Raw genomic sequence first — 87,089 nt, 5'->3', positions numbered from 1 at the left:
AGGGGGGGGGGGACAAGACAGGAGGGCAAGAAACCCACCCCCCAAACCCCAACAGGGACGGGGGTGGGGGGTCCGGGCTCGGGGGGGGGGGGGTGGGCCCCCCCGCCCTATCCTGGAAGTGGATCTCCGTGCCCGCCGCCCCCTCCGAGGAGCCGGCGCCGCGGTGCACCGGTCCGCGTGGGTGGCCGTCCGCGATCTCCGTCAGGAGGGGGACCCGTCCCCATGGACCTCAACACCATCACCGAAGTCGTCCGCCGCCCCTCCGGCCACCCGGGTACGCACTGGCGCGAGGGCGACGCCTGGCTCGCCGGCGGTACCTGGCTGTACTCCGCGGAGCAGCCGCACCTGCGGCGGCTGATCGACCTGACCGCCCTGCCCTGGGAGCACCTCGTCCCCGGTGACGCGGGCCTGGAGATCGGCGCGACCTGCACGGTCCGCGAGCTGTACGCCTTCCGCCCGCCGCCCGAGTGGACCGCGGGCGCCCTGATCCCGGTGGCCTGCGAGGCGTTCCTGTCCTCGTTCAAGGTCTGGAACGCCGCCACCGTCGGCGGCAACGTCTGCATGTCGCTCCCCGCCGGCCCGATGATCACGCTCTCGGTCGCCCTGGAGGCCCGCTGCGAGCTGTGGGCCGCCGACGGCTCGGTGCGCACCGTCGACGCCCTCGACTTCGTGACCGGCGACCACCGCAACGTCCTCGCCCCCGGGGAGCTGCTGCGGCGGATCGACGTCCCCGCGCACGCCCTGGCCAAGCGCGCCGCGCACCGGCGCTTCAGCCTGACCCGCCTCGGCCGCTCGACGGTGTTCCTGATCGGTACGCACACCCCCGGGACCGGCAACCTGCTGCTCACCGTGACCGCGGGTACCACCCGGCCGGTGCGGTTCGCCTTCGAGGACATGCCCGACGCCCTGACCCTGCGGCAGAGCATCGACGCGATCCCCTCCAACGTCTGGTTCGCCGACCCCAACGGGACCCCCGACCACCGTCGCCACCTGACCCGGCACTTCGCCGAGGAGATCCGGCGCGAACTGACCGACGGGGGCCCGGCATGACCTACCTCGTCAACGGCAGGGAGTTCGCGGAGGAGCCCGCCCCGGGCCAGTGCCTGCGCACCTTCCTGCGCTCCCTCGGGCACTTCGGCGTGAAGAAGGGCTGCGACGCGGGCGACTGCGGGGCGTGCACCGTGTGGCTGGACGGGGTCCCCGTGCACAGCTGCATCACCCCGGCCTTCCGCGCGGAGGGCCGTGCGGTGACCACGGTCGAGGGGCTCGGCTCGCCCGGCGACCTGCACCCCGTGCAACGGCGGTTCCGCGACGCTCCGGGCTTCCAGTGCGGCTTCTGCACCGCCGGGATGATCATGACCTCGGCGGCCTTCACCGAGGCCCAGAAGGCCGACCTGCCGAGGGCCCTGAAGGGCAACCTGTGCCGCTGCACGGGCTACCGGGCCATCGAGGACGCCATCCGGGGCGTCGCGCACGTGGAGACGGCCGCGCCGGGCCGGGCGGTGGGGACGAGCGTCGGTGCCCCGGCGGCCGAGGACGTGGTGACCGGGCGCGCCGAGTTCACGATGGACACCCGGATCGAGGGGCTGCTGCACCTCAAGGTGCTGCACTCGCCGCACGCCCACGCGCGGATCGTGTCGGTCGACAAGTCCGCCGCGCTCGCGGTGCCCGGCGTGCTGCGCGTCTACTCCTGGGAGGACGTGCCCCGCAGGCGGTTCACCACCGCCATCCACACCGACCACCTGGTCGATCCGGACGACACGTACATCCTCGACGACACGGTGCGCTTCGTCGGCCAGCGCGTCGTGGCGGTCCTGGCGGAGACGCCCGGCGCGGCGGAGGAGGGCTGCCGCAGGGTGGCCGTGGAGTACGAGGTGCTGCGGGCGGTGTTCGATCCCGAGGAGGCCATGGCCGACGGGGCGCCGCAGCTGCACGGCGCGGAGGACCCGTTCGTCCGCGACAGCGTCCACAACCTGCTCCTGGAGATCCACGCGCACATCGGCGACGTCGAGGCCGGTTTCGCGGCGGCCGACGTCGTGCACGAGGGCACGTACTCCTCCCCGCGCGTGCAGCACGCGCACCTGGAGACGCACGGCTCGATCGCCTGGACGGAGGACGGCCGGCTGCACGTGCGCACCAGCTCCCAGTCGCCGTCGATCGCGAAGGTCAAGCTGGCCTACCTGTTCGCCCTGCGGCCCGATCAACTGCGGGTGTTCTGCAAGCGCGTGGGCGGCGGGTTCGGCGGCAAGCAGGAGGTGATCACGGAGGACCTGGCCGCGCTGGCCGCGCTCGACACCGGCCGTCCCGTCTGTTACGAGTTCACGCGCGAGGAGGAGTTCACCACCGCCTCGCCCCGGCATCCGATGAGGCTGACGGTCCGGCTCGGCGCGAAGGCCGACGGCACCCTCACCGCCTTCCAGGTCCGCAACATGTCCAACACCGGCGCGTACGGCAACCACGGCGGGGAGACCCTGTACGCGGGCGGCGCCGCCGTCATGCTCTACCGCTGCCCCAACAAGAAGTACGACGCGTACTCCGTCTACACCAACACCGTCCCGAGCGGGGCGCTGCGCGGCTACGGGATGACCCAGCCGGCCTTCGCCGTGGAGTCGGCGATGGACGAGCTGGCGCTCGCCCTGCACATGGACCCCCTGGAGCTGCGGCGCCGCAACATCGTGCGGCCGGGCGATCCGCTCGTCGCGATGCACGAAGGCCCCGACGACGTGATGTTCAACGAGGACGGGCTCGGCAAGTGCCTCGACCTGGTGGCGGGCGCGCTGGCCCGGACGGCCGGCGCGCCCTCCCCCGGGCCGGGGTGGCTCACGGGGACCGGGGTGGCGTGCTCGCTGCACGAGACCGCCCCGCCGACCGAGCACGTCTCCGAGGCGTGGATCACGCTCGGCGACGACCTGGTGTACGAACTGTCCGTCGGGACGGTCGAGTTCGGCGAGGGTACCTCCACCGCGCACGTCCAGATCGCGGCGACCCAGCTGGGTACGACGCCGTCGCGGATCCGTCTCGTCCAGTCCGACACCGACCTCACCGGGTTCGACACCGGCGCCTTCGCCAGCGCCGGGCTGTTCGTGGCGGGCAACGCGGTGCTGCGGGCGGCCGGCGCGGTGCGCGACCGGATCCTGGAGTTCGCCGCCGCGCACACGGGCGTCCACGTGGTGATGTGCACGATGGAGGACGAGTACGTCGTCTGCGGCGACGACCGGGTCGCGCTGGCCGAGCTCGTCGCCCTGGCGCGGGCGCGCGGCATCCGGTTCACGGCGGCCCGCAAGGCGTACGGATCGCCCCGCAGCGTCACCTCCAACGCCCAGGGGTTCCGCATCGCCGTGCACCCGGTGACGGGCGAGATCCGGATCCTCTACAGCGTCCAGGCGGCCGACGCCGGCGTGCTGATCAACCCCGAGCAGGTCCGGGGCCAGGTGGAGGGGGGCGTGGCCCAGGGGATCGGGTTCGCGCTGACCGAGAACCACCTGATCGACGCGACCGGCGCGATGGCCAATCCGAACCTGCGCAACTACCGCATCCCGGCCTTCGCGGACGTGCCGCGCACCGAGGTGCTGCTGGTGGGCTCGGCGGACTCGGTCGGGGCCATGCGCTCGAAGGGCATGGCGGAGTGCTGCATCAATCCGGTGGCCCCGGCCCTGGCGAACGCGCTGCGCGACGCCACGGGCGTCCGCTTCCGGGAGCTGCCCCTGACCCCGGAGCGGATCTACGGCCGGCTGGGCGAGAGCAGCCCCGCGCGGGCGACGGGGCCGGGGCGATGACCGCCGCTCCCCGGCCGGACGCCTCGGCCACGGTGATCATCGGCCGGAAGGTGCTGCCCGGCAGGGAACGGGAGTACGAGCGGTGGCAGCACGGGGTCAACACCGCCGCCGCCGACTACCCCGGCTACCTGGGCGCCGAGGTGTCCCCGCCGACGCCGCTCCAGCCCGACTGGGTGGTGGTCTACCGGTTCGACTCGATCGCGCACCTCCAGGCGTGGATGAACGGGGCGACCCGGCAGCGGCTCCTCGGCGCCGGCGAGCAGTACTTCGACGGCCCCGCCACGCAGCAGGTCATCAGCGGCGGCTCGCAGCCCACGGACCCGCTGGTGACGGTGGTGGTCACCCACCGCGTCCGCCCGGAGCAGGTGGACGACTTCCTCGCCTGGCAGCGCCGCATGAGCCAGGAGGAGAGCAGGTTCGAGGGCTACCGGGGCAGCGAGGTCTTCCGCCCCGTCGAGGGCCTCCAGGACGAGTGGACGACCCTGTACCGGTACGACAACGCGGAGCACCTGGACGCCTGGCTGACCTCGGCAGAGCGCCAGGAGGTGCTGGCCGAGGGGCGGAAGTTCAACGAGTTCAAGCTGCGCACCATCGACAACTCCTTCGGCAGCTGGTTCGCGTTCGCGGGGAACGGCAGGGAGGCGCGGCCGCCGTCGGAGACCAAGACCGCCGTCGCGGTCTGGGTCGGCCTCTACCCGACGGTGGTGCTGCTGACGCTCGCCCTGCACCCGCTGGGGATGCCGCTCTGGCTGGGGCTGCTGGTGGGCAATCTCCTGTCGAGCTTCATCATGAGCTTCTTCACCATGCCCCGGTACGTGAACCCGCTGCTCAGGCGGTGGCTGCGGCCGGCGCCGCACGAGCCCGCGGCGCGCACCAACCTCATCGGGCTCGGGACCGTCGCGGTGGTGATGGTGTTCTGGGTGCTGGTGTTCTACGTGGTGACCACCCGGATCTGGTCACTGCCCTGAGTCCGGGGCCCGCTCCGGCTCGGGCAGCGGAGCCCCGGTCTCCAGCAGCGTCTTGAGGCTGGAGACCAGCATCGGCCAGGCCCCGGAGCACATGCCGATGAGGGTGCCGCCCGGGGTGAACCCCTCGTGGCGGACGGTGAGCCGGGCGAGGGTGTCCCCGACCGGCTCGATCTCGTACGTCACCCGCGTGCGCGGCTCCTGCGCCAGCTCGGCCCGCAGTTCCTCGCCGATGCCGGCGGAGGCCGCCCACTGGGTGGTGAAGGTGTGCCAGGTGTAGGCGAGCAGGCGGTCCGGGACGCAGTCGAGCACCACCTGTTCGGGGTCGCTGGTGCGGGCGCCGCGCTCGACCCAGTCCATCGTCGAGCCCACCGCCCAGTCCGTCTCGAAGCTCAGGCCCCAGTAGCGGCGGGTGTACGCCGGGTCGGTGAGGGCCTGCCAGACCCGGGCGGGGTCGGCCTGGATGTAGACGGTGTAGTCGATCGCGCTGTCGGTCATGGCCCCATGCTGCGGGACCGGCCGCCGCGCGCCCGGCATTGGCGGGCCGGGTCCCTCACCAGCGCAGCCCCTGCTCGGGCAGTTCCGCCAGGGGGGTGCGCTGGGCGGCGGGCAGGCCGAGGTGGGCGCGGGCCGCGTGCACGGAGGCGACCTCGTCCCGCCCGGCCGGGCCCCAGTCGCTGAGCTCCCGTACCTGCTCGGGGGTGGCCAGCAGCCGGGCGTACGCGGGGTCCGCGGCCGGGGACACCGCCGTGAGCCGGGCCGCCGTCCGGGCGAGGGCGCCCCGGTCGGCGTACCGGTAGCCGAGCGGGAGCGCGCCGACGGCGGGCTCCGCCCGGGCGGAGGGCAGGTGGGCGGCGCCGGTGGCGCGGGCGACCAGCAGCAGGACACGCCCGTCGGGGGCGAAGAGCCAGCTGGTGTGGTCGTGTACGGGCAGGTGGGCGGGGACGGGGCCCGGGTGCCAGGTGCCGTGCTGGGGGGTGCGCCGGCTGCGCAGGACCCCGAGGCGGTCCAGGGCGGTGGGCGCGGTGGGGCGGCCGTCCTCCAGCAGGGCCGGGCCGGAGCCGTTGATCCGGGCGCGGAGCGCGGACAGGGCGCGGCGGGCGTCGCCCGCGTCCATCAGGGCGGGCAGGTCGGCGGGCTCGGCGAACTCGATGCCGGTGATCTCCTGGGCGGGCAGGCGGACGGACCGGATGCGCTCCGGGGTCCAGGTGCCGCCGTCGTAGACGTGCAGGATCTCGCCGGGGAAGCGCATCTCGGGCGGGATCCCGGGGACGTCGGCGGGGATCCAGTCGACGGCCAGCCCGCGCGGGTAGTGGCCGTCGACGCCGAGTTCCTCGCGCATCTCGCGGGCCGCGGCCGCCGAGGGGGCCTCGCCGGCGTCCACGGCGCCGCCCGGCAGCAGCCGGTCGGGGCGGTAGTCGACGCTCTGGACGAGGACCCGCCCGTCGGGATCGGTGACGAGGACGGTCGCTCCGGTCCAGAGGGAGGCGCGCGAGGCCCCGTACTCCGCCGGGGTCATCCAGGTGCCCGCCCGTCCGGGGTCGTCGGTCAGCTGCGGCATCGGTTCTCCGTTCACCGTGGGTGGACCAGCCGCCTGTGCAACACCGGGCCGGGCCACCGGGTTACGGCGGTTCCCCCCGGTTCGGGCTGATCTTCTTTGCCACCCCTATACCTCTTTATGGCCGGATTATGTAGATCTTGCTACGGTCCGTGCTGCGGACCGGTGGTGTGAAAGCGGCTGGTCCGACCACGTGAGCTCACCCGTCCGTGTGAGCGGGCGCGACCGGCGGCGCCCCGGTACGGCAGGGTGGGCGGATGCCGTCGCGCCGGACCCTGCCGCTGCCCCTGTCCCTGCTGCTCGCCGCGCTGGTGCCGGTCACCGGGTGCGTGACCGTGCGGGCCCCGGAGGCGGCGCCCGTGCCGGCGCCGGCCCGCACGGTGTGGGCGCCCCGGGAGCCGGTGGCGCAGGCGCTGCCGCTGGGGCCCGCGCCGGAGGAGGTCCCGCCGCCCCCCGCCGAAACCGCGGCACCGGCCCGGGAACCGGACCCGGCCCCGGCCCCGGCGGGTCCCGGGGCGCGGTCGCAGCCCGAGGCCCCGCGCCGTCCGCCGGCCCGCTCCGACGACCGGCCGCCGCGCCGCACCCCGGCCGAGCGGTCGGCCCGCCCGGCCCGCCGCGCCCCCGAGCCCGCCCCCAAGCCGCGCAAGCGGGAGCCCGCGCGGCCGGCGCCCCGGCCCGCGCCGCAGCGCTCGTACGACATGACCCCGCTGTGCGACGCGGCGCACGGCGTGGTGGACCCCGCCATCGCCGCCCTGTGCCGCTGAGCGGCCGGCCCGAGGAGCGGACCGGGAACCAAACCTGACCGGAACCCGTCCTTGAACGCGTTCAGTGATCATCTTTCAGGGGGCTCCCTTGTCCACTCGCCGCAGGAACACCGTGATCGGACTCTCGATCGGAGCGGCACTCGCACTGCTGTCGTGCGCGGGCTGGTTCATCCACCAGGCCGACCTCGAAACGAAGGGGAAGGCGTCCGCCCCCTGCGGCGAGGCCGCGCGCTTCCTGCACGCCCCGGGACTGCCCGAAGGCGCCCGGGACGCGCACTGCACCAGGGGCCAGTGGCAGACCACCTGGTACACCGTCGGCTTCCGGACCTCCCTCGCGGACGCCGAGGCCTGGCTGCGCGCCGCCTACCCGGGCGCGGAGGTCCGGAGCGACTGCGCCGGCGCGCGGCTCTGCTCGGAACCCGGCGTCCGCGGCGACGGCGGCCACCGCCTCTCGGACCACGTCAGCGTCGAGATCGGCGCCGAGGAGGACGGTCTCGTCCGCGTCCGGGTCTCCGGAGGGACGACGACCTGACCGGCCCCGAATTGGGTGGAAGCCCCCGCCGCGCCTCCCTACAGTGACCGGGCACCCCGTCCCTCCGGCTGGAGCCGATCATGCGTACGCACTACCCCCGCACGGCACACCTGCCGTGGTCCCCCGGCGCCACCGCGGACGACGTGCGCGCCGCCGGGACCCCGGCCCTGGCCGGACGCGAAGTCGTCGTGACCGAGAAGCTCGACGGGGAGAACACCACCCTGTACGCGGACGGGCTGCACGCCCGCTCGCTCGACTCCGCCCACCACCCCTCCCGCGCCTGGGTCAAGGGGCTCCAGGGCCGGATCGGCGCCGCGATACCGGCCGGGTGGCGGATCTGCGGGGAGAACGTGTACGCCCGCCACTCACTCGCCTACGAGGAACTCGACAGCTGGTTCTACGGGTTCTCGGTGTGGGACGGCGACCACTGCCTCGACTGGGACCGCACCGTGCGCTTCCTCGGCCGGATCGGCGTCCCCGCCCCCCGGGTGCTCTGGCGCGGCGTCTACGACGAACGGGCTCTGCGCAGGCTGCGGGTGGACACCACCCGTCAGGAGGGCTACGTCGTCCGGACGACGGCCGGCTTCGACCGCGCGGACTTCGGCCGGTACGTGGCCAAGTGGGTGCGGGGCGGCCACGTGCAGACCGGCACCCACTGGATGTACGCGCCCGTCGTGCCCAACGGGCTCGGCCCGGCCGCCCCCCTGTGGGCGGTCCGCTCCGGCTCCGAACCGGACCCGGCCGGGCTGCTGGCCGCCCTCGGGACGGAGGCGGCCGCCGACGCGGCGGCGGCGCACGCCGTCGCCGAGGTCACCGCCCGGCTCGACGGCGCGGGCCGCACCGGCGAGACCCGGCTGGCCGGCGTCCTCGCCGCCGCGCTGCACCGGGAGCCCCGGGCCGCCCTCGCCGCGCGGCTCGCGGCGGGCCCGCTCGGGATGCGCACCGCGCGCCGGGTGGCGGACCTGGTCGGGCTGTACCCGGCGCTGCGGCGGCCCTTCCCCGAGGAGGAACGGCGGTCCGGGCTGGTCCGGATGGCCGCGGCGGCCGACCTCGGGGTGCTGCACGCGCTGGCTTCGGCGCTGCCCGCGACGGCCGCCGAGCTGGAGTGCGCGGAGTGGTCCGCGCTGTGTGCCGAGGAGGCGGGCCTGCTCGGGCCGGACCCGCTGGGCGGCCTGCGGGCCGGTCTGCGCGAGGCCCTCGGCGGGCTGGAGGCGGACGCCGCCGACCGCTGCTGGGCGCAGGCCCGCGAGGCCTTCGGCCGGGGTGCGGTCTCCACCCCCCAGGAAGCGGTGGCCGCGACCTGGCGCTGGCGGGACGGCACCGCGTACCCGCGCCTGGTGCAGCTGTGCGGGCCCTCGGGCAGCGGCAAGAGCACCTTCGCCCGGAGCCTGCCCGGGGTGGACGCGTACATCGCCCTGGACGACCTGCGCGCCGACCGGGGTGCGCGCGCCGACCAGCGGGCCAATCCCGAGGTGCTGCGCGAGGGCCTGGAACGGCTGGACCGCGCCCTGGCCGCCGGGGGCACGGTGGTGTGGGACGCCACCTCCCTGACCGAGCAGCAGCGCGGCCTGGCCGGGGCGGTGGCCCGGCGCCGGGACGCGCTGGTCACCCGGGTGGTGGTCCTGGTCGGGGAGGCCGAGCTGAGCCGGCGCAACGGCGTGCGCCCGCACCCGGTGCCGGAGCCCGTACTGGCCGCGCAGCTGCGGCGGTTCAGCCCGCCGTACCCCGGACAGGCGCACCGTACGCACTACGTCGGGGCGGACGGGACGATCGAGGACACGGCCGGCTCGCTGGGGCGGGCCGGCGAGGTGGAGGACCTCTGATGCGCACCAGTGAGCAGCTCTACCACCAGGTCCGCTGGGACCCGCGCTTCGACCCGGCGCGGTTCACCCTCGGCCTCCTCCAGCGCGGGGCCGCCCCCAAGCGGGTGCCGCTGCCCTCCTTCGTGCCCGGCGGCGACATCCCCTGGCACCGGGTGCTGTTCGTCGAGGCGGACGGGGAGCTCGTGTGGGACCGGACCACCGGCGTGGACCGGATCGACTCGACGGCCGCCGGGCGGGTGCGGGAACAGCGGCTGCTGCGCGCCCCGTTCTTCACCGCCCGCACCCCGCACGCCTGGGAACCCGCGGCCGGTGCCTGGCTGCCCGTGCAGGCCGGACCGGCCGCCCGCCCTCCGGCGCAGGTGCGGCTGCTGACGTGGAACACCCTGTGGGACCGCTACGACGCCCCGCGCATCGCCACCGCCCGGCGCAGGCCTCTGCTGCTGGCCGACCTGGCGGTGTCCGGGGCCGACGTGATCGCGCTCCAGGAGGTCGAACCCGCGCTGCTGGCGCTGCTGCTGGCCGAGCCGTGGGTGCGGGACGGGTACGCGCTGGGCACCGATCCGAAGGGCCCGGACGTCGCGGCCAGCGGCCTGCTGGTGCTGAGCCGGCTCCCCGTGCGGGAGGCGGGGCTGCACGCGCTGGGCCCGCACAAGGCGGTCACCGCCGTCACCGTGGACACCGCGGGCGGGCCCCTGGTCGTCGCCGCGACCCACCTGACGAGCGACCACACCGAGAACGGCGCCGGCCTGCGGGAGGCCCAACTGGCGCGCCTCGCCGAGGGGCTGGGCGGGGTCGACGCCGGGGTGGCGCTGCTCGGCGACTTCAACGACGGCCGCTCCGGGCCCGAGGGGCCGGCGGCCGCGCTGGGCCTGCGGGACGCCTGGAACGAGGTACACGGCCCGCAGGACGACACCCCGACCTTCGACCCGGCGGCCAACCCCCTGGCAGCCGTGGGCTCCCTGTCGGGCCGGTCGGCCCGGCTGGACCGGATCCTGCTGCGCCCCTCCGGCGGCGCCCGGGTGCGGACGGCGGCGCTGCGGGGCGACTCCCCGGGACCCGGCGGACTGTTCGTCTCCGACCACTTCGGGGTGGAGGCCACCGTGGAGTACGCGGAACCGGACGCGGGGCCCGCGCGGTGCGGCGTACCGGCGACGGCCCGGACGGCGGTGGCGTGGCTGGCGCCGCCCGATCCGGTGGTCGGGGAGCTGCGCCGGGCGCACGACCCGCAGGCGGACCGCTGGCCGGCGCACGTGAACCTGCTGTTCGGCTTCGTGCCGGAGTCCTCCTTCGAGGAGGCGCTGCCGCTGCTGGCGGAGGTCGCCGCGGCGACGGAGCCGTTCACCGCCCGGCTGGAGGGGGTGCAGTCCTTCGGGCACCGGGAGGACGCCACCCTGTGGCTGGACCCGGCGGCGGGGGCGGGAGGCGACCTGCCGTGGCAGGAGCTGCGCCGCGCCCTCGCCGACCGGTTCCCGGGCTGCCGGGGGCGGGCGGAGGGCTGGACCCCGCACCTGACGCTGGGCCGCAGCACGGATCCGCGGCGGACGGAGCGGGAGTTCGCGGAGCGGCTCGGTCCCGGCGGGCCCCGTCCGGCCCGGGTCGGGGAACTCGCGGTGCTGTCGCGGCGCGGGGACGGGCCGATGCGGGTACGGGCGGTGGTGGAGCTGGGCACCGGCACCGTGCGCGTGCCCCGGCCGGACGGCCCGGCGGAGGCCGCCGAGGCGCCCGGCGCCGCCGAGGAGCTGGCCGCGCGGATCGCGGCGGCCCTGCCCGAGGGGCTGGTGCGGACGGCGGGCTCCCGCGGCATGGGCTGCGCCCTGCCGGGGGCCGACCTGGACCTCGTGGCCGTGCTGCCGGGCCCGGCGGACGCCGCCGGGGTGCGGGCGCGGGTGGCGGCCGCGCTGCCGGAGGCCCGGCGGCTGCGCGAGGTGACGGGCGCCCGGGTCCCGGGGCTGCGGCTGCGGGCGTCCGGCCTGGACGTGGACCTGGTGCTGGTGGGCGCCGGGCCGCTGGACCCGGAGCGGGCCGTGGCCCGGCGGGCGGAGCTGGGCGAGGCGGCGGCCGTGGCGCTGAGCGCGCTCGACGACGCCGACGCGGTACGGGAGTCCGTGGGCGACGCCCACGCGGCCTTCGCCGGGCTGGCGCGGGAGGTCAAGGCCTGGGCCCGGGCGCGCGGCCTGGACTCGGCGCCCTTCGGGGGGCTGCCGGGGCTCGCCTGGGCGGTGCTCGCGGCGCGGACCGTGCGGGAGGCGCGGGACCGCTCCCCCGCCGGGCTGCGGCGGGAGTTCTTCGGCACCTGGGCCGCCTGGGACTGGAGCGAGCCGGTGGCCCTGCGCCCGTCGGGCGGGGCCGGCCGCTCCCCGGACCCGGTGACGGTCCTGACCCCCTGTCCGCCGGTCCGCAGCTGCACCGCGCAGGTGGGGGCGGGCCTGCGGGACCTGCTGGTCCAGGAGCTGTACCGGGCCTGGGAGGTGCTGGAGGCGGACCCGGAGGACCTCGGCCGGCTGCTGACGCCGCCGCCGCTGCACCGGCGGCACGCGGCGTGGGCGGTGGTGACCGTACGGGCCGGTGCGGCCGCGGAGTTCGAGGAGCGGCTGGGCTGGACGCGGGGCCGGATGCGGGCCCTGCTCGCCGGGCTCCCGGACGCCCATGCCTGGCCCCGCCCGTTCGAGCGGACCGCGACGCTGGCCCGCTACGCGGTCGGCCTGGGTCCGACCCCGCCGGACGCCGCCGCGCTGGCCGCCGTGGCCGGCCCGTGGGCGGCGTCGCTGCCGGGGGTCGAGGTGGAGCGGGCCCGGTCGGGGGAGGTACCGGACCTGCCCTGAGGGCGGCCGTCCCGCGCGGGCGGCGCCGCGAGGGCCTCGGTCTCCGTGCGGGAGTCTCCGTGGGGGGCCTCCGGTCGGGGGCGCCTCTGTGCGGGGGCCTCCGGTCGGGGGCGCCTCGTGTGGGGGCTCCGCGCCCCGGGCGGCCGGTCCTCACACCTCGACGACGATCTTGCCCGCCGTGTGGCCCTCCTGGCTGAGGGCGAAGGCGGCCGCGAGTTCGGTGAGCGGGTAGGTCTCGGCGACCGTCACCGTCAGGCGGCCCTCGTCGGCGAGGCGGCCCAGGGCCGCGAGGTCCCGGGAGTCGGGGCGGACCCAGATCCACCGGCCGCCCGCGCCCAGGACCGTGTGGTCGGCGATGGAGGCGTGGCGTCCGCCGTCGGCGAGGACGGCCCGGGTGACGTCGAGGACGCCGCCGACGAAGTCCGCCACCACGGTGACCCCGTCGGGGGCGAGGGCACGGACGCGTTCCGTCAGGCCGTCCCCGTAGGCGACGGGTTCGCAGCCGAGGGCGGCGAGCCGCTCGTGGTTGCGCGGGGAGGCGGTGCCGATCACCCGGGCCCCGAGGGCCCGGGCGATCTGGACGCCGAGGGAGCCCACGCCGCCGGCCGCGCCGTGCACCAGGACCGTGTCGCCTGCGCCGGTGCCGAGCCGGGTGAGCAACTGGTACGCGGTGAGCCCGGCCAGCGGCAGGCCCGCCGCCTGCCGCCAGTCCAGTGAGGCGGGCTTGGCCGCGAGGCACCGTACCGGGACGGAGACGTACTCGGCGAAGGTGCCGCCGTGCACCCAGTCCTTGCGGGCGTACCCCATGACCTCGTCGCCGGCCGTGAACTCGGGGGCGTCGATGCCGGCCCGTTCGACGGTGCCCGCCACGTCCCAGCCCGGCACGACGGGGAACTCGACCTCCATCAGGCCGTCGAGCCCGCCCGACATGATCTTCCAGTCGACGGGGTTGACCGCCGCGCAGCGGACCCGGACGAGGACCTCGCCCGGGGCGACCTTGGGGAGGGGGAGGCGGGTCTCGGCGAGCACCTCCGTCCCGCCGTACGTCTCGTACGCCATCGCCCGCATGGTGCCCTCGGTGTCCTGCGACATGGAATCGGCCTCTCCGTGAACCCGAACCGACGGAATCGCCCCTTCCCCATCCCACCACGGGAGGCCGCCCGGGCCGCTGAGCGCAACGCCGCCGGCGGCGCCGCGCGTCGGCTCACTCGTACTCGGTGCCGCCCTTGCGCGTGAGGTAGGCGGGGCTGACCGCCTTCGCGATGGCGCGCCCGCCGACCACCGGGCTGTACCGCTCGGCCGCCGGCCGGATGACGACCCCCTCGCGCAGGTGCAGCCCGCGCCCGGACACGGTCTCCCGGCCGCTCGCCAGCTCCAGCACCGCCTCCAGGGCGTACGGCCCCTCGAAGAGCCGGGGCACCAGCGGGAGTTCGCCGTCCCGGAGGACCTCCGCCGGATCCAGCCAGCGCACCTGTCCGTCGATCTCGGCCGATACGTCGAAGACGGCGTATCCGGGCGGGGTGTCGGCCGTCGCGGCCTTCACCCCGTACGCCAGGTCCTGCACCCCGGCCCCGTACACCTCGCCGAAGACACCGACCCTGCTCGCGCCCAGCCGCTCGGCGAGCCGGGCCGCGACGCCGTCGACGCCGTGGCCGCGTACGGCACGCCAGTAGACGTTGCGCTCGTCCTCCTTGAGCGCCAGCCCCTTGGCGCCGACGCCCTTGGAGGAGACCAGCACCCGTCCGTCCGCGGCGACGTAGGTCAGCAGGCAGGCCGTGCCGTGGAGCTTCTCCGTGAGGACGACGGGCTCGCCCTCCTCGAAGATGCCCGGGTAGCGCTGGAGGTTCTCGATGTCCACCCACGGCAGCAGGTCGGGGGCCGGATCCACGTCGCCGGCCATGGTCGTGGGCACGGGCGGGGACCATTTGACGATGCCCAGGGCCTCCGCGAAGTCGGTGCCCTCCTTGGCCGCGAGGGCCAGGTCCAGTCCGGCCAGGGCGCGGGGCCGGCAGACCAGGCCCTGGGAGAGCTCGCCGCGCAGCCGGACCGCCTTGACCCGGTCGGCGGAGCTTCCGGCCAGCCGTCCGGTCAGTCCCAGTTCCTCGATCAAGGGAGCGGGCAGGACGGCTTGTTCGGGTATGTAGAGGGCGAAGTCCCCGGTGCGGTAGGCCCCCTTGGCGACGACGGCGCGGTAGAGACCCACCTGGGCCAGCTCCAGCGCGTCGGCGTTGGGGTGTTCGTGGACGGTCAGCTCTTCGACGGTGACTCGCAGGGTGGACACGGGCGCCTCCTGGGGCTCGGCGGTCGGTTCGACGTGCCAGGCCACTGTCGGCGCCGGCATTTGCGCTGGTCCAGCGGATTTCGGAGTGTTAGCCTGCGCCGCGGTCCAGCCCATCGCCCGTGCCCTCAACGGAGGTTCACATGTCACGTCGCCCCGTCACGGTCGTCACCGGCGGCAGCCGGGGCATCGGCGCCGCGGCCTGTGTGCGCCTCGCCGCCGACGGGCACGACCTGGTGCTCGGGTACGCCCGTGACGGGGCGGCCGCCGAGGCCACCGCGGAGCGCGTGCGGGCGGCGGGCGCGCGCTGCGTGACGGTGGCCGGGGACACCTCGCGGGAGGAGGCGGTGGAGCGGCTCTTCGACACCGCCGCGGCCGAACTCGGCCCCGTCACCGGCCTGGTGAACAACGCCGGGGTGACCGGCCCCCTGGGCCGGCTCGCCGACGCCCGGACCGAGGACCTGCGGCGGGTGGTGGAGGTGAACCTGCTCGGGTACCTGCTGTGCTGCCGCCGTGCCGCCCGGGACATGGCGCGCACCGGCGGCGGGGCCGTCGTGAACGTCTCCTCGGCGGCGGCGACGCTGGGCAGCCCCGGGGACTACGTCCACTACGCGGCGGCCAAGGCGGCCGTGGACGCGCTCACCGTGGGGCTGTCGAAGGAGCTGGGTCCGGACGGGATCCGGGTCAACGCCGTGGCGCCGGGCATCATCGAGACGGACATGCACGCGGCGATGGGCGATCCGGACCGGCCGGCGAAGGCGGCCGCCGGGATCCCGCTGGGCCGGCCGGGGCAGCCGGAGGAGGTCGCCGGGGCCATCGCCTGGCTGCTGTCCGGCGACGCCTCGTACACGACCGGAGCGGTGCTCCGGGTCTCCGGCGGCCGCTGACCGGGCGCGGGGACGCGCGGCTCAGCCGAAGGCCGCCTGGGTCGCCGGGCCGTAGACGCCGCTCGGGTCGCCCTTGATGTCCCGGTCCCGCTGGAGCTGCGCGACGCCGCGCTTGGTCTGCCCGTCGTAGACGCCGGTCACCCGGACGTACGTGAACCCCTGCCCGTAGAGCCGCTCCTGGAGGGCGGCCACCTCGGGCCCCTTGTCCCCCGGGCGCAGGGTCCCGGAGGACCCGGCCGGCGGCTTCGCGGCCCCTCCCGTGGCCGTGGGGCTCGTCGTGGGCTTCGCGGAGGACGCGGACGCGCTGGGGCTGCGCTTGGCGGAGGCCGAGGGGGACGCGCCGGCGGCCTGGCTCCGCACGTCGGGGTCCCCCGCGCCCGGGCTGCGTGCGGGCAGTGCCGGCAGGGCGAGGTCGGGGTGCGCCGAGGCGGGTGCGGCCTCCGGTTCGGGCCCGCCCAGCAGGAACACCAGCGAACCCGCCCCGGCCAGCGCCAGCACCGCGAGGACCGCGAGCGGCAGCCGGCTCCCGCGCCGCGCGTCCGCGCGACCGGCGGCCCGGGCGGGCGTACCGGCCGGGGCAGCGGACGGCGCGGGCGGCGCCTCGGCCGTGCGGGGCAGCGGCTGCGTCGTCTCCTCCAGGGACTCCGGCAGCGAGGGCCAGGCGGGGTAGGCCGAGGCGGACGGGTCCTCCGAGGCGGCGACGTAGGGGCGTACGAACAGCCGGTCGTCGGGCTCGGGGACGTTCTCATGGGGGTGTGGGGACACGGTTGTCTCCGGGCGCGGACGGGGGCCGGCGCGGCGGTGCGGTACCGGCCCCCGTCCAGCCGGTCAGGCCCTGCGCCGCCGGACGGCGGGGGCCGTGCCCGCCCCCGGGACCGGGGCGGTGAACGGGGCGCGGGCGGGTATCGGCATCTGGGACTTCTCCGAAGTGCGGATCATTCGGTGGCTCTTGAGCGGACTCTTTCCGTCCGGGCCCGCTTCGTCAAGCCGAGTGTCCGTTCCGCCCCATCCATCCTTTCTGCTCCGGCCGGGTGCCGGGGGTGGGGCCGACGCCCGGCGCCCGGCCCGGATCGAGCTCCCGGCCGCGGCCCCCATCCCGGTCCCGGTCCCCGTCCCGGTCCAGATCCCGGTCCAGGTCCCGGCGGGAGGTGACCGCGACCGTCAGGGCGGCCGCCAGCATCAGGGCCGCCCCGGTGAGCGGAGCCGCAGGCACGGAGAGGCCGTCCACCGCGAGCCCGCCGGCCAGGGCGCCCGCCGCGATGGCGAGGTTGAACATGGCCACCATCAGGGAGGAGGCGGCCTCGGCGGCCCTCGGCGCGGCCTGGAGCATCCAGCGCTGGAGGCTGACGGAGACCCCGCCGAAGACCAGGCCCCAGACCAGCAGCAGCACGGTCCCGGCCACGGCTCCGGGCAGGACGGCGATCAGCGCCAGTACGGCGGTGAGGGTGGCGCTGACGGCGAGGAGCGTACGGCGGGCGTCGCGCCGGCCGGCCAGGAAGTTCCCCGCGACCCCGGCGAGGCCGTAGCCGAGGAGCAGCGTGCTGACCATGCCGGGGCCGACGCCGGATACGTCCCGCAGGATCGGCCGCACGAAGGTGTAGGCGGCGAACTGGCCGGTGACCACCAGGAAGGTGACGATCACTCCGGCCCGGACCCCGCGGTTGCGGCGCAGCAGGGCGGGCAGTTCGCGGAAGGTGACGGGTGCCGCCGGGGGCAGCGCGGGCAGCAGCAGGAGCAGGGCGGCCGTGCTGAGGACGCCGAGGACGCCGACGGCGGCGAAGGCCGTGCGCCAGCCGCCCAGTTCGCCGAGGAGGGTCCCGGCGGGGACGCCGAGCACGGAGGCGGTCGGCACCCCGCCGAAGATCAGGGCCGTGGCCCGGCCGACGTGGTGGGCGGGGACCAGCCGGACGGCGAGCCCGCCCGCGATGGCCCAGAACCCGCCGACGCCGATGCCGACGAGCAGCCGGGCGGCCAGCACCACGGTGAAGTCGGGGGCGAGGCCCGCGGCGATGTTGGCGGCGGCCGTCAGGGCGATCAGCGCGACGAGGACGTGACGGCGGTCGGCGCGGGCGGCGCCGACGGTGACGAGGGGCGCGCAGAGGCCGGCGACGATCCCGGGGACGGTGACCATCAGTCCGGCGGTGCCGTCGGAGACTCCGAGGTCGGCGCCGACGGGGGTGAGCAGGCCGATGGGCAGCAGCTCGGAGGTGATCAGGCAGAAGATCCCGAGGGAGACGGCGACGACGGCCCCCCACGCCTTCAGGGGGCCCCGCCCGGCCGGGGCGCCGCCCGGCGGTCCGGACCGCGGGGACGCCGCGGTGGACACGGCGGGATCGGGAACGCTGGACGCGGCTGGTTCGGTCATGCTCGGCACTCCGTACGGCAGGCGGGCGGACGGTGGGTGCGGGGCACGGCGGCACCAGGCTCCGGGGGTCGCGCCTCCCCCGTCGCCCGCACTGCCGTGCCGTGCCGATCGCGTCCGGCCATTCTGCGACCGCCGGGGCCGTTTCCGGCCGCCTCCGAAGGATCGATTCGGCAACGCCCGGGCCGGGTGCCCGGCCGCCGTCCGGATCACCCGGACGCGTGAGCACCGGATCCGGGCCGCCCCGGACTACGGCATGGTGGTCGGATGCAGTTACGCCGGGCCGCCCTGCCCCTCTCCCTCCTCGCGCTCCTCGCGAGCGCCGGCTGCGTGTCCGTGGGCCCCGAGTCCGGCGTCACCGGCCCGGCACGGGGCTCCGTACCACCCGTGGACGCCCCGGACACCCCGGACGCCCCCGGCGCGCCGGACGGCACCGGCGCGCGCCACGCCCATGACCCCCCGCCGGAGCCGCCCCTGCCGCTGGGCGAGGTGCCGGAAGCGGAGCCGGAGCCCGGCCCGCCGGCCCGGCCGCCCGCCCGCCGGGTCCGTCCGCCCGCCGAGCGGCCGGCGAAGCCCGCCGTGCCCCGGCACGCACGACCGCCCAAGCCGCCCCCGCTGCGCGTGCCCCGGCCGCCGGCCGTACCCCGGCCGCTGCGCGGGGAGGAGCTGTGCGAGGCGGCGGAGGGGGCGGTGCCGCCGTCGATCGTGGACCTGTGCGTGCGCCAGTACGGCCGCTGACCGGGCCGCGGCCGGGGCCGGCCACGGGGCAGACTTGACCCTCACACCGTGTCAGGCCGTGCACTGGAAGGCGTCATGTTCACCATCGGAGACTTCGCCAAACACGGCCGGGTGTCGGTCCGCATGCTGCGGCACTACGACGCCCTCGGACTGCTGCGCCCCGCACGTGTGGACCCGGCGACCGGGTACCGCTCGTACGAGGCGGGCCAGCTGGCCCGCCTCAACCGCGTCATCGCGCTCAAGGAGCTCGGCTTCACCCTGGAACAGGTGGGGGCGGTGCTCGACGAGCGGGTGACCGCGGAGGAGCTGCGCGGCATGCTGCGGCTGCGGCACGCGGAACTGGAGACCGCCGTGGCCGAGGCGGCCGCGCGCCTGGTCCGGGTCGAGACGAGGCTCCGGACCATCGAGAGCGAGGGAACCATGCCCGCAGACGAGATCGTCGTGAAGAGCCTTCCGCCCGTGCGGCTGGCGGAACTGACCGGAGTGGCGCACAGCTACGCTCCGCAGGACATCGGCCCGGTCATCGGCCCCTTGTACGAGGACCTGTGCGGCCGCATGGAGAGCGCCGGGGTGGTTCCGACGGGTCCGGGTCTGGCGTACTACGAGGAGGCTCCCGGCGGCGAGCCGGGATCCGTCCTGGTGCACGCCGGGCTCCCGGTGGCCGCCGCCGTCCGTGCCGAGGACCTCGGCTCCGGTGTGCGGGTGGTGGAGCTGCCCGGGGTCGAGCGGGCGGCGACCGTGGTGCACCGGGGCGCGATGGACGGCGTACTGCCGACGGCGCAGGCCCTGGCCCGGTGGATCGACGCGAACGGCCACCGCTCGGCGGGGTATGCCCGGGAGCTGACGCTGGCCTGCCCGCCGGACCGGGAGCTGTGGGTCACCGAGCTCCAGGAGCCGCTGGCCTCCTGAGGGCCCGGCGGCGGTCGCGGGCGGCCGCGCAGCGCCGGGCGGTGTGCCGGCGGGCCGTCCGCAGCCGGCGCACCGCGCCGTGCCCGCGCCGGCTCCACTCGGCGCGGGGCAGCCCGGCGCGGTGGCCGCCGCCGGTGATCAGGGCGTTGACCGGGGCGTGCGGGTCGGCGGCGACCCCCTTGGCGATCAGCACGCCGACGAGGAGCGGGACCAGCGCCACGGCGAGCGCGGAGCCGGCGGCGCTCACGTGCCCGAGGCGGGGGCTGGGGGTTGCGGGTGCCGAGGTGTTCATGCCGCCATTCCAGCAGCGGCGGCCCGGCGGGGAATCGGGGCGGATACTCAGTCCGTTGGACCCGGGGTACTCAGACGGTGGAGGGCGCGGTGGTGGCGGAACCCCAGGGCTTCGAGCCGGCGACCGGCGACGGGCCCGAGGCGCCCGGCCCGGGTCGGGCGGCGGAAGTGCGCACGGCGTACGAGGGGCTGCTGCAGATCCGCCGGCTGCTGGGCGGCGGTGCCTCCGGGCCGGCCCCGTGGGAGCTCCGGCTGGTGCCGCGCGCGGTGGCCCTCGTCCTGGAGGCGGCGGGCTTCCCGCCGTCGGCGGTGGACGCCCGGGGGCACCGCGTCCGGACCGGCTACCGGGTCGCGGCCATGGGGCCGGACCGGGTGGAGGTCACCTGGGCGGGACCGCCCGGCGGCGGGGCCGCCGGGGAGGAGCTGGAGCGCCTGAAGGCCTGTGCGGCGGAGCTGGAGCGGCACGGCTGGGAGTGCCTCCTCTACCGGGGCCCCCGTGGCCGCCGCTCCCTGGAGGTCGAACCCCGGCGGGAACCCGCCGGGGTGCGCCGGTGACCATGCGGCCGTGAACCGCCGCGTCGGCACCGCGAACGGGGTCAGGCGGCCGGGCTGGGGTCCCGGTGGCGCAGGAGCCGGAGGGCGTTGGCCACGACGACCAGCGTCGAGCCCTCGTGGACCAGGACGGCGGGGCCGATGCCCAGGCCCAGCGCGGTGGCGGGGACGAGGACGGCGACGATGCCCAGGCTCAGCCACAGGTTCTGCCGGATGACGCGGCTCGCGCGGCGGCTGAGGCCGGTGATGAAGGGGAGGCGGCGCAGGTCGTCGGACATCAGGGCGATGTCGGCGGTTTCCAGGGCCACCGCCGAACCGGCCGCGCCCATGGCCACGCCCACCGTGGCGCCGGCCATGGCGGGGGCGTCGTTGACCCCGTCGCCGATCATGGCCGTGCGGGCGGTGCGGCGCAGCCGGGCCACCTCGGTGACCTTGTCCTGCGGCAGCAGGCCCCCGAGGGCCTCGTCCACGCCGACCTCGCGCCCGACGGCGTCGGCGACGCGCTGGTCGTCGCCGGAGAGCATCACGGCGCGGGTCACCCCGAGCCGGCGCAGGGCCGCGACGGTCTCGGCGGCCTCGGGCCGGGGGGCGTCCATCAGGCCCAGGGTGCCGAGCCAGCGGTCGCCGCGGCGGACCAGCATCGTGGTGCGGCCGGTGCGCGCGAGTTCCTCGGTGCGCGCGCGCAGGGCGGCCGGTACGGGCGGGCCGGCGAGGGTGTCCGCGTAGGAGAGGCTGCCGATGTGGACGGGCTCGCCGTCGAGTTCGGCGCTGACCCCGCGGCCGATGACGGCCCGGAGGCCGACGGCCTCGGGTGCCCCGGCGGCGGCCGCGGCCGGGGCGGCCGCCAGCAGGGCCGGGGCGTCCCGTACGACGGCCTGGGCGAGGGGGTGGTCGCTGAGGCGCTGGGTGGCGAGGGCGGTGCGGAGCAGTTCCTCGCGGCCGGCTCCGTCGGCGGTCTCGACCTCGGTGAGGCGGGGACGGCCCTCGGTGAGGGTGCCGGTCTTGTCGAAGGCGAGGGTGCGCAGGCGGCCGAACTCCTCCAGCGGCGCCCCGCCCTTGACCAGTACTCCCCCGCGGGCGGCACGGCCGACGGCGCTGAGGACGGCGGCCGGGGTGGCGATGGCGAGGGCGCAGGGGCTGGCGGCGACGAGGACGGCCATGGCCCGGTAGAAGGTGTCGGTGAAGGGCTCGCCGGTGAGGGCGCCGAAGCCGAGCAGGGCGGCGACGAGGACGAGGACGCCGGGGACGAAGACCTTCTGGAAGCGGTCGGTGAACCGCTGGGTGGGAGAGGTGCGCTCCTCGGCGTCCTGGACCATGCGGACCACGCGGGCGAGGGTGTTGTCGGCGGCCAGGCGGGTGACGACGACGTCCAGGGAACCGGATCCGTTGACGGTGCCGGCGTAGACGCGGCCGGCGGGGTCGATGCCGGCGGGGTCCGCCAGGGCGGCGGCGCGGTCGGTCACCGGGGTCTTGTCGGCGGGGACGCTCTCTCCGGTGATGGGCGACTGGTCGACGCTGCTGACGCCGGCGGCGACGAAGCCGTCGGCCGGGACGCGGGTGTGCGGGCGGACGAGGACGGTGTCGCCGACGGTGAGCTCCTCGACGGGCACCTCGGCGGGCTCGCCGCCGCCGCGCCGGACCAGGGCGGTGCGCGGGGCGAGGGCGCCCAGGGCCTCGATGGAGCGCCGGGCGCGGCCCATGGCGTACTCCTCCAGGGCGTGGCCGAGGCTGAAGAGGACCAGGAGGACGGCGCCCTCCTCCCAGCGGCCTGTGGCGGCGGCTCCGGCCGCGGCGACGAGCATCAGGAAGTCGACCTGGAAGCGGCCCTCGCGCAGGGTGGCCACGGCCTCTCGCAGGGTGAAGAACCCGCCGAAGGCGTAGGCGGCCATGAAGAGGGCCGTGGCGGCGGGGCCGCCGTTGCCGGTCAGCTGGAGGGTCAGTCCGGTGAGGTAGACGGTGAGGGCGAGCAGGGCGCTGACCAGCTCCGCGCGCTCTCCGGCCTGCTTCGCCACATCGCGGGCGACGTCACGCATCACGCTGTTCATGGCATCAATATATCAGCACATCGAAATATGTAGACGTGTGCACGTCCTGATCCGGCGATCTAGGGTGGCCCCCATGGAACCAGCCGTGGAGCCGACCGTGGAAGCCGCCGTGGAGCCGACCGCGGAAACAGCCGTGGAAGCCGTGCTCACCGAGCCCGACGCGGCGGCCGTCGCCGAGGTCATGCAGGGCCTCGCCTCACCCGCCCGGATCCGCATCCTGGCCCGGCTCCTGCACGCACCGTGCTCGGTCGGCGGCCTGGCCGAGGCGCTCGGCCTCGGCCAGCCCACCGTCTCCAACCACCTGCGCCTGCTGCGCCACCTCGACCTGGTGGGCGGCCGGCGCGACGGGCGCAGCGTGATCTACGAACTGCACGACGAGCACGTCACCGCCCTGCTCCGGCAGGTGCTGGAGCACGTGCACCACGGGCGTCAGGCGTAGAGCGCGCCCGGGTGCACCCAGGAGGTGTGCCCGAAGACGTTGTCGTCGTCGACGGCCACCGTCAGGTTGGTGACCTTCAGGCCGTACTGGCTGGGCGTCGTGCCCGCCGGGCAGGCGATCCGCTCGGCCGGGAAGTTGAGGAAGAAGTCCGGTCCGTACTCGCCCGTGTCGTTGCGGTGGCGGGAGAGGACGTAACCGGTGTCGCCCCAGAAGTAGACGGCGGCGAGCGGGGTCGCCGTCGTCCGCACGACGACGTCGTCCGCGTGGTCGGAACCGCCGTCCGGGCGGACGCAGCGGAAGGTGCGCGCCGTGTCGGCGCTGGCGCGGAAGCGGTCGTCGGTGCTCCACAGACCGGCCCGGTAGCCGGGGGTGTCGCGGACCCCGTGCAGGACCACGCTCAGCCTGAATCCGCCGCATCCCGGCGTCGGGTGGTACTCGTGGTACCTCAGCCGGCACTGGCGTTCGCCGGTGGCGGCCGTGGGATCGGGGTCGTACGGCCGGGGCACCACGGCCCCGTGGAAGCGGAAGGTGGCGGAGACGGCGCCGGGCGCGGGTGCCGGGACCTCGACCGTCTGCGAGGCGTGGGCGGCGCCCGGGCCGGCCATCACCAGGCCGAGCCCCGCGAGCAGTGCGAGGAGCAGCCGGGCGGGGCCGCTGCGGGCCGTGCGCGGTGCGGGCAGGCGTAAGCGTGCCATCGGATGGTTCCCCCCTGGACCAGTGGATGGTGCGAACAGGGGGGACCCTAGCGGCGGAAGGGGCCCTTCGGCAGGGGGCCGCCTGCCCGCGAGGGGGCGCGCACCTCGGCCGGCGCGCGCCCCCTGGTGGCCGTACGGTCACGGCGCCCCGAAGGTCAGCCGCAGCTGCGGCGTGCCCTCGTTCGCCGCCGCCTCGGAGGACCACAGCCACAGGGCGTCCGTCCCCGTGCCGGTCAGCGCCAGGCTGTAGGAGCCGCCCAGGGCGCCCGCGAGGGCGGCCGTGTCCAGCCCGGCGGTGTGGACGGCCGAGCCGTCCGGGATCCCGGGGAAGCTCCCGAGCGCCGGAGCGCCCGTGCCGGGGCGGTTGGCGTGGGTGGTCCCGGCCTCCGACCAGGCTCCGGTGACGGGGACCACCGAGAGGGTGTCGGTGGTCCCGGCGCCGGCCATGGTGCTGGTCTTGACGCTCAGCGCGGCCGACTTGAGCACCTTCCCGGCGGGTGCGGCGGGCAGGTCGAAGCGCAGGTAGCTCGCGTACAGCGGGGTGCCGCGCACGGCCAGGGAGCCGGAGGTCCCGTAGTTGGTGCCCGGGGCGCCCGCGTTGGCGTACGTGTCCTCGGCCGCCGTGAGCCGGACGACCGAGTCGGCCGGGGCGGAGGCGAGGGCGAAGTGGTTCCGCACCTGCGCCGCGCTCAGGACGCCCGGGTAGACGGCGGTTTCGTCGAGCCGGCCCGCCCAGTGCTCGGCGGCGGGGCGGTCCGGCCAGCCGCCGAGGCCGTCGAAGCCGGTGCGCCAGTAGCCCGCGAAGTTCTCGTGGGTGGTGACGGGGAGGGTGCCCTTCTGGACGCCGTCCACGTACAGGGTCATGCCGCCGGGGCCCTGGGTCGCGACGACGTGGTGCCACTTGTCGTCGTTGTACGCGGCGGCCGTGGTGATGGTCCGGGTGGCTCCGGTGTAGACGCCGTAGACCAGCCGGCCGTCGTTGGTCATGTAGATGTGCTTGTCGTACTGACTGCTGCCGTTGGTCTGCTGGTTGCCGAAGCCGACGAGCTTGCCGCCCTGCGTGGTGTTCGTCTTGAACCAGGTCTCGATGCTGTAGGTGGCGCCCACGGTCTGCCGGCGGTCGCCGTAGACGTGGGCGTTCGTGCCGTTGAAGCCGATCGCCGTGCTCGCGCCGGCCACCGCGCCGGGCGACTGGCGCAGGGCCGGGCCGTTGTGGTGGACGCCCGCCTGGTTCCCGGCGGCCGAGGAGTCCGCCGCGAACGGCAGGACCGCGTCGTCGTAGCGCCAGTACAGCTGGGCGCCGTCCGCGCGGACCTGGTTCGGGTAGGCCTCGGCGGAGACCGGGACCGTGACGGTGGCCGGGGCGGACGGGACGCTGACGTTGCCCGCCGCGTCGGCCGCCGTCACCCGGTAGGTGTACGTCCGGCCGGCCTGGGCGGTGGTGTCCGTCCAGGAGGCCTGCGGCCTCTTGAAGAACAGCGAGTCGGCGGTCACCGTGGCGATCGGGGTGGGCGAGCCGTCGCGGTGGATCCGGTAGGTCAGCGCACTGTCGTCCAGGTCGAGGCTGGTCCGCCAGCGCACCTGGACCTCGCCCGGCGCGACGCTCGCCGCGCTCGCCACGGGAACCGTGGGCGCGCCCGTGTCGTTGGCGGAGGAGAAGCGCGTCAGGCTCTGCTGCGCCGCCCCGTTGACGGTGGTGAACTCCCCGCCGACCCACAGGTAGGGGACGCCCGACTTGGCGCCCACGGTCATCACGCGCGGGCCGATGCCCTCGCCGATGCCGTCGTTGGTGTCGGGGGACCAGCCCAGCTTGCCGGTGCCCGTGGTCGGCTGCGCCAGCAGGTGGTGGCGCTGCCCGTCGGGGAACTCGCCGACGCCGGAGCAGTCGTGCGCGTGCGAGGCGCTGTAGAGGACGTTCTGGTACGGCAGGACGGCCTGGGTGGCGCCCAGGCAGGTGTCGCGCCAGCGCTGGCCGAAGCCGGCCAGGTCGAGGGCGATGCGGCCGTCGAAGACACCGCCGCCGGTGCCCTCGTTGGCGGTGTAGAAGCCGGTGGCGTCGGTGGCGATGTCCTTGACGACCGAGTGGGTCTCGATGAAGCCGGGGTAGCCCTTGGTGAGGGCACCGCTGGCGGCGTCGACCACGGCCAGCGCGTGCGTGTTCGTCCCGTTGACGGTGAAGAAGTCCCCGCCGAGCAGGACGTTCCTCCCGTCCGGGGTGACCTCGACGGCGCGGACCGGCTCGTCGGCGTCGGCCCGGAAGGGGCGCAGCGCCCCGTCGGCGGTGGCGACGGCGGCGAGGCGCTGCCGCGGCTGGCCCGCGACGGTGAGGAAGTCGCCGCCCGCGTAGACGGTGTCGCCGGTGACGGCGATGGCCCGGACGGTGGCAGCGAAGGCCGGGCGGAAGGAGGGCTTCACGGTGCAGGTGGCCACGTCGACGGCGGCGATGCTGGAGACCGGGGTGCCGTTGACCGCGCCGAAGTAGCCGCCCGCGTAGAGGGTCTTCTTGTCCGGCGAGACGGCGAGGGCGCGGACGGTGGCCGTGCCGCCGGCGATCGTGAAGGACAGGGTGCAGGAGGTCGGCGCGCCGGTAGCGGCGTCGAAGGCGGCGAAGTTGACCGCCTGGCGTTCGGCGCCGGGCGCCCCCGCGGGCGGGCGGACCGCCGAGAAGGTGCCGCCGGCGAAGACCGTGCCGCCCGCCTCGGCGAGGGCCCAGACGACGCCGTTGGGCTGCCAGGTGGCCAGCGGGTCCGCGGTGAAGGCCACGGGCGGGGTGATGGCCGCCGCCCGCGGGACGAGGCCGAGGCCGGCCGCGGTGCCGGTGCCGGCCAGTGCCAGGACGAGAGCGGCCGCCAGGCCTCTGGATCTGCGCATGAACCCCCCAGTTCGTCGTCCGTCGCACCGCCGTACCGCGCTGCCGGTACAGCGGTGTCCGGGCGTTCGTGTGTACGTCCGTACGGGCGCACCCTAGGGCGAATCACCGCGCCGGTCACCACACTTGACCCGCAGGATGCCGAACGCACCCGCCGCACCGGCCGGTTCGGGCCGCGGGCGGGGAGCGGCGCGGCGGTGCCGCCGGGGAGGACCCGACCCGGAAGCGTCAATTCCGGCAGTCTCGGGCCATCCCCTCACACACGGCCACCGGGCCAAAACCGCCCCACGCCGGGCCGCGCGCCTCTACCGTGCCCTGAGGGCAGGGCCGGCGACGGAGGGCGGGGCTGATGGACGACGAAGAAGACATGCGACTGGCGAGGATCACTCCGGAGATCTCCCGCCGCACCCTGGCGATGCTGCGCGGCCTGGCCGGGCTGGAGCCCCCGGAGCAGGTCCCCGAGGACGCGATGACGGTCGCCGACGCGATCTTCGACGACCACGGCACGGACGGCCTGCGGGTGCTGGTGATGACCCTGGCCGCCTGGGCGACCGCGCAGATCGAGAACGTCGCGGAGCTGAGCGGGCGCAGCCACGAGGCGGTGCTCGACGCGATGGAACTGGCCTGCCTGGAGGCCAGTGCCGAGGAGTAGCCCCCGGAACGCTCCGGAAGGGTTTCTTCCGCCCGGCTGCGGGCGACGCTCGGGACAAGCCCGGCCGTCGTCCGCCACCCTGGGTGGACGGCGGAGGACCGACCGTGTCCGCGTCCCGGCATGCCCTGTTCCGGGCCCGGGTCGGCGACACTGGGGGGACCAGAGGGTTGTGGGGGGTCGTGATCGGAGGCCGTCGTGAGCACACCTTCCCCCATCCGGATCGCCGCCGTGCTCTCAGCCGAGCACCGCGGCCGGCTGATGTCCCACGCCCGTGAGGTCAACTTCCCCGAAGGCGCACCGCTCTTCGACGAAGGCGGCCCCGCGCAGGCCTTCTGGATCGTGCGCTCCGGGACGGTGACCCTTGAGGTCCCGCTGCCCGGCCGCCGCACCCCGGCCCCCGTCGAGAGCCTCGGCCCCGGGGAGCTCGTGGGCTGGTCGTGGCTGTTCCCGCCGTACGTGTGGCAGCTGAGCGCCGAGGCCATGACCCCGGTACGCGCCTACGAGTTCGACGGCGCGACCGTCCGGATGCTCATGGACGCCGATCCGGCCTTCGGCTCCGCGATCGGGCACTGGGTCGGACGGGTGCTCGCCGTGCGGCTCCAGCAGACCCGCAACCGGCTCCTCGACCTCTACTCCCCGCGAGCGGGGGCGGGCCTCTGAGCGCGGCCCGGCCTTTCGGGCAGGCGTGTTCGGCCGTTTCCCGGAATCCCTCCTTCACAGGTCACGGCGAGGGAGGCGGCTGCGGACTGCACTCATGAGCTTACGATCGGTGACGGAAAACAGCGGTACGAACGGGCGTTCACGCCGTGGATGGGCAAGACTCCCGTCCGTTATCCGAAACGCCGACCCGAGGAGTGTTCGCAATGCGGTCCATCACCAGGAGTCTGGGACTGGCTTCCGGAGCAATGGCCCTCACCGCCCTGACCGCGCTCGCCGGCACCGGAGCCGCCGACGCGGCACCGGCCGGGGCGCAGCGGCTGTACGCGCCGTCCGCGCTCGTGGTCAGCGTGACGGCCGGCGAGGACACCGCCAACGGAACGGTGCTGCGCGCGGCCACCCTGGTGTGCGCGCCGCGCCCGGGCGGCACGCACCCGGACCCGGCGGCGGCCTGCGCCGAACTGCGGGCCACCGGGGCCTCGCTGGACGCCCTGGCGGCGCCCCGCCCCGACACCGCGTGCACCCGGGAGTGGAACCCGGTGACGGTCACCGCCGAGGGCGTGTGGCAGGGGCGCAAGCTGAGCTACACGTACACCTTCGGCAACCCGTGCGGGCTGCGCAGCACCACCGGGGTGCTCTTCGGCATCTGAGCCCCGCCGCCCCCGGGCCGCGCCGCGCCGGGCCGCGCCGCCCCCGTCAGCCCAGTTCGAGGCTGGTGATCCCGTACAGCCCGGCCAGCTCGGCCTCCGGCGGCTCGCCGGTGTACATGCGGGCCGTCTCGAAGGCCGGGGTCAGGCCCAGCGCCTCCGCCATCGCGTTCGCCGCCGGGTTCGCGCCGGGCACGTCCACGGCCACCTCCCCGCCGGGGACCTGCCCGGCGAGCCGCCGCACCAGGGCGGCCGCCACCTCCGGGGTGGCGGCGTAGAGGGGGCCGATGCGGGAGGCCCCGCTGCACGGCCGGACCACGCCGAGGCCCTCGACCCGGCCGTCCCTGACGGCCGCGAGGGCCGTCCGGCCGGGCAGCGAGGTCCAGGCGGAGAGGAAGGCGTCGCGCGCCTCGGGAAAGAAGCGCCGGTCGTAGGCGGCGAGGCTCCCGAACGGCAGCGCGGCCGCGTCCACGACGGTGACGCCGTCGTCCGCGCCGGGCCGGGGCACACCCTCGTAGCGCATGGTCGTCCAGGCGGAACGGAACCCGGACTTGCGGTAGTTGTCCTGCTGCTCGACCACCCCGTCCAGCCCGACGAGCCGGCCCCGGAGCCGGTCCATGCCGGCGTGCCACAGCCGGATGCCGTACCCCTGGCCGCGTACGTCGGGCCGGGCGATGTAGAAGCCGATGAAGCCGAAGCCGGCGCCGTAGCGCACGGCGGAGATGCAGGCCACCGGGTCCCCGTCGCGGCGCCCGACGAGGAAGCCGCCCGGGTCGGCGACCGCGAAGGCGAAGCGGTCGCTGTCCCCCGGGTTCCAGCCCTCCTGGTCCGCCCAGGTGCGCAGCAGTTCCATGTCGGCGGCGCTCGCGCCGGTGATCTCGAATCCCGTCATGGGCGGTGTTGTACCAGAACGGCAGGCTCCGGCGCAGGGGCGCTAACCAGCCGTCAGCAGCGCGGTGAGGGCGGCCGGGTCGACGGCCGGATGGAGATCGCTGACCTGTCCGTCGCCCACCTCGACGACCCTCCAGACCCCGTCCTCGCGGAGCGCGAGGTCCGTGGTGACGAAGCGGCAGCCCAGCTCCCCGACGGCCGCCCGGACCGGTGCGAGCGCGGACCCGCCGGGCAGGGCGGCGGCCGGTCCGGTGTGCTCCGGGCCGTCCGGATGGGGGGTGACCAGCCGGGGTTCCCCCTCGTACCACCAGACGCGGACCTCGGGGCCGGTGAAGCGCTCGAAGGCGCGCAGGACGATGCCGCCCGCGAGGAACTCGTCCTGGAGATCCACGAAGCGGCCCACCACGCGGCGCACGGCGGGGCCGTCGGCGAGGTCGGGGAGGTGGCAGGCCTCGTGCCACTCGTGCTTGCGGGACTTCACGTAGTCCTTGACGATGCCCGGCCCGGCCGGGAGGGCGGCGGCCAGCTCCGCGAGCCGCTCCCCGTCCGGGGTCTCGCGCGGGGCGGCGGGCAGCCAGCGGCTGGCGGGCGTCAGCGCGGCGAACGTCTCGTACCAGCCGGGCAGTTCGTGGGCGCGCCGGTAGTCCCCGGGGGTGACGGACAGCCGGGCGCCGCGCCCGCGCAGCGCCGCGTCGAGGCCGGCGTACCGCTCGGCGGGCACCATCCAGCCCCGGTACCAGACGGCCCCCGCCCCGGCGGGGACCCGGTCCACCGCCCGTTCGGCGTCCCCGGCCAGCAGGGCGTCGTGGTCGACGAGCGCGACGGACCCGCCGGCGGTGCGCAGTTGCCGGGCCTCGGCCGCGAAGTGGGCGTCGGGCCGGCGCTCGTCGAGCGGGTCGCGGCAGTAGAGGACGGTGAGGGTGGTGGCCGGATTCATCCCCCCACCCTACGGATCAGCCCGCGCAGATCACGTCGTCGAGGGCGATCGGCCGGGAGTCGAGGCGGACGTACGCGGTGAAGGTGTCGGTGGCTCCGGAGTCCCAGGTGGTGGTGACGGTGGCCCAGCCGACGCCGGCCGTCTGCGCGACCGTGGCCGGGCCGATGGAGATGTCCCGGGGGACGCCGGGGGCGCAGAGCACCACGTCGGCGTCCGGGCTGTGGGCCTGTTTCTCCTTGAGCTGCTGCGAGATCCGCTCGCTGCGGTCCCGCGCGGAGGGGCCGTGGTCCCCGTAGAAGGCGGTGAGGAAGCGGGTGATCTCCTCGGCGGTGTGGTGGTGGCGGGCCCAGCGGGGCACGGGGTCGGTGAGGGCGGCCGCCGGGACCGACGCCGCGACGAGGGGGAGCAGGGAGGCGGACAGCGCGAGCAGCAGGGTGCCGGCACGGTGCGGGACGAGGGTCATGTCCGGTTTGTAGCCGCCCGCTCCCGCCGGGGGGCAGGGGCGCGGCGCGGGCTCACTCCGGTGGGCGTGGAGATTCACCGCAGAAACGACCCTCCCGGTGCGCCGACCGGCGGCCGGACCGTAATCCGCTCGCCCCGGCGGGCGGGTTCCGCCTAGGGTCGGCGCATGGGGAAGCCGCTTGTCGCAGTGTTCAGTGGGGCCGGGATGTCGACCGATTCCGGGATTCCGGACTACCGGGGGCCGCAGGGGTTGTGGCGGCGCGATCCGGACGCCGAGAAGCTCGTGACGTACGACTACTACATGGCCGACCCGGAGATCCGCCGCCGCTCCTGGCTGATGCGCGCCGAGCTGTGGTCCCTCGCCCCCCGCCCGAACGCGGCGCACGCGGCGGTGGCCGGGCTGGAGCGTTCCGGCACCCCGGTGCGGGTGATCACACAGAACGTGGACGGCCTGCACCAGCTCGCCGGGATGCCGGCGCGGAAGGTGTTCGAGCTGCACGGGACGGCGCGGGAGGTGCTCTGCACCGGCTGCGGCGCCCGGTCGGGCACGGAGGAGGCGCTGGCCCGGGTCGCCGCCGGGGAACCGGATCCCGCCTGCCTGGCCTGCGGCGGGATCCTGAAGACGGCGACGGTGATGTTCGGCCAACACCTGGACACCGAGGTGCTCGCGCAGGCGGTGGCCGTGGCGAAGGGGTGCCAGGTGTTCATCGCGGTCGGGACCACCCTCCAGGTCCAGCCGGCCGCCTCGCTCGCCGGGATGGCGGCCGAGGCCGGGGCGCGGCTGATCATCGTCAACGCGGAGGAGACCCCGTACGACCCGTTGGCCGACGAGCTGATCCGCGAACCGATCGGCACCGCCCTCCCGGCCCTCCTGGCCCGGTACGCCTGACGCCGCCTACCCGGCGTCGGCCGCCCGGCGCATCTCGGCGACGTCCAGCTTCTTCATGCCGAGCATGGCGGCCGTCGCGCGGGCGGCCCGGCCCGGGTCCGCGTCGCCGATCAGCTCGACGGCGCCGGGCGGGATGACCTGCCAGGAGACCCCGAACCGGTCCTTGACCCAGCCGCAGGCGGACTCCTCGCCGCCGTCCCGGGTGAGCGCGTCGTAGTAGTGGTCCGCTTCCGGTTCGTCGGAGCAGTGGATCTGGAAGGAGACGGCCTCGCTGAAGCGGAACTCGGGGCCGCCGTTCAGCCCGACGAACTTCTGGCCGTTGATCTCGAACTCGACGGTCAGCACCGTGCCGGCCGGACCGGGGCCCGCCTCGGTGTAGCGGACGGTACGCAGGATCCGGCCGTCCTTGAAGACGGAAAGGTAGTAGTCGGCGGCGGCCTCCGCTTCGCCGTCGAACCACAGGCACGTGGTGAAACCCCTGGTGGTCATGACTGCCTCCGGGCGGGTGGGTGCGGGGGGGCTGGAACGCCGTCCCTCACCTACAGACCGGTCCCGCGCCCGAAACTCATCGGGGGGCGCGGGACCGGTCCGTACGTTCACCCGCGCGGGCTACAGCTCCAGCATGCGGTCGACGACCCGCTCGGTCGCGCGGCCGTCGTCGAGGTCGCAGAACTCGGCGCGGAAGGCGGCCCGCGCCTCCGCGTACTCGGCGCCCAGTGCGTCGGCGTCGCGCACGGCGGCGATCAGCGCCGCCGTGTCCGTGAGCAGCGGGCCGGGGGCCTTCTCCGCCAGGTCGAAGGTGAAGCCGCGCAGGGTGTCGCGGTAGTGCGCGTAGTCGTACGTGAACAGCAGGATCGGCCGGTCGGTCAGCGCGAAGTCGCAGAGCGCGGAGGAGTAGTCCGAGATCAGGACGTCGGCGACGAGCAGCAGGTCGGTGGCGTCGGGCCAGCGGGAGACGTCGACGACGAAACCGTCGCGCACCCCGTCGCGGACCTGCTCGGTGACCCGGTAGTGGCCGCGGACCAGCAGGACGTGGTCCTCGCCCAGTTCGCGGCGGGCCGCGTCCAAGTCGATCCGCAAGTCGAGCTTGTAGCCGCCGCTGAAGCCCTCGCGGTTCTCCCGCCAGGTGGGCATGTACAGGACGACCTTCTTGCCCTCCGGCAGGCCGAGGCGCCGCCGGACCTCGGCGACGCGCTCGGCGTCCGGGCGGACGAGGGCGTCCGTGCGCGGGGCGCCGGCCTCGATGACCTCGCCCTTGTAGCCGAGGGCCCGCTTGAGGACGGGGGTGGCGTACGAGCTCGGCGAGGCCAGCAGCGTCCACTGGGCGCTGTCGTGCTCCAGGCCCTCCAGCACCTCGGGGCTGGTGTAGTAGTCGTGCGTGAAGTCGTAGCCGATCTGCTTGAGCGGCGTGCCGTGCCAGGTCTGGACGACGGTCTGGCCGGGGCGGCGCGTGAAGTGCGACGGCACGCTGTCGTTGACGACGTAGTACCGGGCGCGCGCCAGCACCTCCCAGGCCTCCAGGCTGTCGTACTGGACGGCGCGGGCGGTCGCGGGGACCTCGGCGCGGCCGTCGCGGACCAGCCAGACGTGCTCCAGCTTCTCGCCCCGGCGCACCAGCTCCTCGTGGATGGCGCGGGGGGAGTCGCCGGCGCCGTGCCCCTGGAAGGTGTCGTAGACGACCATGTCCTTGACCGGCAGCCGGCGCTGGGCCGGGTAGGTCTCGTCGCGGGCGATGCGCTGGGCGTGGCGGGAGCGGTCGTGCGGGCTCACCAGCGGGTCGGAGACCAGGACCATGCGGTCGCGCAGGCGTGCTTCGACGCGCATCCGGCGGCCGAGGACCGTCACGGCGTACGGGCCGCCGTTCAGGGCGGGCGCGATCAGCTGGACGGGCGCGCCGCGCTCGACGCCGAGGAGGCCCGCGGTGGTGCCGCCCTGCGCGGCCGGGCGCAGGGTGGGCCACCAGCGGCCCTGCGGGAGGGTGGTGCGGCCGGCGTAGGGCTCGGGCAGCACCGGCTCGAAGGAGGCCTCGAAGCGGTCGCCGTCCCGGGTGACGGGGTAGGTGAACTCCGTGCCGTGCTGGTCGTGCAGGACCAGTTCGTAGGCGTCGCCGGCGGTGGCGTCCGGGGCGTGGAAGACGCCGCCCAGGGTCAGCCGGCCCTCGCGGGCGGTGACGGTGTCGACCAGCGGCGGGGTGGGCTGGACGGAGAGGACGAGGTGTCCGCCGGTGCCGCGCTTGGCGAAGACGGCGCGCTCGCCGGCGGTGCCGGGCAGCGGTGCGACGAGGCCGTTGAAGCCGCCTCGCTCGTCATGGGCCAGCGGGTGGCTGGTGCCGTCGGCGCGGACCACGGTGAGGTTCCACGGCTCGGGGGTCCACCCGCCGGGCTTGGTCTCGGCGGCGGGTACGGCGGCCAGCTCGGCGAGCGGGACGACCGCGGTGAAGGGGGTCCGGCCGCCGGCCTTGGCGGCTCCGGTGGTCAGCGGGACGCTGACGGCGGTGCCGGTGAGGGCGTGCAGGGCGTGGAGGGTGACGCCTTCGCCGACCTCGGCGGCGAGCTCGCCGACGAGTTCGAGGGCGTCGTCGCGGCGGACGACGTCGAGGACGCGGGCCCGGACCACCTCGACCTGGATGGTGAGGGAGCCCGCGACGGTCGGCAGGACGCGGACGTCGGGGGTGGCCCAGTAGGCCGGCGGGTTCATCCCGCTGTCGTGCTCGCCGCCCCTGAGGCGGGCGCGGTGGAGGCCTCCGGCGCCGGTGACGGCGATGGAGGTGGTCCATATGCCGTCGTGCCACTTGCCGCCCGACTGGAAGACGGTGGGGTCGACGACGGCGGTGAAGCCGGCCCAGTCGGCGTGCCGCAGGGCGAGGTGCGGGGTGTTCACCGTGGCCATCGGGGAGGCGACGGTGCGGGTGCTGACGACGGTGCGGCGGCGCTTGCCCTGCTCGCGGAAGACCAGCATCTTGCGGGAGCCCAGGCGGCTCTCCGCGCCCAGGTGGCCGGGCAGGGCGTAGCCGCGCAGCAGCAGCTTGCCGTCGCTCCAGACCGCCTGCTCCAGGCGGCTGACGACGCGGCGCTCGCGCGTGCCGAGGGTCAGCAGCTTGGGGGGTACCGGCGCCTTGAGGAAGGGGTAGTCGGCCTGCGGGCGGGCCAGTCCCTTGACCGGCACGCTGTAGCTGAAGTCGCGCTGGTGGCGCGTGAGGGCGATGAACTCCTCGACGCGGCCCTCGCGGGCGAGGAAGGCCTTGAGCCGGTCGGCGACGGTCAGCTCGCTCCAGGGGCCGGTGCCGATCTCCCGGATGAGGCCGCCGACCTCCTTGACGAACGCCGCGCGGAACTCGGGGCCGCCCTCGTCGACGTACTTGTAGATGAGGGGCAGTTCCTCGCTGAGCACGTTGTGGTCGTAGTCGCGCAGGTAGCGGGCGTACTTCTCGCCCGGCTTGGCGAGCAGGGCCTCGCGGACCAGCCGTACGGAGGTGACGCGGTCGATGACGGAGACCGGGTCGGTGGAGCGCTGGGTGATGGAGCGCTCGCCGGTCTCGCGGACCCGCCAGTGGTAGACGACGTCGCTGATCACGTCGACGCTCTTGGCGAAGTAGTGCGCGGGGACGCTGACCGGGGCGTCCTCGTAGAGGATGCCCTCGGGGTACTGGAAGCCGTGCTCTTCCCAGAAGTCGCGCCGGTAGACCTTGTTCCACGCGGTGCGGTCGGTGACCAGCGCCGGGAACTTGGAGATGTGGGTCTTGGGACGGTCGTTCGCGAACGCGACCCGGTGGCCCCAGGACTGCTGCATGCCGACGGAGCGGAAACGCGTGACGTTGCCGGCGGCGAAGTCGGAGCCGGTCTCGTCGAGGGAGTCGATCATCCGCTGGTAGGCGTACGCCGGCATGGTGTCGTCGCTGTCGACGAAGGCGATGTACTCGCTGCCGGGGTCCGCGTGGCGGAAGCCCACGTTCCGCGCGGCGCCGAGGCCGGCGTTCTCCTGGAGGACCACGCGGAAGCGCGCGTCACGCTCGGCGAAGGCCTTGGCGATCACCGCACTGGTGTCGGTGGACCCGTCGTCGACGCAGACGACCTCGAAGTCGTCGAACGTCTGAGCTGCTATGGATTCCAGGCACTCATCGAGGTAGAGCTCGACGTTGTAGACGGGTACGACGATGCTCAGGCGCGGGGGCATGGGTGACGGGTTCTCCAGCATTCTGGCTTTGTCGACGGGGGCGAAAGATCAGCTGATGAGAGCATCCTACTCTGTAACGAGATGATAAAGTCCGCCCATCCCGGACATATCCCCAAGGACCGCCGGGGCGGACGGCAAAGAATTCCGCCGTCCGCCACCGCGCCGTCACGGTCCCCAGGGCTGCCGTCAGATGTCCAGATCGGCTTCGATCTTCTTCAGCTGCAGTCGCGCCATCGCGAGGTTGGCCCGGTTGCGGTCGAGCGCGAGGTAGAGGAAGAAACCTTCGCCGGCGCGCCCCTTCAGCAGCCTGATCAGGTGGTACTGGCTGCCGAGCGTGATCAGGATGTCCTCGATCTCGTCCTTCAGGCCGAGCATCTCCATCGTCCGGACCTTGGCGCGGACCACGTCCGTGTTGCCCGCGGCGGCCACCGACAGGTCCAGTTCCTTGTTCCCGCCGACGGTCCCCAGCGGCATGCCGCTGCCGTAGTCGACGAGGGCCGCACCGAGGGTCCCCTCGATGCCGGCGGCTTCCTTGAGAGCGGTCTCGACGTTGATCATGGACTTCTTCCTCTTTCCACTGTCGCCCGTATCGGTACGGGCCGGATGGTGTGCTTTCGTGTACGGCTCGTTTGCTGCCGGAGAAGGTCAGGGGCGGTCCGGGGTGCGGCCCGGGGGCAGGGTGCCGACGGGCCGCGCCGCGGGGCCCCGGCGGGCGAGGGTGTCGTCTATGAGCTCGGTGATGCGCAGGCTGGAGCGCCGGGCCTCCAGGTGGAGGCGGCCGACGTTGACGCGCGGCTCCGCGATCAGGGTGAGGACGGCCGCGTCCCCCGCCGCGTAGGTGGCGACGTACCCGTGCTCGCCGCGCACGAGCAGTTCCCGGAAGCCGCCCTGGCCGGTGCAGTCGCTGAGCCGCTGGGCCACTCCGAGCGCGGCGGCGGTCAGGGCCGCGAGGGACTCGGCCTCCCCGGCGGCGCTCTCCTGGGCGAGCACCAGCCCGTCCGCGCTCGCGGCGAGGACTCCGGTGAGCTGGGGCACGCGGGCCCGCAGCCGCCGGAGCTCGGCGAGTATGTCGGCTTCGGCCTCGACCGGCACCATCGGGGGGCTCATGTCGGCCTTCCTTTCTTCGGGCCGCCCCTGCTCGGACTGCCTCCGCTCGGAGCGGTCGGCTCGCAGAACCGGTCGCAGCGGGAGCCTCACAGGCTTGCCTCCAGTGCGTCGCGCAGCCGGCGGAGCAGTGCCACGTCCGGGGGTTGGGCCTGCGTCATCCAGTCGGGCAGGGGTTCGGGGAGCGGCACGGGGGCCGGCGGCGGTGTGTGCGGGGTCTCGACGAGGCCGGCGGCCGCGAGTCTTCGTACTTCGAGCAAGGTGTGGAAGGCGGGCCGGCCCAGCACCCACGCCAGGTCGGCGGGGGTGCGTATGCCGTCCGCCTGCTCCAGCAGGATCCGCTGCCGGGCGGTGACGGTCTGCCCGGGCGCGGCCGGCCGGGGCACCACCGGGGAGGTGTCCAGCAGGGGGTAGGGCCACACCGCGTCCAGCAGCTCGCGGCGGCGGCGGGTCTCCCGCTCGACGGCCGCCGCCGGGACGGCCCGGACGGCGCCGATCCAGTGGGTGGCGCCGCGGCGGAACCGGGAGGGGCCGCTGCCCGGGGAGAGCGCGAAGAAGGCCGCGTCGAAGATGGCCGCGAGATGGCAGATCTCCAGTTCGCCGCCGGCCAGCCGGCCGTTGTCCACGAGGAAGCGGCCGACCTGGCGGCGGGCTCCGGCCTCGTTCACGGCCTCGGTCCAGCGCTCGGGTGCCAGGCCCCCGCCGGTGGTGAGCAGGACGTCGAGGCCCGGGGTGGAGGGGCTCTCGGCGTGCACGACGCAGCCGTCCTCCAGGAACAGGGTGCCCCGGTCGCGCAGCAGGGCGCCGGTGGCGCGTTCGGCGGCGAGGCGGGTGAGCAGGGGGGAGACGGCGGTGGCGGCGGTGACGGTGGTCATCTCAGGACCAGTCCTTCGGCGAGGGCGCGGAGTCGGTGCCGGGCGAGGGCGAGGTTGCCGTCGGTGCGGTCGAGCCACAGGTGCAGGAAGACGCTGCTGTCGAAGCTCGTCTCGACGAAGCGCAGCACGTGGTAGCCGCTGCGCGTCGTGACGATCAGGTCCTCGACGGGCGGGCCGGGGGCGCCCGCGTCGTCCGGGGCGGGCGCGAACGATTCGTACTCGGCTGCCGCCCGGGCCAGTTCCGCGGTCTCGGCGGCTGTGGTCTCATGGTCGCCGACGGGCGAGTCCCCGGCGGTGCCCAGGGCGAGCCCGCTGCTCCAGTCGACGAGCGCGGCGCCCCGCGCACCGGGCAGGGCCATCGCTTCGAGCAGGCATTCGTCGATCCCAGGCACGCGGGCTCCCCTCCCGGCCGGACGTGCTGGTCGCACGGTCGTACGGCGTGACAGGAGGGAACTTACTCAAGTTCCACACTGTGGAAGGGGGTTCTGGCATTTTCCGCTGGAACATGCGCGGTAGCACGTGACAGCTTGGCCGGATCCCGTTCGTTTTTGATCAAGACTGAAAATCGGACGCCTGCCCTGTGCCGCCGGTCAGCCGGCGGGACGCTCCGGGAGCAGGCGCTCCACCATCACGTCCAGGAGGTCGTCCACCGGGTGGGCGTCGAGCAGGGCGGGGATCGTGAGGTCGTCCACGATCAGGCCCTGCATCGCGAAGTAGAGCAGCGCGACGCCCTGCCGGTCCCCGGGCAGGCCCGCGTCCAGGTGCCAGGCGATGTTCTCCTCCAGCTCGGCGGCGAGGAACGCGGACAGCTCCGCCTGGAGTTCGGGCCTGCGGGTGGCCTCCAGGCGCAGTTCCAGCACGGCGGTGTGGACACTGCGCTCGCGGCGGATCCGGCCGAGCAGCCGGCCGAGCAGCGTCTTGGTGTCGAGGGGCCCGGCCACTTCCGCGGGCTCGGGGGTGAGGCGTTCGCGGGTGCGGTGGAGTATCTGCACCAGCAGCTGGCCCCGGTTGGCGAAGTAGTTGGAGGCGGTTCCGGTCGGGACCCCGGCCTCCGCGTCCACGGCGCGCAGGGTCAGGCCCCGGGAGCCCTCGCGGGCCAGGACCTCGATGGCGGCGTCGAGGAGTGCGGCTCGGCGCTGCGGATTCTGGCGCATGGTCGGTTCCCGGGAGTGCGTCGGCGGCGTGGGCGGCTGTGAGCACTGCACCCACAGTACTCGGCACACGCTAGCGGACCGCCGCTCTCCGGGCCCTCCCCACGGCCGCCTCCCCCGTGTCACCCTGCCCGTCATGGACCGGATCATCGAGGAGATACGCGAGGACCTGAGCCGCCGGATCGCCGTCGCGGCGGACCGGCTGACCGACCGGACGCTGACCGAGGATCCCGCCTACGCCGCCCTGACCGGGCGGGCCGAGCTGCGCGAGCGGATCCACCACACCCTCGACCAGGCCGTCGAGGGCCTGGTGCGCAGCTCCCGGGGGCTGCCCGTCGAACTGGCCGGCGCCCGCGCCACCGGCGCCCTGCGCGCCGGGCAGGGGCTGCCGCTCGAATCACTGCGGCGCACCTACCGGTACGGCGGGCGGCTGCTGTGGCAGAGCCTGACCGAGGCGGTGGCCGCGCACGACCGGGCGGCGCTGCCGCGGCTGCTGCCGGGGGCGGGCGCGCTGTGGGACGTACTGGACCAGATGGCGGAGGCCGCCTCGGAGGCGTACCGGCTGGCCGAGGCGGAGCGGGGCGGGCGTGAACGGGAGCGCCGGGCCGCCCTGCTGGACGTGCTGCTCGACGGCGCGGGACCGGTGGCGGAGGCGGCCGCGCAGCTGGGGCTGCCGGAGCGGGGGCGGTTCGCGGTGGTGGTGCTCGGGCCGGGCGGCAGGGGCGCGGGCGCTCCGGGCGGCCCCGGCGCTCCCGTCGGCCCCGGTGACCCCGGCGGCCCCGGTGACCCCGGCCCACCCGGCGCACCCGGCGCACCCGGCGCACCCGGCGGCCCGCCCCGGCCCGAGGGCGGCACGGGCGCGGGGCCGGACTCGCCGCGCCTGCTCTGGCGGATCCGGGCCGACGGGGAGACGGCCCTCGCCGACCTGGGCCACCATCCGCTGGAGTCCCTGCGCGCGCTGCTGGCCCCGTTCGCCGTGCGCGCCGGGATCAGCCCGGTGGCCGGGGTCCCGGCCGAGCTGGCGGGAGCCCGCCGGCTGGCCGCGCTGGCCCTGCGCAGCGCTCCGCCGTCGGCCGCACCGGGCGCCGCCCTGCTCGACGAGCGGCTCCCGGCGGCTCTGGTGGCGGCCGATCCCGAACTCGCCGCCCGGCTGCGGCGGGTGGTGCTGGGCCCGGTGCTGGAGCTGCCTCCGGAGGACGCCCGGGTGCTGCTGACCACCCTGGGCACCTGGCTGGCCTGCCAGGGCTCGACCACGCACGCCGCCCAGCGGCTGTACTGCCACCGCAACACCGTCTCGAACCGGCTGCGGCGGCTGGAGCGGCTCACCGGGCGCGCCCTGTCGGACCCGGCGCACGTGGTGGAACTGGCGCTGGCGCACGCGGCGGCGTCCCAGGCCCCCTCCCCCGCCGGCCCCTCCGCCGCCGGTCCTACTCCGGGCGCGGCCGCGCTCCCGCCCCCGCCCCCGTCTCCCGGGCCGACTCCAGGAGGTACGGCACGTCGATCACCGCGATCCCCGGGGTGAACAGCAGCCGTGCCTTCAGCCGCAGCGCGTTCTGGTTGTGCAGGGGCTGCTCCCACCAGTGCCCCACGACGTACTCGGGGATGACCACGGACAGGGCGTCCGTCCCCTCGGCGGCGGCCGCCTCCTCGATGTACTCCAGCACCGGGCCGACCACTTCCCGGTACGGGGAGTGGAGCACCTTGAGCGGGATGCCGGGATCGTGCTCCGCCCAGGACTCGCGCAGCCTCCGGGCCTCGTCCTCGTCGGCGGCGACGGAGAGGGCGGTGAGGGTGTCGGGCCGCAGTCCCTGGGCGTAGCCGAGGGCCTTGAGGGTGGGGGCGTGCACGTTGGCGACGAGGACGACGACGTGGTGGCGGGAGGGCTTGCGCGGTTTGACCCCGGGGGCGACGGCGACCTGGCGGGCGACGCGGTCGTAGTGGCGGCGCACGCCCTTCATGCCGAGGAAGAGGGCGGGCATGGCGATGACGACCAGCCAGGCCCCGTGCGTGAACTTGGTGATGAGGACGATGACCAGGACCAGGGCGGTCATGACGGCGCCGACGGCGTTGATGGCGAGCCGGCGGTGGATGTGGACGCGTTCGGAGCGGGGTGTGGCGGGCGAGGCGAGTTCGCGCCTCCAGTGTCTGACCATCCCGGACTGGGAGAGGGTGAAGGAGACGAAGACGCCGATGATGTACAGCTGGATGAGGCGGGTGAGCTGGGCGTCGAAGGCGACGATCAGGGCGATGGCGGCGAGCGCGAGCAGGATGACGCCGTTGGAGTAGACGAGCCGGTCACCCCGGTTGAAGAGCTGGCGGGGGGCGTACCGGTCCTTGGCGAGGATCGAGGCGAGCATCGGGAACCCGTTGAAGGCGGTGTTCGCGGCCAGGATCAGGACGCCGGCGGTGACGGCCTGGAGCAGGTAGAAGAGGAAGTGCCAGCTGCCGAAGGTGGCGCGGCCGATCTGGGCGAGCGCGGTGGACATCGGGGTGCCCGGGGGCAGGCCCAGTTCGGTGGGGTCGGCGGCGGCGTGGACCTGGTACGTCATGGCGAGGGCGGTGATGCCGGCGAACATGGTCACGGAGAGCACGCCCATGGCTGCCAGGGTGGTGGCGGCGTTGCGCGCCTTGGGCTTCCGGAAGGCGGGGACGCCGTTGCTGATGGCCTCGACGCCGGTGAGGGCCGTACAGCCGGAGGCGAAGGCGCGCAGGGCGAGGAAGACCACGGCGAGGCCGGTGTAGGTGCCGGCGGCGGTGATGGGCAGGTCGGCGGACTCGGCGCGGATGGTGTCGCCGGTGGCGAGCCGGACGGCGGCGACGGCGAACATGACGTAGATGACGAGGACGAACCCGTAGGTCGGGATGGCGAAGACGCGCCCGGACTCCCGTACCCCGCGCAGGTTCATCAGGGTCAGCAGCACCACGAAGCCCACGGACAGGGCGACTTCGTGGTCGCTGAGGGCGGGGATGGCGGAGGTGATGGCGGCGACCCCGGAGACGACGGAGACGGCGACGGTCATCACGTAGTCGACGAGCAGGGCGCTGGCGGCCGTGAGGGCGGCGGTGGGGCCGAGGTTCTCGGAGCTGACGACGTAGGCGCCCCCGCCTCCGGGGTAGGCGTGGCAGGTCTGCCGGTAGGAGGCGATGACGACGACCAGCAGGAAGACGATCGCGGCTGCCGCGTACCAGGTGAGGTGGAGGAGGGCTACTCCGCCGAGGGCGAGGATCAGCAGGATCTCCTCCGTGGCGTAGGCCACGGAGGAGAGCGGGTCGCTGCAGAAGATCGGCAGCGCGAGCCGTTTGGGCAGCAGGGTCTCGCCCAGTCGCGCGGTGTCGAGGGGTTCACCGACCAGCACGCGTTTCGCATTGATTCGCCTCATATCGGCATGATCAGGCATTTCGGTCGATTGTCGGGCGTACGCGAGCTGTGTCCCGGGGCGCGGCCGTACGCCTTCCGGCGCAGTGGCGATCTTGTCCGGGCGCTGCGATGGTGATCGGGTCGGCCGTCGCGCGGTCCTCCCGGACCCGGCGGCCGCCTCGACGGAAGGAGACGGCCGTGTACGCAGCTGTCGACCTGGCGTACGACTACCCGGTGCTGGGCGCGTTCTGGACCGTGATGTGGATCTTCCTGTGGGTCATGTGGCTGATCCTGCTCTTCAGGGTCGTGGTCGACGTGTTCCGCGACCACGACATGAGCGGCTGGGTCAAGGCGGCATGGCTGCTCTTCATGTTCCTCATCCCCTTCCTGGGCGTGCTGGTGTACGTCATCGCCCGGGGCAGGGACATGGGCAAGCGGGAGATCAAGCACGCGCAGGAACAGCAGGAGGCGTTCAACGCCTACATCAGGGAGACCGCCGGCTCCGTCACGCCCGCCAAGGCCGGCGCCGACGACCTGTTCAGGCTCTCCGAGCTCAAGGCCAAGGGCGAGCTGAGCGAGGAGGAGTTCCAGCGGGCCAAGCAGAAGCTGCTGGCCTGACCCGGCGGCCCCGCTCCCGCGCCGCGGCCGTCACATCCTGGCGGCCGCGGCGCGGATGGCCTCGCGGATGCGGAAGTACGTGCCGCAGCGGCAGATGTTGGCGATGGCGTCGATCTCCTCGTCCGTGGGCGCGGAGGTCCGCTTCAGCAGCGCGACGGCGGCCATGATCTGGCCCGGCTGGCAGAAGCCGCACTGCGCGACGTCCTGCTCCAGCCAGGCCTCCTGGACGGGGTGCAGGCGGTCCCCGTCGGCCAGGCCCTCGATGGTGGTGACCCGCTTGCCGGCGCAGGCGGACACGGGCACCACGCACGGGCGCACGTCGACGTCGTCGAGGTGGCTGGTGCAGGCCTTGCAGACGTCCACCCCGCAGCCGTACTTGGGGCCGGTGACGCCCAGCATGTCGCGGAGCACCCACAGCAGGGGCAGGTCGTCGGGCGCGTCGACGGTGACGCTGCGGCCGTTGACGGTGAAGGTGTGCAGGGGCACGGCGGCGAACTCCAGCGGTCAGCGCGGGTAGGGGGTGAAGTCGACGTCGAAGTCGAGGGGGAAGCTGCGGGGCTTGGAACCGGTGGCCCGGGCCCAGGCGTTGGCGATGGCGCCCACGGCCGCGGGCACCCCGAGCTCGCCCGCGCCGCCCGGCTCGGTGCCGGTGGCCGGCAGGACGAAGACCCGCACGTCACGCGGGGTGTCGCGCTGCTGCGCCCAGTGGAACTGGCTGTAACTGCCCTCCAGCGGCAGCCCCTTGTCCAGGTGCAGGCCGGCCCGCAGGGTGGTGGAGATCGCGTCGGTGAGGCCGCCGATCATCTGGGCCTCCAGCCCGCGCGGGTTGACGGGCAGGCCCACGTCGACGGCGATGACCGCCTTGGTGACGCGCACGCGCTCCGGGTCGCGGGTGTCGATCTCCACGAGGCAGGCGGTGCGCGACTTGTACTCCTCGTGGAAGGCGATGCCCTGGGCGCAGCCGGCCGGCAGGGCACGGCCCCACTGCCCCTCGGTGGCGGCCTTGTCGAGGACCGCGCGCTGGGCGTCGGTCTTGAGGAAGGTGCGCCGGAAGCGGTACGGGTCCTTGCCGGTGGCCGCGGCCAGTTCGTCCACCATGATCTCCTCGGCGCCACGGGTGTTGGCCGAGTACACCGACCGCCAGGACCCGGTGGGGATGCCGGTCGGGACCTCGGTCAGGGCCTGGGTGGTGAGGCCGAAGTGGTACGGGGACTTGACGGTGGTGAGGAAGAGGGTCTGGGCGAGGGTGGCGTTGCCGATGCCGGAGGGCAGGCTCGCCGCGGTGGCGGTGATGATCTCGCCGAGGCCGTGCCGGAAGTCGGTCTCGGCGGCGGCCACCCGGTGCTCGAAGCTGAGGACCTCGCCCAGCAGGTGGGTGGCCCGGATCCGGTGGTGGGTGGCGGGGCGCATCCGGCCGTGCCGGGTGTCGTCCACCCGGGTCCACATGAGCTTCACCGGGCGGCGGCAGGCCTTGGAGATCCGGGCGGCCTCCAGGGCCGCGTCGAAGAACAGCCGCCGGCCGAAGGAGCCGCCGGCCTGGACGACGTGCACCTTCACCTTGTCCAGCGGCAGTCCGAGCTCGGCGGCGATGGTCTGCCGCGCGACGATGGGGGACTTGAGCCCGGACCAGATCTCGGCGCGGTCATCGCGTACGTCGGCGACGGCCGAGTTGGTCTCCATCGGGGCGTGGCTGACGAAGGCGAAGTCGAACTCGGCGTCCACGTACGGGGTGAGCAGCGGCGGCACCAGCAGGGGCGGGGTGGCGGCGCGGAGCTTCGTACGGATCTGCGCGTCCGAGAGCTGGTCGGCCGGGCCGGGGCCCCACTCGACCGTGAGGGCGGCCTTGGCGGCGAGGGCCTGCCCAAACGTTTCGGCGACCACGGCGACGCCGGTCTTGACGGTCACCACGTCCAGGACGCCGGGCATGGCCCGGACGGCCGCGAGGTTGGCGACGGAGCGGACGGTGCCGCCGACGGAGGGCGGCCGGCGCACCACGCAGGGCTTGGCGCCCGGCACGTCGAGGTCGAGGGTGTACTTCTGGGCTCCGGTGACCATCGCGCGGGCGTCGATCCGCCGGGCCGGGGTGCCGATGAGGGTGTGCCGCGAGGCGGGCTTCGGGGAGGCGCCCAGGACGACCAGGGCGGGCGAGGCGGCGGCCGCGGAGAGGCTGCCGTAGCTCGCGGTCCGGCCGTCGGGGGCTCGTACGGCGCCGTTGGCTGTGGTCAGCGCGGCGGCGGACAGGCTCCAGCGGGCGGCGGCGGCAGCGACCAGGCGGGCCCGGGCGGTGGCGGCGCACTGGCGGACCGGCCCGTACAGCGAGCGGATCGAGTTGGAGGAGCCGGTGAGCTGGTTGAACAGCAGCTCGGGGCGGGCGTCGTCCAGTTCCACCCGGACGGTGTCCAGCGGCGCGTCGAGCTCCTCGGCCACCAGCATGGCCACGGCGGTGGTCAGGCCCTGGCCGACCTCCTCGCGCGGCAGCCGGAAGCGGATGGTGCCGTCCGTCTCGACGGCGAGCGCCAGCAGGGCGGAGGTGGGCGCGCCCGCCAGGATGAACAGGTCGCCCAGGTCCACGATGTCGGCGATGGCGGGCAGGCTCGGGACCACCGCGTGCGCGGGCTGCGGGGCGAGCAGGTCGGCCCCGGCGCGGGTGACCAGGGCCAGCGTGGGCGCGGCGACCAGGTGGGTCAGGAACGAACGTCGGCTCCGCCCGGCCGGCCTGCTGCTCTCTTCGGTCATCCCGCCGTGTCCCCACCCTCCCAGGGCCCGCAGAAACGGACCGCCCCCGGCTCATTACCGACACGTAGGGTAGCGATCACCGGGCGGGGTGGGAAGTGCGGTGCGGGACGGGGTCCTTCGTTCGAGTGGTGCCCCTGACGGGCCTGTGACCGCCGCGCCGGACGGGAAGGAACGCGCCCACGGCTCGCACGGCTCGCCCGTACGATCGACGGCCCCTCGCCGGAGGGCCGATTTCCGGCCGCGGGCGCACGATGGAAGCAGACCCGTACACGTCGCGACACGTGAGGAGGTGTTCGCGGTGCCGAAGTTCATGGACGTCCACCACGGGATGAAGGGCATCACGAAGGAATCGCTGATGGAGGCCCACCGGGCGGACCTGGCGATCCAGGCGGACGAGAAGGTGAAGTTCGAGCGCGCCTGGGCCGACCCGGCCTCCGGCGAGGTGTACTGCCTCTCCGAGGCCCCCTCGGCCGACGCCGTCCGACGGATCCACGAGCGCGCGGGACACCCCGCCGACGAGATCCACCCGGTGCCGCTCACGGTGTGACGGAGCGGCGGACTCCACCCGGACCCGGCGTGAACGGGGTCCGGAACGGGCAGGAATGGCCTCCCGGGATGACCGGAAATGTTCGTACGGACAGGAGGTAACCGGGAGGCCCTCGGCATATGCCCCGAGCAAGACCGTTACGGATGTTGCCAAACGCCTTACGGGCGGTCTCCGGCTGTGCCACAGTCGTAGTCGGTCCACAGCCGTCACCGGTCGCCCTCCGGGACCTGGCCGAGCCGCGTCTGTATCGCCGCGCCTGCATCGGAGTCATCATGCCGTCCCACCTGTACGCGGACCGTCCCGCGCAGCCGCCCGAGCCGGGATCCGTGGACGCACTGATCTCGCAGACCCGTCGGCTGCGCGGCGAGGTGGACGCCGTGCGCCGCGACACCGTCGTGGACGACCACGACGCCCAGGGCCGCTGGCAGCGCGCGCTGTGCGACCTCGCCGTGCACCACCTCGACGACCTCGGCGAGCACCTCGGCCAGCTCAAGGAGGGGCTGCCGCCCGTCCCCGAGCCCGCCGCCGACCTGCCCCCGGCGGCCCCGGAGGCCGCCCCGGAGGACCGCCAGACCCGCGTCGGCAGCGCCGAGTGGAACCTGCTGACGGACGAGGTCACCTGGTCCGAGGAGCTCTTCCAGATCTTCGGCCGGCCGGCCGAGGCGGGCCCGCTCCCCCTCGACGAACTGGGCTCCACCCTCTTCTCCGAGGACCAGCCGCTGCTGACCGCGATGGTCACGGACTGCCTGGTCGACGGCAAGCCGATAGACGGCGAGTTCCGCATCGTCCGCGCCGACGGGCGGGTCCGGACGCTGCACATGAGGGGCGAGCCGGTGCTCGACTCCGACGGCTGCACGGCCTCCATGTGGGCCGTACTGCGGGACGTCAGTGAACTGCGGCGGAGCCAGCGGGCGGTGCGCGAGTCACGGGACTCGCTCCAGCGCCAGCGGGAGATCGCGCAGACCGAACACCGGCTGGCGGTCGAGCTGCAGGAAGCCGTGCTCCCCCCGTGGCGCGGCTCCCTGCGGTTCCCGCACGAGAACGCGGGCACGCTGGACGTGGCCGCGCACTACCTGCCCTCCGCGACCAGCGCGCTGATCGGCGGCGACTGGTACGACGCCCTCGAACTGCCCGACGGACGCTCCCTGCTGACGGTCGGCGACCTGACGGGCCACGGGGTGAGCGCCACCTCCGGGATGGCGATGATGCTCGGCGCCCTGCGCGGGATGGCCATGGCCGGCATCGAGCCGGGCCCGCTGATGGGCTGGCTCAACCAGCTGCTGGAGACCTCCGTGCAGCCCGCCCTCGGCTCCGCCGTCTGCTGCCGCTACGACCCCGCCCGCCGGGTGCTGTCCTGGGCCCAGGCCGGCCACCCCGCGCCCCTGCTCTTCCGGCGCGGCCAGGGCCGGGCGCTGCAGCCCCCGGAGGGGGTGCTGCTGGGGGCCACCTCGGGCGCCGTGTACGGACAGGCCGAGGAGCGGCTCGAACTGGGTGACGTCCTGGTGCTGCACACCGACGGACTGACCCCGCGGAGCATCGAGTTCAGCCGGGCCGACGGCACCGAGCGGCTGCTGGCGCTGGCGCCCCGGTTCTCGGAGGCCCGGTCGGCGCGGGACTGCGTACGCATGGTGACGGAGGAGTTCGGCGAGAGCGAGCGCGAGGACGACGCCTGCGTACTGGTCGCCCGGATCGGCGGCTGACGGCGGTACCGCCGGAGGATTCCGAGGACTCCAGGGGGCCGCGCCGGTGGGGCGCGGCCCCCTCCTCCGTCGTCCTCTCTCCCGCCTCCCCGCCGTGCCCGTCCCGCGGCGACACCGGAACGCCCTAGACCTCCGCTCCGCGCGCGACGGGCGCGGGGCTGTTCGGGAGGGCCAGCTTGATCTCCTCGCGCAGGTCCTCGATGCGCGCGTACCCGGCGTACTGGCCGGTGAGCCGGTACATTTCGCGCAGCCGGTCCCATGTGCGGTGCGAGGAGGTCTCGTTCATCGAGACCAGGGCGAGCCGGGCGTAGCGGTCGGCCTGTTCCGGGTCGTCCGCGATGAAGCAGGCCGAGGCCATGGAGATGTAGTCGAAGATCTGCGAGCGCTGGTAGCCGTCGCCGCGCAGCCGCAGCGCCTCGCGCGCGTGCCGGGCCGCGATGGGTGCCGCCGAGGCGTCGTGGTCGGCGAGGGTGCGGTACGCCAGGGCCTGCATGCCGTGCAGGTCTGCCTCGTCGAAGTGCTGCATCCAGGAGGGCGGCGGCACGTCGCCCTTGTCGGAGACGAAGAGGTCCTCGGCCTCGCCCAGGGTGCGGCGCATCGCCTGGCCCTTGCCCATGGCGGCCTGCGCCCAGGCCTCGATGGTGTGCAGCATGGCGCGGGTGCGCGGCAGGGTCTGCTCGCCGGAGCCGGACTTCGCCAGCTTCATCAGGTCCAGGGCCTCGTTCGGCTTGCCGAGGTGGACCATCTGGCGGGCGGCGCGGGAGAGGGCCTCTCCGGCGCGGGGCCGGTCGCCGCCCTCGCGGGCCGCGTGCGCGGCGATGACGAAGTACTTCTGCGCGGTGGGTTCGAGGCCCACGTCGTGCGACATCCAGCCCGCGAGCACCGCCAGGTTGGCCGCCACCCCCCACAGCCTGCGCTGGAGGTGGTCGGGGTGGTGGTAGGCCAGCATGCCGCCGACCTCGTTCAACTGGCCCACGACGGCCTTGCGCTGGAGCCCGCCGCCTCTGGAGGCGTCCCAGGCCCGGAAGACCTCGACGGAGCGCTCCAGGGCCTCGATCTCCTGGGAGCCGATCGGGGCGGCCTCGTAGCGGTCGTAGCCCGCCGGGTCGGCCTGGTGGGGATCGCCGAAGGCGTTCGCGTTCTTGGTGCCGGCGGGCTCGGTGTGCAGCCAGTCGTACATGGCGTTGCTGAGGGCTGAGCCGGCGGTGAGCGCGGCTCCCGCGCCCATCAGGCCGCGACGGTTGAGCATGAGGTCCATTCCCGTGAATTCGGTGAGGACCGCGGCTGTGCGTTCGGGCGCCCAGGGCACTCCTTCGGGGTTCTCCCGAACCCCTTCCGGCTGCCGTTTCGTGGTACGCCGCTGCCGTACGAACCCGAGGTCCTCGATGGTCACGACACGACCGAGCCGCTCGGTGAACAGTGCTGCCAGTACCGTGGGCACCGGTTCGCGCGGGGTCTCCCCCATGTCGATCCAGCGCCGCACCCGCGAGGTGTCGGTGGCCAGCTGGTGGTGGCCCATCGCGGCCGCCTGCCGGTTGACCATCCTCGCGAGTTCGCCCTTCGACCAGCCGGCCAGGCCGAACAGGTCGTTCAGACGGGTGTTTGGACCTTTGCTCACGTCAAGCCCCCAGGTTCTCGGCTGAGTTGACAGTAACCCCCTGTCAGTTCCCCGTGGACTATTCGCCAGGGTTCGCCACCCGCCGCCCCGTGGTTCGCCACCTGCCGCCGGGTGTCAGGTAGGAATGCGCCTCCCCGACCCGGTTCACCGGCGGAACTCCCCAGGGTGAAGTACGGGATCCGGCGGGGCGGCGTACGCACTCGTCGGCGCACGAAGGGAACCGTAAACGCCATGTACGCAGCAACGTCCTCCGTGTCCGCCCCGGTCCGCCAGCACCGCACCCTCCAGGCGGGGGGCGGCTCCTACCTCGAACCCGGCCGTCAGCCGGTACCGGCGCAGGGCGCCGTACGGGCGCGGCGGCTGCCGGGGAGCGGACCGCAGCCGCTCAGCGGAAGAATCGACCTGTCCGGGCCGCAGGGGGCGCAGCTGCGCACCGCGCTCGCGTCGGTGCAGCGGATCTGTCCGGAGTTCGCACCCGTCCAGGTCCTGCGGCGCAGCGGCCGCTCGGTCCTCCTGGTGGGGACGACCGGACGGATGACCGCGGTCGCGAAGGTTTTACTGGACCACTCGCCGGAGTGGCGCGAGCGGTACCGGCACGAAATAGGGACGTACCGGACGTTCGTCCGGCAGCGCCCGCCGGTCCGCGTGCCCCGGCTGATCGCCGCGGACCCGGAGAACTGCGTACTGGTGGTGGAGCGGATGGCGGGCCGGGTCGCCGCGCTCCAGCGGCATCCGGTGGAGGCCCCGCCGCGGGCCGACGTACGGGCGGCGCTCGGGGCGGTGTGCCGGGTGAACCAGTGGCGGCCGCCGGCCGACCTGTTCGCCCACCCGGTGGACTACGCGCGGCGGATCTCCCGTGACCACGAGCTGGGCCTGCTGACCGACCGGGACTTCGGCGACCTGCAGAAGCTGCTGCACGGGCTGCGGCTGGCGGGGACCCCGTGGCAGTTCAACCACGGCGACGCGCTGCTGTCGAACCTGCTGCTGTCCCCTGCCGGTCCGGTGCTCCTCGACTGGGAGCACGCCGGCTGGTACCTGCCCGGCTACGACCTGGCCACGCTGTGGGCGGTGCTGGGCGACGCCCCGGCGGCGCGCGGCCAGATCAGCAGGCTGGCGCAGTCGGCCGGCCCGGCGGCGCGGGACGCGTTCCTGGTCAATCTGATGCTGGTGCTGACCCGGGAGATCCGGATGTGCGAGACGGCGGTGCAGCGCTCCATGCTGGCGGCCGCCCCGGACCGGCCGCTGCCGGCGGGGGCACTTTCCTCCGGGGAGGAGCAGCGCCTGCTGCTGCGCCGCCTGCACGACGACGCGGGCATGGCGCGTAGAGCGGTCCGGGCGGCGGTCGGCACGCGCTGACCCCGGCCCGTCCGGCCCGTACGGATCCCGTGTGCCGCACACCCAGTGTGCGGGGCACGGGATTCGGCCTGTCCGGGGCCGGGACGGTTGTGCGCGCGTGCCTTGACATCACATGATCCCCCGAACATTTTCTCTGACCCGGCACCAGAACCGCCGGGGCCGCCCGCCCTCCGTCCTCCCACCCCGCTGGAGCCCGCCCATGCCCGAGCCGACGTCCGAGCCCGTGACCGCCTCCGCCCCCGTGACCGTGAGCCCGGACCGGCCGCGCCCCGCCGTCCCCTCCCGCAGGGCGGTCCTCGCCGGGACGGGGGCCGGGGTGCTCGCCGCCACCGTGCTGCCGGGTGCGGCCGCGCGGGCCGCCGAGAGCCCGCTCGGCGAGTACGACGTCGTCGTGGTCGGCTCGGGGGCGGCGGGGATGACCGCCGCCCTGACCGCCGCCAAGCGGGGGCTGAGCGTGCTGGTGGTGGAGAAGGCGCCCACCTTCGGGGGTTCGGCGGCGCGTTCGGGTGCGGGGATCTGGCTGCCGAACAACTCGGTGATCCTGGGGGCGGGGGTGCCGGACACCCCGGAGAAGGCCGCCGCGTACCTGTCGGCGGTGGTGGGGCCGGAGGTGCCGGCCGACCGGCAGCGGGCGTTCCTCGCCAACGGGCCCCGGATGCTGGACTTCGTCATGGCGAACAGTCCGCTCGGGTTCCGCTTCATGGACGGCTACAGCGACTACTACCCGGACCTGCCGGGCGGGCTGGCGAACGGCCGCTCCATCGAGCCGGACCAGATCGACGGGAACGTCCTGGGCGCCGAGCTCGCGCACCTCAACCCGGCGTACATGCCCGTGCCCGCCGGGATGGTGGTCTTCAGCCAGGACTACAAGTGGCTGAACCTCGCCGCGGTCACCGCGAAGGGGTTCGCCGTGTCCGCGGAGTGCCTGGCGCGCGGCGCCAAGGCGGCGCTGCTCGGGCAGAAGCCGCTGACCATGGGCCAGGCGCTGGCCGCAGGGCTGCGGGCCGGGCTGATGCGGGCGGGGGTGCCGGTGTGGCTGAACAGTCCGCTGGTCGACCTGGTCCAGGAGGGCGGGGCCGTCACCGGGGTCGTGGTGGAGAAGGAGGGCGTACGGGGTGTCGTACGGGCGCGCAGGGGCGTGGTGATCGGCTCCGGCGGTTTCGAGCACGACGCGCAGATGCGGGCGCGGTACCAGCAGCAGCCGATCGGCACCCAGTGGTCGGTGGGTGCCAAGGAGAACACGGGTGACGGGATCCGGGCGGGGCAGCGGGCCGGCGCGGCCCTGGCGCTGATGGAGGACGCCTGGTGGGGGCCGTCGATCCCGCTGCCCGGGGAGCCGTACTTCTGTCTGGCGGAGCGGACCCTGCCGGGCGGTCTGATGGTGAACGGGGCGGGTGCCCGCTTCGTGAACGAGGCCGCGCCGTACAGCGACGTGGTGCACGTGATGTACGAGAGGGACCGGGGCGCGCCGGGCTCGCACATCCCGGCGTGGCTGATCGTGGACCAGAACTACCGCAACCGGTACCTGTTCAAGGACGTGCTGCCGACGCTGCCGCTGCCGGAGGCGTGGTTCGAGTCGGGGGCGGCGAAGAAGGCGTGGACGTGGGACGCGCTGGCCGGGCAGATCGGGGTGCCGGCGGCTGCGCTGCGGGCGACGCTGAACCGGTTCAACGCCCAGGCGTGGGGCGGGACCGACGCGGACTTCCACCGGGGGGACACGGCGTACGACCACTACTACACGGATCCGAACGTGGTGCCGAACTCGTGCCTGGCTCCGGTCTGGGCGCCGCCGTTCTACGCCTTCAGGATCGTCCCGGGTGACCTGGGCACCAAGGGCGGGATCGTCACGGACGCCCGGGCGCGGGCGCTGCGGGCGGACGGGTCGGTGATCCGGGGCCTGTGGGCGGCCGGCAACGCGAGCGCGGCGGTGATGGGCCGCAGTTACGCGGGGGCCGGATCGACGATCGGGCCCGCGATGACGTTCGGCTACGTCGCGGCGAACGACATCGCGGACACTGCCTGACGGGCGCCGCTGCCGCGGCGCCCGCAGCGGCTAGCCCTGCTGGAAGAGCTCGGCGGGGAGCGGCTTCAGCAGCGCGTAGAGGTCGTCGGTGATCGGGCGGTCCCAGCTGGCGATCGTGACGAGGACGTTGTCGCTGCGGTCGAACTGCACGCAGGAGATCCGGCCCTCGGAGAGCTTGATCTTGCGGACGATGAGGAGGTTGTCGCCCTGCATGACGGGGCAGTCCTCGGTACCGGTGACCTCGACGTCCTCGTCGTTCTCCAGGGCGTCGAGGAGCTGGGCCACCTCGAAGGGGGCCTGGCCGTCGGCGAGCTCGCGCGCCGGGGACCCCTCGGGGAGGTTGCCGATGATCATCGCGGGGCCGCGTCCGCCGAAGAGGTCGTAGCGGAGGAAGACGCCCTGGCAGCTGCCGTCGGGCGCGGGCAGCAGGCCGGCTCCGAGGTTGCCCGGCCAGTCCCCCGGGTCCATGGCCAGGACGTCGAAGTCCGGGCCGGCGGGAGTGGCGGCGCGGTGGCGGCGGAGGAAGGACATGCGGCCATGGTACGTGGCCGCGCGGGAATTCCGGCGCCGGGGGCTCCGTCCCGGCGCAGCGGGGCGCGGCGGGGTGCGGCGGTGGCGGGAGGCGGTGCGGTAGGGGCCCGGGAGCCGGGCGAGGGGGTGGCGGCCGGGGCCGGGCGGGGGGCGGCGGCCGGGGCCGGGCGAGGTGCCCGTGGTTCCCGGACCTGCGGGTATGGGGCGTGCGCCTGGCGTACTCCTTACCTGGGGCGCGGGCCGGCGCGATGAGCTGCGGGCATGCGCCCTTTCCCGCCACAGGCCGCCGCACTGGCTGTATCTTGCTGTGCGTCCCCGTGTCCTGTCGTCGATCGTTTTCGATTCGACAACGATCGGTCCGGTGCCGGGGATCTCGTGGCCCGGGGGGACCTACCGTCGTCCCCGGTGCGCAGACGGATCTGGCCTTCGGACGTATGGGAGCACAGACAGATGACTGTCCCCGCTGGCGGTCCGCCGCTTTCCCTTTCCGCGACGCTCGACCGGATCCGGGCGCTCGCCGCAGAGCGGCGACTGGACGTGGACGAGATCCTCGACGCGGGGTCCCTCGCCGAGCGGACGGGCGTCCCCGTGGAGGTCACGGCGGCGCTGCTGCGCGGCGAGGAGCTGCCGGAGCCCACGCCCGGGGAGGCCCGGGAGACGGTCCGCCGGCGCGCGGCGTTCCTGTACGCCGTCTCGCGCGACCCGCACGGACAGCCCTACCCGGTCGCCGAGATCGCGGCGGCCACCGGCGCGGACCCCCGGTGGGTCGACGAGCTGGTGTCGGGCGGGGATCCGCCGCACCTGCTGCACTGCAAGGAGTTCGCGGCCTTCTTCGGCCGGGACATCACCTTCCTGACGGACACGCCGGCGCAGGCGGTGAACCGGGCCCTGTGGCCGGCGGTCGAGTCCCTCAACTACGGATCGGGCGACCTGATGGCCGACCTCACGAACCAGTACGGGCTGGTCTCCATCTCCACCCGGGGAAGAGCCCTCACCCGCACGCAGGAGACGCTGCTCCTGGGCATGATCACCGGCATGCTCTCCTCCGAGGTGGCGCGGTGAACCTGTCCCGTTCGATGCGCAAGCTGTGCACCGCCCTGACCTCCTCGCTCGACCTGGAGGCGCCGGTCGAGCCGCAGACCCTCTTCCGCGCCCTGTGCGACGCCATGAGCCGCACCAGGGGCGGCCGCCCGATCGTGCTGCGCTTCGAGCGGTTCCCGTCCGAGCTGACCACCTCGGGCCTGTGGCTGAACATGGAGGACTACGACATCGTCGTGGTGGAGAAGTACACGACCCCCGACCACCAACTGGTCATCCTCGGGCACGAGCTGTGGCACATGAAGGCGGGGCACTGCACCGGTCACGGGCGCGGCGCGGCCGACGCCGCCCGGGCCCTGCCCGACGCCTCGGACCTGACGTACGCCAGCGTGGCCGCGCGTTCCCACTACGAGGACGCGCAGGAGATCGAGGCGGAGAGCTTCGGGCTGATGCTGGGTGACCGGTGCCGGGCGTGGCTGACGGGCGGCGACGTCCCCGGGGCCGTCCGCCGCAACGACGTCGCCGGCCGGATAGGCAACGCCCTCGGGTACCGCGGACCGATCGGTTGACGGTGACCTCGGACAAGTACTACATCCCGTACCTCATACCGGCGGCGATCCTCACCCTCGCCTTCGCGATCCGCCTTCCGGTCATGATGCGATTCTGGCGGATCGACCCCAACGTGCGCTCCGTCGGCGGTCTGCTCCTGCTGGCCTCGGCCGTCTTCTACTTCGGCCGGCCGAAGACGCTCGTCCTGCTCAACAGCGCCACCGGCATCAGCAACTTCGCGGCGCCGCTGGTCTACACGCTGCTCACGATGTTCTGCGCCTCCTGCCTGATCATGATCATCCACTGGCGCGGGGGCGATCCCCGGCGGGTGCGCCGGACCAGCTGGACGATCGGCGTCGTCTACTCGGCCGTGGTGGCCGGGCTGTGGATCACCTTCGCGTTCGCCGACGTACCGGACGAGCGCCTGCGGGACCTGGACACCTACTACGCCAACACCCCCTGGATGCGCGAGCACATCATGCTCTACCTGGGGGCCCACACCACGGCCTGCGCGATCACCGCCGCCGTCACCTGGTCCTGGCTGCGGGAGGTGACGGGCTGGCTGCGTGCGGGCCTGGTGCTCCTGGTGATCGGGTTCATCCTGAACCTCTGCTACGACACCGTGAAGCTGACGGCGGTCTTCGCCCGCTGGAACGGCCGCGACCTGGACTGGCTCAGCACGTACGTGGCCCCGCCCATCGCCTCCGTGTGCGCCCTGTTCATCGCCGTCGGCTTCATCCTGCCGCACGCCGGCCAGGCGCTCCAGGCGTTCTGCACCGACTACTACCACTACCGGTGCCTCGCCCCGTTCGTGCGGGAGCTCGCGGACGTCGACACCGCTTCGATGCGGCTGCCCCGGCGGTCCCCGATCAGCCGGCGCCTGGTGCTGCGCAGGACCCGGATCAGTGACGGGCTGCTGCGGCTCCAGCCGTACATGGATCCCGAGGTCCGCGAGCGTGCGCTCGCCGAGGCCCGGGCCCGGGGCGAGGCGCCGGAGCGGGCTGCGGCGACGGCCGAGGCGGTGGCCGTGGTCACGGCGGTAGCCGCCCTGCGCGGCGGGGCCGAGGCGTCGGCGGAGGGCGGTCCGGTGCCGTCCCCGTCCGCCGGGCCGGACCTCGTCGCGGTGGCCAAGGCCCTGCGCCGGTCCCCCGCCGTCATCACCGTCCGCGCCCGGTCCGGGCCGTCAGACCAGCCAGAGAGCGTGATCCTATGAGCAGTTCAGCGCCGTCCCCGTCCCCCGGCCGGCATACCTCGGTGGTCATCGGGGGCAGCCTGGCCGGCATGCTCACGGCCGCCGCCCTCGCCGCCGCCGGGGCCCGCGAGGTCATCGTCGTCGAACGCGACGCGCTGCCCGACGGGCCGCGCCCCCGCAAGGGGCTGCCGCAGGCGCACCACGCGCACCTGCTGTGGTCCGGCGGGGCCTCGGCGGTGGACGCGCTGCTGCCCGGCACCACCGCGGCGCTGCGGGAGGACGGGGCCCACCGGATCCCGCTGCCCACGAACATGGTCGGCTTCTCGCCCGAGGGGTGGTTCCGGCGCTGGGCGCTGGAGTCCCACCACGTGCTGCTGGCCAGCCGCGACCTGCTGGACTGGCACGTCCGCCGGGCCGTGGCGGGGCTGGGGAACGTCACCGTCGCCGACCGGACGCGGGTGCTGGGCCTGGCGGGCGACGCGCGGCGCGTCACCGGGGTCCGGGTGCGCGGGGAGGACGGGGCGGAGCGGGTCCTGGACGCGGGCCTGGTCGTGGACGCCTCCGGGCGGGCCTCCCGTACGCCGCTGTGGCTGCGGGAGTTCGGGGTGCCCGTGCCCCCGGTGCGGACGGTGGACCCCGGGCTCGTCTACGCCAGCCGGGTCTTCCGGGCCCCGGCGGACCTCGGGAACAGCTTCCCGGTCATCGTCAACGTGCAGGCCGATCCCCGCGAGGGCGGTCCCGGCCGGTCGGCGACCCTGGTGCCGATCGAGGGCGACCGCTGGCTCGTCACCCTGTCGGGCACCCGCGGCGGCGAGCCGACCGCGGACCCGCGGGCCTTCGAGGACTTCGCCCGGTCGCTGCGGCACCCGATCGTGAGCGAGCTGATCGCCGGCGCGGAGCCGCTGACGGACGTGGTGCTCACGCGGACCACCGTCAACCGCAGGCACCACTACGAGAAGGCCGCGCTGCCCGCGCGGTTCCTGGTGCTCGGCGACGCGGTCGCCGCCTACAACCCGGTGTACGGGCACGGCATGTCGGTGGCCGCGCAGAGCGCGCTCGCGCTGCGGGACACCGTCGCCCGGTACGGGTGGTCCGACGGGCGCCTCGCCGCCCGCGCCCAGAAGGCCGTCGCCGGGCCGGTGACCGCCGCCTGGGCGCTGTCCACGGGCAGCGACGTCTTCTACCCCGGGGCCACGGAGAGCGGCCCGACGCCGGCCGAGCGGGTCGCCGCCGCCTACGTACGGCGGCTGATGCGCACGAGCACCGGCAACGGCCGGGTGGCGCGGGCGGTGACCGACGTGATGACCCTGGAGCGGCCCGCCACCCGGCTGTTCACCCCGCCGGTGCTGCTGGCGGCGCTGCTGGGGCCGGGCCGGGCGCAGCTGTCGGGGCCGCCGCTGGCGCCGCAGGAGCGGGCGGCGGTCGCGGCCCCGCGGGGGTAGCGGGGCGCGGCGGGGCGGGCGCAGCCGGGGCGGCGGGGGCGGCGGGGCTCAGATCGGCGGTACGAGGGTGAACCAGCGGTCCAGGAGTGCGGTGTCACCGGTGACGTGCAACGCCTGGGCGGGGAGCCGCTGCCAGAGGAACAGCATCAGGTCGGAGGCGGTGCCGGCGGCCTCGACGTGGACGGGTGCCCTGCCGTCGGGGTCGAGCCGGACCTCGTCGCCGTCGAACTCCACCGTCCAGCTGCCGGGACCGTCGGTGCGGCGGAACCGGTAGCGCTCGCCCGCCCCGGGCGGGGCGGGCCTCATGGAGCGCCGGCCGGGTGCCATCACCTCGAAGCTCTGGGTGACCGAGTCCACCGCGAAGGCGGGGTCGAAGGGGGCCGGGTCCCCCGTCGCCGCTTCGGCGTCCCAGCGGTGGACGGCCTGTTCGACGGTCTGCATGCGGATCCAGAAGCCGCTGGTGCGGTCCCCGTCCGCCGACCAGGTCCACACGGGTACGTCCGGGCCCAGTTCGCGCAGGACCGCGATCAGGTCCCGGGCGGCCGCCGCCGACCAGTCGAAGAGTTCCTCGGGCACGGGCCCCTTGTGCGGGGTCCGGTCGGGCATCGGCCAGGCGGCCCGTACGGCCGGGTCCGCGGGCAGCGCGTAGAGCTCCGGGTCGGTGGGGTCGCAGGGCTCGGCGAGCCGTTCGCGGAGGATGTGGGTGAGGTAGCGCTGGACGCTGCCGAGGTGTCCGACGAGGTCGGCGACCGACCAGTCGGGGCACGAGGGCACCGGGGGCGCCTCGCGCCCGCCGTCGGCCGCACGGCGGACCGCCCTGTCGAAGGCGGCCGCCTCGCTCTGGAAGATGTCGAGCCGGGTGAGGTGGTCCATGGGGTCACTTTGCCCCCTTGGTCCCCCGCGGACTCAGCGTGCGCGCTGGGCGAACGCCGCCAGCGCCTGGGCGGTGCTCGCCTCCAGGGCGCCGGCTCCGCACGCGCGGCTGGTGAGGTGGGCGCGGGTGAGCAGGCCGGGGTCCTGGAGCTCGGTGCCCAGCGCGGCCAGCGCCCGGGCCAGTTCGTAGGCCGCCGGGGAGTCCTCCAGCAGGGCCACGGCCTCGTGCAGCAGGCCGGCGCGGTCCTGCGGGGCGGCCACCTCGGCGGCGACGCGCAGGGCCTGGCCGATGGCGGAGGGGGCGCCGAAGGCGCGGGCGCGGCGTACGGCCTCGGCGGTCAGGGCGCGGGCCCTGACGGGGTCCTCCGGGGCGACGGCACGGGCCAGCAGCAGCCGCCAGGGGCACCAGGCCGGGTTCTGGATGCCGCGCGGGGTCAGCCGCCGTCCGACCGCTTCCAGTTCGGCGGCGGCCGCCTTCCGGTCGCCGCCGGCCAGCAGCAGTTCGGCGTACACGGTCTGCGAGTCGGGGAAGACGACGGCCGCGGGGAAGGGCTCCCCGTACTCGTGCTCGCGCGCGAGGCCCCAGGCCTCGTCCACCCGGCCCCGGGCGACGAGGGTGGTGAGGAGGATGGCGATGGCGTACCAGTGCACGGGCGTACGGCGGCCCACGCGCTCGGCGAGGCGCAGTCCGGCCCGGGCCAGCTCCTCGGCCTCGACGAGCCGGCCGCGCCGGTAGCGGATGTAGGCGCGCAGGCTGTACGCGAAGGACAGGTGGGCGCCGTGCCAGCCCTGGCGTTCGAACTCGGCGGTGCCCTCCTCGAAGAGCTCCTCGGCGCGTCCGGGCCGGTCGGCGTACATGTGGACCATGGCGGCGAGGACCGGGACCTCGAAGCCGCGGTCCTCGTGGGCCCAGCTGAAGGGCTCCCGCAGGACGCGGTCGGCGTGGTGGAGGACCACGTCGAGGGGTTCGCCGCGCAGGCAGGCGTCCCAGGCGCGCAGTCCGATGACGTAGCGCTCGGTGAGGTCCCGGCCGGGGAGGCGGTCGGCGAGGCGGGCGAGGCGCCGCGAGCGGGCGGGGGAGTCGGTTTCGGCGGCGTTGAAGGCGTCCCACATGAACTGCTCGGACTGCAGGCGCAGCCGGGCGCGCGCGTCGTGGGTGCGGGGTATCTCGCGGCCGAGCAGTTCGGACGCGGCGGCGAGGTGGTCGCTGTGGGCGAGGACCTGGGCGAGCCGGATGACGATGCCCTGGCGCAGGGCGGGGTCGTCGAAGGGTTCGGCGAGGGCCGCACGCAGGTGGTTGACGGTGTTGGCGGGCTCGGTGAGGAGGGAGGCGCAGCCCAGTTCGTAGAGCACCACCGCGCGTTCGTCGAAGCCCGGGGGCTCCTCCAGGGCGCGGGCGAGCTGGCGGCGGGCGGCTTCGGGGGCGCCGGCGCGGAGGTTCTCGGCGGCGGCCTCGCGGAGGGTGCGCACCACCCAGGGGTCGTTCTCGGGCTGGGTCTCCAGGAGGTGGCGGGCGGCCGTCGAGGAGCCGAGCCCGGCGTCGACGACGGCGGCCGCGGCCCTGCCGTGCAGGGCGACGCGCAGGGCGTCGGGGATGGCCCGGTATATGGCGGTGGCGATGAGCGGGTGGACGAACTCCAGCCCGCTGTCCTCGTCTTCGCCGGGTCCGGCGGGCTCCGCGGCCGGGGCGGAGAGGATGCGGGCGTCGCGGAGCCGGACGGTGGCGTCGGCGGCCTCCTCGGCGCCGAGCACCGCGACGCGGGCGGCGATCCGGCGCGGGATGGCGGTGCCGAGGACGGCGCAGGCCCAGGCGAAGCGGACGGTGGAGGGGCCGAGGCTGTGCAGCCGGGCGACGAGCCCGCTGCCGCGCTGGGCGGCGGCGAGGTCGCGCAGCAGCGGGGCGCTGGCCTCGACGGGGTCGAGGCCCTTGGCGCGGACCTTGGCGGTGAGTTCGACGGCTTCGAAGGGGTTGCCGGTGGTCACGGCCCAGGCCTCGTGGCAGAAGGCGTCCTCGGCGTGTGCGCCGACGGCCTCGCGGACCAGGGTGGAGACGGCGGCCTGGCTGAGCGGGTTGAGGACGAGGGGGCGCTTTCCGGCCCGGCCGGGCAAGGTGCGGAAGGCCTCGGCGTCCGCGGGGAGTTCGTCGGGGCGGTAGGCGGTGACGAGGAGCAGGGGGAGGTGTTCGGCGCGCGGGGCGAAGCCGGCGAGCCACCCCAGGGATTCCGGGTCGGCCCAGTGGGCGTCGTCGAGGACGAGGACGACGGGGGCGCGCTGGACGACGAGGTGGGTGAGGACCCAGTCGAGGCCGTCGCGCAGGCCCTGCGGGTCGGGCGGGGCGCCCTGCGCGGGGGCGCACAGGCCGAGGGCGGGGCCGACGATGGCGTACCAGCTGCCGAGCGCGGCGCGCAGCTCGGCCTCGGGGCGGCCGGCCAGCTGGGGCTGGATGAGCTGCCGGGCCACGTGGAAGGGCTGGGTCTGCTCCTGTTCGCCGCCGCGTGCGGCGAGCAGGGTGCAGGAGCGGGCGAGGGCGCGCCGGCGCACTTCGGCGAGCAGGGTGGTCTTGCCGAGCCCGGCGGGTCCCGAGAGGGCGAGCAGGCCGCCGCCGGTGTCGGGTCCGGCGCCGGTGAGGCGGTCCAGTGCCTCGTCGACGGCGAGGAGTTCGGCGTCGCGTTCGAAGAGCGTGCGCCGTGTGCGGGTCCGGCGTTCCGTCATGGTTCGTACCCCCCAGGCCGGCTCGGGAGATCAGCGTACGCCCGCGCACATCCCGAAGGGTCCCACTATCGGGAAAGAATCCGATCTTCTGTTCCGGGTGCGGTTCCGGCTCCTGCTTCGCGTGCTGCTCCGGGTGCCGTGACGGGTGTGGCCCGCGGCGGCTGCGCGGTCGGCCGCCGCGGGGCCGGGGGCGGGTCAGCCGCGCCAGTTCCAGTGCAGGGAGCCGTTCTCCGGGAGGGCCGTCCAGCGGGCGGCGGCCGCGTCGAGGGCGGTGAGAGCGCTCCGCAGCCGGGCTTCGTCGAGGGTGGGCCGGCCCACGGCGCGGCCCGTGACGGGCAGTCCGGACCAGGCGCGGTAGGCCCAGTTGACGGCCATCTCCGCCGCCATCACGGCGTCGCCGCCGCGGCGCAGCACTTTGAGCCCGGAGCGTCGGTGGCGGCCGGGCTCGGTCATCTCGAAGCCCTGGAAGGTGGCGCCGGCCGCCACGGCGCCCCAGAAGCCGTCGGTGATGCCGAGCGCCTCCTCGACGGCGGCGTGGGCGAGGTCGTGCGGGATCGTCGGGCCGGAGGGCTGCGCGGGCAGCCGTACGTCGGGGCCGCGGCGTCCGCTGACCGTGATCTCGTGCTGGTTTCCCGGCAGCTTCCGGAAGGAGATGTCCATCGGGCCCGACGGTACGGCGGTGGGGGCGGCGCCGCCAGGGGATTTCACGGGCCTCCCGGCAGGGGGTTTGGGACGGCCGTGCGGGGACAGCCGCCAGGGTGAGGCACCCAGACGTGCCGTTCCACGGTCGGCCTCGGGCTCCGCGCGGGGCCGCCCCCGACCCGGAGGCGAAGGATGGACACGAACCGCGGGCAGGACGCCCCGGAGCGGCGCGGCGCGCTGCTCCCCGACGCGGGGGCGATGGTGGACGAGCACGGCCGCGCACCCGGCGTGCCGTCCCGTACCGGCACCGGAGCGGGCCCGGCGGCCGATCCCGTGCGGGTGGACGCGGCCCGCGCGGCGGAGGCCGAGGTGAACGTACTGGTCAGTCACTGCGACCGGGCGGGTGCGGCCGTCGTGCTCGGCGTCCTGGCGGAGGCGTTCCCCGGGATGGCCCCGCCGGTGCCGGAGCCGGCGGGCGGACCCGCCACGGAGCCGAGCGTCTGGTCGGCGACGGTGGACGTCCGCCGCGCGGTACCGGGGGCGAGCCCCCGCGCCCGGCCGTCCTCCCCGGTGACGGCCGAGCTTGACGGCGCCGCCGAGCCGGTGCGGCGGGTCCGCGCCGTGCTGGAGGAGGCCTTCGCCGGCGAGCACCTCGGCACCGTCTCCGGCGAGCACGAGCTCCAGGTCACGCTGCGGCTCGCCGCCCGGGGGGCCTGACACGCCGGCGGTGCGTACGGGACCGTGCCGGGGGCGGCCGGGGCCGCGCACCGGCCCGCGTCGGCTCCCGCTGCCGCTGCCCGCCTGCGCGGCCCGCCTGCGCGGCCCGCGCCGCCCACGCCGCCCGCGCCGCCCGCGCCGCCCACGCCTGCGCCTACGTGAGGCCGAAGCGTCCGGCCCGTGCCCCCAGGACGAACTTGCGCCACTCGCGCGGCGCGAAGACCAGGGAGGGGCCGTCGGGCCGCTCGCCGTTGCGCATCGCGATGAACCCTTCCACGAAGGCGACCTGGACGTCGCCCACTCCGCGGCTGCCCGGCTGCCAGTCGGCCCCGCTGAGATCGAGCTCGGGCCTGGACCTGCCCCAGCCGGAAACGGGCTGCGGAACCGTGCTCTCCGTCACGTGCGTGCTCCTCCCGGTACGGTACGTCGTCGTCCGGGGGCCCAGAGTAGCGAGCGGGGCGGGCGCCGCACAGGCCGCGGGCGTCACCCGCGGCCGGTCCGGCACAGCGGCCCCGGTCAGGACTCCGGCGGGTGCGCGCCGACCAGCCACATCGCGAAGAACTGCGCGCCGCCGCCGTACGCGTGGCCCAGTGCCCGCCGGGCTCCGGGGACCTGGTGCTCCCCGGCCCCGCCGCGGACCTGGAGGGCGGCCTCCGCGAAGCGGATCATGCCCGAGGCGCCGATCGGGTTGGTGGACAGCACCCCGCCGGAGGGGTTCACCGGGAGGTCGCCGTCCAGTTCGGTGACCCCCGCCTCGGTGAGCTTCCAGCCCTCCCCCTCCTGCGCGAAGCCGAGGTTCTCCAGCCACATCGGCTCGTACCAGGAGAACGGCACGTACATCTCGACCGCGTCGATCTCCCGGCGCGGGTCGGTGATCCCGGCCTGCCGGTAGACGTCGGCCGCGCAGTCCTTGCCGGCCTGCGGCGAGACGAAGTCCTTGCCCGCGAAGAGCGTCGGCTCGCTGCGCATCGCCCCGCCGTGCACCCAGGCGGGCGGCCGGGGCGAACGGGCCGCGCCCGCACGGTCGGTGAGGACCATCGCGCACGCGCCGTCCGAGGACGGGCAGGTCTCGGAGTACCGGATCGGGTCCCACAGCATCGGCGAGGACTGGACCTTCTCCAGGGTGATGTCGTGCTCGTGCAGGTGCGCGTACGGGTTCTTCAGGGCGTTGCGCCGGTCCTTGTACGCGACGAGCGAGCCCACGGTGTCCGGCGCCCCGGTGCGCCGCATGTACGCGCGCACGTGCGGGGCGAAGAAGCCGCCCGCGCCGGCCAGCAGCGGCTGCTGGAAGGGGACGGGCAGCGAGAGCCCCCACATGGCGTTGGACTCGGACTGCTTCTCGAAGGCGAGCGTCAGGACGGTGCGGTGGACGCGGGCCGCGACCAGGTTGGCGGCGACCAGGGCGGTGGAACCGCCGACGGAGCCGGCCGTGTGGACGCGGAGCATCGGCTTGCCGACCGCGCCGAGGGCGTCCGCCAGGTAGAGCTCCGGCATCATGACGCCCTCGAAGAAGTCGGGGGCCTTGCCGATGACGACCGCGTCGATGTCGGCCCAGGTCAGCTCCGCGTCGGCGAGGGCGCGGGCCGCGGCCTCGCGGACCAGCCCGGCGATGGAGACGTCGTGCCGGGCGGCGACGTGCTTGGTCTGGCCGATCCCGACGACGGCCACGGGCTCCTTGCCCGGTGTGCCGGAGGCGCTCATGCGCGGTCCCCTTCCAGGACGGCCACCAGGTTCTGCTGGAGGCAGGGGCCGGAGGTGGCGTGCGCGACGGCCCGGTGGGACTCGCCGCGGTGGATGCGGGCGGCCGCCTCGCCGATCCGGATGAGGCCGGCGGCCATCATCGGGTTCGCGGCGAGGGCCCCGCCGGAGGGGTTGACGGCCACCGTGTCGCCGAGTCGGAGCGCCTTGCGGAGCACGACCTCCTGGGAGGAGAACGGCGCGTGCAGTTCCGCCGTGTCGACGGGGGCGTCGAAGACCCCGGCGTGCTCGGCGGCGGTCCGGGTGGACGGGGACCGGGTCAGGTCGCGCAGGCCGAGGCCGTGCGCCTCGATGCGGTGGTCGATGCCGGTGATCCAGGCGGGCCGCGCGCACAGCCGCCGCGCCGCGTCGCCCGCGGCCAGTACGACGGCGGCGGCGCCGTCCCCGATGGGCGGGCAGTCGCCCGTGCGCAGCGGCCGCACCTGGTAGTCGCCCTGCGGGACGCTGCCGCTGAGCTGGGCGTGCGGGTTGGCCCCGGCGGAGGCGCGGCTGCGGGCGCCGATCGCGGCGAGCGCGTGCTCGTCGGTCTCGCCCGCGTCGATCAGCGCCCGCGCCTGGAGGGCGGCCAGGGCCACCGAGTCGGGCCACAGGGGGGCGAGGTAGTACGGGTCGAGCTGCCGGGTCAGGACGTCGCGCACGGACCCCGGCGAGGACTTCCCGTACGCGTAGACGAGCGCGGTGTCGGCCTCGCCGGTCTGGATCTTGACCCAGGCCTCGTAGAGCGCCCAGGCACCGTCCATCTCGACGTGCGACTCGGAGATCGGCGGCCAGGCGCCGACCCCGTCGAGGGTCATGGTGAAGGAGAAGGCCCGGCCGGCGAGGTAGTCGCTGGAGCCTGAGCAGGTGAAGCCGATCTCGCCCGCCTTGAGCCCGGTGGCCGCCAGCACCTGGTGCAGGACGGGCATCACCATCTCGACTTCGCTGAGTTCGTCGGTGCGGCGCCGGTGGTCGCTCTGGGCGAACGCGACGACGGCCACCTCGCGCGCGCGGCGGGTGTTCCTGGGCATCAGAGGAGCTCCTTGTACGCGTCGTAGTCCGCGTCCGGCTCGCCGGTGGGGCGGTAGTGGTCGGGGTAGCGGCCGCCGTCGGTCCACACCGGTTCGACGCGCAGGCCCATGCGGACCTGGTCGTACGGGATGCCGCCGATCCGGCCGTGGAGGGCGAGGCCAGCGCCGTCGAGGGCGATGTGGGCGTAGACGTAGGGGACTTCGATGTCCAGGTTGCGCGCCTTGATGTTGACGATGCAGAAGGTGGTGACGGTCCCGGCGGGCCCGACCTCGACCTGGTCGGTGGTGGCCACCCCGCAGGTGGGGCACGCGCCGCGAGGGGGGACGTACACCTTGTGGCAGGAGGGGCAGCGCTCGCCGACGGTGCGCCGCTCGGAGAGCGCGTTGATGTACGCGGTCTGGGCACGGCCGGGGCTGTACGTGTAGTCGAGGCGGGCCTCGGCGACGATGCCGGTGACGGGGTCGGCGAACACCCCGTCGTGCGGTGCGGCGCCGCCTTCCTCCTCCTGGCCCCCGCAGGGCTCGAAGCAGGCGATGTCGGTGATGGCCCCGGTGCGCTCGGCGGCCCAGCGGACGCGCACCCGCATCCCGGTGGACACGGCGTCGGGGCCGGGTGCGTCGAGGGCGTGCAGGATCGCGGTGTCGGCGCCGTCGAGCCGTACGAGCACCCAGGCGAAGGGGGTGCCGAGGGGCTGCTGGGGGCGGGGCTCGCCGTTCCAGGCCCAGGTGGTGACGGTACCGGTGGGGGCGACCTCGACGAGGTCCCGGATCTCCTCGGCGGTGACGGGGTCGTACTCGGCGGGCGGGACCATGACCCGCCCGTCGGAGGTCCTGACCCCGAGCACGACGCCCTGCCGGAGTCCGGTGAGGAAGGCGCTCTGCACGGGTCCGAGGGACCGGGTGAAGGGGAACTCGACGACGAGGGGCGCGCGCAGCACCTCGGGCGGGGACGCGGCTGTCATGGATGTCTCTCCGGTTCTCGACGGGGCTGGATTCGGTGAGGCCGTGTCTTTTGGATCAGGCCCGGCGGTAGACCGGGGGCCGCTTCTCCGCGAAGGCCCGCGCCCCCTCCTTCGCGTCGGCCGTGTCGAAGACCGGCCACCCCCGGACCAGTTCGGCTGCCAGGCCCTCCGTCTCCGTGAGCTCGGCGGCTTCGTACACGGACGCCTTCACCGCCTCGACGGCCAGCGGCCCGCACGCGTTGATCAGCTCCGCCGTCTCCAGCGCGGCCTCCAGCGCCGTGCCGTCCGGCACCACCCGGCCCACCAGCCCGATCCGCGCCGCTTCCTCCGCCGAGTACGGGCGGCCCGTCAGCAGCATCTCCAGGGCGTGCGCGCGCGGGATCTGGCGGGGCAGGCGGACGGTGGAGCCGCCGATCGGGAACAGCCCCCGCCTGACCTCGAACAGCCCGAAGGTGGCCCCTGCCCCGGCCACCCTGATGTCGGTGCCCTGGAGGATCTCGGTGCCGCCGGCCACGCAGTAGCCCTCCACCGCCGCGATCACCGGCTTGCGCGGCCGGTGGTGGCGCAGCATCGCCTTCCAGTGCAGGTCGGGGTCGGCTTTGAGGCGGTCCCGGTACCGGTCGCCCGCCATGCCGCCGCCGGCCAGCGCCTTGAGGTCCATCCCGGCGCAGAAGTCGCCGCCGGCGCCCGTCAGCACCACCGAGCGCACGGCGTCGTCCGCGTCGGCCTCCAGCCAGGCGTCGTACAGGCCCACCAGCAGGGGAAGCGAGAGCGCGTTCTTCGCTTCGGGCCTGTTCATGGTGAGCACCAGCGTGGCTCCGCGGCGTTCCACCGTCAGGTGTTCGGTCCCACCCATTGCCGTCCTCCCGTCTCAAGACCTAGAACAGGTTGCAGGAGGGCCGGGTGCAGTTCAAGAGTTTCCTGACACCCAGTCAGATTTCTTGGTGTGCGCCCTTCCCCCTTGGAGCGGGCGGCGCTGTAATGACCGCCGAGCAGCCCAGCCGTGAGCACTTTCGGGTCAGGAGGAACGGTGGAGTACAACCTTGCCGACCTGTTCGAATCGGTCGTGGACGTGGTCCCGGAGCGCGAGGCCCTGGTGTACGTGGACCACCCCGGGACCGGCGCCGAGCGCCGCCTCACGTACGCGGAGCTGGACGCGGCGGCGAACCGCGTCGGACACCACCTGCTGGACAGCGGGCTGCGGCCCGGCGAGCACGTGGGGCTGCACCTCTACAACGGGATCGAGTACCTCCAGACCGTGCTGGCCTGCCTCAAGGCGCGCCTGGTGCCGGTGAACGTCAACTACCGGTACGTGGAGGAGGAACTGGTCTACCTCTACGGCGACGCGGACCTCGCCGCCCTCGTCTTCGAGGGCGAGTTCACGGAGCGGGTGGCGGCCGCGCTGCCGCAGACCCCGAAGCTGCGCCACCTCGTCCGGGTCGGGCAGGCGCCCGCCGGCGCCCCGGAGCCGGCCGTCGCGCCGGTCGCGTACGCGGAGGCGGAGGAGGCCGGGTCCCCGGAGCGCGGCTTCCCGGAGCGCAGCGCCGACGACCTGTTCATCATCTACACCGGCGGCACGACCGGGATGCCCAAGGGCGTGATGTGGCGGGCCGAGGACCTGTTCTTCGCCGGTCTCTTCGGCGGGGAGCCCTCGGGCGAGCCGGTGAAGCGGCCGGAGGAGCTGGCCGAGCGGGTCGCGGCCCGCGGCGCCGGGCTGACCTTCTTCCCCGCTCCCCCGCTGATGCACGGCACCTCGACGCTGACCTCGTTCATCGCCTTCAACTACGGCCAGAGGGTGGTCATCCACCGCAAGTACGCGCCCGAGGAGGTGCTGCGCACCATCGAGAAGGAGAAGGTGTCGAGCGTCTCGCTGGTCGGCGACGCGATGCTGCGGCCGCTGATCGACGCCCTGAACGGGCCGCTCAAGGGGACGGACCTCTCCTCGCTGTTCAGCGTCTCCTCCTCCGGGGCCATCATGTCGGAGACCGTCCGCGCCGAGTTCCAGCGCCTGGTGCCGAACGTGGTGCTCCTGAACAACTTCGGCTCCTCCGAGTCCGGTTCCAACGGCCGGGCGACGGACGACTCCGGCCCGGAGAAGGGGTTCCGGCTCCAGGTCAACGACCGGACGCGGGTGGTCGACCCGGTGACGCACGAGCCGGTGGCGGTCGGCGTTCCCGGCCGCCTCGCCCAGCGCGGGCACGTGCCGCTCGGGTACTACAACGACCCGGTGAAGACGGCCGAGACCTTCTTCCGGAAGGGGGACGAGCGCTGGGTGCTGCTCGGCGACATGGCGACGGTCGACGAACAGGGCATCGTGACCGTGCTGGGGCGCGGCTCGCAGTGCATCAACACCGGGGGCGAGAAGGTGTATCCGGAGGAGGTCGAGCAGGCCCTGAAGTCGCACCCGGACGTGTACGACGTCCTGGTGGCGGGCGTCCCGGACGCGACGTGGGGCAACCACGTGGCCGCGGTGGTGCAGGTACGGCAGGGTGCGCCCGAGCCGACCCTGGAGGAGATCCAGAGCCACTGCCGGACGCGGCTGGCCGGCTACAAGATCCCGCGCCAGCTGGTGATCACGCCGTCCGTACAGCGCTCCCCGAGCGGCAAGGCGGACTACCGCTGGGCGAAGGCGGTGGCCACGGAGGCGGACGCGGGGGCGTGAGGCACGGGGGTGTGAGGCACGGGGGTGTGAGGCACGGGAGCGAGAGGCGCCGGGGCGTGAGGCACGGGAGCGAGACGCACGGGAGCGAGAGGCGCCGGGCATGACCGCCCCCTGGGCCCGCGGACCGGTACGGGAAGCGCGGGCTCAGGCCCTCCAGCGGGGTGCCCCGTCGTCCGGGGTGCCGGGACCCGCGAAGTGGAACGGCACGCCGAGACGAGCCGCCGGCGCCCTTCCGGCGCGCCGGCCGAGAGGGGCGCGGGGTCAGGCTCCGGTGGCCAGGAAGCGTTCGACGCGGGCCGCGAACCATTCGGCGTCGTCCAGCCACGGGAAGTGCGCGGCGCCCCGCTGGACGTCGGCGGCGGCGTGCGGGAGGAGCCCGGCGAGTTCATCGGCGACGGCGGTGGTGGGGTAGCCGTCCAGTTCCCCCGCCAGGACCAGCGCCTCGCCCTCGAAGCGGCGGAGCGCCGCGCGCGTGGCGGCCGGGTCGAACGCCCCGGGGGCGGCGAAGACGGCGGCGGCGGCCTGGTTGCGCTCCTGGTCGCTCGCGGCGAGGTGGGCGCGCGCCCGCTCGTCCCAGCGGCCGTAGGCGAGGACCATCGCCCGGCGCCGGTCCTCCGGGGAAGGGTCGCCGCCGGCCGCCCACATCCGCTCGTACGCGGCGATGGCCGTGTCGTAGGGCTCCCGGCCCGCGCGGATCCGGACGGCCGCCAGGCTCTGCTCCGGGGTCGGCCCGAGGTCCACGGCCCAGGCGGTGGGGGTCACGAGGACCAGGCGGCGGATCCGCTCGGGGTGCGCGGCGGCGTGGAGCAGGGCGAGGTTGCCCGCGGCGGAGTGGGCGAGGACGTCCATGCGCTCCAGGCCCAGGTGGACACGGAGGGCCTCGACGTCGGCGACCTGGTGGTCGACGCGGTACGTGGCCTCGTCCGCCGGTATCGCGGAGTCGCCGGTGCCGCGCAGGTCGAGGAGGATGAGGCGGCGGCCGGCGGCGAGTCCGCCGAGGTCGCCCAGGTACCGGGAGGCGCGCATGGCGCCGCCGGGGAGGCAGACCAGCGGTTCGCCCTCGCCCCTGACGTGGTAGGCGAGTTCGGTTCCGTCATAGGTGGTGAATACAGGCATGGGGGCCATCAGATCAGACGACCACTCGTTCGAGTCATTGATTTACCCGGCGGGCTCCGGCAATCTACCGAATGAACGTTCGGTTGGCTTCTGGCGGTACGACTCTCGACGACGATGACGATGGCGATGAGGTGAGGGCAATGACGGCGCGTGCGGGTCTCGACGACCTCGAGGATGTCCGGGACGAAGGCGAGCGGCTGAGCGCCGACGAGCTGGCGGCGCTCCAGCTGAAGCGGCTGCGGGCGACCCTGCACCGGGCGTACGACCGCGTGGCCTTCTACCGGCAGGCCTTCGACAAGGCGGGGGTCCATCCCGACGACTGCCGTTCGCTGGCGGACCTCTCCCTCTTCCCGTTCACCACCAAGGCGGACCTGCGCGACCAGTACCCCTTCGGGATGTTCGCGGTGCCGCGCGGCGACGTGCGCCGCATCCACGCCTCCAGCGGCACCACCGGCCGCCCGACGGTGGTCGGCTACACCGACGGGGACCTGGCCACCTGGGCCGATGTCGTCGCCCGGTCGCTGCGCGCGGCGGGCGGCCGGCCGGGGCAGATCGTGCACATCGCCTACGGGTACGGCCTGTTCACCGGGGGTCTGGGCGCCCATTACGGGGCGGAGCGGCTGGGCTGCACCGTGGTCCCCGCGTCCGGGGGCATGACGGACCGCCAGGTCAGACTGATCCAGGACTTCCGCCCGGAGGTCATCATGGTCACCCCCTCCTACATGCTCACACTGCTGGACGAGATGGAGCGCCAGGGCATCGACCCGCGCCGGACCTCGCTGCGCACGGGCGTCTTCGGCGCCGAGCCCTGGACGGAGGAGATGCGCCGGGAGATCGAGGACCGGCTCGACATCGACGCGGTGGACATATACGGCCTGTCGGAGGTGATCGGACCGGGCGTCGCGCAGGAGTTCGCCTCGCACAAGGACGGCCTGCACATCTGGGAGGACCACTTCTACCCCGAGGTGGTCGATCCGTTCACCGGGACGGCGGTGCCGGACGGGGAGCCCGGGGAGCTGGTGTTCACCTCCCTGACCAAGGAGGCCATGCCGGTGATCCGCTACCGCACCCGGGATCTGACGCGGCTGCTGCCGGGGACGGCCCGGCCCGCCTTCCGCCGCATGGAGAAGGTGACCGGCCGCAGCGACGACATGATCATCCTGCGCGGGGTGAACCTCTACCCCACCCAGATCGAGGAGATACTCCTGCGCGTCCCGGGCCTCGCCCCGCACTTCCAGCTGCGGCTGACCCGGGAGGGCCGCCTCGACGCCCTCACCGTGCGGGTGGAGGCGCGCCGGGAGGCCGACGCCGGGAGGCGGCGGGACGCCGCCGCCGAGCTGGCGCGGGCGGTCAAGGAGTCCGTCGGGGTGTCCGTGGCCGTCGAGGTGGTGGAGCCGGAGAGCCTGGAGCGCTCGGTCGGCAAGATCAAGCGGGTGAAGGACCTCCGGGAGCCGCACACCGCCTGACCCCGCCGGGGACACCGAGGGGCGGCTGAAACCACCCGTTCGGGCTGATTCCGACGCCGCTTCCGGGAGCGGCCGGGGCCGCCCGGGTAGGGGATCCGGTGTGACCTCGACCCTCCGGCACCTCCACGACCGGCTCCTGGGCTCCGCCGCCGGGCTCGCCTGGAGCCGGGGCCGGGAGATCGAGCTGATGCACCGGGCGATGGGCTTCGCCGCCCTCGGGTTCCTCACCCTGGTGCCGCTGCTGGTCGTGGTGGCCGCGGCGGCGCCGGGCAGCGGCTCCAACTTCGGCCGCTGGCTGGGCCAGGCGCTCGGGGTGACGGCGGCCTCGCGGGCCCGGGTCGAGATGCTGTTCGGGGCGGCGGACCTGGCCCTGGAGCGGACCACCGCCTTCGGACTGGCGGCCCTCGCCGTGTTCGGACTGACCTTCGGCTCCGCCGTGCAGACCGGCTACGAGAAGGTGTGGGACCTGCCGACGGCCCGCTGGCACACCATGTGGCGGCACGTCGTGTGGCTGGCCCTGCTGGTCTGCTACCTCGGGCTGCTCGTGGGGATCCCCGCCCCCTCCGACAGCGTGGCGGGCACGGCGGTGGGCACCGTCAGCGACACGGTCGGCACCTGCCTGTTCTTCTGGAGCTCCGGACGGCTCCTGCTTGGCGGCCGGGTCCGCTGGCGGGCGCTGCTGCCCGGCGCGGTGGCGACCAGCCTGGGCCTGCTGGGCCTCAGGATCTTCTCCCAGCTGGTGTTCTCCCCGCTGATCGCCTCGAACGCCGTCACCTACGGCCCCTTCGGAACACTGCTGGTCGTCCAGTCCTGGCTCGTCGGCGTCGGCTTCGTCGTCTACGGCGGCGCCCTGGTCGGCCGCCTCGTCCACGAGTACCTGACCCTGCGCCGCCTGCGCGCCGGCGGCGTACTGCCCCCCGCGCACGGCCCCCTTCACGGCCCGGGGCCCGAGTGACCCGGAAGCGGCCCGCTCGGGTCAGCCCTTCCCGAAGCGGTCGCGCAGCTCGCGCTTGAGGATCTTGCCGCTGGCGTTGCGCGGGAGGGCCTCCACGAACAGCACCCGCTTGGGCGCCTTGAAGTGCGCGAGCCGCTCCCGCGCGTAGGCCATCAGCTCCCCCTCCGTCACCTCGCCCCGGGGGACGACCACCGCCGTGACCGCCTCGATCCACCGCTCGTCGGGCAGCCCGACGACCGCCGCCTCGGCCACCCCGGGGTGGGTGTAGAGGACGTCCTCGACCTGCCGGGACGCCACCAGGACCCCACCCGAGTTGATGACGTCCTTCACCCGGTCCACCACGGTGAAGTACCCGTCCGTGTCCCGCACCGCGAGGTCACCCGAGCGGAACCAGCCGTCCCGGAAGGCCTTCCCGGTGGCCTCGGGGTCGTTCCAGTAGCCCAGGCACAGCTGCGGCGAGCGGTAGACGACCTCGCCCGCCGTACCGTCGGGGACGTCCGCGCCGTCCTCGTCGACCACCCTGGCCTCCACGTGGCGCACCGGGCGCCCGCACGAGTCCATCCGCCCCTCGTGCTCGTCCGGCCCCAGGACGGTGGCCAGCGGGCCGATCTCGCTCTGCCCGAAGCAGTTGTAGAAGCCCAGTCCGGGCAGCCGGGCCCGCAGCCGCTCCAGAACCGGCACCGGCATGACCGAGGCCCCGTAGTAGGCCTTGCGCAGCCCGCCGAGTTCCCGCCGGCCGAACTGGGGGTGGTTGGCCAGGGCGATCCACACCGTGGGCGGAGCGAAGAGGCTGTCGGCCCGGCCCGCCTCCACCAGGTCGAAGATCTCCTCGGCCACGGGGGCGTCCAGAACGGTGTTGTGCGCGCCCACCGCCAGGTACGGCAGCAGGAAGACGTGCATCTGCGCCGAGTGGTAGAGCGGCAGCGAGTGCACGGGGCGGTCGTCCCCGTCCAGGTCCAGGGCTTCGATCGCGCTCTCGTACTCGTGGGCCAGCGCCCGGTGCGTCATCATCGCGCCCTTGGGCAGGGCGGTGGTCCCCGAGGTGTACAGCAGTTGCACCACGGCGTCCGGATCCCCGGCGGGCTCGTGGTCGAGGGGTTCGGCCAGCGCGGACAGGAACGACCCGGGCGCGTCACGCAGCGCCCGCACGGGGTGCCCGCCGGGGATCCGGGAGGCCAGGTCGGGGTCGGTGAGGACCAGGGCGCTCGCGCAGTCGCCGAGGATGTGCGCGAGGTCCTCGCCGGTGAGGTTCTGGTTGACGGGGACGTGGGTGAGCCCGGCGCGGGCGCAGGCGAGGAAGGCGATGAGGTAGGCGTCGGAGTTGTGGGCGAAGGCCGCGACCCGGTCCCCCGCGGACAGTCCGTACCGCTCCCGCAGGACGGCGGCGCCGGTGGAGACTGCGGCGTCGAGTTCCGCGTAGGTCCAGCTCCGTTCCCGGTAGCGGAGGGCGACCCGGTCGGGGTGGCGCCGCGCGCTGACCCGTACGAGCCCGTCGACCGTCTGGTGCCGCACTGCCGTCATGGGCGTCATGGGCGTCATGGGCGTGATCCTCACCCGCCCGGACGGCGGGGTCAACATCGGTGCGCCGACCGGCGAGGCCGGTATCCCGGCCCCCGGGGCAGCGGGTCACCGCCGGGCGCCCGCCGCGGCCTCGGCGGAGCGTGTAGTGGCCGCCTCGCTGCTCGGTCTGGCTCCCTGGGCCGACGCGCTGCTGGAGTACGCGGTGGGCTTCGGGTTCGGGCTGCTGGTGTTCCAGGCGCTGTTCATGCGCGACATGTTCGGCGGCCGCTACCCGGCCGCCGTCCGCGCGACGGTGTTCGCCGAGTGGCTGTCGATGAACTGCGTGATGGGGGCGATGGTCGCCGTGAACGTCATCGTCCGCAGCCATGTGCCGGGCGCCCGGGACGTGGCGGACCCGCGCTTCTGGGCGACGTTCTCGCTGGCGGTGCTGGCGGGTCTCGCCTTCGCCTACCCGGTCAACGTCTGGCTGGTGGCCAACCGCCTCAAGCACGGCATGGGCACGGCACGGGCCCTCGGTGCGGGCGGCGAGCCGCTCCCGGCCCCGCCGGAGCACCCCGTGCCGCCGGCCGCGATGGCCATGCCGGAACCGGAGGTGACGGGCGAGCAGAAGGCCGCCATGGCCACCCTGACCGTCGTCTTCCTCGCCGCCGGGGTGCTTCTGGCCGCCCTCTTCGGCCGCCTCTCCTGAAGTCCGGCGCCGGCTCAGGGACTGACGGCGAGGAAGAGGTACGCCGCCAGCAGGACGAGGTGCACCCCGCCCTGGAGGAGGGTGGCGCGGCCGGGGACGATCGTCAGGGCGCCGACGACCACGGTCAGGGCGAGCAGCACCATGTGGAGCGGCGCCAGGCCCAGCAGCAGCGGCCCGGTCAGCCAGACGGAGGCGAGGGCGATGGCCGGGATGGTCAGACCGATGCTGGCGATGGCGGAGCCGTAGGCGAGGTTGAGGCTGGTCTGGACGCGGTCGCGGCGGGCGGCCCGGACGGCGGCCAGGGTCTCGGGGGCCAGGACGAGCAGCGCGATGATCACACCGACGACGGCGTGGGGCAGGCCGGCGTCGGAGACGCCCTTCTCGATGGTGGGGGAGACGGCCTTGGCGTTGCCGACGACCGCGACGAGGGCGACGAAGAGCAGGCCGAGGCTGAAGAGGGCGGCGCGGGCGGTGGGCGGTTCGGCGTGGTCGCCGTCGTCGTCGCCGCCCGGAGCAGGGGCGGCGGCGGTCCCGGCGGCGGGGCGGCCGGCGCTCCCGGTGTCCACGGGCAGGAAGTAGTCCCGGTGGCGGACGGTCTGGACGGCGATGAACAACCCGTAGAGGGCGAGGGAGGCGACGGCGGCGAAGGCCAGCTGGGCGGTGGAGAACTCGGGGCCGGGCTTGCTGGTGGTGAAGGTCGGCAGGACCAGGCTCAGTACGGCGAGGGTGGCGACGGTGGCCAGGGCCGCGCCGGAACCCTCCGCGTTGAAGACGGCGACCCGGTTGCGCAGGGCCCCGACCAGCAGGGACAGGCCGACGATGCCGTTGCAGGTGATCATGACGGCGGCGAAGACGGTGTCCCGGGCGAGGGAGGCTGTCTTGTCCCCGCCATCGGCCATCAGGGTGACGATCAGGGCCACTTCGATGACGGTCACGGCGACGGCGAGGACGAGGGAGCCGAAGGGTTCGCCGACCCGGTGGGCCACCACCTCGGCGTGGTGCACGGCCGCGAGGACCGCCCCGGCGAGGCACAGGGCGACCAGGGCCACGGCGAAGCCGGGCAGGTCACGGCCCCAGCTGAGGACGAGCGCGACGAGCGCCACCACGGGGACCAGGAGGGTCCAGTCGGTCAGGGGGGATCTGCGCGTTGCCGTACTCATGCCTGCCAAGTTGCCAGAACTGCCGCCCCGGTGCGCCGCGGGGCGCGCATCCGGGGCCGTGGAGTGGCACTTCTCACGACATCTCGGCGTATGACGGTCATCGGGCACGGTCGGAGCGGCTCGGCCCGGGCTTCCGCGCGTACACCCGGATGGCCGATGATCAGTACATGACGAACCGGACGAGGAGAGCGGAACTGGTCGCGGGCGCGGAGAGCGAGGCCCGCTTCAAGGGACCCTTCACGGGGGACGAGCGGGCCGTGCTGCTCGCCGTGCTGGCGGCCCAGCGCACGACGCTGGAACTCAAGTGCGCCGGACTGGATTCCGAGTTGTCCCGGCGGTCGGTGGAGCCGTCGACGCTGTCGCTGCTCGGTCTGGTCCGCCATCTGGCCGATGTGGAGCGGCGCTGGTTCCGGCAGGTGCTGGCCGGGCAGGACGCATCGCCCCTGTTCTCCTCGCCGCAGGATCCGGACGGGGACTTCGACGGCGCGGTGTCCGGGCCCGGAGCCGTGGCGGAGGCGTGGGGAGCCTGGCGGCGCGAGGTGGAGTTCGCCGACCGGTTCGCCGCCGGCGCACCCCACCTGGACGTCGAGGGCGAGGACGGCTGGCTGGGGCCGGTGTCGTTGCGGTGGGTGCTGATCCACATGGTCGAGGAGTACGCACGGCACAACGGCCACGCCGATCTGCTGCGGGAGCGGATCGACGGGGCCGTCGGGGTCTGAGCCGGCGTCGGGGGCCGAGCCGGGGCGGGTGCCGGAGTCCCTCACACCGCGCGCTCGCGGCCCTCCCAGTAGGGGTCGCGCAGCCGCCGCTTGTAGAGCTTGCCGTTCGGGTCGCGGGGCATCGACGCGATGAAGTCGACGGACTTCGGCCGCTTGTAGCCGGCGAGCTGCCGTTCACAGTGGTGCAGGATCTCGGCGGCCAGGGCGTCGCCCGCCTCGAAGCCCTCGGCGGGCTCGATGACGGCCTTGACCTCCTCCCCCCAGGACTCGTGGGGGATGCCGAAGGCCGCGGCGTCGGCGACGGCCGGGTGGCCGAGCAGGGCGGACTCGATCTCGGCCGGGTAGATGTTGACCCCGCCCGAGATGATCATGTCGATCTTGCGGTCGCGGAGGAAGAGGTAACCCTCCTCGTCGAGCAGCCCGAGGTCGCCGACGGTGAAGAAGTCCCCGATGCGGTTCTTGCGGGTCTTGCCCTCGTCCTTGTGGTAGCTGAAGCCGCCGGTGTTCATCTTCAGGTAGACGGTGCCCAGTTCTCCGGCGGGCAGCCGGTTGCCGTCGTCGTCGAAGATCGCGAGTTCGCTGATCGGCCAGGCCTTGCCGACCGTGCCCGGCTTCTTCAGCCAGTCCTCTGCGGTGGCGAAGGCCCCGCCTCCCTCGCTGGCCGCGTAGTACTCCTCCACGCACCGGCCCCACCAGTCGATCATCGCCCGTTTGACGTGGTCGGGGCAGGGGGCGGCGCCGTGGATGGCGTGCCGCATCGAGGAGACGTCGTAGGCGTCCTTCGTCTCCTGCGGGAGGGCGAGGAGACGGTGGAACTGGGTGGGGACCATGTGGGTGTGCGTACAGGCGTGGCGGTCGATCAGCCGGAGCATCTCCTCGGGGCCCCACTTGTCCATCAGGACGAGCGGATGGCCGAGGTGCAGGGACGCGCCCGCGAACTGGAGCACCGCCGTGTGGTAGAGCGGTGAGCACACCAGGTGGACGTTGCCGTCCGCGGGGCGGATGCCGAAGATGCCGAGGAACCCGCCGAGGTACGTCTCCTCCGGGAGCTTCCCGGGCAGCGGGCGGCGGATGCCGCGGGGCCGGCCCGTGGTGCCGGAGGTGTAGTTCATGACCCAGCCGAGGGTGCGGTCGGCGGGGGGCTCGCCGCTCTGCCCGTCGAGCAGGTCGGCGTACGGGCGGAAGCCCGGGACCGCTCCGACGGCGTAGCGGCGCCCCGGGGCGAGTCCGGCCTCTTCGGCGGCGGCGGTGGCGGCCTGCGCGAACCGCTCGTGGGCGATGAGGACCTTCGCGCCGGAGTCGGAGACGATCCAGGCGATCTCGGGGCCGACGAGGTGATGGTTGACGGGGACCAGGTAGAAGCCCGCCTGGGAGGCGGCGAGGTAGGCGGTGAAGAACTCGACGCCGTTGGGCAGGACGACGGCGAAGGCGTCCCCCTTCTCCAGCCCGGCGGCGCGCAGTCCGTGGACGAGGCGGTTGACGTCGGCGTGCAGCCGGCCGGCGGACCACTCCTCGCCTTCGGGGGTGACGAGGACGGTCCGGGCGGGCTCCGCCGCCGCCTGGGCCCAGAAGCCTCCCGCGGACTGTGTCCGGGGAGACCCCGGCGGGAGCTGGTCAGTCATGTCGATCACACCTCTCGGGACCGGCCGGCGATACGGGTGATGCGGTCGATGGCGCGCTCGAAGCCGCTGGTGAGCTCGTCGAAGACGGCCTGGACGCCGCGTTCGCTGTTCATCCGCCCGACGATCTGGCCCACGGGGGTGCCGAGCAGCGGCCCGACCTCGTACTTCTGGATCCGGGAGACGGCCTCGGCGACGAGCAGGCCCTGGAGCGGCATGGGGAGGGCGCCGGGCCCCTCCGGGTCGTCCCAGGCGTCGGTCCACTCGGTGCGCAGCTGGCGGGCCGGTTTGCCGGTGAGGGCGCGGGAGCGGACGGTGTCGCCGGAGCCGGCGGCGAGGAGCTTCTCGGTGAGGGCGCGCGAGTGCAGGTCGGCCTCGGTGGTGGTGAGCCAGAGGGAGCCGAGCCAGACGCCCTGGGCGCCGAGGGCGAGTCCGGCGGCGATCTGCTCGCCGCTGCCGATGCCTCCGGCGGCGAGCACGGGGAGCGGGGCGACGGCCTCGGCGATCTCGGGAACCAGGACCATGGTGGCGATGTCGCCGGTGTGGCCGCCGGCCTCGTAGCCCTGGGCGACGACGATGTCGATGCCGGCCTCGGCGTGGCGGCGGGCGTGCTTGGCGCTGCCGGCGAGGGCGGCGACGAGGACGCCGTGCTCGTGGGCGCGGGCGATGACGTCGGCGGGCGGGGAACCCAGGGCGTTCGCCAGGAGTTTGATGGGGTAGTCGAAGGCGACGTCGAGCTGGTTGCGGGCGACCTGCTCCATCCAGCCGGTGATCCGCCAGCCGGAGGCCTCGCCCTCGGCGAGCTCGGGTACGTGGTGCTTGGCGAGGGTGTCGCGGACGAAGGCGCGGTGTCCAGCGGGGATCATCGCCTCGATGCCGGCCTCGCTGATGCCGTCGACGGCCTTCTTGGCGGGCATGACGACGTCGAGGCCGTAGGGCTTGCCGTCGGTGTGGGCCTGCATCCAGTCGAGGTCGCGTCTGAGGTCGTCGGGAGCGGTGTACCGGACGGCGCCGAGCACGCCGAAGCCGCCCGCGCGGGTGATGGCCGCGGCGACCGCCGGGAAGGGCGTGAAGCCGAAGATGGCGTGCTCGATTCCCAGTTTCCTGCTCAGCTCCGTCTCCATGGGCGTGAGGATGCCGCAGGGCGGCGGCCGAGGGAAGAGATTTCCTGATGCAGTGTCAGATTCTTGCGGGCGGGCGGGTGCGGAGGGTCCCCGGCGGGCGGGCAGATACCCAGTAGCGTGCGGAGAGCCTGCGGCGGGCCGGGCGGGTCCGGGCGGGTCCGGGCGCCTCCGCGCGACGGCGGCGGAGCGGCCGGGGAGAGCGGCGCGGTCGGGCGGCGTGGACGGACAGAGCGGTTCGGGGCGAGATCCGGGGCGGACAGGAGGGCCGGTCATGGCGGGAGTCACGGGGGCGGACGCGGGCGTGGAGCGGGGGCTGAGCCGACGGCGGCTCGGGGCGCGGTTGCTGGCGCTGGGCGGGGTGCTCGTCCTGCACGCCGCGCTGCCCGGGCCGCCGGCCGGGGCGGCCGAGCGGCGGGCCCTCCAGGGCCTGCGGCTGCGGTACGGGTCGGCGCGCCAGGCCGGGCTGCTGGAACGTCACCTGGAGGGGGTCGCGGAGGAGGCCCGGCGGTTCCTCGGCCCCTCCCCCGAGCACCCGTACTACGCCGGGGCCGTGGTGCTCGCCGGGCGCGGGCGCACCGTCGCGCTGCACCGGGCGATGGGGGACGCGGTGCGGTACGCGGACTACGACGGCCGGACCGACCGGCCGGTGGAGTTGCCGGCGGCGGAGCGGATCGCGATGGCGGAGGACACCGTCTTCGATCTGGCCTCGCTGAGCAAGCTGTTCACCGCCATCCTGGCGGTGCAGCAGATGGAGCGGGGCCGGCTGGAGCTGGAGGCCCCCGTGGACCGGTACCTGCCGGAGTTCACCGGGGGCGGCAAGGAGCACGTCACGGTCCGTCAGCTGCTCACGCACACCTCGGGGCTGCGGTCGTGGGCGCCCTTCTACCAGGAGTCCACCCGCGAGGGGCAGCTGCGCCTGCTGTGGTCGGTGCGGCCGCAGGACACGCCGGGGACGGTGTACCGGTACTCCGACCTGAACCTGATCGCGCTCCAGCTGCTTCTGGAACGGATCACCGGACGCACTTTGGACGTCCTGCTCCGGGACGAGATCACCGCTCCGCTCGGGATGCACCGCACGCGGTACAACCCGCCGCTCTCCTGGCGCCGGGTCACCGCCGCCACCGAGGTGCAGCGCCCGCCCTGGTCGGGCCTGGACCGGGGCCTGGTGTGGGGCGCCGTCCACGACGAGAACGCGTACGCCCTCGGCGGGGTCGCGGGCCACGCCGGGGTCTTCGGCACCGCCTGGGACCTCGCGATCCTCTCCCGCGCCCTGCTCGACGGCGGGGTCTACGCGGGCAAGCGCGTCCTGCGTCCCGCCTCCGTCGAGCTGCTCTTCACCGACTACAACACCGCCTTCCCCGGCGACGACCACGGCCTCGGCTTCGAGCTCTACCAGCACTGGTACATGGGAGCCCTGGCCACCCCGCACTCCGCCGGGCACACCGGCTTCACCGGGACCTCCCTGGTCCTCGACCCGTCGACCGACTCCTTCCTGGTCCTGCTCGGCAACTCCGTCCATCCCGTGCGGACCTGGCGGGCCGGCAGCGCGCCCCGGGTCGCGGCCGGCAACCGCTTCGCCCGCGCGGTGCCCGTCCGTACGCGGCACGGCGGCCCGGCCTGGTTCTCCGGGATGGAGACCGGCGGCTCGGGCACCCTCACCCTGCCCCCGCTGACCCCCGCCACCGACCGGGCCCGGCTGCGCTGCGCGGTGTGGTGGGACACGGTGCCCGGGGCGGGGGCCTTCCACCTGGAGGCCTCGGCCGACGGCAGCACCTGGGAGCCCCTCCCGTTCAGCACCGTCCGCACCACGGGCGGCGTGCCCGAGCAGTGGCCGGCGGGCTCGGCAGGCGGCTGGTCGGGCCGCATCTGGCACCGCCTCGAGGCCGCGCTCCCCTCCCGGCCCGGCCACGAGGTCCGTCTCCGCTTCCGCCACGCCTCGACCGGCCGCTACGTGGGACGCGGGGTGTACGTGGACGTGCTGCGGGTCGCCGAACCGGGCCGGCTCCTCTTCTCGGAGGACCGCCCGGCGGACGCGTCGCGCATCGAGGCGACGGGCTGGACCCGCTCGACGGACTGACGGGCGGGGACCGGCCCGGGCCCGGCCCGGGCCCGGCCCGGCGCCCTCAGCCCTCCAGCCGCCCGCGCAGCTCCTCCAGGTCGGTGAGGAACCAGGTCTGGCCGCCCCGGTTGCACTCGCGGACGAAGTCCCGCAGGGCCTCGCTGCCGTCCGTGTGGCGGGAGATGTCACCGAGGACGACGAGGCCCACCCGGTAGTTGACGAACTTCTGGACGATGTCGCCGGCGATCCGGGTGCTCAGCCGGAAGAACTCCCCGTCGAAGCGCGAGGCCGGCACGACGACCCAGCGGACGCCCTGCCAGGCCGCGTTGCCCACGAGGTCCAGGACGTCCCGTTCGCCCCCGATCGGCTCGCCCTCGGGGTCGCACATCAGAACGGGCACGTCGTGAATGGTCTGGAGGATGCTCATGCGCGTCGACGGTATGCCCTGGCGGCGGCCGGGTCGACCCGATTTCGGGCGGTCCCGGCACCGCTCAGGCCTCGCGGCGGCGGGCCCGGTAGAGGTCGCGGAGCAGGGCGATCTCGGCGCCGTGGTGGAGCACTTCCTGGTTGACCCACCACGCGATGTCGACGAACGGCTCCTCGGCGTCGCTGCCGTGCGGGTAGGTGCAGTACCCGACGGTGTCCAGCGCGGCCTCGTCGACGCCCAGCAGCGCTTCGCGCCAGGCGTCGGCGGCTTCCGCGAAGGCGGCCACGGCGCCGGCGGCGTCGCCGATGACGGGGTGGTCGTCGCGGGTGAGGCCGCGGCTGCCGGCGGTGTGGTCGGCGCGCAGGGTCAGCATCTCCGTCAGGTGGCTGAGGCGCCACGCGAGGGTGGTGACGGGCGGCGGCCAGGGGTGCGGGTAGGCGGCGGCGTCGCGCCCCCACTCCCCCGCGCGGGCTCCGGCAAGGAAGGTCGCGCGCGGGCCCGGGCCGTCACTCCGCCGCCGGACCGACCAGCACTCCGCCACCGGCTCCCAGAGGTACTCCTCGTCGGCCATGGGCACGACCCGGGTGTCCGCGCCGTCACCGCTGTCCATCACGGGTCCCGCCAAGCGGCCGGACAGGCGCGTCGAGGCGAACTCGAACTGCCGGATGAGCGGGACGAGGCGGGGCGGCGCGTTCACCGGCCCTCCCGGATCAGGCAGAAGGGGTGTCCCGCGGGGTCGGCGTAGACGCGCCAGCCCTCGGCGTCGCGGGTGTCGTCGAGCAGGGTGGCGCCGAGGGCGAGGACCCGCTCCTGGGCGCGGCCGAGGTCGGCGACGGCGAGGTCCAGGTGGGCCTGCTGGGGGTGGGCGGGGTCGGGCCACCGCGGCGGCCGGTGGCCGGGTACCTGCTGGAAGGCGATGACGGCCCCGGAGGGGGTGTGCAGCGTGGCCCAGTGGTGGTCCACGGTCCAGCGTCGGTCGGGCCGGTTGACCTCTCCGCCGAGCAACTCCCCGTAGAAGCGGGCGAGTACGAGCGGTTCGGGGCAGTCGAGGACGACGCACTGCAGTTCGGCGATCATGCCGGGATCCTAAGCCGGGGCCAGCACGGCGTCGATCATCCGGCGGGCGGCGGTGGTCAGTTCGGCCGGGTCCGGGGCCGGGCGGGAGTGGGCGAGGGCTCCGGCGAGGCGGTCGTAGAGCAGGCCGTCGGTCCAGGCGGCCAGGAGTTCGGCGGACTCCTGCGGCCGGGGTGCGCCGAGGGCCGCGAGGACGGCGGCCCCGCGGGCGCGGGCGGCCGTTCCCGCCTGGCGGAGGGCCGGTTCCAGTTCGGGGCTCCGGGCTGCCTCCAGGCTCAGTTCGAAGCGGGCCAGCTGGCGTTCGCGTCCGCGCGTCAGCCATGCGTACAGCAGCGACCCGAGCAGCCGCGCGGCTGCGTCGCGGTCCGCCGGGGCCGGGAGCGGCCCGCCGGCCCCGGCGTCGCCCGCCCCGCCGGCGCCCGCATCGGCGGGGTCCGCATCGGTGGCGTCCGGACCGGCGAGGTCCAGTTCGGCGAGGTCCAGTTCGGCCAGGCGCCGGTAGCAGGCGCCGATGAGCGCGGTCCGGGTGCGGAAGTAGTACGAGGTGCTCCCGGCCGGAAGCGCGGCGGCGCCGTCGACGGCCCGGTGCGTGAGGCCCCGCAGCCCTGCCGCGGCGACGAGGGCGATGGCCGTGTCCGCGATCAGCGTCCGGCGGTCGGCGGCGGGGGGCGGGGTCTGCGGGGTGGACATGCGCCCACTCTACAGCTGTAGAGTGCGAGCACCTCCCTCTACGGATGTAGAGGATCCTCGAACGGCAGGAGGCCGTGCCATGCCCGAAACCCCGCGCCACGCCGTCGTCGCCGGAGCCGGGATCGGCGGTCTCACCGCCGCCCTGGCCCTGCACCGCCGGGGTTGGCGGGTCACCGTGTGCGAGCGGGCGGCCGGGCCCGCCGCCGTCGGAGCGGGGATCGTCCTCGCCCCCAACGCCCTGCGCGCGTACGACGCCGTCGGCTTCGACGCCACCCGGGCGGCGGGCCGCGCCGTCCCGGCCTCCATGGGCCTGCGCCGCCCCGGCGGCGCCGTGCTGAGCCGCGCCGACACCGCCGCGCTGGCCGCCCGCTACGGCCGGCCCCCGCTCGCCGTGCACCGCGCGGACCTCACCGCCGCGCTGGCGGAGGCGCTGCCGGAGGGCGCCCTGGTGTACGGCGCGGAGGTCACCGCCGTGGACGGGGAGGACGGGGGCCGCGCGGTGGTGCGTACCGGCGCCGGGGACCTCACCGCCGACGCCGTGGTCGCCGCCGACGGCATCCACAGCCCGCTGCGCCGGCGCCGCTTCCCGGACCACCCCGGTCTGCGCTACAGCGGGGAGACCGCCTGGCGGACCGTGCTGCCGTCGGGGCCTGCGGCCGAGGCCGCCGAGACCTGGGGCCGGGGCGAGCGCTTCGGGACGGTGCCGCTCGCCGACGGGCGGGTCTATCTGTACGCCACCGCCGTCGTCCCCGAGGGGTACCGGCCCGCGGACGTCCGCACCGAGCTGCTGCGGCGGTACGGCACCTGGCACGACCCGATCCCCGCCCTGCTGGACCGGATCGACCCGGAGGCCGTGCTCCAGCACGACCTGTACGACCTGGCCGCGCCGCTCCCCCGGCTGCACGACGGGCGCACCGCGTGGATCGGCGACGCCGCGCACGCCATGACGCCGAACCTCGGGCAGGGCGGCTGCCAGGCCGTCGAGGACGCCGTCGTCCTCGCCCACCTGCTGCGGGGCCCGGACGTCCCGGCCGCGCTCGCCGCCTACACCCGGGCCCGGCTCGCCCGTACCGACCTCATCCGGGTCCGGGCGCGCCGCATGGGGCGGGTGGCGGCCCTGACCCACCCGCTGGCCGTGGCGGCCCGCGACCTCGCCTTCCGGGCCGCTCCCGCGAGCGCCTCGCGGCGCGCGCTGGACGACCTGTTCGGCGGTTTCACCCTCCCGGGGTGAACCCCGCCGCGGACACCGCTCAGCGTCCCAGCACCGCCATGGCCGCGTTGTGGCCCGGGATCCCGCTGACCCCGCCGCCGCGGACCGCGCCCGCGCCGCACAGCAGGACGTTGGGGTGGGCGGTCTCCACGCCCCAGCGCCCGGCGTCCGGGCCGTCGTCCGCGTAGGGCCAGGACAGGTCCCGGTGGAAGATGTGGCCGCCGGGCAGCCGCAGTTCGCGCTCCAGGTCCTGCGGGGTCTTGGCCTCGATGCAGGGGCGGCCGTCGCCGTCGAAGGCGAGACAGTCGGTGAGCGGCTCGGCCAGGTGGGCGTCCAGCTGGGCCAGGGTGGCGGTCAGCAGCACCTCGCGGGCCTGCCGGTTGTCCTTCTCGAAGAGCCGGGCCGGGGTGTGCAGTCCGAAGAGGGTCAGCGTCTGATGGCCGTCCGCGGCGAGCTCGGGCCCGAGGATCGAGGGGTCGGCCAGCGAATGGCAGTAGATCTCCGAGGGCGGTACGGACGGCAGTTCGCCGGCGGCGGCCTCGGCGTGGGCGCGCCGCAGCTGCTCGTACCCCTCGGCGATGTGGAAGGTGCCGCCGAAGGCCTCGCGGGGGTCCACCGAGGCGTCGCGCAGCCGGGGCAGCCGGCTCAGCAGCATGTTGACCTTGAACTGGGCGCCCTCGGGGGCCGGGCCGCCGACGGCGGGGTCCTCGCCCAGGAGTTCGGCGAGGGCCCTCGGGGAGGCGTTGACCAGGACGGTGCGTCCGACGACGGTGCCCTCGCCCGTCGCCGTGCGGAAGGCGACCTCGGCGGGGGCGGTGCCGTCGGTGTGGATGCGCAGCGCCTCGTGCCCGGTGGCGATCTCGGCGCCGCCGGCCCGGGCGGCCCCGGCCAGTGCGTCGGTGAGGGCGCCCATGCCGCCGACGGGCACGTCCCAATCGCCGGTGCCGCCGCCGATGACGTGGTAGAGGAAGCAGCGGTTCTGTACGAGCGAGGGGTCGTCGGCGTCGGCGAAGGTGCCGATCAGGCCGTCGGTGAGGACCACGCCGCGGACCAGGTCGTCGGCGAAGTGCTTCTCCACCGCCCGGCCGAGCGGTTCCTCGAAGAGCATCCGCCAGGCCGCCTCGTCGTCGATCCGGGCCCTCAGCTCCGCGCGGGTGGGCAGCGGTTCGGTGAGGGTGGGGAAGACCTTGCGGGCGAGCCGGCCGGTGGTGCCGTAGAAGGCGCGCCAGGCCTCGTACTCCCGGTCGGAGCCGGTGAGCCGGGCGAAGGAGGCGCGGGTGCGGTCCTCGCCGCCGCCGACGAGGAGTCCGCCGGGGCGGCCGTCGCGCTCGAAGGGCGTGTACGAGGAGACCGTGCGGCGGCGTACGCGGAACGACAGGCCGAGGTCGCGGACGATCTTCTCGGGGAGCAGCGAGACCAGGTAGGAGTAGCGCGAGAGGCGGGCGTCGACCCCGGCGAAGGGGCGGGTGGAGACGGCGGCGCCGCCGGTGTGGCCGAGCCGTTCGAGGACGAGCACCGAGCGGCCGGCGCGGGCCAGGTAGGCGGCGGCGACGAGGCCGTTGTGGCCGCCTCCCACGATCACCGCGTCGTACACGTCCTGCGAGAAGCCCCGGGAGCCTGAGTTGGCGGTCATGGCTCTTGGTAGCACACCTGGCCGAGCCGCTCCAGACAGTGCGCCTCGTCGGCGTGGGCGAGGACCGTGTCGGGGTGTTCGTCGCCGAGGGAGCGTTCGCGGATGCCCGACAGATCCCGGTATATGGGGAGCGCTTCGTCCCAGCGGCCGAGCCGGCCCAGTGCCACGGCGAGTTCCCGGCGGCTGACGAGGGTGTCGGGGTGTTCGGCGCCGAGGGTCTTGGCGCGGAGCCGGCCGATGTCGCGGGCCTCGGCGACGGCCTCCTCCCAGCGTTCGAGGCGGCCCAGGTTGACCCCGAGGACGTGGCGGGCGCGCAGGGTCTCGGGGTCGGCGGCGCCGTAGGCCCGGGTGCGGTCGCGGACGAGGGAGCGGAACACGTCGAGGGCCTCGGCGGCGCGGCCGGTGCGGCCGAGGGCGATGCCGGTCTCGTAGCGGGCGGCGAGGGCGTCGGGGTGGTCCCGGCCGAGTACGCGTTCCCGTGCGGCGGCGACCTGGCGGAAGCCGCCGAGGGCCTCCTGCCAGCGGCCGAGCCGGCCGAGGGCGTACGCGGCCTCGTAGCGGGTCTGGAGGGTGTCGGCGTGCTCGGCGCCGAGCACGGCGGCGCGGTCGGCCGCCGCCTCGACGGCGGTGGCGTGGGCTTCGGCGTGCCGGCCGAGGGCGCTCAGGGCGCAGGCCAGGCTGTGGCGGCAGCGCAGGGTGTCGGGGTGGAGCGGGCCGTCGGTGCGGACGCGCACGGCGAGGACCGCGCGGTACCTCTCGTACGCCTCTCCGTGCCGCCCGAGGCGGCCGAGTTCATACGCCTCCTCCTGGCGGGCGGCGAGGGTCTCGGCGTGTTCGGGGCCGA

The 87,089-nt window shown here is 74.7% G+C and carries 78 protein-coding genes (1 of these 78 cut by a window edge); 34 read left to right on the top strand and 44 right to left on the bottom strand.

Annotated features, from left to right (window positions below):
• The first annotated feature begins 222 nt into the window (after positions 1 to 222).
• Genes AC069X_RS03655 through AC069X_RS03645 form a run of 3 tightly spaced genes read left to right on the top strand, consistent with a single transcriptional unit; the run spans position 223 to position 4,744 of the window.
• Positions 223 to 1,050 (top strand): FAD binding domain-containing protein, encoded by an 828-nt coding sequence (locus AC069X_RS03655; RefSeq protein WP_478724671.1) that lies wholly within the window; start codon positions 223 to 225, stop codon positions 1,048 to 1,050.
• Positions 1,047 to 3,776, top strand: coding sequence for a molybdopterin-dependent oxidoreductase (locus AC069X_RS03650; RefSeq protein ID WP_478724669.1), 2,730 nt, complete (start codon positions 1,047 to 1,049; stop codon positions 3,774 to 3,776). Before AC069X_RS03655 ends, AC069X_RS03650 begins: the two co-directional genes overlap by 4 nt.
• Positions 3,773 to 4,744 carry an antibiotic biosynthesis monooxygenase gene (locus AC069X_RS03645; RefSeq protein ID WP_478724667.1) on the top strand — a complete coding sequence of 324 codons (972 nt, stop codon included), beginning with the start codon at positions 3,773 to 3,775 and terminating at the stop codon, positions 4,742 to 4,744. Before AC069X_RS03650 ends, AC069X_RS03645 begins: the two co-directional genes overlap by 4 nt.
• On the opposite strand, the gene AC069X_RS03640 is transcribed toward AC069X_RS03645, so the two are convergent.
• The gene (locus tag AC069X_RS03640) at positions 4,733 to 5,239 is read right to left on the bottom strand and encodes an SRPBCC family protein (RefSeq protein ID WP_478724665.1); all 507 of its coding nucleotides are present in this window, start codon (positions 5,237 to 5,239) and stop codon (positions 4,733 to 4,735) included. The genes AC069X_RS03645 and AC069X_RS03640 overlap by 12 nt on opposite strands.
• A gap of 55 nt (positions 5,240 to 5,294) precedes the next feature.
• Positions 5,295 to 6,302, bottom strand: a complete 1,008-nt coding sequence (locus AC069X_RS03635; protein ID WP_478724664.1) for an NUDIX domain-containing protein — start codon at positions 6,300 to 6,302, stop codon at positions 5,295 to 5,297.
• A gap of 254 nt (positions 6,303 to 6,556) precedes the next feature.
• Here AC069X_RS03635 and AC069X_RS03630 point away from each other — a divergent pair, with 254 nt between their 5' ends.
• From AC069X_RS03630 to AC069X_RS03615, 4 genes are all read left to right on the top strand, one after another.
• Positions 6,557 to 7,063: a hypothetical protein gene (locus AC069X_RS03630; RefSeq protein ID WP_478724662.1), complete on the top strand. Its 507-nt coding sequence runs from the start codon at positions 6,557 to 6,559 to the stop codon at positions 7,061 to 7,063.
• A gap of 112 nt (positions 7,064 to 7,175) precedes the next feature.
• A complete protein-coding gene (locus tag AC069X_RS03625) occupies positions 7,176 to 7,595 on the top strand; it encodes a hypothetical protein (protein ID WP_478724660.1) in 420 nt (139 codons plus the stop codon).
• A gap of 80 nt (positions 7,596 to 7,675) precedes the next feature.
• Positions 7,676 to 9,418: an RNA ligase family protein gene (locus AC069X_RS03620; RefSeq protein ID WP_478724658.1), complete on the top strand. Its 1,743-nt coding sequence runs from the start codon at positions 7,676 to 7,678 to the stop codon at positions 9,416 to 9,418.
• On the top strand, positions 9,418 to 12,240 hold the full coding sequence (locus AC069X_RS03615; RefSeq protein ID WP_478724656.1) for a poly(A) polymerase: 2,823 nt from the start codon (positions 9,418 to 9,420) through the stop codon (positions 12,238 to 12,240). The genes AC069X_RS03620 and AC069X_RS03615 overlap by 1 nt, the downstream gene beginning before the upstream one ends.
• A 150-nt stretch (positions 12,241 to 12,390) precedes the next feature.
• Here AC069X_RS03615 and AC069X_RS03610 read toward each other — a convergent pair whose 3' ends face one another.
• Positions 12,391 to 13,308 (bottom strand): NADP-dependent oxidoreductase, encoded by a 918-nt coding sequence (locus AC069X_RS03610; protein ID WP_478725105.1) that lies wholly within the window; start codon positions 13,306 to 13,308, stop codon positions 12,391 to 12,393.
• Between the two features lie 136 nt (positions 13,309 to 13,444).
• Positions 13,445 to 14,521, bottom strand: a complete 1,077-nt coding sequence (locus AC069X_RS03605; protein ID WP_478724654.1) for an RNA ligase (ATP) — start codon at positions 14,519 to 14,521, stop codon at positions 13,445 to 13,447.
• 140 nt (positions 14,522 to 14,661) lie between these two features.
• Here AC069X_RS03605 and AC069X_RS03600 point away from each other — a divergent pair, with 140 nt between their 5' ends.
• Positions 14,662 to 15,405 (top strand): SDR family NAD(P)-dependent oxidoreductase, encoded by a 744-nt coding sequence (locus AC069X_RS03600; protein ID WP_478724652.1) that lies wholly within the window; start codon positions 14,662 to 14,664, stop codon positions 15,403 to 15,405.
• Between the two features lie 21 nt (positions 15,406 to 15,426).
• Here the strand turns inward: AC069X_RS03600 and AC069X_RS03595 are convergent, their stop codons facing one another.
• A complete protein-coding gene (locus tag AC069X_RS03595) occupies positions 15,427 to 16,170 on the bottom strand; it encodes a peptidoglycan-binding domain-containing protein (RefSeq protein WP_478724651.1) in 744 nt (247 codons plus the stop codon).
• 217 nt (positions 16,171 to 16,387) lie between these two features.
• Complete coding sequence (locus AC069X_RS03590) at positions 16,388 to 17,770, bottom strand: MFS transporter (RefSeq protein ID WP_478724649.1); 1,383 nt, start codon at positions 17,768 to 17,770, stop codon at positions 16,388 to 16,390.
• 264 nt (positions 17,771 to 18,034) lie between these two features.
• On the opposite strand from AC069X_RS03590, the gene AC069X_RS03585 reads away from it, so the two are divergent.
• Both AC069X_RS03585 and AC069X_RS03580 read left to right on the top strand, forming a co-directional pair.
• Entirely contained in the window at positions 18,035 to 18,505 is a 471-nt protein-coding gene (locus tag AC069X_RS03585) for a hypothetical protein (RefSeq protein WP_478724647.1), read from the top strand.
• 75 nt (positions 18,506 to 18,580) lie between these two features.
• Positions 18,581 to 19,414 carry a MerR family transcriptional regulator gene (locus AC069X_RS03580; protein ID WP_478725103.1) on the top strand — a complete coding sequence of 278 codons (834 nt, stop codon included), beginning with the start codon at positions 18,581 to 18,583 and terminating at the stop codon, positions 19,412 to 19,414.
• On the opposite strand, the gene AC069X_RS03575 is transcribed toward AC069X_RS03580, so the two are convergent.
• Positions 19,383 to 19,706, bottom strand: coding sequence for a hypothetical protein (locus AC069X_RS03575; RefSeq protein WP_478724645.1), 324 nt, complete (start codon positions 19,704 to 19,706; stop codon positions 19,383 to 19,385). The two genes, AC069X_RS03580 and AC069X_RS03575, sit on opposite strands and share 32 nt — an antisense overlap.
• Positions 19,707 to 19,798: 92 nt before the next feature.
• Between AC069X_RS03575 and AC069X_RS03570 the strand changes: the two genes are divergently transcribed.
• Entirely contained in the window at positions 19,799 to 20,260 is a 462-nt protein-coding gene (locus tag AC069X_RS03570; protein ID WP_478724643.1) for a hypothetical protein, read from the top strand.
• A 41-nt stretch (positions 20,261 to 20,301) separates the two neighbouring features.
• Here AC069X_RS03570 and AC069X_RS03565 read toward each other — a convergent pair whose 3' ends face one another.
• Positions 20,302 to 22,302, bottom strand: coding sequence for a heavy metal translocating P-type ATPase (locus AC069X_RS03565; RefSeq protein WP_478724641.1), 2,001 nt, complete (start codon positions 22,300 to 22,302; stop codon positions 20,302 to 20,304).
• Between the two features lie 73 nt (positions 22,303 to 22,375).
• Here AC069X_RS03565 and AC069X_RS03560 point away from each other — a divergent pair, with 73 nt between their 5' ends.
• On the top strand, positions 22,376 to 22,741 hold the full coding sequence (locus AC069X_RS03560; protein ID WP_478724639.1) for an ArsR/SmtB family transcription factor: 366 nt from the start codon (positions 22,376 to 22,378) through the stop codon (positions 22,739 to 22,741).
• Here the strand turns inward: AC069X_RS03560 and AC069X_RS03555 are convergent.
• Both AC069X_RS03555 and AC069X_RS03550 read right to left on the bottom strand, forming a co-directional pair.
• A complete protein-coding gene (locus AC069X_RS03555; protein ID WP_478724637.1) occupies positions 22,732 to 23,436 on the bottom strand; it encodes a hypothetical protein in 705 nt (234 codons plus the stop codon). The genes AC069X_RS03560 and AC069X_RS03555 overlap by 10 nt on opposite strands.
• 138 nt (positions 23,437 to 23,574) lie before the next feature.
• Complete coding sequence (locus AC069X_RS03550) at positions 23,575 to 26,307, bottom strand: DNRLRE domain-containing protein (RefSeq protein ID WP_478724635.1); 2,733 nt, start codon at positions 26,305 to 26,307, stop codon at positions 23,575 to 23,577.
• Between the two features lie 347 nt (positions 26,308 to 26,654).
• On the opposite strand from AC069X_RS03550, the gene AC069X_RS03545 reads away from it, so the two are divergent.
• The 3 genes from AC069X_RS03545 (at position 26,655) to AC069X_RS03535 (ending at position 28,264) form a co-directional block, all read left to right on the top strand.
• Positions 26,655 to 26,957 carry a hypothetical protein gene (locus tag AC069X_RS03545; protein ID WP_478724633.1) on the top strand — a complete coding sequence of 101 codons (303 nt, stop codon included), beginning with the start codon at positions 26,655 to 26,657 and terminating at the stop codon, positions 26,955 to 26,957.
• 195 nt (positions 26,958 to 27,152) lie between these two features.
• On the top strand, positions 27,153 to 27,617 hold the full coding sequence (locus AC069X_RS03540) for a Crp/Fnr family transcriptional regulator (protein ID WP_478724631.1): 465 nt from the start codon (positions 27,153 to 27,155) through the stop codon (positions 27,615 to 27,617).
• Positions 27,618 to 27,820: 203 nt separating this feature from the next.
• Positions 27,821 to 28,264, top strand: a complete 444-nt coding sequence (locus tag AC069X_RS03535) for a subtilase-type protease inhibitor (RefSeq protein WP_478724629.1) — start codon at positions 27,821 to 27,823, stop codon at positions 28,262 to 28,264.
• A 46-nt stretch (positions 28,265 to 28,310) separates the two neighbouring features.
• Here the strand turns inward: AC069X_RS03535 and AC069X_RS03530 are convergent, their stop codons facing one another.
• Genes AC069X_RS03530 through AC069X_RS03520 form a run of 3 tightly spaced genes read right to left on the bottom strand, consistent with a single transcriptional unit; the run spans position 28,311 to position 30,552 of the window.
• Positions 28,311 to 29,153 carry a GNAT family N-acetyltransferase gene (locus AC069X_RS03530; RefSeq protein ID WP_478724627.1) on the bottom strand — a complete coding sequence of 281 codons (843 nt, stop codon included), beginning with the start codon at positions 29,151 to 29,153 and terminating at the stop codon, positions 28,311 to 28,313.
• A 42-nt stretch (positions 29,154 to 29,195) separates the two neighbouring features.
• Complete coding sequence (locus AC069X_RS03525; protein WP_478724625.1) at positions 29,196 to 30,089, bottom strand: ATP-grasp domain-containing protein; 894 nt, start codon at positions 30,087 to 30,089, stop codon at positions 29,196 to 29,198.
• A gap of 16 nt (positions 30,090 to 30,105) precedes the next feature.
• Positions 30,106 to 30,552 carry a hypothetical protein gene (locus AC069X_RS03520; protein WP_478724623.1) on the bottom strand — a complete coding sequence of 149 codons (447 nt, stop codon included), beginning with the start codon at positions 30,550 to 30,552 and terminating at the stop codon, positions 30,106 to 30,108.
• Positions 30,553 to 30,717: 165 nt separating this feature from the next.
• Here AC069X_RS03520 and AC069X_RS03515 point away from each other — a divergent pair, with 165 nt between their 5' ends.
• A complete protein-coding gene (locus AC069X_RS03515; protein WP_478724621.1) occupies positions 30,718 to 31,440 on the top strand; it encodes an SIR2 family NAD-dependent protein deacylase in 723 nt (240 codons plus the stop codon).
• 6 nt (positions 31,441 to 31,446) lie between these two features.
• Here AC069X_RS03515 and AC069X_RS03510 read toward each other — a convergent pair whose 3' ends face one another.
• The 7 genes from AC069X_RS03510 to AC069X_RS03480 all read right to left on the bottom strand — a co-directional run bounded on the left by AC069X_RS03510 (position 31,447) and on the right by AC069X_RS03480 (position 38,746).
• Positions 31,447 to 31,929 carry a VOC family protein gene (locus AC069X_RS03510; RefSeq protein WP_478724620.1) on the bottom strand — a complete coding sequence of 161 codons (483 nt, stop codon included), beginning with the start codon at positions 31,927 to 31,929 and terminating at the stop codon, positions 31,447 to 31,449.
• 120 nt (positions 31,930 to 32,049) lie between these two features.
• Entirely contained in the window at positions 32,050 to 35,634 is a 3,585-nt protein-coding gene (locus AC069X_RS03505) for a bifunctional glycosyltransferase/CDP-glycerol:glycerophosphate glycerophosphotransferase (RefSeq protein ID WP_478724618.1), read from the bottom strand.
• 165 nt (positions 35,635 to 35,799) lie between these two features.
• Positions 35,800 to 36,171, bottom strand: coding sequence for a hypothetical protein (locus AC069X_RS03500; RefSeq protein WP_478724617.1), 372 nt, complete (start codon positions 36,169 to 36,171; stop codon positions 35,800 to 35,802).
• 87 nt (positions 36,172 to 36,258) lie between these two features.
• A complete protein-coding gene (locus AC069X_RS03495) occupies positions 36,259 to 36,708 on the bottom strand; it encodes a roadblock/LC7 domain-containing protein (RefSeq protein WP_478725101.1) in 450 nt (149 codons plus the stop codon).
• Between the two features lie 98 nt (positions 36,709 to 36,806).
• Positions 36,807 to 37,592 carry a transcriptional regulator gene (locus AC069X_RS03490; RefSeq protein WP_478724615.1) on the bottom strand — a complete coding sequence of 262 codons (786 nt, stop codon included), beginning with the start codon at positions 37,590 to 37,592 and terminating at the stop codon, positions 36,807 to 36,809.
• Complete coding sequence (locus AC069X_RS03485) at positions 37,589 to 37,984, bottom strand: hypothetical protein (RefSeq protein WP_478724614.1); 396 nt, start codon at positions 37,982 to 37,984, stop codon at positions 37,589 to 37,591. Before AC069X_RS03485 ends, AC069X_RS03490 begins: the two co-directional genes overlap by 4 nt.
• 198 nt (positions 37,985 to 38,182) lie before the next feature.
• Positions 38,183 to 38,746, bottom strand: coding sequence for a TetR/AcrR family transcriptional regulator (locus AC069X_RS03480; RefSeq protein ID WP_478724612.1), 564 nt, complete (start codon positions 38,744 to 38,746; stop codon positions 38,183 to 38,185).
• A gap of 133 nt (positions 38,747 to 38,879) precedes the next feature.
• On the opposite strand from AC069X_RS03480, the gene AC069X_RS03475 reads away from it, so the two are divergent.
• The gene (locus AC069X_RS03475) at positions 38,880 to 40,265 is read left to right on the top strand and encodes a helix-turn-helix domain-containing protein (RefSeq protein ID WP_478724610.1); all 1,386 of its coding nucleotides are present in this window, start codon (positions 38,880 to 38,882) and stop codon (positions 40,263 to 40,265) included.
• On the opposite strand, the gene AC069X_RS03470 is transcribed toward AC069X_RS03475, so the two are convergent.
• The gene (locus AC069X_RS03470) at positions 40,171 to 42,123 is read right to left on the bottom strand and encodes an APC family permease (RefSeq protein ID WP_478724608.1); all 1,953 of its coding nucleotides are present in this window, start codon (positions 42,121 to 42,123) and stop codon (positions 40,171 to 40,173) included. The two genes, AC069X_RS03475 and AC069X_RS03470, sit on opposite strands and share 95 nt — an antisense overlap.
• 236 nt (positions 42,124 to 42,359) lie before the next feature.
• On the opposite strand from AC069X_RS03470, the gene AC069X_RS03465 reads away from it, so the two are divergent.
• Positions 42,360 to 42,719, top strand: coding sequence for an SHOCT domain-containing protein (locus AC069X_RS03465; protein ID WP_478725099.1), 360 nt, complete (start codon positions 42,360 to 42,362; stop codon positions 42,717 to 42,719).
• Between the two features lie 30 nt (positions 42,720 to 42,749).
• Here AC069X_RS03465 and AC069X_RS03460 read toward each other — a convergent pair whose 3' ends face one another.
• Together AC069X_RS03460 and AC069X_RS03455 are read right to left on the bottom strand one after the other, a co-directional pair.
• Entirely contained in the window at positions 42,750 to 43,205 is a 456-nt protein-coding gene (locus AC069X_RS03460; protein ID WP_478724606.1) for a (2Fe-2S)-binding protein, read from the bottom strand.
• Positions 43,206 to 43,223: 18 nt separating this feature from the next.
• Complete coding sequence (locus AC069X_RS03455; RefSeq protein WP_478724604.1) at positions 43,224 to 45,455, bottom strand: xanthine dehydrogenase family protein molybdopterin-binding subunit; 2,232 nt, start codon at positions 45,453 to 45,455, stop codon at positions 43,224 to 43,226.
• Between the two features lie 298 nt (positions 45,456 to 45,753).
• Here AC069X_RS03455 and AC069X_RS03450 point away from each other — a divergent pair, with 298 nt between their 5' ends.
• Together AC069X_RS03450 and AC069X_RS03445 are read left to right on the top strand one after the other, a co-directional pair.
• On the top strand, positions 45,754 to 46,002 hold the full coding sequence (locus AC069X_RS03450) for an SCO4226 family nickel-binding protein (protein WP_478724602.1): 249 nt from the start codon (positions 45,754 to 45,756) through the stop codon (positions 46,000 to 46,002).
• Between the two features lie 272 nt (positions 46,003 to 46,274).
• A complete protein-coding gene (locus tag AC069X_RS03445) occupies positions 46,275 to 47,702 on the top strand; it encodes a PP2C family protein-serine/threonine phosphatase (protein WP_478724600.1) in 1,428 nt (475 codons plus the stop codon).
• Positions 47,703 to 47,826: 124 nt separating this feature from the next.
• Here AC069X_RS03445 and AC069X_RS03440 read toward each other — a convergent pair whose 3' ends face one another.
• Positions 47,827 to 49,320 (bottom strand): DNA-binding protein NsdB, encoded by a 1,494-nt coding sequence (locus tag AC069X_RS03440; RefSeq protein ID WP_478724598.1) that lies wholly within the window; start codon positions 49,318 to 49,320, stop codon positions 47,827 to 47,829.
• A gap of 231 nt (positions 49,321 to 49,551) precedes the next feature.
• Between AC069X_RS03440 and AC069X_RS03435 the strand changes: the two genes are divergently transcribed.
• Both AC069X_RS03435 and kstD read left to right on the top strand, forming a co-directional pair.
• On the top strand, positions 49,552 to 50,676 hold the full coding sequence (locus AC069X_RS03435; RefSeq protein WP_478724597.1) for an aminoglycoside phosphotransferase family protein: 1,125 nt from the start codon (positions 49,552 to 49,554) through the stop codon (positions 50,674 to 50,676).
• A gap of 199 nt (positions 50,677 to 50,875) precedes the next feature.
• Positions 50,876 to 52,699: a 3-oxosteroid 1-dehydrogenase gene (gene kstD / locus AC069X_RS03430; protein WP_478724595.1), complete on the top strand. Its 1,824-nt coding sequence runs from the start codon at positions 50,876 to 50,878 to the stop codon at positions 52,697 to 52,699.
• 30 nt (positions 52,700 to 52,729) lie between these two features.
• Here the strand turns inward: kstD and AC069X_RS03425 are convergent, their stop codons facing one another.
• Positions 52,730 to 53,230: a hypothetical protein gene (locus AC069X_RS03425; protein ID WP_478724593.1), complete on the bottom strand. Its 501-nt coding sequence runs from the start codon at positions 53,228 to 53,230 to the stop codon at positions 52,730 to 52,732.
• A gap of 450 nt (positions 53,231 to 53,680) precedes the next feature.
• On the opposite strand from AC069X_RS03425, the gene AC069X_RS03420 reads away from it, so the two are divergent.
• The 4 genes from AC069X_RS03420 to AC069X_RS03405 are packed head-to-tail and all read left to right on the top strand — an operon-like array spanning position 53,681 to position 57,451.
• Positions 53,681 to 54,292, top strand: coding sequence for a hypothetical protein (locus AC069X_RS03420; RefSeq protein ID WP_478724591.1), 612 nt, complete (start codon positions 53,681 to 53,683; stop codon positions 54,290 to 54,292).
• 14 nt (positions 54,293 to 54,306) lie between these two features.
• Positions 54,307 to 54,837 carry a toxin-antitoxin system, toxin component gene (locus tag AC069X_RS03415; RefSeq protein WP_478725097.1) on the top strand — a complete coding sequence of 177 codons (531 nt, stop codon included), beginning with the start codon at positions 54,307 to 54,309 and terminating at the stop codon, positions 54,835 to 54,837.
• Positions 54,838 to 54,839: 2 nt separating this feature from the next.
• Entirely contained in the window at positions 54,840 to 56,030 is a 1,191-nt protein-coding gene (locus AC069X_RS03410) for an MAB_1171c family putative transporter (RefSeq protein WP_478725095.1), read from the top strand.
• On the top strand, positions 56,027 to 57,451 hold the full coding sequence (locus tag AC069X_RS03405) for an FAD-dependent monooxygenase (RefSeq protein WP_478724589.1): 1,425 nt from the start codon (positions 56,027 to 56,029) through the stop codon (positions 57,449 to 57,451). Before AC069X_RS03410 ends, AC069X_RS03405 begins: the two co-directional genes overlap by 4 nt.
• 48 nt (positions 57,452 to 57,499) lie before the next feature.
• Here AC069X_RS03405 and AC069X_RS03400 read toward each other — a convergent pair whose 3' ends face one another.
• The 3 genes from AC069X_RS03400 to AC069X_RS03390 form a co-directional block, all read right to left on the bottom strand.
• Entirely contained in the window at positions 57,500 to 58,324 is an 825-nt protein-coding gene (locus AC069X_RS03400) for a maleylpyruvate isomerase family mycothiol-dependent enzyme (protein WP_478724588.1), read from the bottom strand.
• A 33-nt stretch (positions 58,325 to 58,357) separates the two neighbouring features.
• Positions 58,358 to 61,036: an ATP-binding protein gene (locus AC069X_RS03395; RefSeq protein ID WP_478724587.1), complete on the bottom strand. Its 2,679-nt coding sequence runs from the start codon at positions 61,034 to 61,036 to the stop codon at positions 58,358 to 58,360.
• A gap of 195 nt (positions 61,037 to 61,231) precedes the next feature.
• Positions 61,232 to 61,696 (bottom strand): hypothetical protein, encoded by a 465-nt coding sequence (locus AC069X_RS03390; protein ID WP_478724585.1) that lies wholly within the window; start codon positions 61,694 to 61,696, stop codon positions 61,232 to 61,234.
• 174 nt (positions 61,697 to 61,870) lie between these two features.
• Between AC069X_RS03390 and AC069X_RS03385 the strand changes: the two genes are divergently transcribed.
• Positions 61,871 to 62,395: a hypothetical protein gene (locus tag AC069X_RS03385; RefSeq protein ID WP_478724584.1), complete on the top strand. Its 525-nt coding sequence runs from the start codon at positions 61,871 to 61,873 to the stop codon at positions 62,393 to 62,395.
• Positions 62,396 to 62,549: 154 nt separating this feature from the next.
• Here AC069X_RS03385 and AC069X_RS03380 read toward each other — a convergent pair whose 3' ends face one another.
• The 5 genes from AC069X_RS03380 to AC069X_RS03360 form a co-directional block, all read right to left on the bottom strand.
• Positions 62,550 to 62,795: a DUF397 domain-containing protein gene (locus tag AC069X_RS03380; protein ID WP_478724582.1), complete on the bottom strand. Its 246-nt coding sequence runs from the start codon at positions 62,793 to 62,795 to the stop codon at positions 62,550 to 62,552.
• Between the two features lie 116 nt (positions 62,796 to 62,911).
• Entirely contained in the window at positions 62,912 to 64,096 is a 1,185-nt protein-coding gene (locus AC069X_RS03375; RefSeq protein ID WP_478724580.1) for a thiolase domain-containing protein, read from the bottom strand.
• Positions 64,093 to 65,160, bottom strand: coding sequence for a thiolase domain-containing protein (locus AC069X_RS03370; RefSeq protein WP_478724578.1), 1,068 nt, complete (start codon positions 65,158 to 65,160; stop codon positions 64,093 to 64,095). Before AC069X_RS03370 ends, AC069X_RS03375 begins: the two co-directional genes overlap by 4 nt.
• Positions 65,160 to 66,122 (bottom strand): Zn-ribbon domain-containing OB-fold protein, encoded by a 963-nt coding sequence (locus AC069X_RS03365; RefSeq protein ID WP_478724576.1) that lies wholly within the window; start codon positions 66,120 to 66,122, stop codon positions 65,160 to 65,162. Before AC069X_RS03365 ends, AC069X_RS03370 begins: the two co-directional genes overlap by 1 nt.
• A gap of 55 nt (positions 66,123 to 66,177) precedes the next feature.
• Positions 66,178 to 66,978, bottom strand: a complete 801-nt coding sequence (locus AC069X_RS03360) for a crotonase/enoyl-CoA hydratase family protein (protein WP_478724574.1) — start codon at positions 66,976 to 66,978, stop codon at positions 66,178 to 66,180.
• Between the two features lie 174 nt (positions 66,979 to 67,152).
• Here AC069X_RS03360 and AC069X_RS03355 point away from each other — a divergent pair, with 174 nt between their 5' ends.
• The gene (locus AC069X_RS03355; RefSeq protein WP_478724572.1) at positions 67,153 to 68,784 is read left to right on the top strand and encodes an acyl-CoA synthetase; all 1,632 of its coding nucleotides are present in this window, start codon (positions 67,153 to 67,155) and stop codon (positions 68,782 to 68,784) included.
• Positions 68,785 to 69,045: 261 nt separating this feature from the next.
• Here AC069X_RS03355 and AC069X_RS03350 read toward each other — a convergent pair whose 3' ends face one another.
• Positions 69,046 to 69,900, bottom strand: coding sequence for an alpha/beta fold hydrolase (locus AC069X_RS03350; protein WP_478724570.1), 855 nt, complete (start codon positions 69,898 to 69,900; stop codon positions 69,046 to 69,048).
• Positions 69,901 to 70,040: 140 nt separating this feature from the next.
• Between AC069X_RS03350 and paaK the strand changes: the two genes are divergently transcribed.
• Together paaK and AC069X_RS03340 are read left to right on the top strand one after the other, a co-directional pair.
• The gene (paaK, locus tag AC069X_RS03345) at positions 70,041 to 71,366 is read left to right on the top strand and encodes a phenylacetate--CoA ligase PaaK (protein WP_478724568.1); all 1,326 of its coding nucleotides are present in this window, start codon (positions 70,041 to 70,043) and stop codon (positions 71,364 to 71,366) included.
• 100 nt (positions 71,367 to 71,466) lie between these two features.
• A complete protein-coding gene (locus AC069X_RS03340; RefSeq protein ID WP_478724566.1) occupies positions 71,467 to 72,321 on the top strand; it encodes a YhjD/YihY/BrkB family envelope integrity protein in 855 nt (284 codons plus the stop codon).
• A gap of 21 nt (positions 72,322 to 72,342) precedes the next feature.
• On the opposite strand, the gene AC069X_RS03335 is transcribed toward AC069X_RS03340, so the two are convergent.
• Positions 72,343 to 73,842, bottom strand: a complete 1,500-nt coding sequence (locus AC069X_RS03335; protein WP_478725093.1) for a fatty acyl-CoA synthetase — start codon at positions 73,840 to 73,842, stop codon at positions 72,343 to 72,345.
• Between AC069X_RS03335 and AC069X_RS03330 the strand changes: the two genes are divergently transcribed.
• The gene (locus tag AC069X_RS03330; protein ID WP_478724564.1) at positions 73,841 to 74,530 is read left to right on the top strand and encodes a DUF4396 domain-containing protein; all 690 of its coding nucleotides are present in this window, start codon (positions 73,841 to 73,843) and stop codon (positions 74,528 to 74,530) included. The genes AC069X_RS03335 and AC069X_RS03330 overlap by 2 nt on opposite strands.
• A gap of 14 nt (positions 74,531 to 74,544) precedes the next feature.
• Here AC069X_RS03330 and AC069X_RS03325 read toward each other — a convergent pair whose 3' ends face one another.
• The gene (locus AC069X_RS03325) at positions 74,545 to 75,690 is read right to left on the bottom strand and encodes a calcium:cation antiporter (protein WP_478724562.1); all 1,146 of its coding nucleotides are present in this window, start codon (positions 75,688 to 75,690) and stop codon (positions 74,545 to 74,547) included.
• Between the two features lie 167 nt (positions 75,691 to 75,857).
• Here AC069X_RS03325 and AC069X_RS03320 point away from each other — a divergent pair, with 167 nt between their 5' ends.
• Positions 75,858 to 76,409, top strand: coding sequence for a DinB family protein (locus tag AC069X_RS03320; RefSeq protein ID WP_478724560.1), 552 nt, complete (start codon positions 75,858 to 75,860; stop codon positions 76,407 to 76,409).
• 41 nt (positions 76,410 to 76,450) lie between these two features.
• Here AC069X_RS03320 and AC069X_RS03315 read toward each other — a convergent pair whose 3' ends face one another.
• Together AC069X_RS03315 and AC069X_RS03310 are read right to left on the bottom strand one after the other, a co-directional pair.
• On the bottom strand, positions 76,451 to 78,031 hold the full coding sequence (locus AC069X_RS03315) for an acyl-CoA synthetase (RefSeq protein ID WP_478724558.1): 1,581 nt from the start codon (positions 78,029 to 78,031) through the stop codon (positions 76,451 to 76,453).
• A gap of 5 nt (positions 78,032 to 78,036) precedes the next feature.
• Positions 78,037 to 79,152, bottom strand: a complete 1,116-nt coding sequence (locus AC069X_RS03310) for an NAD(P)H-dependent flavin oxidoreductase (protein WP_478724556.1) — start codon at positions 79,150 to 79,152, stop codon at positions 78,037 to 78,039.
• 271 nt (positions 79,153 to 79,423) lie between these two features.
• On the opposite strand from AC069X_RS03310, the gene AC069X_RS03305 reads away from it, so the two are divergent.
• Entirely contained in the window at positions 79,424 to 81,229 is a 1,806-nt protein-coding gene (locus AC069X_RS03305) for a serine hydrolase domain-containing protein (protein ID WP_478724554.1), read from the top strand.
• A gap of 46 nt (positions 81,230 to 81,275) precedes the next feature.
• On the opposite strand, the gene AC069X_RS03300 is transcribed toward AC069X_RS03305, so the two are convergent.
• The 4 genes from AC069X_RS03300 to AC069X_RS03285 all read right to left on the bottom strand — a co-directional run bounded on the left by AC069X_RS03300 (position 81,276) and on the right by AC069X_RS03285 (position 83,402).
• Complete coding sequence (locus AC069X_RS03300; RefSeq protein WP_478724552.1) at positions 81,276 to 81,638, bottom strand: DUF4180 domain-containing protein; 363 nt, start codon at positions 81,636 to 81,638, stop codon at positions 81,276 to 81,278.
• Between the two features lie 64 nt (positions 81,639 to 81,702).
• Entirely contained in the window at positions 81,703 to 82,335 is a 633-nt protein-coding gene (locus tag AC069X_RS03295) for a DinB family protein (RefSeq protein ID WP_478724550.1), read from the bottom strand.
• Complete coding sequence (locus AC069X_RS03290) at positions 82,332 to 82,715, bottom strand: VOC family protein (RefSeq protein WP_478724548.1); 384 nt, start codon at positions 82,713 to 82,715, stop codon at positions 82,332 to 82,334. The genes AC069X_RS03295 and AC069X_RS03290 overlap by 4 nt, the downstream gene beginning before the upstream one ends.
• Positions 82,716 to 82,724: 9 nt before the next feature.
• Positions 82,725 to 83,402, bottom strand: coding sequence for a TetR/AcrR family transcriptional regulator (locus tag AC069X_RS03285; protein ID WP_478724546.1), 678 nt, complete (start codon positions 83,400 to 83,402; stop codon positions 82,725 to 82,727).
• Positions 83,403 to 83,481: 79 nt separating this feature from the next.
• On the opposite strand from AC069X_RS03285, the gene AC069X_RS03280 reads away from it, so the two are divergent.
• Entirely contained in the window at positions 83,482 to 84,633 is a 1,152-nt protein-coding gene (locus tag AC069X_RS03280) for an FAD-dependent monooxygenase (RefSeq protein WP_478724545.1), read from the top strand.
• A gap of 19 nt (positions 84,634 to 84,652) precedes the next feature.
• Here AC069X_RS03280 and AC069X_RS03275 read toward each other — a convergent pair whose 3' ends face one another.
• Entirely contained in the window at positions 84,653 to 86,245 is a 1,593-nt protein-coding gene (locus tag AC069X_RS03275) for a phytoene desaturase family protein (protein ID WP_478724543.1), read from the bottom strand.
• A protein-coding gene (locus AC069X_RS03270) for a serine/threonine-protein kinase (RefSeq protein ID WP_478724541.1) crosses the window boundary here: on the bottom strand, positions 86,242 to 87,089 show its end. It continues 1,276 nt past the right edge of the window; only the last 848 of its 2,124 coding nucleotides appear in the window; the start codon falls outside the window, past its right edge; it ends in the stop codon at positions 86,242 to 86,244. The genes AC069X_RS03275 and AC069X_RS03270 overlap by 4 nt, the downstream gene beginning before the upstream one ends.

This window comes from Streptomyces sp. NPDC043896 (assembly GCF_056435605.1).
This window is presented reverse-complemented; position numbering and strand designations above follow the sequence as displayed.

Excerpts from the sequence above, each read along its gene's own strand:
- AC069X_RS03655 (WP_478724671.1), top strand. The coding sequence starts at position 223 with ATGGACCTCAACACCATCACCGAAGTCGTCCGCCGCCCCTCCGGCCAC.
- AC069X_RS03650 (WP_478724669.1), top strand. The coding sequence starts at position 1,047 with ATGACCTACCTCGTCAACGGCAGGGAGTTCGCGGAGGAGCCCGCCCCG.
- AC069X_RS03645 (WP_478724667.1), top strand. The coding sequence starts at position 3,773 with ATGACCGCCGCTCCCCGGCCGGACGCCTCGGCCACGGTGATCATCGGC.
- AC069X_RS03640 (WP_478724665.1), bottom strand. The coding sequence starts at position 5,239 with ATGACCGACAGCGCGATCGACTACACCGTCTACATCCAGGCCGACCCC.
- AC069X_RS03635 (WP_478724664.1), bottom strand. The coding sequence starts at position 6,302 with ATGCCGCAGCTGACCGACGACCCCGGACGGGCGGGCACCTGGATGACC.
- AC069X_RS03630 (WP_478724662.1), top strand. The coding sequence starts at position 6,557 with ATGCCGTCGCGCCGGACCCTGCCGCTGCCCCTGTCCCTGCTGCTCGCC.
- AC069X_RS03620 (WP_478724658.1), top strand. The coding sequence starts at position 7,676 with ATGCGTACGCACTACCCCCGCACGGCACACCTGCCGTGGTCCCCCGGC.
- AC069X_RS03615 (WP_478724656.1), top strand. The coding sequence starts at position 9,418 with ATGCGCACCAGTGAGCAGCTCTACCACCAGGTCCGCTGGGACCCGCGC.
- AC069X_RS03610 (WP_478725105.1), bottom strand. The coding sequence starts at position 13,308 with ATGCGGGCGATGGCGTACGAGACGTACGGCGGGACGGAGGTGCTCGCC.
- AC069X_RS03600 (WP_478724652.1), top strand. The coding sequence starts at position 14,662 with ATGTCACGTCGCCCCGTCACGGTCGTCACCGGCGGCAGCCGGGGCATC.
- AC069X_RS03590 (WP_478724649.1), bottom strand. The coding sequence starts at position 17,770 with ATGACCGAACCAGCCGCGTCCAGCGTTCCCGATCCCGCCGTGTCCACC.
- AC069X_RS03585 (WP_478724647.1), top strand. The coding sequence starts at position 18,035 with ATGCAGTTACGCCGGGCCGCCCTGCCCCTCTCCCTCCTCGCGCTCCTC.
- AC069X_RS03580 (WP_478725103.1), top strand. The coding sequence starts at position 18,581 with ATGTTCACCATCGGAGACTTCGCCAAACACGGCCGGGTGTCGGTCCGC.
- AC069X_RS03575 (WP_478724645.1), bottom strand. The coding sequence starts at position 19,706 with ATGAACACCTCGGCACCCGCAACCCCCAGCCCCCGCCTCGGGCACGTG.
- AC069X_RS03565 (WP_478724641.1), bottom strand. The coding sequence starts at position 22,302 with ATGAACAGCGTGATGCGTGACGTCGCCCGCGATGTGGCGAAGCAGGCC.
- AC069X_RS03560 (WP_478724639.1), top strand. The coding sequence starts at position 22,376 with ATGGAACCAGCCGTGGAGCCGACCGTGGAAGCCGCCGTGGAGCCGACC.
- AC069X_RS03555 (WP_478724637.1), bottom strand. The coding sequence starts at position 23,436 with ATGGCACGCTTACGCCTGCCCGCACCGCGCACGGCCCGCAGCGGCCCC.
- AC069X_RS03550 (WP_478724635.1), bottom strand. The coding sequence starts at position 26,307 with ATGCGCAGATCCAGAGGCCTGGCGGCCGCTCTCGTCCTGGCACTGGCC.
- AC069X_RS03545 (WP_478724633.1), top strand. The coding sequence starts at position 26,655 with ATGGACGACGAAGAAGACATGCGACTGGCGAGGATCACTCCGGAGATC.
- AC069X_RS03535 (WP_478724629.1), top strand. The coding sequence starts at position 27,821 with ATGCGGTCCATCACCAGGAGTCTGGGACTGGCTTCCGGAGCAATGGCC.
- AC069X_RS03530 (WP_478724627.1), bottom strand. The coding sequence starts at position 29,153 with ATGACGGGATTCGAGATCACCGGCGCGAGCGCCGCCGACATGGAACTG.
- AC069X_RS03525 (WP_478724625.1), bottom strand. The coding sequence starts at position 30,089 with ATGAATCCGGCCACCACCCTCACCGTCCTCTACTGCCGCGACCCGCTC.
- AC069X_RS03520 (WP_478724623.1), bottom strand. The coding sequence starts at position 30,552 with ATGACCCTCGTCCCGCACCGTGCCGGCACCCTGCTGCTCGCGCTGTCC.
- AC069X_RS03515 (WP_478724621.1), top strand. The coding sequence starts at position 30,718 with ATGGGGAAGCCGCTTGTCGCAGTGTTCAGTGGGGCCGGGATGTCGACC.
- AC069X_RS03510 (WP_478724620.1), bottom strand. The coding sequence starts at position 31,929 with ATGACCACCAGGGGTTTCACCACGTGCCTGTGGTTCGACGGCGAAGCG.
- AC069X_RS03505 (WP_478724618.1), bottom strand. The coding sequence starts at position 35,634 with ATGCTGGAGAACCCGTCACCCATGCCCCCGCGCCTGAGCATCGTCGTA.
- AC069X_RS03500 (WP_478724617.1), bottom strand. The coding sequence starts at position 36,171 with ATGATCAACGTCGAGACCGCTCTCAAGGAAGCCGCCGGCATCGAGGGG.
- AC069X_RS03495 (WP_478725101.1), bottom strand. The coding sequence starts at position 36,708 with ATGGTGCCGGTCGAGGCCGAAGCCGACATACTCGCCGAGCTCCGGCGG.
- AC069X_RS03490 (WP_478724615.1), bottom strand. The coding sequence starts at position 37,592 with ATGACCACCGTCACCGCCGCCACCGCCGTCTCCCCCCTGCTCACCCGC.
- AC069X_RS03480 (WP_478724612.1), bottom strand. The coding sequence starts at position 38,746 with ATGCGCCAGAATCCGCAGCGCCGAGCCGCACTCCTCGACGCCGCCATC.
- AC069X_RS03475 (WP_478724610.1), top strand. The coding sequence starts at position 38,880 with ATGGACCGGATCATCGAGGAGATACGCGAGGACCTGAGCCGCCGGATC.
- AC069X_RS03470 (WP_478724608.1), bottom strand. The coding sequence starts at position 42,123 with ATGAGGCGAATCAATGCGAAACGCGTGCTGGTCGGTGAACCCCTCGAC.
- AC069X_RS03465 (WP_478725099.1), top strand. The coding sequence starts at position 42,360 with ATGTGGATCTTCCTGTGGGTCATGTGGCTGATCCTGCTCTTCAGGGTC.
- AC069X_RS03455 (WP_478724604.1), bottom strand. The coding sequence starts at position 45,455 with ATGACCGAAGAGAGCAGCAGGCCGGCCGGGCGGAGCCGACGTTCGTTC.
- AC069X_RS03445 (WP_478724600.1), top strand. The coding sequence starts at position 46,275 with ATGCCGTCCCACCTGTACGCGGACCGTCCCGCGCAGCCGCCCGAGCCG.
- AC069X_RS03435 (WP_478724597.1), top strand. The coding sequence starts at position 49,552 with ATGTACGCAGCAACGTCCTCCGTGTCCGCCCCGGTCCGCCAGCACCGC.
- kstD (WP_478724595.1), top strand. The coding sequence starts at position 50,876 with ATGCCCGAGCCGACGTCCGAGCCCGTGACCGCCTCCGCCCCCGTGACC.
- AC069X_RS03425 (WP_478724593.1), bottom strand. The coding sequence starts at position 53,230 with ATGTCCTTCCTCCGCCGCCACCGCGCCGCCACTCCCGCCGGCCCGGAC.
- AC069X_RS03420 (WP_478724591.1), top strand. The coding sequence starts at position 53,681 with ATGACTGTCCCCGCTGGCGGTCCGCCGCTTTCCCTTTCCGCGACGCTC.
- AC069X_RS03415 (WP_478725097.1), top strand. The coding sequence starts at position 54,307 with ATGCGCAAGCTGTGCACCGCCCTGACCTCCTCGCTCGACCTGGAGGCG.
- AC069X_RS03405 (WP_478724589.1), top strand. The coding sequence starts at position 56,027 with ATGAGCAGTTCAGCGCCGTCCCCGTCCCCCGGCCGGCATACCTCGGTG.
- AC069X_RS03400 (WP_478724588.1), bottom strand. The coding sequence starts at position 58,324 with ATGGACCACCTCACCCGGCTCGACATCTTCCAGAGCGAGGCGGCCGCC.
- AC069X_RS03395 (WP_478724587.1), bottom strand. The coding sequence starts at position 61,036 with ATGACGGAACGCCGGACCCGCACACGGCGCACGCTCTTCGAACGCGAC.
- AC069X_RS03390 (WP_478724585.1), bottom strand. The coding sequence starts at position 61,696 with ATGGACATCTCCTTCCGGAAGCTGCCGGGAAACCAGCACGAGATCACG.
- AC069X_RS03385 (WP_478724584.1), top strand. The coding sequence starts at position 61,871 with ATGGACACGAACCGCGGGCAGGACGCCCCGGAGCGGCGCGGCGCGCTG.
- AC069X_RS03375 (WP_478724580.1), bottom strand. The coding sequence starts at position 64,096 with ATGAGCGCCTCCGGCACACCGGGCAAGGAGCCCGTGGCCGTCGTCGGG.
- AC069X_RS03370 (WP_478724578.1), bottom strand. The coding sequence starts at position 65,160 with ATGCCCAGGAACACCCGCCGCGCGCGCGAGGTGGCCGTCGTCGCGTTC.
- AC069X_RS03365 (WP_478724576.1), bottom strand. The coding sequence starts at position 66,122 with ATGACAGCCGCGTCCCCGCCCGAGGTGCTGCGCGCGCCCCTCGTCGTC.
- AC069X_RS03360 (WP_478724574.1), bottom strand. The coding sequence starts at position 66,978 with ATGGGTGGGACCGAACACCTGACGGTGGAACGCCGCGGAGCCACGCTG.
- AC069X_RS03350 (WP_478724570.1), bottom strand. The coding sequence starts at position 69,900 with ATGCCTGTATTCACCACCTATGACGGAACCGAACTCGCCTACCACGTC.
- paaK (WP_478724568.1), top strand. The coding sequence starts at position 70,041 with ATGACGGCGCGTGCGGGTCTCGACGACCTCGAGGATGTCCGGGACGAA.
- AC069X_RS03330 (WP_478724564.1), top strand. The coding sequence starts at position 73,841 with ATGGGCGTCATGGGCGTCATGGGCGTGATCCTCACCCGCCCGGACGGC.
- AC069X_RS03335 (WP_478725093.1), bottom strand. The coding sequence starts at position 73,842 with ATGACGGCAGTGCGGCACCAGACGGTCGACGGGCTCGTACGGGTCAGC.
- AC069X_RS03325 (WP_478724562.1), bottom strand. The coding sequence starts at position 75,690 with ATGAGTACGGCAACGCGCAGATCCCCCCTGACCGACTGGACCCTCCTG.
- AC069X_RS03320 (WP_478724560.1), top strand. The coding sequence starts at position 75,858 with ATGACGAACCGGACGAGGAGAGCGGAACTGGTCGCGGGCGCGGAGAGC.
- AC069X_RS03315 (WP_478724558.1), bottom strand. The coding sequence starts at position 78,031 with ATGACTGACCAGCTCCCGCCGGGGTCTCCCCGGACACAGTCCGCGGGA.
- AC069X_RS03310 (WP_478724556.1), bottom strand. The coding sequence starts at position 79,152 with ATGGAGACGGAGCTGAGCAGGAAACTGGGAATCGAGCACGCCATCTTC.
- AC069X_RS03305 (WP_478724554.1), top strand. The coding sequence starts at position 79,424 with ATGGCGGGAGTCACGGGGGCGGACGCGGGCGTGGAGCGGGGGCTGAGC.
- AC069X_RS03300 (WP_478724552.1), bottom strand. The coding sequence starts at position 81,638 with ATGAGCATCCTCCAGACCATTCACGACGTGCCCGTTCTGATGTGCGAC.
- AC069X_RS03290 (WP_478724548.1), bottom strand. The coding sequence starts at position 82,715 with ATGATCGCCGAACTGCAGTGCGTCGTCCTCGACTGCCCCGAACCGCTC.
- AC069X_RS03285 (WP_478724546.1), bottom strand. The coding sequence starts at position 83,402 with ATGTCCACCCCGCAGACCCCGCCCCCCGCCGCCGACCGCCGGACGCTG.
- AC069X_RS03280 (WP_478724545.1), top strand. The coding sequence starts at position 83,482 with ATGCCCGAAACCCCGCGCCACGCCGTCGTCGCCGGAGCCGGGATCGGC.
- AC069X_RS03275 (WP_478724543.1), bottom strand. The coding sequence starts at position 86,245 with ATGACCGCCAACTCAGGCTCCCGGGGCTTCTCGCAGGACGTGTACGAC.